Raw genomic sequence first — 115,343 nt, forward strand, 5'->3', positions numbered from 1 at the left:
GCGTCGACGTGTTCGGCGGAGATGGAGCCGTCGGCGGCGTGGGCGGTGACGAGGTCGATGTCGGTGGCGGCGGCGATGCGGACGTGGCGGGCCGTGGTGGCGGGCGCAAAACCCAGGAGGATCAGCAGTTCTCGTAGTTTGGTGGCGCGGTGGTCGGCGACGCCGAGTCGGTCGAGTTCGGCGGTGACGGTGCTGGCGAAGTGCTCGAGGAGGTTGTGGGCGAGCAGTATTTGTTTCATCGCCGCGAATGCTTGTGGGCCGGTGAGGTCTGGGTCGAGGTGGATGTCGCTGAGTTGCTCGACGATGCCGGCGAACAGTGCTTCGGCATCGATGATGCGGGCGGTGGAACTGCTTGAGCTTGTAGAGCTGGTGGTGGTGTCGTCGATCATGTGCCCTCCCCTGGCGATCGCTGCGATGGGTCCAGTCTACATGGAAATCCGCTGAGCGCAAGGCCTCAGAAGACGAATACTGTTTGTGCACAACATCATTCGCGCGGTTCGAGTCGGCCGATTCTTGTCGGTGGCGTGTGGTAGCGGGCGCGTGCTCGATGCCTGCGGCTCAAGCGCGCGGGAGTACACCCAGGAGCGCCGAAACGCAGGCTGTCTGCAAGGCGTCTCCCAGGTCTACATGCAGAACGCCGAGCTCGGGCTCGTCAGCGTAAGCCGCGAGCAGGCTGGGCGGTGGGGGAACGTAGGGCGACAGCGCCCCCGCGGTGACGAGACTCATCAGGCAGAACAGTTGTGCGTCGTCGCCGAGCTCGGGCAGGTGGCGGCGAACCAACTCGCTCATGTCGACGAGCCTCGCGAGCGAGGATCGCTTGTGCCGCTTGACGACCTCGACGGAAACGTTGTGTTCCAGCACCCCTCCCTGCGCGCCGAAGAGATCGCACAGGACCGGCCGTCGGGCAAGTGAGCGACCGACGATCTCGGCCAACCGGCGCGCCCGGACCTCGGTTGCGGCATCTGGCGCGACGTTCGCGGCGAGTTCCTCGGCCAACTCGGTCAGCCAGTCGCCCAGGAAATCGTCGAGCAGCTCGAGGAGCACCGCCTCGCGGGACTCGAAGTACCGCAAGACATTCGACTTGGCCAGACCCACCCGACGGCTGAGCTCGTTGAGGCTCAGCTGGGCCACGGGCATCTCCTCCAGCATGGCCGCAGCGGTGTCAAGCACCGCCCGCCGACGGACCTCTCGCTGCTGCTCGCTTCGCGCCCGCTGAAATGTCACCCCGCAAGGCTAGCGGACCGGCGGTCTCTTGACAGCAGACCGCTGGTCTCTTACAAAGGTATAACAGACCAACGGTTCTTTAGGAGTGGCGATGAATGGCAACTGGAACGAACAAGACATCCCCGACCAACACCGCCGGGTGGCGATCGTGACCGGTGCGAACACCGGACTGGGTTTCGAGACCGCCCGGATGCTCGCCGGGCGTGGGGCGACGGTGGTCCTCGCTGTCCGTGACGTCGAGAAGGGTGCGCGGGCGGCGGCGCGTATCGACGGCGACGTCGTCGTCCAGTCGCTTGATCTGGCCTCACTGGACTCGATCAGGTCCGCGGCCGCGGATCTGCGCGCAGCCCACCCGCGGATCGATCTACTGATCAACAACGCGGGGGTGATGTACACCCCGAAGCAGACCACCGCCAACGGGTTCGAGATGCAGTTCGGCACCAACCATCTCGGCCACTTCGCCCTCACCGGTCTGTTGCTCGACCACCTGCTGCCCGTACCCGGTTCCCGCGTGGTCACGGTCAGCAGCACGGGTCATCGCATCCGGGCGGCCATCCACTTCGACGATCTGCAATGGGAGAGCTCGTACAGCCGGGTGGGAGCCTACGGCCAGGCCAAACTGGCGAACCTCATGTTCACCTACGAGCTCCAGCGCAGACTCGCACCGCACGGCACAACGATTGCCGTCGCCGCTCATCCCGGCGTATCGAACACCGAACTCATTCGCAACACTCCTGCGGCGCTTCGAGTTCCGGTCTCATGGCTTGCGCCGATGTTGACCCAGACACCTGCGATGGGCGCGCTGCCCACCGTGCGTGCGGCCACCGATCCGGGCGTTGTCGGCGGCCAGTACTACGGTCCCGGCGGTCTGGGGGAGGTGCGTGGCCATCCGAAACAGGTCTCCTCGAGTTCGGCGTCCCATGATCGGGCCGTTGCGCAGCGATTGTGGGCCGTGTCGGAGGAGCTCACCGGAGTGACGTTTCCACTGGCAGTGCAGGCGTGAGGACCGAGGACTACGACTGGCAGTTCGGGCACCAGTAGATGACCCGGTCCGCGCCGGGTGGTCCGAGGGAGCCGCGCATGATCAGGGTGCCGCACCGGCGGCATGGACGGCCGCGCCTGCCATACACGTAGAGCCGCGCAGCGTGGCCGGTGACGCCGGTGGTGGTGCGTGCCACCCGCATCCGATTGGCCCACAACATGCGGTGAGCAAGGTCGACCATCGCCGCCACGTCGACGGCGGCGACGGGACGTCCCGGAAGAACTCCACGGACGAAGCATAGTTCGCTGCGGTATTCGTTGCCGACACCGGCCATGAGGCGTTGATCGAGCAGCGCGACCCCGATCGGCGTATCGGGCTGCGCCTCGATGCGTCGTGTGGCTTCGGCGGCATCCCAGTCGTCGCCCAGCAGGTCGGGTCCGAGGTAGGCGAGCTCGGCGTCGGGATCGGTGAGCAGCTCGAGTGTGCCGAGCGAAAAGCCCACCGCCTCCGAATCTTCGGTGCGTAGAACAACACGAGCTTCGTGGGTCGGCCGGCGCCACTGCGCGCCGAGTTGATGCACGTCCCACAGGCCTTCCATCTGGAGGTGGGAGTGAATGCTCACCGGAGATGCGAGGTCGTCGCGCGTGATATCGATCAGCAGGTGCTTGCCGCGCGACCGGACTGCGGTGACGACGCCACCGGCGAGATCCGTGGTCGCCAGCTGCGGTACCCGGAAGTCGGTGAGCGTCAGTACCTTTCCGTCGAGTGCGCGGCGCAGACCGGCGGCGGCGCGATAGACGGTGTCACCTTCGGGCATGCTGGCCGTAGCGGAGCCGGAGCCCGCGCGGTGTCGTGGAGAAGCCTGCGTCGACGAGTGCGGGGGCCAGGTCGGAACGTAGTGACTCGACGCCGTCGACCTGGTCGATCGCCAGACGGGACACCCGGCCGTCGCGCACGGTGGCGGCCAAAGCCCTGGCCGCACAGATTAATACGGTCTCGGAGTCGCTGAAGGTGAGCACGGTCTTGCCGCCACGCTCGACGTAGATCGCCGGTGCTCCGTCGACGAGGACGATCAGCGCGCCCGGTTTGCGGCCCGGCCGGTGCCCGCCGTCGCCGCGCTCGGGCCACGACAGGGCCGCTCCGTATGCGTTGGCCGGATCGGTGGCGGCGAGCACGATCGCCGTCGGGGCCGGGCCCGAGCGATCGTCGAGGGTGTGTCGGCGCAACTCGTCGACGGTCGCGGGCGCCGCGAACTGCGCTCCGCCGAGACCGTCGACGTAATAGCCGCGGCGAACATATCCGCTGTCCTCGAAGACGTTGAGCGCCTTGTAGAACCGCGAGAATCCGCCGGTCACCCCCTCGGCGACCACCGCGCCGCGCGTCACGACGCCGTAGCGGGTGAGGAGTTGGTCGCACAGGACCTGGGTGGTTGCCGTCGGGTCGGCGGCCCGCCGAGGCATCGCGAACCAGCGTCCGCCGGCGGTGGGCGGGGTGGTGACCGTCGGCGTCGCCGACATGAGATGGCGGGTACTCAGCCGGGATGCGCGCAGGCGCGGTGCCCGGCCACGGGATCGATGTGCGGGCGCCGACCGCGAGCCGCCGGATTGTCGCGGGGTGAGCATCGCGCGGACCGGGGTGAAGGAGTCATTGGACAACCGGCCCGCCCACACCAGATCCCACAACGCGCTGTGGACCTCGGCGGTCGCCGGGGGTGTCGCCGATGTCCCCGGGGGTGCATCGCTCGGGCCGAGGTCTCCGATGAACTGCGAGAAGCGCAGGCCCCCTGCGGTGCTGAACAGATCGAGGAGTCTGCGGTGCAGATCGGTCATGTCGATCTCGTCGGGTTCGGGCAGGACGACGTCGGCCAGGTCGGCCGGACATAGGCGTATCCAGCCGTCGGCGCCACCGATGCGCCCGGACCCCGACCACACGACCTCACCGGCCGACAATAGTTCGTCGAGCATGGCGGGTCGGTAGTCGGTGACGCGTGCCGGCAGGATCAGCGACTCCCATGCCGATGCCGGAATGGGCAGCCCGGCAAGCTGATCGATGACGATGGAGACGCCGTCGACACCCGAGAGCCGGTCGTCGTGGCCGCGGCGCCCCTCGGCCGGCGGCGAGACGTGCTGCCACGCGCACAAGAAGCGCGAGAGGGTGACGTCGTCGACCGGTGCGATCTCCGCGCGACTCGCGGCCAGCGAACCGCGCCGGATCTGGCCGAGGACATCGCTGTGACACCATTGCGCCCCGATGAGCTCAGGCAGGAAATCCCCCTCGACGACCTTGCGGTCACCGGCCATCCGCACCAGGGTGTCGCGGACGACCGCGGCGCCCAGACCCAGGGCGGCGGCGGCCTCGTCGACGGTGAACGGACCGTGGGTGCGGGCATAGCGGTGGACGAGATCGCCAACCGGGTCGGGGACCTCCTCGAGGAAGGCGGCAGGCACCCCGAGTGGTGTGGGCACACCGAGTGCGTCGCGGAGCCGGGCGGTGTCCTCGATCGCGGCCCACAGTGGGCGCCCGCGGTGACTCACCGAGATGATCGCGCCATCACGGTGTAACCCGGCCAGCAGGGCCGCCACCTCGACCGAGGATGTCTCGCCGGCGACCGGGTCCGCATCCGCACCGCGATAGCGGGCGGCCACCTCCTCGGTGGTGAGCGGCCCGAGCCAGCGCAGCAGGTCGACGACGTCTTGCCCGTCGCGGGCCTGCCGGCCGGGATCGAGGCGCTGTAACCGGTTGGTCACCTCGGCGATGACGGCCGGATCGAGGAGCTCGCGCAGATCGACACGACCGAGAAGCTGTGCCAACAGCGCGGTGTCGAGGGAGAGGGCCGCCGCGCGGCGCTCGGCGATGGGTGCGTCGTCGTTGTACATGAACGCACCGACGTAGCCGAACAGCAACGACGCGGCGAACGGGGACGGCGACTCGGTCTCGACCTCGACCATCCGGACGCGCCGCGTCGACACGCGCCGGAGCAAATCGATCAGGGCGGGCAGGTCGTACACGTCCTGCAGGCACTCGCGTACGGCCTCCAGGACGATCGGGAAGTCCGGGAATTGCGAAGCGACGGCGAGCAATTGGGCACTGCGCTGACGTTGTTGCCACAGCGGCGCGCGGCGGCCGGGGTCGCGGCGCGGCAGCAACAGCGCGCGTGCGGCGCATTCGCGGAACCGGGAGGCGAACATCGACGACTCGGCCAGCGCGTCGGTGACGAGCTGTTCGACGTCGTCGGGGTCGATGGTGAACACCGCAGCACCCGGCGGGGTGTCGTCGGTGTCGGGGAGGCGGACGATGATCCCGTCGTCGGAGGCGGTGACCGCGCCGTCGAGGCCCAGCGAGTTCTTGAGCCGTGCCGAGATCGCCGACGCCCACGGCGCATGTACGCGTAAACCATAGGCGGAGTGCAGGATCAGGCGCCAGTCGCCCAGTTCGTCACGGAACCGCTCGACCACCAGGGTGCGGTCGGTCGGCAGATGGGTGGTGGCGTCACGTTGTTCGGCGATCAGCGCACCCAGGTTCTCCCGGGCGTAGTCGGTCAGACCGAGTTCGTCTGCACGCCGGTACAATTCGGGCCGGTCGGCGATCTCACCGATAAAGGCGCCGATGGCCGCGCCGAGTTCGGCCGGCCGGCCGGCTGCATCACCGATCCAGAACGGTAGCCGTCCGGGCTGCCCGAACGCCGGGCTGACGAGCACCCGATCGTGGGTGATGTCCTCGATCCGCCAACTCGTGGCGCCGAGAGCGAAGACGTCGCCGACCCGCGACTCGTAGACCATCTCCTCGTCGAGTTCGCCCACCCGGGTCTGTTTTGCCCCCTCCGCCGAGCCGACCATGAACACGCCGAACAGGCCGCGATCGGGGATCGTGCCACCGGAGGTGACGGCAAGGCGTTGTGCACCGCGTCGGCCGACCAACACGTTGCGGTCCCGATCCCAGTTGACACGCGGCCGCAATTCGGCGAACTCGTCGGACGGGAACCGCCCCGAGATGAGATCGAGGGTGGCCTCGTACACCTGCCGGCCCAATTCGCGGTAGGGGGCGCTGCGGCGGACGGCGTCGAACCATTCGTCGACATCGAGTTCGTCGATGGAGGCTGCGGCGATCGTCTGCTGGGCGAGCACGTCGAGCGGGTTCGCCGGAATCGCCAGTTCTTCGATCTCGCCGGCACGCATCCGTGATACCGCGACCGTGCAGTGGATGAGGTCGGTGCGGTGCTTGGGGAAGAGCACACCCTGGCTGATCTCGCCGACCTGATGTCCGGCGCGCCCGATCCGCTGCAGTCCGCTGGCCACCGACGGCGGGGCCTCGACCTGCACGACCAGATCCACCGCCCCCATGTCGATGCCGAGCTCGAGCGAGCTGGTGGCCACCACACAGCGCAGGCGGCCGGTCTTGAGGTCGTCCTCGATCTGCGCGCGCTGCTCCTTGCTCACCGACCCGTGATGGGCGCGGGCCAGGACCGGCGACGCCCCCGATGACGCGCCGCTGGCCATCACGAGTGCCGGCGCCCCACCGGCGACCCGCGCGTTGACCGCCGGCTCCGCTGGCCGGTCGGCGGGCCCGGAACGGGCGTCGGCGATCTCGTTGAGGCGGGCGGTCAGCCGTTCGGCCAGGCGCCGCGAGTTCGCGAAGACGATGGTCGTGCGGTTGGCCTCGACGAGGTCGACGATCGACGACTCGACGTAGGGCCACAGCGAGCCGGCGGTCGGCGAGAACGCGTCGTCGAGTTCCTCGGAGCCCGGCGCGTCCGGCGGCGGCGGGATGTTGGCCATGTCCTCGACCGGCACGTCGACGCGCAGATCGAAGGTCTTGGTCGCGGGTGGGTGGACGACGGTGCACGGTGCCGAGCCGGCGAGGAATTGCGCGACCCGTTCGGGCGGGCGCACCGTCGCGGAGAGCCCGATCCGCTGGGCCGGTTTCTCCAGGAGTCGGTCGAGGCGCTCCAACGACAGTGCGAGATGGGTGCCGCGTTTGGTGCCCGCAACCGCATGTACTTCGTCGACGATGACCGCCTCGACGCCGGTCAGCGTCTCCCGTGCCGACGAGGTCAGCATCAGATACAGCGATTCCGGGGTGGTGATGAGGATGTCCGGCGGGGTCCGCACCAGGCTGCGCCGGGCGGCCGCGGGAGTGTCGCCGGACCGCAGCCCGACGGTTATCCCACGCTCGAGCCCCTCGCGGACCGCGGGATCGGTGTCACCGAGCTCCTGCGCGGCCCGGGTGATGCCGGTCAGCGGCGCACGCAGGTTGCGCTCGACGTCGACGGCGAGCGCCTTGAGCGGCGAGATGTAGACGACGCGGGTGGTGTTGCGCGGACGCTCGGGGCGCGCGGCGAGCCGATCGAGTGCCCACAGGAAGGCCGACAGCGTCTTGCCCGATCCGGTGGGGGCGATGACCAGGGTGTGATTGCCGTCGGCGATCGAGGACCACGCCCCGACCTGCGCGGCCGTCGGCGCGGCAAAGGCGCCGCTGAACCACCGCCGCGTGGGGGCGGTGAAACGCGACAGCACATCCTCGACAGCAGGCACATCCTCCATCATCCACCAGCGGTACGACACTGTTGGCCGGGCGAGTTGTCCGGTATATGGTCAGACGGACGTTGCTCGGGGAATCCGGTGAGATACCGGAACGGTCGCGCCACTGTGAGCCGCACATCGATGCGGCGAGTCAGGACACCGCGCAGCGTCGTCACCGCAAAATCGATGGGACGCGTCATCCCAGATTGGACCGATACCGATGGTCGCAACAACCCGCCAGGGCACCCGACCCCAGGGCAAGGGTCTTTCCCTCGCCGTTCCCGATCTCTCCGTCGCCTCGGCTGCGCTCTGGCTGACCGCCACCGTGGTGCTCGCCGGGCTGGCCTACTACTTCCTCGGATATGACCAGGGCGCCGTCTCGGTGTTCGGCTCGGACACCCATGTTCACGAATTCGTGCACGACGCACGGCACTTCCTCGGTTTCCCCTGCCACTGAGCACGGCTGTCACCGCATCACCACAGCCAACGCACGCAATCAGAGGACATAACCGCACATGGAAAAGAAGTTCATCGGCGCAGGCCTGCTCTCGGGTCTGGTCGCCGGGATCGTCGCGTTCATCTTCGCCCGGCTGTTCATCGAGCCGCAGACCACCAAGGCGATCGACTACGAAGAGGGCCGCTCACACGCCGAAGAACACCTCATGGCCGCCCACGGCGGGGCAGGCGGGCACGAACACGGTGAGGTGTTCACCCGCTCGGTTCAGGAGAACATCGGCGCCGGCGTCGGCACGATCGTGTTCGCGCTCTGCATGGGCGCGTTCTTCGCCGTCGCGTTCACCATCCTGTGGACGTATTTGGCTCGCCACCACCCCGATACCGATGGACGATGGGTCGCCGTCGCACTCGGTGTCCTCGGCTTCGTCGCTGCGTTCGCCGTGCCGTTCTTCGCCTACCCGGCCAACCCGCCGGCCGTTGGCGACGCCGACACCATCGGTGCCCGCTCGGGTGCGTATCTGACGATCACCGTCGTCTCGGTGGTCGCGATGATCGCCGCGGTGGTGTTCGCGCTGTGGCTGCGACCCCGTCTGGGCGGGCTGACGTCGGCGGTACTCGCGGCGATCGGCTATCTCGTCGTGATCACCGTCGCCATCATCCTGTTACCGCAATTCCATGAGGTACCCGAGCCGCTCACCGATGGTGACCGGATCGTGTTCCCCGGCTTCCCCGCCGCGGTGATCGGTGACTTCCGGGTCTACGTCATCGCCAACCAGGTGATCTTGTGGACGGTCCTGACCACCGTGTTCGCCGCGGTGCTCGGATGGCTGGGCCGGTCGGGCTCCCGGTCGGAGAACGCCGTGCTCGTCGAGACCCGCCGCTGACCCAGGTGGATCTGCTCGTCGTCACCGCCGGCCGGACCGGGCCCAACAAGGCCCTCCGATTCGGCGGTGACGCATCCCTGGACGAGGCGGGCCGCCGGCGTGTTGCGGCACTGGCAATCGAGGTCGGTGCCCGCCCGATCGTGGCCGGGCCCGAGGCCGCGACCCGTCAGTCCGCCGAACTGCTGGGCCCTGACGTCCGGGTCGATGATTCGCTGCGCACCCTCGACGTCGGGCGCTGGGCGGGCCACGCGCCGGACGAGGTGGACCCCGACGACCTCGCGGTCTGGTTCGGCGATCCGGCGTCGTGCCCGCACGGGGGTGAGAGCATCGCCGCCTTCGTCGAGCGGATAACGCTGTGGCACAGGACGTTTGCCGAAACCGCCGATGCCCGAGCCGCGAGCTGTGTCGTCGTGGCGATGCCGGTCGCGCAAGCCCTGCTGGCCGGCGACGCGGCGTCCTTCTTCGGCATCGAGGTGGCGCCGGCGACGGTGTATCGCCTGCCGCGCGCGACCGGGTGAGGAGGAACCTCTCCTTTCCTGGACACCGCCGGTGGTGACTGACACAGTAGGACTGAAACGTGTTCTAGTCGGCGCCGAGTCGGCGCGGGAAGGTGGAGGGTCGATGTTCGAATGGTCCGAGGAAGATCTGATGGTGCGCGATGCGCTCCGGGCATTCATCGACAAGGAGATCCGCCCGCACCTCGACGAACTCGAGACCGGTCAGTTACCGCCGTACGACATCACCCGAAAGCTGTTGTCCACCTTCGGTGTCGATGCAATGGCCAGGGATGCGCTGGAGAAGGAGCTCACCGCTGAGGCGGCCGGCAAGAAGTCGTCCGGTGGTGGTGTCGGCGCCGGGATGACCGGATCGATGTTCATGATCGTCAACATCGAACTCGCCGGCGTCTGCCTGGGGCTCGTCGGGTCGCTGGGCGTCAGCATGGGCCTGACGGCGTCGGCCATCCGAAGCAAAGGCACTCTCGCGCAGAAGAAGCGGTGGCTACCCGAACTGGTCACCATGGAAAAGGTCGGGGCCTGGGCGATCACCGAGCCCGACTCGGGGTCCGATGCGCTCGGCGGCATGAAGACCACCGTCCGACGCGACGGCGACGATTACCTCCTCAACGGACAGAAGACCTTCATCACCAACGGCCCATACGCCGACACCCTCGTGGTATTCGCCAAACTCGACGACGGCTCCGGCACGCCGATGCGCGAGCGCAAGGTGCTTTCCTTCGTCCTCGACAAGGGCATGCCCGGTCTGACGCAGGGCAAGGCGTTCGCGAAGATGGGCATGATGAGCTCGCCCACCGGTGAACTGTTCTTCGACAACGTGCGCCTCGGGCGCGACCGGCTGCTGGGCGAGACCGAGGACACCGGATCGGATTCCCGCGGGTCCGAGGGCGCCAAATCCGGATTCACCGCCGAACGCATCGGGATCGCGGCATTGTCGATGGGCATCATCAACGAATGTCTGCGCCGCAGTGTCGAATACGCGAAGAGCCGCACCCTGTGGGGCCAGGAGATCGGACGTTTCCAGCTCATCCAGCTCAAGCTGGCCGAGATGGAGATCGCGCGGATCAACGTGCAGAACATGCTGTTCAACGCGATCGAACGCACCGCCGCGGGCAAGCCACTGAGTCTCGCGGAGGCGTCGGCGATGAAGCTCTACTCGTCGAAGGCCGCCACCGACGTCGCGATGGAGGCCGTGCAGCTCTTCGGCGGCAACGGCTACATGGCCGAATACCGCGTCGAACAGCTTGCGCGCGACGCGAAGTCGCTGATGATCTACGCCGGCAGCAACGAGATCCAGGTGACGCATGTGGCCAAGGGGTTGTTGCAGTGACATCCGACGACGAACGATTTCTCCTTCGCGCGATCGAGGTGGCGGCGGCATCACGCGCACACGGCAACCATCCGTTCGGGGCGATCATCGTGTCCGCCGACGGGACAGAGTTGGCCGCGGCCGAGAACACGGTGGTGACCGACCGCGACCCGACCGGGCATGCCGAGACCAACGTGGTCCGGCGTGCGGCCGCGCTGGTCGACTCCGCTGAACTGGCCTCGGCGACCCTGTACACGAGTACCGAACCGTGTGCCATGTGCAGCGGCGCGATCTACTGGGCCGGAATCGGCGCTGTCGTCTTTGCGCTGTCGGAAGCCGAACTGCTGGCGATGACGGGGACCGACCCGGAGAACCCGACGATGTCGCTCCCGTGCCGATCGGTATTCGATCACGGGCAGCGTGCGGTCACGGTACGGGGACCGATGCCGTTGGCCGGCGCGCAGGCCGTCCACGAGGGCTTCTGGGGCGGGCGACCGGCCGACGTGGTCGTCCACTGATGAACCTGCTCATCCGCCGGTGATCACCAGGACGATCAACGCCAGGTTGAGCAGCACGATCACCGCCGACGCGACGGTCGCCACGATCCGCAACAGAATCCCGTCGGCAAATTCGCCCATGATCGAACGGTCGGCGGTGAGGCGCCCCAGTGGGATGATCGCGAAGGGGATGCCGAAGCTGAGCAAAACCTGCGACAGCACCAGCGCCCATGTCGGGTCGACGCCGACTGCGAGAACGACCAGGGCAGGGATCAGGGTGACGAGCCGGCGGACGAGCAACGGAATCCGCTTGTGCAGCAGGCCGGCCATGATCACGGCGCCGGCCGAGGAACCGACCGAGGTGGAGGCCAGGCCGCTGGCGAGCAGCCCGATCGCGAAAGCGGTCGCCATGCCCGGCCCCATCGTGTCGGCGACCGCCCGGTAGGCGCCCTCGATGGTGTCGGTGCCCTCCTTACCGCGCAGGTTCTGCGCGGCCAGCAGCAGCAGCGCGATGTTGACCGCGCCGGCGATCATCAGGGCGACGACGACGTCCCAGCGGGTGGCGCGCACCAGCTTCTTGCGTCGTTCGGGTGTCTTCGCGATGCCGTGGCGGTCGACGACCAGTGCCGAATGCACGTAGATCGCATGGGGCATCACCGTCGCACCGAGCATGGACGCGGCGAGCAGCACGGTCTCGGGACCGTGGAGCCGGGGGATCAGGCCGCCGAGCACGTCGCCGACCGGGGGCGGGTTCACCACGAGTCCGGCGAGGAAGCCCACCACGATGATCGCCAGCATGGCCAGGATCACCGACTCGAAGGTGCGTTGCCGCCGCGGATTCTGCAGCGTCAGCATGAGTGTCGAGATGACGCCGACGATGATGCCCCCGAGCACGAGTGGTAGCCCGAACAACAATTGCAGGGCGATGGCACCGCCGAGGACCTCGGCCAGGTCGGTGGCGATGGCCACCACCTCCGCCTGGACCCAATACGACCGGCGGGCGCGCCGGCCCAGGCGCTCACCGAGAAGCCCTGGCAGGCTGCGGCCGGTGACGATGCCGAGTTTGGCCGACTGATACTGGATCAGCATGGCGATGAGGTTCGCAACGACGAGAACCCAGACCAACAAGAATCCGTAGCGCGCCCCGGCGGTGATGTTCGCGGCCACATTGCCCGGGTCGACGTAGGCGATGGCGGCAACGAAAGCCGGCCCGAGAAGCGCGAGGTGGCGTAGCGAACGCAGTCGGCGCCCTCGGATCTGCTCACGCGCTGACTCCGAGTCGCCCGGACCCGAGTCGCCCGGACCCGAGTCGCCCGGACCCGAGTCGCCCGGACCCGAGTCGCCCGGACCCGGGAGATCCGGCCCGGAGGTGGGCGTGTCCACCTGGCTCATCCGCTCAGGGTGGCACACCCGCGAGCGCTGATCAAGCGGGGCGAAGAATAAAGTTAGGTCACCCGAAAACTAGGTGTTCGTCATCCGCCAGATCCGGTCTCGCGACATCGGCGTCTCGTACGGACGGATACCGATCGCCCGGCGGATGGCGTTGGCGAGCGCGGGCGCCACGGGGTTGTACGGCGACTCGCTCATCGACTTGGCGCCGTACGGCCCGAGGTCGTCAGAGGTGTCGGCGAACATCACCTCGGTGACGGCAATGTCGGCCATCTGCGGGACCCGATAGGTCCGCAGGACCGGCGTCAGCGGCACACCTTTGCCGTCGAGCATGATCTCCTCGTAGAGCGATGCGCCGATCGCCTGTGCGACACCGCCTTCCACCTGGCCGAGGCACTGCTGCGGATTCATCACCGTGCCGGCGTCGGCGGCATGCACGGACTGCAGGATCGTCACCGCGCCGGTATCCACGTTCACCGCGACCCGAAAGGCCTGGACGTTGAACGCAATCGAGCGCAGGTCACCGCGTTCGACGCCGGTGCCGATGGCGCGCGGGCCGGACGGTCCCGTCACCCGCTCCTCGACGTCGACGGCGTCGATCAGGTCCGCGAAGCCGATCATGGTGTCGCCGACGAGCGCCCCGTCGGCACCGAGACGTATCTCGTCGGGTGTGGCGCCCGACACCTCGGCGGCGGCGCCCACGAGCATCTCGCGCAACGCGAGTGCTGCGCCGTAGACGGCCTTGCCCGCGACGGTGATCCCGGCGGACGCGAACGCGCCGGTGTCGTAGGGCGCGGCGTCGGTGTCGCCGTGACGCAACGACACCCGACTCAGGTCGGTCGACATCGTGCTCGCCACGATCTGAGCGTGGACGGTGGTGGTGCCGTTGCCGAATTCGGTTGTGCCGGAGCCGATGTGATAGGTGCCGTCGGCGTCGACCGAGACGGTGGCCGTGGAGTGATGCCCGCGCGGGGCCATGGTGGCGATCGCGGCGAGCGCCATACCCTCGCCGACGCGCCACTGCGGTCCCGCTGGTACGGCGGCGCCGTTGCCCCGGGCCAGCGCAGCCTGGGCGAGGTCGAGACACTGGTCGAGCCCGTAACTGCCGTACACCAGGTCTTCCTCGGGTTCGGGATGGGCGATGAGCAGTGGGTCGCCCTCGGTGACGGCGTTACGGCGCCGGAGCTCGAACGGGTCGAGTCCCAGTTCGAGAGCCAATTCATCCATCGCGCTCTCGATGGCGAAGATGACCTGGCCCAGTCCGTACCCGCGGAAAGCGCCCGACGGCGGGTTGTTGGTGTAGACGACCTCGGCATCGATCCGCTTGACCGGGCAGTTGTACACCGACACCGATTCGGCGCAGCCGTGGAACATCACGCCGATCGCGTGATTGCCGTACGCACCGGTGTCGGAGAGGACATCGATCTTCATCGCGGTGAGCCGTCCGTCGGCCTCGGCCCCGAGATCGACCGACACCGTGAACGGGTGGCGGTAGGTGGTCCGCGTCATCTCGTCGGTGCGCGTCATCTCATAGGCGACCGGACGGCCGGTGCGCAGGACCGCGACCGCGACGAGATCCTCGGTGAGCATTTCCTGTTTGCCGCCGAAGCCGCCACCGACCCGGGCCGCATGCACGCGGATACGCTCGGGTGGCAGTTCGAGGAGCAGAGCCAGCTCGTCGCGCACGAGAAAAGGGACTTGCGTGCTGGTGCGCAGCACGAGGCGGCCCTCGTCGTCGAGCCAACCGAGCGTGCCGTGGGTCTCGAGCTGGGCGTGCGCGACCCGTCCGGTGCGCCAGGTGCCGGAGACGGTCACCGACGAATTCTCGAGGGCGGCAACGATGTCGCCACCGAATCCATCATGGAACGCGGCCACCACATTGCGGCCGGCATCGGCCACACGGTCGTCCGGGGTGCGATCGGGATGCACGAGGGCGGCGCCGGGGCGGCGGGCCTCCGCCGGGCCGAACACCGCGGGCAACGGGTCATAGGTGACCACGATGAGCCGGCACGCCTCCTCCGCGGCCGAGGCGGTCTCGGCCACGACAGCGGCCACCCGCTGACCGACGAAGCGGACCACCGGATCGAGGATCAGGGTGTCGTCCGGGTCGTCCGACCGTGATTCGTGGCGACCGGTGGAAAACCTTCGGGTGGTGACGTTCTCATGGGTGAGGATCAGCGTCACCCCGGGTACCGCGGCCGCGGCGGTGGAGTCGATCGAGGTGATCCGGGCATGCGGATGCGGCGATCCCAGGACGCGGAGGAACTGCGTGCCGGGTATGTCGATGTCGAAGGTGTAGGGCTCGGTGCCGCTCACCACGCGTTGTGCGGCAATGGGATTGACCGATTCGCCCACCCCGTTGACCGATGGCGGGCGGGCGCAGCTGCCCGCGCAGGCATCGGAACCGGCATCGGCGCACTCTTTTCGGGCGACGCCGTCGCGGATCGCCGCGTCGATCGCGCGATATCCGGTGCAGCGGCACAGGTTCCCTTTCATCCGCCGCGGCAGGTCGTCGAGGTCCTCGGCGCCGAGCGTCGATGCGGTGACGACCATCCCGGCCGTGCAGAACCCGCACTGGAAGCCGAAGTTGTCGACAAAGGACTGTTGCATGGGATGCAGATCACCGGGTGTCCCGAGCCCGGCCGCGGTGGTCACCGACGCACCCTGGGCGCGTTGGGCCGGATAGATGCACGAGTGCACGGGCGTGCCGTCGACGAGCACCGAACAGGCACCGCAGTCGCCGGCATCGCATCCCTTCTTCACCTCGAAGTGTCCGTGGTCGCGCAGCAGGGTGCGCAGACACTGACCGGGGCGGGGTGCGGCGTCGACGGGCTCGCCGTTGATCTCGAATCGCATCATGGCTCCTCTCATCGACCGGATCGGGCGTGGTCGATCAATTCGCCGCGGATCTCTTCGGCGAGTACGGCACTGACTCCGCGACGCCAGTCCGCCGATCCCATCGGATCGGTGTAATAGCCTGCGGCGGAGGTGACATCGGAATGCAGGCGGTCGGCTTCGGGTACTGCGGGATAGCGCAGGACGGTGGGCCAACCGGTGGCGGCGGTGATACCGAACACCGTGGCGCCGTCGTCGTCGCGGCGTCCGGTGACGACCGCGCCGGACCGGCCGAGCTCGGCCAGGGCGATCTTGCGGTAGGCGGTGTGGGCGCGCAATGCGTGCGCGGGGATGTCGACGGCGCGCAGCACTTCTCCTGGTTCGAGGGTGTTGGTGCCGTTGCCGGTGACCAGCTCGGCCACCGGCAACCGTCGGTCGGTGCCATCCGGGCGCCACACCAGGGCGTCACCGTCGAGCGCCACGGCCAAGGAGACCATCGAGCCGGCGGCGAACGAGCGGCAGATGTTGCCGCCGACGGTGGCCACGTTCCAGATCTTGAACGACGCCAACAACGCTGTGGCGCACTGAAAGAACAATGGCAGGGCGTGCCGGCCAGGATGCGCGGGAAGCGCGGCGAGGGTGGCGATCGGGCAGGTGGCGGCAATCCGCAGCCCGCCGTCCGGCAGCTCTTCGACGTCGGGCCAGCCCATTTCGGTGATGTCGACAACGCGGGTGGCGTCGACCTGCGGTTCGCTGAAGAACCAGGTGCCGCCGGCCACGATCCGCTCGCCGGGCGCCAACGCGAGGTCGTCCCGGGTCCGGGCGTGGCGATACCCGGCGATGGTGTTGAGATCCATGGCGACTCCTATCCGGCCTTGTCCAGCAGTCGGCGATGCTCGGTGGCACAGTCGGCGGCGACGGCGTCGAGGTCGGCGGTCCGTAGCTCGTCGTCGGCGACGATGCGACGCCCACCCACCCATGATCCCCGGATCGGCGGGATCGCGCCGAGGACGAGTGCGGCGACCGGGTCGTCGATGCCGGCGTGCGCGAGGCCCGTCAGGTCCCACAGCACCAGGTCGGCGAGTTTGCCGGTCTCGATCGATCCGATCTCGTTGTCGCGACCGAGAACTCGCGCGCCACCGAGGGTGCCCAGTTCGAGCGCGGTGCGGGTGGTCAGCGCGGTCGCGCCACCACGCGCGCGGGCCATCAGCACCGCCTGATGTGCCTCCTCGAGCAGTCGCGCCGACTCGTTCGACGCCGCCCCGTCGACGCCGAGACCGACCGGCACACCCGCCGCGACGAGATCCCGGGTGCGGCAGATGCGGTTGCCCAGCCGGGCATTGGAGGTGGGGCAGTGCGCGACGCCGGTGCCGGTGGCAGCGAGTCGGGCGATGTCGTCGTCGCCGAACTCGACGCCGTGCGCGAACCACACATCGTCGCCGACCCAGCCGACCGACTCCATGTACTGCAGTGGGGTGGCGCCGAAGTGCTCGTCGCAATAGGTGTTCTCATCCGGCGATTCGGCGAGATGCGTGTGCATCCGCACCCCGAGGTCGCGTGCCAGGGACGCCGATTCACGCAGTAGGTCGGTGGTCACCGAGAACGGTGAGCACGGCGCCAGCGCGATCCGCAGCATCGACGACGGCGACGGATCATGCCAGCGGTCTACGGCGTCGGCGCTGGCCGTGAGGATCTCGTCGATGGTCTGCACGACCGAATCGGGCGGTAGGCCACCGTCCTTCTCCGAGAGATCCATCGATCCGCGGGTCGGGTGGAAGCGCAGGCCGAGCGAGGCGACCGCGGCGATCTCGGCGCCGAGCAGATCACCGCCCTCGCGCGGGAAGACATAGTGGTGATCGGTCGTGGTGGTGCAGCCCGACATCGCCAGCTGGCCCACCCCACCGAGCGCCGCAGTGTGCACGGCCTGCTCGTCGATGCCCGCCCAGATCGGGTACAGCGTGGTCAGCCACTCGAACAGGGTGTGGTCGGCGGCGAGGCCGCGGGTGATCCATTGATAGAGGTGATGGTGGGTGTTCACGAGGCCGGGCGTGAGGACGCAGCCGCGGCCGTCGACCCGGACCACCTCGGACCCCACATCGGTGAGCGGATCCGTCGACACCTCCGTGATGACACCGTCGTCGATGCGCACCGACGCCGACGGCAACTCGCGGCGCGCGGCATCGACGGTGATGACGTGCGCGTTCTCGATCAGGGTCTGGGACACGCGAACACGCTACGACGATCGCGTTACGGCGATATTTCGTCGTCGCTGATCGATCCGGCGTCGGCACCGCGGTACGCCGGTGGCGCCTCGTTGCGTAAGGTCCCGTCGGGGGCTTGTGCACTGCCGAGGACAGGAACGGAACATGTTCGACAAGGTGTTGGTGGCCAACCGCGGCGAGATCGCGATCCGGGCCTTTCGCGCGGCGTATGAACTCGGCGCCCGGACGGTCGCGGTCTTCCCGTATGAGGATCGCAATTCGCTTCACCGGCTCAAGGCCGACGAGTCGTATCAGATCGGGGTGCCCGGTCACCCGGTGCGCGCGTATCTGTCGGTGGACGAGGTGGTCGGCGCGGCGGTGCGGTGTGGTGCCGACGCCGTCTATCCGGGCTACGGATTCCTGTCGGAGAATCCGGAGTTGGCGCGGGTGTGTGACGCGGCGGGGATCACCTTCGTCGGTCCGCGGGCCGACGTGCTGGACCTGACCGGCAACAAGGCGCAGGCGATCGCGGCGGCGCGGGCAGCGGGACTGCCGGTGCTGGCGTCCTCGGCGCCGTCGGCGGACGTCGACGAGCTCGTCGCGGCGTCGGCGGACATGGCATTCCCGGTCTTCGTCAAGGCGGTGGCCGGCGGCGGTGGTCGTGGTATGCGTCGGGTCGAGGAGCCGGCCGATCTGCGCGAGGCGATCGGTGCGGCATCACGGGAGGCGGAGTCGGCGTTCGGGGACGCGACGGTCTTCCTGGAGCAGGCGGTGGTCAACCCCCGCCACATCGAGGTACAGATCCTCGCCGATACGCACGGCAACGTCATCCATCTGTTCGAGCGCGATTGCAGTGTGCAGCGCCGGCATCAGAAGGTCGTCGAACTGGCGCCGGCGCCGAACCTGGATCTCGCTCTGCGCGAGAAGATCTGCGCCGACGCGGTGGCCTTCGCCCGGCACATCGACTACTCGTGTGCCGGGACCGTCGAATTCCTCGTCGACGAGGCCGGCCGGCACGTGTTCATCGAGATGAATCCGCGAATTCAGGTGGAGCACACGGTGACCGAGGAGATCACCGACGTGGACCTGGTGGGCGCGCAGTTGCGGGTGGCGTCGGGTGAGTCCCTCGAGGACATCGGTCTGCGTCAGGACGACCTCGTGATCCGCGGGGCGGCGATGCAGTGCCGCATCACCACCGAGGACCCGACGGCGGGGTTCCGCCCCGACGTGGGCCGCATCACCGCCTACCGCAGTCCCGGCGGTGCGGGTATCCGACTGGACGGCGGCGCCAACCTCGGTGGCGAGGTGTCGGGACACTTCGACTCGATGCTGGTCAAACTCACTTGCCGGGGCAGCGATTTCGCGACCGCGGTGCGCCGCGCCCGGCGTGCCTTGGCAGAGTTCCGGATTCGCGGGGTGGCGACGAATATTCCGTTCCTGCAAGCGGTGCTCGACGACCCGGACTTCCGGGCGGGGCGGGTGACGACATCGTTCATCGAGGAGCGGCCATGGTTGCTGACCTCGCGTGGTTCGGCCGATCGCGGTACCCGGATCCTGGAATACCTCGCCGACGTGACGGTGAACAAGCCGCACGGCGAGCGGCCCTCCACGGTCTATCCGCGTGACAAACTGCCCACCGTCGAGCGTGCGGCGCTGGCGTCGCCGCCGTCGGGATCGAAGCAACGACTCGTCGAGCTCGGACCGACGGGATTCGCTCGGGCGCTGCGTGGTTCGCCCGTCCTCGGCATCACCGACACCACTTTCCGTGATGCGCACCAGTCGTTGTTGGCGACCCGGCTGCGGACATCGGCGCTGCTCGCGGTGGCCCCGCATGTGGCCGCCCTGACCCCGCAATTGCTCAGCGTGGAGTGCTGGGGCGGGGCGACTTACGATGTGGCACTGCGGTTCTTGAAGGAAGATCCGTGGGACCGCCTCGCCCAGCTGCGTGCGGCGATGCCCAACATCTGCCTGCAGATGCTGCTGCGCGGCGCGAACACCGTCGGCTACACGCCGTATCCGACGAGGGTGACCACCGCGTTCGTCGCCGAGGCCACCGACGTCGGAATCGACATCTTCCGGATCTTCGACGCGCTCAACAACATCGAGCAGATGCGCCCGGCGATCGACGCGGTCCGCGATACGGGGACCGCGGTCGCCGAGGTGGCGATGAGCTACACCGGTGATCTGGCGAACCCGGCCGAGGATCTCTACACCCTCGACTACTATCTGCGCCTGGCCGAGCAGATCGTCGAGGCGGGCGCGCACATCCTGGCCATCAAGGACATGGCAGGCCTGCTGCGTGCGCCGGCGGCGACGAAGCTGGTCACCGCGCTGCGCCGGGAATTCGATCTGCCGATCCATGTGCACACCCACGACACGCCGGGTGGGCAGCTCGCGACGTATCTGGCCGCGGTGGCGGCCGGTGCCGACGCGGTCGACGGGGCGTCGGCGGCACTGGCCGGGACCACGAGTCAGCCGCCGTTGTCGGCAATCGTGGCCGCATTCGCGCACTCCGAACATGACACCGGGCTGGATCTGGGTGCGGTGTGCGACCTCGAGCCGTACTGGGAAGCGATCCGAAAAGTCTACGCGCCGTTCGAGTCCGGCATTCCGGGGCCGACCGGACGCGTCTACTCCCACGAGATCCCGGGCGGACAACTGTCGAACTTGCGGCAGCAGGCCATCGCGCTCGGATTGGGGAACCGATTCGAGGCCGTCGAGGAAGCCTACGGCGCCGCCGATCGAATGCTGGGCCGGCTGATCAAGGTCACGCCCTCGTCAAAGGTCGTCGGCGACCTGGCGCTGTCGCTGGTGGGGCAGGGCATCGAGCCCAGCGATTTCGCCGACGATCCAGCGGCCTACGACGTCCCGGATTCGGTCATCGGATTCCTGCGCGGCGAGCTGGGCGAGCCGGCCGGCGGCTGGCCGGAACCCTTGCGCAGCAAGGCACTCGAAGGGCGACGACCCGCCGCGCCGGTGGTGGAGCTGTCCGCACCGGATTCCGACGCGCTCGACGTCGCGGGCCGTTCGCGGCAGAAGACGCTCAGCCGGTTGCTGTTTCCCGGCCCGACCAAGGAGTTCGCCGAGCATCAGGAACTCTACGGCGACACGTCGCGGCTGTCGGCGAACCAGTTCTTCTACGGACTGCGCTACGGCGAGGAACACCGCGTCGAACTCGAGCCCGGCGTGGTCCTGCTCATCGGACTAGAAGCGATCAGTGAGGCCGACGAACGCGGCATGCGTACCGTCATGTGCGTCATCAACGGGCAGCTCCGGCCGATCGCGGTGCGCGACCGGTCGATCGACTCCACGGTGGCAGCGGCGGAGAAGGCCGACCGTGCCCACCCCGGGTCGGTCGGCGCCCCCTTTGCCGGGGTGGTGTCTACCTCGGTGCGCGTGGGCGACGAGGTGGCCGCAGGGGCGGCGATCGGCACCATCGAGGCGATGAAGATGGAGGCCACCATCACCGCTCCGGTCGGCGGCAAGGTCACCCGCGTCGCCGTCGGCCCGGTCACGACCGTCGCGCCCGGCGATCTGCTCATCGAGATCGGATGACGGCGCCCGCTCCGGCCGCTTAGGACTCTACCCTTACGGGAGGGTAGAGTCTTGCGGGTTGTGCGCGCCCAGGTCGGCTCTCCCATCGTCGAGAACTGCGGTGCGCCGGAAACGGAGCCCTGAAGATGACAGCACCCCCGACGGTCTCACCCGCCCGGGAACAGTCGGTGTGGGCGGCGCTTCGCTCGCCGCGTCGGCTGCGTATCGAAGTGCTGGGTGGGCTGGTGGTCGCGCTCGCCCTGATCCCCGAGGCGATCTCGTTCTCGGTCATCGCCGGGGTGGACCCGCGAGTGGGACTGTTCGCCTCGTTCACCATGGCCGTGACGATCTCGATCGTCGGCGGGCGTCCGGCGATGATCTCCGCGGCGACCGGTGCGGTGGCCCTGGTGGTGGCGCCGCTGGTGAAGAGTCACGGTCTCGACTACCTGATCGCCACGGTCGTCCTGGCCGGCGTCTTCCAGGTGATACTCGGCGGACTCGGGATCGCGAAACTGATGCGGTTCGTGCCGCGCAGCGTCATGGTGGGATTCGTCAACGCGTTGGCCATCCTCATCTTCACCGCCCAGTTGCCCAACCTCATCGGGGTGCCCTGGCTGGTCTATCCGATGGTGGTGGCCGGCATCGTCATCATCGTCGGGCTGCCGCGGCTGACCACCGTGATCCCGGCCCCGCTGGTGGCGATCGTGTTGCTCACCGCGGTGACCCTGGCCGTCGGCTGGTCGGTTCCCGACGTCGGGGACGAGGGCAAGCTGCCCGACAGTCTGCCGTCGCTGGGTCTGCCCGACATACCGTGGACCTGGCACACCCTGTCGGTGATCGCCCCCTATGCGTTCACGATGGCGCTGGTCGGTCTTCTCGAATCGATGATGACGGCGAAATTCGTCGACGATCTGACCGACACCCATTCCAACAAGTCACGCGAGGCGATGGGGCAGGGCATCGCGAACGTCGTCACCGGCTTCTTCGGTGGCATGGGTGGCTGCGCGATGATCGGGCAGACCATGATCAACGTCAAGGCGTCCGGGGCGCGCACCCGGATCTCCACGTTCCTTGCCGGTGTGTTCCTGCTGATCCTCGTCGTCGGACTCAGGGACATCGTCGCCCTGATCCCGATGGGAGCTCTGGCCGCGGTGATGATCATGGTGTCTGTCGGCACCATGGACTGGCACAGCATCAATCCGAAGACGTTGCGGCGCATGCCGAAAAGCGAAACGGCGGTGATGCTCGCCACCGTCGCGGTGACGGTCGCCACCCACAATCTCGCGTACGGCGTCATCGTCGGGGTGGTCATCGCGATGATGCTCTTCGCCCGCCGGGTCGCGCACCTCACCGAGGTCGTCGAGGTCGCCCACCCCGACCCCGACACGCGGGTGTACGCGGTCAAGGGGGAATTGTTCTTCGCTTCCAGCAATGATCTGGTCTATCAATTCGACTACGTGGACGACCCGCCTCAGGTGATCATCGACATGAGTGACTCCCACATCTGGGACGCCTCCAGCGTGGCCGCGCTCGACGCGATCACCACCAAATACCGAGAGAAGGGCAAGAGCGCCACCATCGTCGGACTGAACGACAGCAGTGCCCGTAGGCTCGAACAGCTCAGTGGGCACCTCACCGGCAAGGAGTGAACAAGGCGATGACATCGTGGGGGACGACGTGACCGATGACGGTGCCGCGGCGCAGGACGGTGACCGTCATCTGCAGATCGGCGAGGTGGCCGCGGCCACCGAACTCTCCATCAAGACGATCCGCCACTACGACGAGGTGGGGCTCGTCATCCCGTCGGCCCGTTCGGCCGGCGGGTTCCGGCTCTACACCGAGGCCGACGTCGAGCGGCTGCTGGTGATCCGCCGGATGAAGCCACTCGGCTTCACTCTCGACGACATGCGGGCATTGCTCGCCGCCCAGGACATACTCGCCGACGCCGGTGGTACCGACGCGGACCGGGCATCTGCCCTCGACACGATCACCGGCTTCCACCTGCGGGCCGAAAAGGCCTGTGGTGAGCTCGCCCGCCAACTGGACTACGCGCGCGAGTTCACCTCGCAGCTCGCCGGGAGGATCCGGGCGCGCCGCCCGGATTCCCCGGCTCCTAGCCGATCTGGCCCCTAACCGATCTGGGCCCGAATGGCGCGGGTCGCGGCGACCATATTGGTCAACGCCTGCTGTACCTCCACGGTGGTGCGCGTCTTCAAGCCGCAGTCCGGATTGACCCAGAGCCGTTGCGGGGCAACAGTACTGACTGCCTCGGCAAGTGCGTGCTCGATCTCGGTGGTCTCGGGCACACGCGGCGAGTGGATGTCGTAGACACCCGGGCCGACGGCGTTCGTGAAGCCGGCCGCGTCGAGGTCGCCGAGGATTTCCATATGTGAGCGGGCCGCCTCGATCGAGGTGACGTCGGCCTCGAGGTCGGCGATCGCTCCGATCACCTCACCGAACTCCGAATAGCACAGATGGGTGTGGACCTGCGTGTGGTCGGCGACCCCGGAGGTCGCCAGCCGGAAGGCGCGCACCGCCCAGTCGAGGTAGGCGGGTTTGTCGGCGTCGCGCAACGGGAGCAATTCACGCAGCGCCGGCTCGTCGACCTGGATGATGCCGATCCCGCTGCGTTCCAGATCGATCGTCTCGTCGCGGATCGCGAGCGCGATCTGATCGGCCGAGTCCGGCAGCGGCTGATCGTCGCGGACGAAGGACCACGCGAGGATGGTGACCGGTCCGGTGAGCATGCCCTTGACCGGCTTCTCGGTGAGCGACTGCGCGTAGGCGATCCAGTCGACGGTCATCGGTGCCGGCCGCGACACGTCGCCGAACAGGATCGGCGGGCGCACACAGCGGGTGCCGTAGGACTGCACCCAGCCGTTCGCCGTCGCCGCGAACCCGTCGAGTTGCTCGGCGAAGTACTGCACCATGTCGTTGCGTTCGGGTTCGCCGTGTACCAGCACGTCCAGTCCGATCTGCTCCTGCAGGGCCACCACGTCCCGGATCTCCTCGTGCATCCGCTGCACGTAGGTGTCCTGGTCGATGTCGCCGGCCCGCAGTGCCGCGCGCGCCAACCGGATGGCCGAGGTCTGCGGGTACGAGCCGATCGTCGTAGTCGGCAGCGCCGGTAGGCCGAGTCGTTGCGCCTGCGCGTCGCGTCGGATGGCGGCGTCACCGCGGGTGGCATCGGCGTCGGTGATCGCGGCCAGCCGGCTGCGGACCGACGGGTTGGACAGTCGCGGGTCGTCGGCCCGGGTGGCCAGTGCCGCCGCACACGCGTCGAAGGCGTCCTTCTGCGCCTCGCGACCGGTGTGCAGCGCCTTTGCGAGCACCACCACTTCTCGAAACTTGTCATCGGCAAATGCCAGCCACCCGCGCAGGGTGGCGTCGAGACCGGTCTCGCCGTCCAGTGAGTACGGGATGTGCAGCGTCGAGCATGACGTCGACACTGCCAGCGAGCCAACAGATCCCAGTAGCGTGCCGAGCGTGGCCAGGGCCTTGTCGAGGTCGGTGCGCCAGATGTTGCGGCCGTCGACCACACCCGCGACGACGTGCATGCGGGCCAGCTCCGGAACTCCTACGACGGACTCGATGCCGCCCGCGACCAGATCGACCGCGACACCCTCGATCCCGGTGGTCGCCAACTCGCGTAGCGCGCCGCCGGCATCGCCGAAGTAGGTGGCGACCAGAATTGCCGGCCGCGAAGACGCCTGGGCGAGAGTCGAATACACCGAACCTGCCAACTCTGCGAGATCTGGTGCGAGGTCGGTGACCAGTGCCGGCTCGTCGATCTGTACCCATCGGACTCCCGCATCGGCGAGCGTCGCGAGCAGTTCCAGGTAGCACGGCAGCAGTTCGTCGAGGTGGTCGAGGGGAACCGACGGAGAATCGGTGTCCGCCACCGACTTCGACAGGGCCAGAAAGGTGATCGGGCCGATCACGACCGGGCGGGGCTCGATACCGGCCTCGCGGGCCTGCGCCACCTCGGCCAGGATCTTCTCCGGATGTAGCGAGAACCTGGTCTCGGGACCGATCTCCGGCACCAGGTAGTGATAGTTGGTGTCGAACCACTTGGTCATCTCCAGCGGAGCGATCTGCTCGGTGCCGCGCGCGGCGGCGAAGTACCGATCGAGGGGATCGGTGACGGCATCGAAGCGATGCGGCAGCGCGCCCAGCAGGATCGCTGTGTCGAGCATCTGGTCGTAGAGGGAGAAGGTGTTCACCGGAACCGAGTCGACGCCGGTCGCGGCGAGCTGATCCCATGTGGCACGCCGTAGTCCGGCGGCGACATGTTCGAGCTCGGTGGCGTCGATGCGCCCGCCCCAATAGGCCTCGACGGTACGTTTGAGCTCCCGGTTCGGGCCGATCCGTGCGGTGCCGAGAACGGTGGCGGTGAACGGGGATGTGCTGGACCGGGTGGTGCTGACGGACATGAGTGATGCACTCCTGCAACGAGTTCCGAGTGGTCCGTCGCCGTTTGCCGGGTGCGTCGAATCAGCGTCCCGGATACGGGCGCGCGTGGTGTGCGCCCCGTCAAGACACCGCTTCGACCTGCACCCATTCCGCGAGGCGACGAGCCACCGACCGCGGCGCGGCCGGTACAGCGGGCAGGTCTTCGGACTCGTCGGCGGGGCGGCACCATGGCCGCAGTTCCTAGTGGCCGTCGCTTCCCGGATGTGAACATCCAGTGCTCGATGACGGCGGTCGTTCCGACATACCGCTGCGGGACAGTTCCGGACTCACACCGGATTCCCTCTTACGACGCCGGGCCGGGTGTAGGGGCTCCATGACATCCCGGGCGGCGAACCAGCTGCACCGCCGAGCATAGAGGATGCCCACCGGCGAGGACACCCCGCACCGTGCCCGGGTATTCCGGCGCGAATGGTGAATGCGCTGAGGCCAGTGCCCGCAATCGGTAGACATTACTCCCGGGAATCGCGATCGATGTCTGACCGATCCGTCGAGGCGGTGGTGCCGCGGTTCGGTTCCCGTACTGCGGCATGCCCGCGGAGTCGTGTGACCTCGACCATGTGGTGGCGTTCGATCATGCCGATCCGCTGGCCGGGGGTTGGACGCTGCCCGCTGATCTGATCCCGTTGTTCCGGCCGGATCACCAACGCAAACATTTGGGTATCTGGCGGCCGACGCTGCACACCGACCGCACTGTCACCTGGCGGCATCGGGATACCGGGCAGACCATCGTCACCCACCCGCGCTGACCGATGTGGCGAGCGCTGTCGGCGGAAGCGACGCATGGCGCGGGCTCCGATACGGCGCCCGCGCCATGCGTCCGGGTCATTCCGGTGCGTCGAGAGGTTTCAGATGAGGGCAGCACACCCGAAGACACCGAGCCCGAGCAACGCGGCGCCGGTGATCGCCTGCACCCGACGATCGACCAGGCACATCGTAGTCAGGAATCCCGGGATGGTGCCGCCGCGACGGACGTGCAGGATCGCCAGCGCGCTGGGCATGCACCGACCCAACGACACCGTCACGAACAGCGCGGCGCCGAGTGCCGGTGACCCGACTGCCGCAACACCAAGGGCGAGAAGGTAATACGCACTCGACCGGATGAAGATCAGGAATCCCGGCCCGATGATCGCGCCGAACACCAACGACACCTTCCAGGGTTCCATCCGACGACGCAGGTGGCGGGGCAGCTGCCGGCGGCGCATCGGTGTGGGCATCGGCAGCACGCCCTGCTCGTGCAGACCGTACGCCAGGGCCAGGACCGCCCAGATCCCCAGCGCCACCGGTGCGCTGAGCCAGCCCAGCGCGAGTCCGCCCAGTGCCCCGATTGCGGCTCCGGTCACCGATCCGGTGGCCACCGACCCCAGTGCGTGCCAACCGAGTCGGCGCAGCGGCGTCGACGACCCCTTGCGGCCGGGCTGCTTCGGCGCGACGACGACACCGGCCACCGACATCCCGCATGTGGACCAGTTGGCCGCCAGCGCCGTCAGTACACCCGACGCGATCACCGCACCCGTCAGCGCCGACGACGCGGAGGGCGCGGCCGCCAATCCCACCGTCGCGCCAACGGTCACCGCACCCAGGCCGAGGGCCATACGCCCGGGCAGGCCCATCGAGGTGGCCAACTCCGGCCGGAGCCGTGGTTCGTCATGCTCCAGCGGAGCATGATCGATCATCGTTACCATGTCTTCTCCTTGTGATGATTGAACTTTCGTGTTGATATGACCGTCGCTCAGCCCACGTGGATGATGCCGGTCATGTCGGGGTGGATCTGGCAGTGATAGTCGATGTCTCCTCTGCTGGTGAAGGTGTGCCGGTAGGACCCCGAGCCGTGGACTCCACTGTCGAAGATGCCGTCGGCGTAGACCTGGTGAAGCAATACGCCGTCGGTGAAGTCCCATTCGACGGTTCCGCCGACGGGGATGTGCACTTCCATCGGCGCGAAGCGAAGGTTGTCGACGGTGACGAAGGCGTCGGGTTTCGGCGGCGGGTGGGAGCACGCGCCGAGGCTCAGGATCGCCCCGAGCGCGACCACACCGAAGGCCGCCGCCCGGAACGCCCCCACCCGATGCGCCCCGGTGGCGGAATCGTCACCCCGCAACGATCACCACCCCGGTCATGTCCGGGTGCGGATCGCAGTGATACGGGTACTTTCCGGGCTTGTCGAAGGTGTGGTCGTAGGTACCGGAGGTCAGCAGGTCGCTCTTGAACAGCCCGGTGTCCGATGCCACGTTGTGTGGCATGCCGCCGTCGTCGAACTTCCACTCGACCGTCTGGCCGGGCTTGATCGTCACCGACTTCTCGGTGAAGGCCATGTTCTTGACATCGACGACCGCCGCGGGCGACGAACCGGATGAGTCGTCGCTGCCACAGGCGGCAAGTCCGAAGGGGATCAGCAGCATTGCGCCGCAGGCGAGGATGGCTTTCTTCATTGATGTCCCTCTCATCTGACATACATGAGGTTGGCGGTCATACCAGCCTCGAAGTGGTAGGCATTGTGGCAGTGGAACATCCACTTGCCGGGGTTGTCGGCGTCAAACTCCACTGAGAGTGACTTTCCGGGCTTGACGATCACGGTGTCTCGGCGCAGTCCGCCGTAGGCCCCGATCGCGAAGGTGTGGCCGTGGGTGTGCATGGGATGCCACATCGTCGACTTGTTGTTCATCGTGATACGCACCCGTTCACCGGGTTTCATGACGAGCTTGCCGATGTCGGGCCCGGCCATCGCCCACACGTAGCGATCGCCGGCCTGGAGGAGATCGACGTGGTAGTCGCGGTCGGGATGACGCTGCGGCAATCGGACCTTGTCGGCGGGCCGGAGGAGATCCTCGGTCACCAGTTGCCGGTCGAGTTCCGCGATCCGCCCGTTTCCCGCAGGCGGCGGGACCGGCAACGCGTCGTTGCTCTTGAGCACCATGGCGCCGTACCCGGACCGGCCCTCGACGGCGGCCATCACCGGCCAGGAACCGGAACGCAGGGTGAGGATCACGTCGTATCGCTGCGCCATCCCGATCAGGATCGCGTCGGTCTCGGCGGGGACCACGTCGTAGCCGTCGACGGCCACGATCGTCATCCGGTGCCCGGCGACGGCGAACCGGTAGGGTGTCTCGGCGGCGGCGTTGATCACCCGCAAGCGGATTCGCGATCCGGCGCGGGCTTCGACCACGGCTGGATCGTTCGGCGGTCGGCCATTGATCAGATGCAGGGGATAGGCGATGTGCTGGGTCATCCCGCCGAGGACGGCCGACGATCCGTGTCCTTGTGAGATCAGCTGCTGCGCAGTACCTTCGGCGCCAGGTTGCATCGGCGCAGAGGTCATCGGCGCAGAGGTCATGGGCGCAGAGGTCATGGGCGCCATGCTCATCGTGCCCGAACCCCCACCCATGTCCATTCCGCCCATGCCGCCGTGCAGGTTCGGGTTGAGGGCCGACATGACGGCGTCCGGTGTGGTACCCAGTCCGTCGAGCCAGTCGTCGAGCACGAGCGCGACGTCGGTGTCGACCCCGCTGGTGTCGCGCGGGTCCTCGATGATCAGCGGTCCGAACAGTCCGCGGTCGGCCTGCAGACCCGAATGGGAGTGGTACCAGTAGGTTCCGGGATCGGGCGCGATGAACCGGTAATCGAAGGTGCCGCCGGGGGCAATCGCCTGCTGCGTCACCGGCGGCACCCCGTCCATGTCGTTGCGGATGCGGATGCCGTGCCAGTGGATGCTCGTGGGTTCGGCGATGGTGCTGTGCACGTGTGCCGCGATCTGATCGCCGGCCCCGGCCCGGATCTCCGGGGCCACCGGCGTGGGTCCGTAACCCCAGGACTGTGCGATCCGGCCACCGAGATCGAATGCCGCCGCTGCCGCGGTGAGCGACACCGCGGTGGTGCGCCCCGTCGTGTGTCGTCGTGCGTCGGTGGCGGCGATCTCCGGGTCGGTCGGCATGATGAAGTTCTGGGGTGCCTGCTCGCCCGACGACGCGTCCGAGGACGAACACGCCGTCGACGCGAAGGTTGCGACCCCGGCCGCGCCGATCCCCGAAGCGGCGAGCTTCAGGAATCGGCGACGGCCCATGGAAAGTGCGGTCGAACTCGTCATCCGATGATCTCCGGGGCGAACAGCCCTTTCAGTTTGTCGGGTTTGCCGTCCAGCGTCACCGAACTGGTCTGCGCCCCATCAGTGGAAGAGAAGCCGACGAGCTTCTGTGGCGTCTCGCCATCGGCCTCCGGTCCGCCCCCGAGCAGATAGAGCTTCTTGCCGTTCTCGTTGAAGGCGAATCCGCCGAACGACTTCAGGCCGGCCTGATCGAGCGTGATCGTCTTGATCGGGTGCAAATTCGCCGCATCGAACAGGACGACCTTGGTGACGTCGCCACCCCGGACCGACTGCGGATGAATCGGGGTATCGGTGTAACTGATGGCGATCCGGCTGCCGTCACGGCTGATCGCGCTGGTGTCGAAACGTCCCGACGGATCGCCGGCGTTGCCGATCGGCCGGACCTCGGTGGTGGGCAGGCCGTGGGAGAAGTCGAAGACGTAGACGTCACCATTGGCGCCGACCAGCAGTGCCTTCTTGGCGTCGGCGGCGAAGGTCGACTCCCGGGCACTGACGAAGTCGGCAGGCAGAACCTTTTGTCGCCCGACCTCTTTCGGCACACCGTCGTCGCCGATGTGCACCTGCAGCAGCTTGCGGTCCTGCTCGCACACGCTGTAGAGATCATGTCCGACCAGCCACGTGAACGGACCGCACGCCGGCAGCTTCAGGGTGCCGCTCTGCTTGCCGCTGTGCAGGTCGACCACCCGGATGCCGAACAGGGCGTCATCCCACGTGACGAAGTACCGGCCGTCAGAGGTGACCGCATGCGAGCCGGTCCGGGAATGGGCACGCGCAACGCTGGGCAGCGCAACCTCTTTGGGCGTGAGCAGATTCCCGGAATAGGTGCTCACCGTGAACTGGGCCGCGCCCCGAGAGCCGCGCGGCCGCCACACCTCGGCGGCGAGGACCGCAGGATCATGCGGGGTCTTCCCGACGAAGGCGTGGATGACCGGATCCCAGATGCCCTGTCCCACCACGATGTGCGCGGTCTTCTTGCCGGTCGCCGGGTCGTACACCTCGACCGGCACCTCCAATTGGCCGAACGAACCCGACTGCATCACCATCTCCTCGGCGCCGATCGGCGCGATCTCGCCGACGTGCAGGCCCTCGGGAATCTGGCTGGGAATCGGTTCGTCCTGCGTTCCGCGCGCCGTGTTCGAGTCGGGAGCCGAATACGACTGCGAGGGCAGACTGGGCTCACCGGAGCCCGAATCGGAGTTGTCCGACGAGCACGCCGACAGGGTGAGCAGGGTGGCGACCGCGGGGATCACGGCGAACGACACTCGACGCAGTGCCATATGTCGATCATTCACGACCCGGCACCCACCTTCGGGCGGACTGCCGGACGCGTCTGGCAGTCGACGCCGACGACCGGCGCCATCGTGCACGTATATGACTGCGATTCCTCGGAGACGCACCAGATGATCTCCTGGTCGTAGCTGCCGGCCACCGGGTTGTACATGATCGCCTGCATGTCGGGCTCACCACAGAACGCGTTCGCGCACCCCGGCGCCCCACAGCAGTCGTAATACGCGATGAGGTAGGTCTTCTTGTCCTTCGGATTGGTGCAGCAACCCACCCAGAATTCGGCGCCGGGCTTGGACCCGGGGGCGCAGGTGGTGACGCCACCGCCCTCACAGGCCGCACAGGGGGTGCCATCCATGTTGCACCACCGCCAGTACTCGCATTCGGCGGGATTGGACCCGTTGTACTCGGGAACCAGCGGCTCCGGGCCGCTCGCGGGCTGCGGGTCGGCGGCCGCGCGCGAGACCGGCAGCGATCCGATCACCGCAACACCCGACGCACCGAGCGTCCAACGACCGATCTTGGAGATCATCGATCGGCGTGAAACCCGCTCGGACAGTTTGCGTCCCGCGCGGCTCGTGAGGCTGCCGCCGTCACCGGACATCCACTGTGCCTGGGCGGCAACGGTTTCCTCGTCCACGGGGAACCGCTGTTCGCTCGTTTCGTGGCCGTCGTCGTGGTCGGTCATGGGCTCTCTTCTCCTTGTCGATGTACTGGGAATGGGGGGGCGCGGTCAGGCCGACAACGCGTTGCCCGGCGTTCCGTCCTGGGGGGCGTGGGCCGCGGCCTGACGGTGTAGATGTTGCAGCGTCGGCGTGTTGGTCTCGAGTGCGTTGAGGAGGCTCTCGACCTGCGCCATGTGATTGCACAGTCCCTTGGCGCGGATCTTGCCGTGCTCGTCGAGGATCACACCGAACGGCGTGGTGCCGACCTGGTAGGCGATACCCACGTCGCGGCCGTCGACATAACTCAGCTCCTCACCGATGCGGGTGCCGGAGAGGAACGCGGCATGCTCTTCGGGTGTGCCGTCGGAGATGATGACGATGTCGAGGCCCTCACCCTCGCCCTTGGCCATCGCCTTCACTCCGGGAAGGAGTGACTTGCACGTGGTGCACGTGGGGGCGGTGAACAGCAAGAGCTGCGGGCGCGACCGATGCCCGCCGACGCTGACCAACCGCCCGAGGTGATCGGTCAGACCACGAAACGATGGTCCCGCCTGATCGATCTTGGGGCCGGTGTCCATCATTCGCGCTCCCAGCGGGCCGAGACGGACCTGGATACGCCCCACTTCTCTTGCCAGGCCGAGGATCACGAGCATTGTGGCGATCGCGGCGAGAAACAGTATGACCACCATGGTGACCAGGAATGTCGTCATCGTGTGGCTCCTTTCGATTGTCGATTCAGTACTCGGTGGCGACTGGCGCGGGACTCAGTAACGGCTTGCGCGGGCTGCGGCCCGCGAGGCGATCGCCGCGTTGGTCAGATAGGTGTCGACGCCACGGCGGCCGAAGGTCATGACCGTCCGCGCATACAGCACGACGGTGACGAGCGCGACCACCAGCACACCGATCGCTGCGCCGGCGAACCGGTCGGCGGCCGGCGCGGCGGGCGCCCACATGCTCACCACCGACAGCGCGGCGAACGTGCCAGCGCGTAACGCATGACCCCATCCGATGTGCGGAACCTCCTCTGCACCATGGGAAAAGGCGAAGCATCCACAGTCGAGATCGCGGCGCCCCCGCGCCAGATTGATCACCAGCCCGACAGTGAAGACCGCGAACAGTGCCGCCGCGGCGGCCCCGGCGATCTCCGGCACGACGCCGACGATCAGGGCTGCACCGAGTACGAGCTCGACCCACGGAAGGGTGCGCCCGACGAGCCGCGCCTCGGCATCGGGAAGGATCTGGTACCCGCGTACCGCCCGGATCACGCGATCGGTGTCGGTGAGCTTCGGGACGCCGGCGACGAGCAGGATCATTCCGACCACCCCCGCGACAACTGCCAAGACCATCACTTGTTCTCCTCTCGAATTTCCGCGACTATCGAATTTCACAATCCCGGATTCGTAATCCCGGATTGCGTAACCGTGGATTCGGTGACCTTTCGCGGCCGCCGAGAAGAAGCCTGACGCGTGATCAAGTCACCGACGGGTCGCGCCGGTTACGCGTGAGCGCGCTGTGATCGGTGGGGTCGGAGAACAAGTACGGCCAGGTCAACGAGCTTTCAGGTGCTGGGGGTGTGACCGCGACCACGATTGCGCCCCACGGCAATTCGCGTTTTGGGGTCGCATTCTCATTTGGTATTCGCCGGGTGTTCACACGCGTAATACCGCCGCAACAGTGCTGTCCTATCGTTCCCGACGTTCAACTCGTCGACATCACCGAGAGTTCCGAGATCGGAGGTTCTGACATGCACGTGAATGCGCTGCAGTCCGCGTTGGTGCGCGCCCGTTTCGCCGGGGCGCCCGCGCAGACAGTGCGTTCTCCACTGTCTGCGCTGGGCCGTCGGCAACTCACGCAGTCCGATCTCATCGGACAATCGATGTCGACGATGGCGCCGGCCACCGGCATGGTGTTCATCGCGCAGGCGATGTCGGGCGCGAACGCGGGACCGACAGGGCTGGTGGCGATTCTCGCCGCAACCGCGGTGATGACGCTCGTCGCGTTGTGCGTCCGGCAGTTCACCATGCGGTTGGCGGCCTCGGGATCGCTCTACAGCTTCATCGCACACGGCATGCCGAAACCGATCGCACTGACCGCGGGTGCCGCGTTGCTCACCGGGTATGTGGTGATGACGATCTCGGTGTCCAACAACGCAGGCCACGACATCGTGAACATGGCCGCGATGTCGGGCCTGGATCTGCCCGCCGGGATGTGGTTCGTCGCGTGCGCGGTGGTGGTGATCGTCTGCGCGGCGGTCGCGATCGGCGGCGTACGGTCGGCCACACGCATCATTCTTGCCATCGAGTTGTGCACGGTCTCCACGATCGCGGTGCTGCTCCTGCTGACGCCCGGTCATCCCACAGCCGGACCGCATCTCGACACCCCGGTGAGTTTCGGGGTCTTCATGGTCTGTCAGGTCGTGTTGAGTTTGGCCGGATTCGAATCGGCTGCATTCTTCGGCCCCGAGGCCGAACGCCAACTGCACACCGTCAGCCGCGCCGTCGTGGTCACACCCATCCTGACCGGGGCGCTGTTCATCCTCGCCGGCTGGGCCGGGATGACCGGGCAGGCGACCACGCTCATCAACGCCTACTTCTACGGGACCACGTCAGGGGTGGGCGTGCCCATCGTCGTCGCGGTGCATCTCGGTGTGTGGTGTTCGTGGGCCGCATCGACGCTCGGCTTCATCCAGGCCGGTTCGCGGTTGCTGTTCTCGATGAGCGTCGAAGGTGTCGTCCCACGCTTCCTCGGGCCCGTCAATCAGCGCTTCCGCACCCCGGCCCCGGCAGTTGTCGCCTTTGCCGCCGCCGCCGCGATCGGGGCGGTGTGGTTTCGCCCCGGGGAGCCGGGCAGCAACTTCGAGGTGCTGCTCGACGTTGCCTGGGTCCTGGGATACGTGTTGGTGGCAGTTGCGGCCCTGGTGTTCCTGCGGCGTATCGGCGAACACACCGCGCGAACTCTGGCGACCTGCGTCCTGAGCATCGGCGCCGGAACCGCGTTCGCGGTCTTCACCGTCATCGACGGACTTCGGCACGGCAACGTCATGTTCCTGGCATGGTCGCTCCTGCTGGGCATCTCGGGATGCATCTGGTACCTGGTACTGCGACGGTTCCGGCCCGACCGCCTGGCGTCCATCGGCGTGTTCGACAGCGTCGAGACCGCCGACCTGTTGCCCGGGTCGGCCATCTTGCGCACCGACGAGCAGGGCCGCCCGGTACTCGTGGCCACCGGCTCCCGGTTGTGGTGAGGCGATGTCGCAGCGACCCGTGACCGTCGATTCCGGCTTCGGCGGACGGCAGCCGAAGTCGGTCCAGAACGCGTTCGCCATCCTGGAGGCCGTGGCATCGCTCGGGCCCGGTGTCGCTGCCCGCACGATCTCGCGTCACGTGCGGATCCCGGCCGCGACCACGTACCGGATACTGAATCTTCTGGTCGCCGACGGATATCTGGTGCGAACACCGGATCTGTCCGGATTTGCGCTGGGTCGGCGGACTGCCGAACTCGCCGGTGCCGCGGTACAGAGTCCGCAGACCTCGGCCGGCGACGTCCTCGAGGAGATGCGCGGACGCACTCGGCACGGCCTGTATCTGGCGAGTTTCCGCGATGCCGCGCTGCGGATCGTCGATCCCGATCCCGACCACGAGATGGTGCCGGTATCCACGATCGCCCGCAATCGGCACGCCCATGCGATCGGCAAACTGCAGCTCGCCTACGCGCCCGCGCTCGCCGACGATGCTCCGTTGCGCTCACTCACCGGACGTACGCTGTGCGATCGGCACGCACTGCGTGAGGAGCTGCACGGGATTGTGGTCAGCGAATTGTCCTTCGAGGACGAGGAATCCCGGATCGGCCGCGCCGCGCTGGCGGTTCCCATCCGCGGCAAGGGAACCCACGTCGTCGGCGGTCTCGTCGTCCAGGGCCTCGCCGGACGCGTCTCGCCCGCCAATCATGAGCTCGTGACGTTTCTTCGGGGCGGGGCGATGGACCTGCGCGGACTCATCTGAGCGCGGGCCGGTATGCGCGTGCAGCGGCCGGTGAGTGGTCGCGCGAGCCCGGTCAGCTGCCCCGATAGGTGGAGTAGGAGTAGGGACTCAGCAGCAGGGGCACATGGAAGTGGCGCTGCGGATCGTCGACCGTGAAGCAGATGTCGACCTCTGGATAGAACGCCCCGATATCGTTGTCGTCGAACCAGTTCCCGGTGTCGAACACCAGGTGGTAGATGCCAGGGACCAGTGCCTCGGTGTTCACCTGTCCGATGCGCCCGTCGGAATCGGTGGTGCCGGTGGCCAATTCGCCACCGGCGGCATCCTGTAGCGAGACATTCACCCCCACCGCGGGCGCGCCCGACACTGCATCGAGCACATGGGTGGACAAGCCGGTCATCGGAATCTGGCTCCTTCTTGCCGAGGCGGCGGGGTCAGTCGTCAACATACTTGACGGCCGGGGTGAGCATCCGCTCCAGCCGGCTTCGGTTGATCTTGCCCAGCTCCATCCGCATGACGCGGCGCTCGGTCTCGGGATCGTTGCGGATGCGTTCTTTGAGGATCGCCAGCAACTCGTCGGCGGGCCGTCCGTTGGCGAATACGAGATAGACGTGCCCGAACCGCTCGTCGTAGGCCCTGTTGAGTTCGCGCAGTTCTGCCAGGACCCCGGGATCGGCGCCGGCCACCCCGGACTGCTCGCGTTGTGAGGAGGCATTGTCGGCCCGGTCGCCGATGCGGGGATGGCCCGACAGGGCCTCGTCGAGGTCGTCCTCGGTGAGTTCGGCCAGGATGAGGTCGGCGTAGGAGAGCAGGGCCTCATCATCGGAGAAGGGCCGTGCGCCCGACACGCGCAGCGCCCAGATGGATGAGCTGCAGCACTCGTAGAGGGTGCTGATGGCCTGCCGTTCGGTCAGTTCGTTGAAGCTGGGCAATCCGCGCCAGTCGACTCGTCGCACCCCTGACAGCCTAGGAGAGTTCCGGCTGACGGCCGAATCGAACCGACGTCAGTGGGTTGGCATCGGCGACGAGATCGTCGAAACGGTAGTTGACGATCTTGGCGATCTCGATGAGCGCGAACGACTTCTCGGACGACTCCGAATTGTCCATGCGCGCCCACCCGCTGCGCAGCACGCGATCGTAGCGTTCGGTCTCGCGCGCACAGATCACCAACGGGAAGCCGAAGTGCTCGCGGTAGGCGGCAGCCAGATTCACCACGTTCTCGTGCTCGGTCTCCTCCAGATGCGACAGCCCCTTGTGGTCGATGGCCCGCAGCTCGCCGGTCTCCTCGTCCTCGGCGCCGAGATCGGGGAATGCCTGAATGAGGTCGAGCTGCTCGGTGTCGCTGCCGGTCAGCATGGCTTCCTGGAAAGCGCTACGGAGGTCGTGGACATCGGCGAACGGCCGTTGTTCCCACGCCCGGTCGAGTATCCAGTCCACGCCCTGCACGACCTCGCCGAAGGTGGCTCGGAATTCCTCCTTGCCCATCGTGTTGACCTCGTCGAGTGTGATCGAACCGCCGCCGGCGACCGCCGGTCCCTTGCTGCCGATGTGGAAGAACAGGATGTTCATCAGGATCGCGGTGATCGCCCCCATGGTGATACCCGTGGAGAACGGGATCTGCAGAATGCCGGGGACCGCCATGTCGACGCCGGGCAACTGGGGAACCTTCACCTCGGCGCCCTTGTCCAGGATGGTGGTCGGTGCCGACGATTGCGAGAACTGGACATAGAGCGCCACGGCGATCGAGGTTGCCGCGATGGACAGATTGCGGTGGTCGGTGAAGTCGACGGTGGTCAGGGTCTGGATGCCGACGATCGCCACCGTGGCGAACATGATGAGCGCGGCGCCGCCGAGGACGGGCGAGGGGATCGACCCGACGATGTTGGCGGTCTTGGGCAGCACACCCAGGATGATCATGATCACGCCGGCACAGGCCACGACGAAGCGGCTCTTGACGCCGGTCATGCGGACCAGACCGACGTTCTCGGAGAAGGCGGTGTACGGGAACGAGTTGAACCCACCGCCGATGACGGTCGCGATGCCGTCGGCGCGGATGGTTGCGGCGATGTCCTCCTTGCGGATTCGCTTGCCGACGATCTCGCCGGTGGCGAACACCGAACCCGTCGACTCCACCGCGGTCACCAGGAGCACCACGATGAGCGAGACGATGGCGATCAGATCGAAACGCGGCCAACCGAAGGCGAACGGCGGGGTGAAGCCCACCCAGCTCGCCTCGGCGACCCGGTCGAAGTGTGCGTCACCGAAACACCATGCGATGAAGGTCATGACGCCGAGTCCGAGCAGGATCGAGATGGTCGCCCAGAAGCCCCGGAAGAACCGCTGCATCAACACGATCAGGGCGATGGTGCAGATGCAGTAGACGACCCACCGGCCGTTTCCGGCGTCGTGTGCGCTGGTCGCGCTGTTCGGATCGGTCACGGCGTCGCCGGCGCCGACCGGGATGAGGCTGATGCCGATGATCGTGATGACGGTGCCGGTGACCACCGGCGGGAAGAACCGGATCAGCTTCGCGAAGAACGGGGCGATCAGGAAGGTGAACACGCCCGCGGAGATGACCGCGCCGTAGACCGTGAGCAGACCCACGCGCCCGCCACCGTGGTCGTTGGCGACCTTGATGACTGGGGCGAGGGTGGCGAAGGTGATGCCCTGCAGCAGGGGCAGCCGGACACCGATCTTCCAGATACCCACCGACTGCAACAACGAGGCGATGCCGCAGGTGAACAGGTCGGCGGTGATGAGCATCGTGAGCGCCTTGTCATCGAGCCCGATGGCATTGGCGATCAGCAGGGGAACGAGCACCGCGCCGGCGTAGAAGGCGACGACGTGCTGGAAGCCGAGGGTGACGAGCCGGCCGAACGGCGGAACCTGATCGACCGGGTGTGTGCGCTTGCGTCTGCGTGGCCCGGCGGTGGCCGGAACCGAATCCGTGGACATCGTCATCCTCCTGCGATGGTGTTCGTGAGGCTGCGATTCGGCGGTGGTTTTCCGCCGCCCGCTCGCAGCAGGTAAATAGTGGACCCACATGAGCAAAGAGGCGAGGCGAGTGATCGTATATTTCGGAGATGTAAAGCCGATTTCGGGCGCGGATCGGTCGTCCTCGGTGCATGGTGCGGCGACCACCCGGCGGCACGTGCCGGTGCGGGGTGAAAGGCGGGCGTGATGGCGGTGGGTGCGGTGTTGGCCGCTGGTGCGGGCACCCGATTCGGGATGCCGAAAATCCTTGCCGAACAAGGGCTCTGGCTACACCGGGCGGTCGACGCGCTGCGCGTGGGTGGCTGTGACGAGGTGCTGGTCGCGATGGGCGCGGCGATCGTCGAGCCGCCGGCCGGGGCGACGGCGATCGTCGTCGCCGACTGGGCCGTGGGCCTTTCGGCAAGCGTGCGTGCGGTGCTCGACAGTCCGCCGGTCGGCCACGACCCGGCCGGTGTGGTTTTACATGTTGTTGACATGCCGGATGTCGGCGAAGCGGTGATTGCGCGAATCGTGGCTACTGCCGCGCGCGATCCGGGCCGAATCGTGCGTGCGGTCTACGGTGGCCGGCCGGGTCATCCGGTCTACCTCGGCCGCGATCACTTCGCGGGCGTGCGGGCCCGGCTCGACGGCGATGTCGGTGCGGCGCCGTACCTGCGGGCACATGCGGGCATCGTCGAGTCCGTCGAATGCGGCGACCTCGCCTCGGGCCTCGACCGGGACGAGCCGTAGCACGGCGAGGCGGACGGCTCAGTCGACCTCAATGGTCGGCAGCGCATCCACCAGCTCTGCGGCCACATCGAGATCCAGAGCGCCACAAGCGAACCGGGTCACCGGGCCAACGGCCGCCGCGATCGCGTCGTGATGGCCGGGCCGGTGGCGGCCGACGGGTGTGGCGGCACCGTCCTCGGGTACGAGCCCGATGACGGCCAGCAGTTCGCCGGTCGTCGGTTCACACACCGCCCAGGTGAACGCCGACTCCGCCAGCCAGGCCCGGTCGGTGGCGGCGACATAACCGGCGGGGTCGGCGACCCCGAGTTCGGACAACGCCGGGACGTCGGTGATCCGGTCGTCGGCGCGCAGGCCGCGCAGGTACCACGTCCCGGCGTTGATCTCGACAGGTTGCATCCTGCTGCGGTCGGCCGGGCTACTTGAGTTCGAGCAGCACGGTGCCCTGGGTGACGGCCGCGCCGGCTTCGATGCTCAGGCCGGTGACCACGCCGTCCTTGTGGGCGGTGACGGGATTCTCCATCTTCATCGCCTCGAGTACGACCACGAGCTCACCGGCGGTGACAGCCTGGCCCTCCTCCACGGCGACCTTGACCACGGTGCCCTGCATCGGGGCGGCGACCGCATCGCCGGAGGCGGCAGCGCCACCGCCCTTCTTGCGGGAGCGGGCCTTGGGCTTGCGGCGGATCACGCCGTTGGACGAGCCGCCACCGCCGAGTGCGAGGTCGCCGGGCAGCGCCACCTCGACGCGGCGTCCACCGACCTCCACGACCACCTTCTGGCGCGGTACGGCGTCATCGTCCTCGATCGGCCGGCCACCGGTATACGGCTCGATCGGGTTGTCCCAATCGGTCTCGATCCACTTGGTGTAGATGTCGAAGGTCTCGACGCCGTCCTCGCCCTGGTGGCCGATGAACGCCGGGTTGGACACGACGTGGCGGTGGAACGGCAGGACCGTCGCGAGACCCTCGACCTCGTATTCGGCCAGGGCCCGGCGGGCGCGCTCCAACGCCTGCTCACGGTTCTCGCCGACGACGATGAGCTTGGCCAGCATGGAATCGAACTGTCCACCGATCACATCGCCCTCGACCACGCCGGAATCCACGCGCACACCCGGTCCGGAGGGCTCGTGGTACTTGGTGATCGGGCCGGGCGCGGGCAGGAAGTTGCGGCCCGGATCCTCGCCGTTGATGCGGAACTCGAAGGCGTGCCCACGCGGCACGGGATCTTCGGAGAACTCCAGCTTCTCGCCGTTGGCGATGCGGAACTGTGCACGTACGAGGTCGATGCCCGCGGTCTCCTCGGTGACCGGGTGCTCCACCTGCAGTCGGGTGTTGACCTCGAGGAACGAGACCAGGCCGTCGTGGCCGACGAGGAACTCCACGGTGCCCGCGCCGTAGTAGCCGGCCTCACGGCAGATGGCCTTGGCCGAGCTGTGGATGCGTTCACGCTGCTCGTCGGTCAAAAACGGTGCGGGAGCCTCCTCGACGAGTTTCTGGAAGCGGCGCTGCAGCGAGCAGTCGCGGGTGCCTGCGACCACGACGTTGCCGTGCTGGTCGGCGATCACCTGGGCCTCGACGTGGCGGGCCTTGTCGAGATAGCGCTCGACGAAGCACTCGCCGCGGCCGAAGGCAGCGACGGCCTCACGGGTGGCCGACTCGAACAGGTGGGGGATCTCCTCGATGGTGTAGGCGACCTTCATGCCGCGTCCGCCACCGCCGAAGGCGGCCTTGATCGCGACCGGCACGCCGTACTCCTGGGCGAAGGCGACGACCTCGTCGGCGTTCTTGGCCGGGTCCTTGGTGCCGGGGGCCATCGGGGCGTCGGCCTTGAGCGCGATGTGGCGGGCGGTGACCTTGTCGCCGAGGTCGCGGATCGACTGCGGGGACGGACCGATCCAGATCAGCCCGGCATCGAGGACGGCCTGGGCGAAGTCGGCGTTCTCCGAGAGGAAGCCATAGCCGGGGTGGATGGCGTCGGCGCCGGAGCGGGCGGCGGCGTCGAGGATCTTGTCGAATACCAGGTACGACTCGGCAGAGGTCTGACCACCGAGCGCGAAGGCCTCATCGGCGAGTTTCACGAACAGTGCGTCGGCGTCGGGCTCGGCGTACACGGCGACGCTGGGAAGTCCGGCGTCGCGGGCGGCACGGATGACGCGTACCGCGATCTCGCCGCGGTTGGCGATGAGGACCTTGCTGATACTGGGCACTGTTGTTCTCCTGGGCCATACATCGAGGTGCGCCGCGACGCGGGACGCAGCACACACGGTGTTCGTCGGCGACCGTGTGGGCCACCGAGGGTCTAACCTGCCGACCGCCTCAATGGTCTCGCGGGCGACGACGCGTACGTTTGTGGAGTCTAGGTCCGTCCTCATCCACAGCTGCTGTGAGGGGACCGGAGACCGCCCGGCAGGCGTGGTTCCGGGCTTCACCCTAACCCACCGATCAATCGCTCGGTGGAGGCGCCCGTCACATCTGCGAGTTGAATGTGCTGTCGTTCGCCAGCTCGTGTACCAGCTCGGCGAGCGCGTGCAGCAATCGGGGGACCGGGCCGGCCGCATCGAGCGGATCGGACCCGATACTGCTCGGCTGTGGTTCGGTCACCGCGGTGACCTGCGGCGTCGGTGGGAACCGCGCGGAGTACCGCAGGCCCGACGGAGTGCGGTTGATCCAGATGAGGACCTCGTCGGGCGAGTAGGAGTGACTGCGCAACACGGTGGCGTGGCCGGCATCGGCCTCGGCGGCCCCGGGCGCGTAGCGGGTATCGATGAAGGAGATCACGAATCGCGGCTCCCCGCGGTAACCGATCAACTCGGCGACCCGCAGGAATGCCAGCGATGCGCCCTGCCGGGAGCGTTTGAGTTCGGCGGTCGCGCGGGCAACGGTCTGATCGAAGGTCGGCGACGCGGTCATGTCGAGCCGGAACGGCGCGAGCGCGACGAACCAGCCCAGCGCTGTCAGCCACCGTGCCTCGTTGCGGGTGTGTCTCGGCAGGACACACCGGAACTCGGGATCGCCGGTGATGCGGTGGTGCACGATCGCGAACGCCGCGAGCACGCCCGCCGTCAGCGAACCGCCCGCCTCCGAGCACACCGCGGTGAAGCGGTTGGCGGTGGCGTCGTCGGCGATCAGCCCCGACACCGACTGCTGGGGGGCCGGTACCTCGCCGACATCACCAGCGGTGGCCGCCGGCGTGGTGTCGGCCGCGGCCGGAGTGGCCAATGCCGTCGGCATGTCGCCGGGTCCGGCCTGCAGGAAATCTCGCCAGGTGCCGACCGCTGGATGATCGGCACCGGTCTGGTCGGCCTGCCGGCGCTCGGCGGCACTGAAATCGACGTAACTGCCGACCTCGGGCAGCGCGAGCTCGGTGTGGTCACGTGCGGCGCGGTAGATCGCCGTGAGTTCGTGCTGCGCCATGATCAGCGAGTAGCCGTCGACGAGCGAATGATCGGCCGCGAAGAGCAGCGTGAACGATGACTCCCGGCCGACGGTGGCGAACACGTACGCCGGCCAGTGCAGTGGGGCGGTCGCCCGATCGAAGTAGCCGGCGATCTGCTCGACGAGCGGCCCGGACTCGTTGTACCAACCGATCCGGCCCATCCGCAGCTTCACGGTGCCCGGTGCGGTGGTGAGGCGGGCGAGCCCGTCGTGCTTGATGACGACATGGCTGCGCAGCACCTCATGACGGTCGATCCAGAGCCGCAACGTGGCGCGTAGCGCCGGGATCGAGAGCGGCTCGTCGAACTGGATCTCCAGGCCCAGCCACGATTCGCGGCCGCCTTCGCGGCGGGTACGGATGCGATAGTCGAACGCCGAACGTAGGTGTTGTTCGTGATTGTGGGAGGTCAACCGCGAGTCGCGGTCCCAACTCCCCAGTCCGCCCGGCACATACGGCGTCCACTCGACGAGGCCGCCCGGTTCGACCGGCTCTTCGAGGATCTGGATGAACTTCATCCGGGCGAGCCGGCCGTACCCGTCTGACGACGAACCTGCGCCTTGATGCGTCCGAGCATGCCGGCCATACCGCGTAGCCGTAGTGGGCTCACGGCCTTGTCGAGGCCGAGATCGTGGTAGAAGTCGCCGGGCACATCGAGGATCGTCTGCGCCGGCGCCCCGTCGAGACCCTGGTGCAGGATCGACGCGAATCCGCGGGTGGTCGGCGCCTCCCGCGGCGCGCTGAAATAGAGCTGCACCGCGGCGGGATCGACGGCATCGACCGACAGGAACACCGGGGACTGACACTCCGGCACCGGTTCCATGGCCTCGGTGACCAGCTCGGCGGGCAACTCCGGCAGCTCCCCGGCGAACTCGAGAAGCAGCGTGATCTTGTCCGAATCACCAAGCGCCGCAAAGTCGTCGACGATCTCGGCGAGTGCGCGGGGCAGACTCATGAGCCGGGAGGGGGATCGCCCGGCTCGTCGCCGACCGAGATCGGGGCCCGTACCGCGTTACCCCACTCGGTCCAGGAGCCGTCGTAGTTGCGGACCCGATCGAACCCCAGCAGATACGTCAGGACGAACCAGGTGTGGCTCGAACGCTCGCCGATGCGGCAGTACGCGATCGTCGCGGTGTGCGGGTCGAGGTCGCCGTAGATCTCGTCGAGTTCGGCGCGGCTGCGGAAGCGGCCGTCCGATGCCGCGGCCTTGGCCCACGGAATGGAGCGGGCGGTGGGGATGTGTCCGCCGCGCAGTGCCCCCTCCTGTGGGTAGTCGGGCATGTGGGTGCGTTCGCCGGTGTACTCCTGCGGCGACCGGACGTCGATGAGCGGCTCGGTGCCCAGCGCGCCGCGGATCTCGGCGGCGAATGCGCGAATGCGGGAGTCGTCGCGCTCGACGACCGGATAGTCCGACCGTGGGTACTCGGGCACGTCGAAGGAGGTGTCGCGATCCTCCGACATCCATGCATCGCGGCCGCCGTCGAGCAGCCGGACGTCCGCATGCCCGAACAGGGTGAACACCCACATGGCGTACGCAGCCCACCAGTTGCTCTTGTCCCCATAGATGACGACGGTGTCGTCGCGCTCGATTCCCTTGCTGCGCATCAGTTCTGCGAACTGCTCACCGTTGATGTAGTCGCGGGTCACCGGATCGTTGAGATGCAGATGCCAGTCGATTTTCTGCGCGGTCGGGATGTGCCCGATGTCGTAGAGGAGGACGTCCTCGTCACTCTCGACGATCTTGAGTCCGTTGGCACCGAGATGCGCCGACAGCCATTGCGTGCTGACGAGCCGTTCGGGATGGGCATAGCCGGCGAACTTTGGGTTCGGGTCGGTCTCGACGCTCAACTGAAGAACCCCTCTCAGGGTGACGATCCGGTGGGTGCGTCCGTGCAGACACATCGGCGAGAACCCGCGAGGCTCCCGGTGAAAGCCTACCCAGTCAGCGTGCGCCGCGCGTGCACAAGGCGGGTCATTCAGGTGATGACCTGTTGGGGCGTATCGGGCTCCGATGTTGCTAAGTTCCTCGCATGATCGGACCCGGGGTGCGGCCCACCCGCCATGGAATGCGTGCGGTGACAGTGCTCGTCGTCGCGTCCGCGATGTTGTTCCTCGCCGCGTGTTCGTCGGGCACCGACACCTCGTCCTCGCCGACACCGGGTATTGCGACCTCCGGTACGCAGCCCTCCGGGCGCACCCCCTCGTCGACCGTGCCGAGTTCGTCGCCGACGGCGACCGGGGCGGTGCCCGGCCGGTGTACCGAGAACTCCTGCCCGAGCCTGCCGGTGCCGACGTCGCAACTGATGGCAGGCCACATCACCAAGGCGAACGCACCCCAGAAGGTGTCCGGCTATCTCAGCTCGGTGCTCGACGATCTGGACGGCACCTGGGGGCCGTGGTTCGAGAAGCTGGGATGGGGCAATCCCGAACCGGGACGCGTGCTCGTCGAAGACGGTCGATCATTCCACTCCGCGTGCAAGGACTCCGACGGTCCGATCGTGGTCGCCTCCGACACCCCCAACGCGTTCTTCTGTGGCCTGGACAAGGGCCGCGACGGAGCCGGTCAGCGGGTCGAGGGCTCGGTGATCCTGCCGGTCGATGCCTTCGTCGGGATCTGGACCGGTACGTTCCTGGTCGCCGGGCCGCTGGATTCGATCAGCGGGTTCCAGGGTGAGTTCACCGCGGCTACCGTCGTTGCACACGAGTACGGACATGCCGTCGTCGACCGCATCCTGCAGGCGGGTCACCTGCCTGCCACGAGTGAGCCGACCGGGGAGAACGCCGAACTCATCGCCGACTGCCTCGCGGGGAACTGGGCGGCGACGGTGTTGCGGCGCGATGAGCTGTCCGTCAAGGACATCGTGCAGGCGGTGGCGCTGATCCAGAAGATCGGCGACCCCGAACCCGGACAGGGGCACGGCACCTCGACCCAGCGGATCTCGGCGATCACACTCGGCTTCTTCGGTCACTCGCTGACCCAGGGCCAGGGCCAGGGACAGCCGATCGGGTGCCTGAGCAAGTACTGGCCGGAGGTCTTCGGCTCCTAGGCCCGTGGACCGTGGGGTGATCGCGCCGGCCCTCGGTGATCGCGTCGGCGCTCGCTAGTGCGCGGCGCCGGTGCCGGCCCACAGGTCGGCGACCCCGATCCCGACCTGGCGCAGCAACCGGCGGACGGTGGGCAATCCGATGCCGATCACCGAGGAGGGATCGCCGTCGACGGCGTCGACGAACCAGCCGCCGAGCCCGTCGAGGGTGAAGCCGCCCGCCACTTCCAACGGTTCGCCGGTGGCGACGTACGACTCGATCTCGGCGTCGTCGAGGTCGGCGAAATCGATTGTCGCCGAGGATGTCTCACTGGCGGAGCCGACGACCTCGAGGCCTTTGACGAGCACCAGGCGATGGCCGGTGAGCAATTGCGCCGAGTGGCCGCGGACCTCGCGCCACTGCGCGACCGCGACCTCGGGGGTGTGCGGCTTGCCGCTGAGCGAACCACGGAAGAGCAGCATCGAATCGCACGCCAAGATCACCGTGTCCGGTGGCGACTCCGCCTGTGCCTCGACGCGCTCGGACAGCAGGGTGGCGACCACCGCATCGGCCTTGGCCATCGCGAGGCGCGCGACGACGTCGGCCGGGGGAGCCCCGGTCAGATCGTCGAGGAGAGCGTCCTCGTCGACGTCGGAGACAAGCACACGCGGGTTCAGCCCACCGTGCCGCAGCACCGATAGCCGGGCCGCCGAAGCCGACCCGAGGACGACCTCGCAGTGGCGTGCGGTGGAGGGGCTCACCTGCGTCAGTATCGCAAATTGGTGAAGGAGCCCGGCCCGCCCCATTGCGGACGCAGCCGATCGACCGGGCTGCCCCAGTGGTCGCGCAGTGCCGGATCGCCGTCGCCGGCGCTCGCCGATGATGCCGTCGCAAGGACGGCGACCAGCGCGGCGACCTCCTCGTCGGTCGGGTTGCCGCTGACCACGGTGAGGAAGGGCTTCACCGGGTTCTCCGCGCCGCTCACAGCGGGATGTTCCCGTGCTTCTTGGGCGGCATCGTGACCATCTTGCGCTCGAGCAGCCGCAGTGCGGTGGCGATGTGGCCGCGGGTGTGACTAGGCGGGATGACGGCGTCGACGTAGCCGCGCTCGGCCGCCACATACGGGTTCACCAACGTGTCCTCGTATTCCTGCTGCAGCTCCAGGCGCAGCGCGGCGACGTCCTCGCCGCTTGCCTCGGCGTCCTTCAAGCGGCTGCGGTAGACGAATCCGACCGCACCTGACGCGCCCATCACCGCGATCTGCGCGGTCGGCCATGCGAGGTTGACGTCGGCGCCCATGTGCTTGGACCCCATGACGTCGTAGGCGCCGCCGTAGGCCTTGCGGGTGATGATCGTGATCTTGCCGACGGTGGCCTCGCCGTAGGCGTAGAGCAGCTTCGCGCCGCGGCGGATGATGCCGTTGAACTCCTGATCGGTGCCCGGCAGAAAGCCTGGTACGTCGACGAGGGTGACGATCGGGATGTTGAAGGCGTCGCAGGTGCGCACGAAGCGCGCGGCCTTCTCCGAGGCGTTGATGTCGAGGCAGCCGGCGAACTGTGTCGGCTGATTGGCGACGATTCCGACGCTGCGTCCGTCGACCCGGCCGAACCCGACGATGATGTTGGTCGCCCGTTCCGCCTGGACCTCGAGGAACTCGTCGTCGTCGAGAATCCGGCGGATGACCTCGTGCATGTCGTAGGGCTGATTCGGCGAATCCGGGATCAGCGTGTCGAGTTCGAGGTCCTCGTCGGTGAGGCTGTCGGCGATGGAACCGGTGACCGGCGCTGCCACGGGCAGGCGCGGCGCCTCGGCGCGGTTGTTGCTGGGCAGGTAGCCCAGCAAGTCCTTGACGTAGTCGAGGGCGTCCTCCTCGTCGGAGGCAACGTAGTGGGCCACACCGGATTTGGTCATGTGCGTGGTGGCACCGCCGAGATCCTCCATGGTGACGTCCTCGCCGGTGACGGTCTTGATGACATCGGGTCCGGTGACGAACATCTGGCTGGTTCCGTCGACCATCACGACAAAGTCGGTGAGGGCGGGGGAGTAGACGTGGCCGCCGGCCGCGGCGCCCATGATCAGAGAGATCTGCGGGATGACACCCGAGGCGCGGACGTTGCGGTGAAAGATCTCGCCGTAGAGACCGAGGGAGACCACACCCTCCTGGATGCGTGCGCCGGCCCCCTCGTTGATGCCGACCAGCGGTCGCCCGGTCTTGATCGCCAGGTCCATCACCTTGACGATCTTCTCGCCGTACACCTCGCCGAGGCTGCCACCGAACACGGTGACGTCCTGGGAGAAGACGCAGATCTCGCGACCGTCGATGGTGCCGTAACCGGTGACGACGCCGTCGCCGAGCGGGCGGCGCTCGGCCAACCCGAAATTGGTGCTGCGGTGGCGGGCCAGTGCGTCGAGTTCGACGAACGAGCCCTCGTCGAGCAGATGGGTGATGCGTTCGCGGGCGGTCAGTTTGCCCTTCGAGTGGATCTTCTCCACTGCGGCCTCGCCCACCGGGTGCTGGGTTTCATCGAGACGTTGACGCAGATCGGCGAGTTTTCCGGCCGTGGTGTGGATGTCTGGCGCGGCGCCGGACTCGGACGAAGCAGTGGTCATGAACCTCGATGCTAGCGAGACCGATGTGAGCCACGTCAACCGGCCCAAAGTGAGAAGACCTCATGTTTCCGAGTGATCGGTCGGCGACCCGCGGTGATCTGTCCGCGGTGATCGCGGCCGCAGTCGTAGGCTCACTGGTCATGACCCCCGATGCGACACACCCGGTCCCGACGAATCCGATTTCTGGTCTGCGGGAGGCGATCGAGGCCCGCGGGGCCGAACTGGCCGGCACCATCTGGCGGCATGTGGAGGTGGTGGACTCCACCGGATCGACCAATGCCGACCTCGCCGCACGTGCCGAGGACCCCGACATCGTGGGCACGGTGCGCATCACCACCGATCAGACCGCGGGTCGCGGGCGCCGTTCGCGGATCTGGTCGGCGCCCCCGGGTGCCCAGCTGGCCCTCTCGGCGGTGCTGCCGGTGGGCGAGAGCGCCGCGAAGCTCGGCTGGTTGTCGCTGGCGACCGGGCTGGCGACCGCGACCGCGGTGTACCGGCACACCGGGGTGCGCCCGGCGCTCAAATGGCCCAACGACGTCCTGATCGCCGAACGCAAGATCGCCGGCATCCTCGCCGAGTACGTGTCCGCGCCCGGCGGGGGCATCGTCATCGTGGGGACCGGCATCAACACCAACCTGAGGACCGACGAGTTACCGGTGCCCACGGCGACGAGCCTGCGCATCGAGGGCGGTGAACCACTGGCCGCGCCGGATCTGGCCGCCCTGGCGATCGAATACCTGCGCGCGTTGTCCGAGCAGGGCTGGCCCGATCACCTCGACACGATCGCCGCCGCCTACCGGGAGCACTGCGACACCCTGGGCCGGCGCGTTCGCCTGATCCTGCCGGGCGACACCGAGATCATCGGGCAGGCCGTCGACATCGACGACGATGGCCGCATCGTCATCGAACAGGATGGGGGACAACGCTTTCCGGCCGCAGCCGGAGACGTCGTGCATCTTCGGCCGCTCGCGGATCGAGGTTGAGCGGCCTGAGGTTGAGCGGATGGAGGTTCAGCGGGTGCCGGTGCGGCACTTGTGGCCCATCGCCGGTACCAGTGAAAAGATCGGCAGCCCGATCACCAGGTGCATCACCGCAGTGCCGAGGCCGACCGAGAACTGTGCCGAGAGCACCAGCGGGATGATGACCGCCGCGGCGATCAGCAGGCCGACGATCCAGCGGAAGAACTGATCGGGCGACGGCGTGATGATCTGCAGCACGTACCAGAGGGCGCCGGCGGCCAGGGCGGCGAGGAATCCGACCACGGCGAACCAGTATTCGTCCTGGGCGACCGGATTCCACACACCGAACTTGCCCGCCGCGTTCACGCGGTCGACGATCGCCCGGATGATCCACGCGACCAGCCAGGCGGCGAGCCCGGTGACCACACCGGTCATCACGATGCCGCCGACGTACATCCCGACATGGATGTCGGGCCCGATGCGCTTGCGAGGCTGCGGGTGTCCGCCGGCTTGCGAGTACTGCGGTTGGGGGTACGCGGTCGGGTCCGGCGCACCGCGGTAGGCCGGCTCCTGTTGGCTGTAGGCGCGTGACTCGGGCGCGTCGTATCCGGGCTCGTACTTGGCCGTGCGGGGATCGCGGGGATCCCGGGGATCGCGATAGCTCATGGGAGGCTCCTGAACCTGCGGCGCCGTGGGGCACCGTGTGGTCGGGTCTTGTGCGGTCGGTCGGTCTTGTGTGGTCGGGGTCATCCTACCGAGATCGACCGGTGGCCGAGCCGGGCCACGAAGATTCACGCAGTCGGCGTCTGCCGGGGTCCGGGCGGCCGCGCGGCCTATGCTGGCACGCATGGCCTACCCGCGGGAGAACCTCGCACCGGGTGAGCGGGTCGTACTGCACCGGCATCCGCATTGGAAGTGTCTGCTCGCCCCGTTCATCCTGTTCGTCCTCGCCACCGCGGTCGCCGGACTGCTCGCGGGCCTGGTCGACGGGTCGTCGCTGACCGGAGCAGGCGCGTTGGCCGGCTACGTCGTCGTCGCCGTGCTGTGGGCGGCCGCGGCGGTCTGGTTCTTCGCGCGGCCCCTCATCTCGTGGCAGACCACGCACTTCGTGCTGACCGACCGCCGGGTGATCTTCCGCAACGGCATCCTCACCCGATCGGGCATCGATATCCCGATTCGCCGCATCAACACCGTCGAGTTCCGGCATGGACCCATCGATCGGTTGCTGCGGACGGGCACGCTGCTCATCGAGTCGGCGTCCGACGAGCCGCTGGCCTTCGATGACGTCCCGCAGGTCGAACGGGTTCATGCGCTGCTCTACCACGAGGTGCTCGACGTGACCGAGAGCGTCGAGCGTGGCGACTTCGAGGATCGCCACGAGAACGACCCGGACCGCGACGTTTCCCGAGCGGAGGCCGGCCCCGGAAGGTGGGGGAGACACCGATGACCGTCGTGTTGCTGGCCGAGGACGACACCGCCATCGCCGAACCACTCGCCCGGGCCCTGACCCGCGAGGGTTACGGGTGTGAGGTCGTGGGCACCGGGACACAGGCCCTCGCGCGCGTCGCCGACGGCGGGTTCGAGCTGCTCATCCTCGACCTCGGTCTGCCCGAGATCGACGGTCTCGAGGTCTGCCGGCGGGTGCGGGTCCATCAGCCCGAACTGGCCGTGCTGATGCTCACCGCGCGTACCGACGAGGTGGATTTCGTGGTCGGCCTCGACGCCGGTGCCGACGACTACGTCGGCAAACCGTTCCGGCTGGCCGAGCTGCTGGCCCGGGTGCGGGCGCTGCTGCGTCGCCGGCAGAGCCCCGACGACGTCGTGCTCGAGGGTGGGGACCTGCGCCTGGATGCCCGGGCGCGGCGGGTCACGCTCGGCGGTACCGAGCTGGTGCTGGCCAACCGCGAGTTCGATCTGCTGCGGTTCCTGATGGAGCGTGCCGGTGAGGTCATCGGGCGCGACGAGATCCTGACCGAGGTGTGGGGATCGGCGGACCTGCGGTCGTCGAAGACCCTCGACATGCACGTCTCGTGGCTGCGGCGCAAGATCGGTGACGATCGGCACGACCGCTCCCGCCACATCGTCACCGTCCGCGGCGTCGGCTTCCGTTTCGACCCGTAAGGCGAGCTGGCCCCGATGCGCCGACGCATTCTGTACACCATGATCGCCATGTTGCTGGCGGTCGGAGCAGCGCTGGGTATCCCGCTTTCGGTGATCGCCTGGTGGTGGGTTGCCGACAACGCACACCAAACGCTCGACAGCCGACTCAAGTCGATCTCCGATCAACTCATCCGGACCGAGGACGGGCGAGACGCGACGCTCGACCCGGCGCTGCTCGATTCGCCGCCGCTGGCGGCGCTGATACCGGACGAGGGCCGACTGGTCCTCACATACGCGGCATCCGACGGTCGGTCGGCGACGCGTGCGGTCGGCGCGCAGATCGACGGCGCGACGATGTCGGACTCGATCGGCCTCGGCGACGCCGGGTCGCTGGTGCTCGAGATCCCGCGCAGCGACGTACGCAACGACCAGTTGGCCGCGGTGGGCATCGTGACGATCGTCGTCGCTTCGTCCCTGGTGGCCGGGACGGTGGTCGCGGCGGTCACCGCCGGACGCATCGCCGACCCGGTGATCGACCTCGCCGACCGCGCGTCGGCGATGGCGCGCGGCGACTTCCGTTCGGCATGGAAGACCTACGGGATCTTCGAACTCGACCGGGTGTCCCGGGCGCTCGGCAACGCGAACACCGAGATCGCGTTGCGCCTCGAACGTGAGGGCGAGATCGTCGGTGACGTCTCCCATCAGCTCCGCAGCCGGCTCACCGCGATCCAGTTGCGCCTGGACGAACTGGCGTTGCACGACGACCCGGCCGTGGTGACCGAGGCCGAGGCCGCCCTCGATCAGGTCGAGCGGCTGTCCGACGAACTCGATGAGATGGTGGCGGCCTCGCGGGACGATCCGGCCCCGCTGCAGGCAGTCGACGTCACCGAACTGCTGACGCGGCTCGTCGGTGACTTCGAGAATGCCTTCGACGCGCAGGGCCGCGAGGTGACGGTGTCCTTCGCCGGCGAGGTGAGCGCGCTGAGTGCGCAGCCGGGTCGGCTGCGCGAGGCGGTCAGCGTGCTGGTCGACAACGCACTGCAGCACGGCGCCGGACGCTGCCGGATCGACGTCGGCGAGCTCACCGGCGACATGGTGCGTATCACGATCGCCGACGAGGGGCCCGGTGTCGCCGACGACATCGCGCAATCGATCTTCCGCCGCGGATTCTCCGCGGGCAGCGGCGCCGGCCCGGCGGGTAACGGGGTCGGCCTCTCGCTCGCGCGCGCCTTGGTCGAGGCCGACGGTGGACGTCTCGAACTGGCGAACCGGCGCCCGGCCGTGTTCTCGATCGTGGTGCCCTCGGTGGCGCCGGAGCCCGACGGCTCGGCGGCGTCAGAAGAAAGCGGGTCCGCTGGGCGCTCGGAAGCTCCGTCGCGCCGGTCCGAACCCGGCCGGCCCGGACCGGATCCGGGCCTCAGGCGTGACCGAGTTCCTCATCGTTGAGTTCCTCGGCACTGGGATGCAGATCTGTCGATCCGGCGTCGCCGCCACGCAGCTTCTCCTCCGGGAATGCGAATTTCCGCAGTGCCCAGAAGCGAAACGCCATCTGCAGAAAGTTGCCGATCAGATAGTTGAGGACGAAGTCGACGATCACCTGGTCGGTGACGTCGAGGTTGCTGCGCAGAGAAAACAGATTGTTGGCGACGAACAGCGGGGCGGCCTGTACGAGAACGCCGATACCACTGATGGCGAAGAAGAGCAGGGCCTCATGGGTGCGTTCCCGGCCGCCGCGATTCTTGAACGCCCACTCGCGATTCAGGATGTAACTCAGGATCGTGGCCAGGACACCCGAGATGATCTTGGCCACCACGGGCTTGGATTCGAGCACGGTGAGTGCCAGCGGATAGAAGATCGCCATGTCGAAAAGGAACGTCGTGCCGCCGACGATGGCGAATTTGATGAGTTCGTGGTGCCGCATCAGGAGCCGGCGAACCGACTCCGGCAGACGGGCGACCATCTCATCGATGAATGGCACAAGACACGAGTCTAGGACCCGCCGGGCACGCTGACATCACCCCGGTCGGTCATGCGTCCGACATGCCCGGCATGCCACGATGTACCGCGTGAGCTCTTCTGACGGTGACGCGCCCGCATTTCCGGGCGCGCAGACGACCCCGCCCGCGCCCTCGGAGCCACGATCGGCTGCCGGTGCGGGGCGTATGCCGACGGTCACGATGATCGGCGGTGGCCAGCTGGCCCGGATGACCCATCAGGCGTCGATCGCCCTCGGCCAATGCCTTCGGGTGCTCGCCGCCGGACCGGATGAACCGGCCGCGCAGGTGAGTCCGGACGTGATCATCGGTTCGCACGACGACATCGCCGATCTGCGTCGCGCCGCGCAGGGTGCGGTGGCACTGACTTTCGACCACGAGGGCGTGCCCCTGCACCATCTGCAGACGCTGGAGGCCGAAGGGATTTCGGTGTTGCCGCCGTCGGCGGCCCTGCGCTTCGCTCAGGACAAGCAGGCGATGCGGGTGCGACTGAAGCAGTCGGGACTGCCGGTACCCGACTTCGTCGAGTTGGCGGGCGATCTGGGACTCGCGCGTGGCCGGCTCATCGAATTCGGTGACCGGCATGGCTGGGCGATCGTCCTCAAGGCCGTCCGCGGCGGCTATGACGGCCGCGGGGTGTGGATCCTCGACGACCGCGCCGCCGCGCTGGCCGTCTTCGACGCGCAGTTCGACGCAGGCATCGAACTGCTCGCCGAACAGAAGGTGCCCATGCGACGGGAGCTGTCGGCGATGATCGCCCGGTCACCGTTCGGGCAGGGCGGCGCGTGGCCGGTGGTGGAGACCATCCAGCGCAACGGGCAGTGTGCCGTGGTGCTCGCACCGGCACCCGACCTCGGTGCCGAGCTCGCCGTGCGGGCGCAGGAGATGGCGTTGCGGCTGGCCGACGAGCTCGGCGTCGTCGGGGTGATGGCGATGGAATTGTTCGAGACCACCGACGGTGAGCTCCTCGTCAACGAACTGGCCATGCGTCCGCACAACAGCGGCCATTGGACGATGGATGGCGCGGTCACCTCACAGTTCGAGCAGCACCTGCGCGCGGTGCTCGACTATCCGCTCGGTGACACCGCGCCGAGCGCACCGCTGACGGTGATGGCCAACATCCTCGGCGCGCCGTCGGCGCCGCAGATGTCGATGGACGAGCGCCTGCACCACCTGATGGGACGGATACCGGCCGCGAAGGTGCACCTCTACGGCAAGGGGGAGCGCGTCGACCGCAAGATCGGGCATGTGAATATCGTCGGGGCACACGGCGAACAGCTCGCCGCGGTGCGTGAGCGCGCCGAACGTGCGGCGCACTGGATGTCACACGCGGTGTGGACCGACGGATGGGAAGGGCACTGATGAGCGAGTCGACCGACAACGGAACCGAGGTGGCCGGGGCCCAGACGGCTCGCCACGCTCGGGTCGGATTGATCATGGGCAGCGATTCCGATTGGCCCACAATGCAACTCGCGGCCGAGGCGCTGGCCGAATTCGACGTGCCGTTCGAGGTCGGGGTGGTCTCGGCGCACCGCACCCCGCAGCGCATGCTCGACTACGCCACCGGTGCCGCCGAGGCCGGGATCGAGGTCATCATCGCCGGTGCCGGCGGAGCCGCGCACCTGCCCGGAATGGTCGCCGCGTCGACACCGCTGCCGGTGATCGGTGTGCCGGTTGCGCTCCGTCACCTCGACGGACTCGACTCGCTGCTCTCCATCGTGCAGATGCCTGCGGGTGTCCCGGTGGCGACCGTCTCGATCGGCGGCGCTCGCAACGCGGGCCTGCTCGCGGTGCGCATCCTCGGCGCAGCCGACCCGTCGCTGCGTTCGCGGATGGCGGATTTCCAGGCCGGCCTCGAGCAGATGGTGCTCGACAAGGATGCCGCGCTGCGTCAGAAGCTGTTGGGCGACTGAGTTCTTCGAGGTCGGGTCAGTTCTCGTGACGGTGTGGGCCGGGCGGGTCGAGTTGTAATCGGCGCGTCAGGAAACCCAGCACCTGATCGAGTGCGTCCCGGGTGGGTTGCCCTGGCTCGTCGATGAGATCGACCGTCAGAGCCGCGTGCGGTGGGGTCGGCATCGGCGAATCGGGGTTGGCCGCCGAGTCCGGTAGTTCGATCGCGGTGAAGGCATCGCCCAGAAGGCGCCGCAGGTTCTCGAAGCGTGCCGGTGGGGACATCCGATCGCCCTCGAAGCGCACGCCCATGACCTCGAGCCCGGCCGCGCAGCGCGCGGCCACCGTCGACAGGTCGGCGGGCGAGACATCGATGGCCCGGGCCCGGCCGGGGGAGATGGCGGCCGGCAGCGACGGCTGGGCCAGTATCGGGGCGAGCAACCGCTCGTCGGTGGCCATGCCGAGGGCGAATCCGCCGGTGAAGCACATGCCGATCGCGCCGACCCCCACGCCGCCGCACCGTCGGTGTTCGTCGGCGGCCAGGGCGCGCAGCCAGTTGACCACGGGCGAGGTCTTGCCGGTCGCCAGGATCGTGAACTCGCGGCTGACGCATGCGCGGGCGATGGTGCCGAGCATTTCGGCTGTGGAGCGCAGGGTTCCGCGTGCGGCAGGCGAGGGGTCACGGCCGTCGACGCCGTAGGGCGACGGCATCACCGCGGTGGCGCCGATGTCGACGATGCGCCGGGCGAAATCGGCCACCGCCGGGGAGATCCCGGGCATCTCGGCGATGATGATCACCGCGGGACCGCTGCCCTTGCGATACACGCGGCGGGTGGCCCCGAGGTACGTCTCGTCGCGGACGGTGAAGTCCGACAGGGTGTCGTCGGTGGCGCCGTCTCGGCTGCTCATGACGGCTCCAGGGTGCCGATGAGCACCCAGTCGAACGGCTTCGCGAACGGCCGGGCCCCCCGGGCCACATCAGGTGAGTCGGCCGGGACGATGCGGGGACGGACGAGTCGGAAGTGCTTGTTACGGCGCGTGATCCGGCACTGGCCTGCGGCCGCGACGTTGCGTACCCAATCGGTGTCGCGGCCGTAGGTGAGGACGATGGCCAGGGTGTCGTCCTCGACCCACGCCAGGACCGGCGTCGAGTAGCGGCGCCCAGAGGATCGGCCGGTGTGCTCCACCATCGCCCAGGGGGCCAGATGCGGGGCCCACCGACGCTGGATGGGATTGCTGACGACCTTGTTCATGCGAGCGAGGACGGCGGGGAGTTGCATGGCACCACTGTGCCTCATCGCGGCGGCACGCGGGTCAGGACAGGACGATCCCGGCGCGTTCGGTGACCGCGCGCTCTGCTTGAACACCCGACGGATGAGCCACCCACACCAGACCGGCGCCGACCGCCAGCGGGGCCAGGAGATTGCCGACAATGCCTGCGGCGCTGCGCCATTCACGCGTCGAGAGAACCCGGCTGCCGCCGCTGATCGCGGACTCGGCCGCCGCCGAACGTGCCGCGGCGAGTACATCGGGTCCGGCGTCGCCGTCGAGGGCGGGGCCCGAATAGGCCGGGCCGACGATATGATCGCCGTGGATGCGCACCCGGCTGCCGTAGTCGGAGACCCCGGGCGGCAGACCGCCGACCGGCAGGGCGAACGGATCGAGCGGGGCGACGATGAGCTCATCCGCGTCGGGGTACGAGTCGAGTCCGGTGCGGTCGGTGAACACCGCCACCGGTACGTCGGTGGTCGCAGCGGTGGCGCGGGTGTGGACATGCGCGCCGGCCCACCAGCAGCCGAGCAGGATTCCGGCGCTCTGCCAGTGCTCGGGCAAGTCGACCACGATGGCATCTCCTGGGACACAACCGAGTTCGTCTGTGAGAAAGTTCGCGGTCTTGGCCGCCCAGTTGCCCAGGGTCGCCCAGCTGAGTTCGGTACGCTCACCGCTGCGGTCATCGTAGAACGTGAGCGCCGGACGGGACTGATCTTCGATGGCGCCGAAGATGGCGGCACTGATGGTGGGGGAGTTCGTCACGACTTCGGCTTCCGGGTGGGGTATGTGGGAGTTCGCGTGTTCAGTTGACGCACATCGGGCCGTCGGAGCCGGCGGTGATGGCGGAATTGCCGTCCGGCGCGGCACCTGGGCCGGACGCGCCGCCCCCGCCGTCACCGGAGCCGCCGCCCACATCCGATACCGACCCGGGACCGTCGTAGGTGTTGGTCAGCACCGCACGCAGTTCGTGCTCGCCGAGGGTGGAATCGGCCATGACCGGCAGGCCGCCGAGATCCTTGGCGAGCAGTTTCGCGCCGAGGTCGTCGGCACTGTGGGCGAAGACGGCCGAATCCCGCTCGTTCGCGGGATCGCTCATCAGCTTGCCCTGGTGAAATCCCTTGGCGGTCAGGAGGCCTGCCACGTTCTTGGCGAGGCCCTCGATCGTGCCCGCATTGTTGACGTCGACGGTGTATTCGGCGCGTCCGGTGTTGCGGGCGGGATCGAGCAACGAGCTGGTGAAGGCTCGGACCTTGGTCGGATCGACGGTGACGACGCTCTGTTGTCCGTCGTCGCTCCAACCGTGATCGTCGGTGACGGGGATCGTCGCGAACTTCACGTGGCCGCCGCTGAGGTCCTTGAGCTGCTCGGCGAAGGACAGGACGTCCCAGCCGTTGTCGATGACCACCGACCGTGACACCGCGGCCTGTAGCTGCTTCAGTTTGGTCGGGTCGGCCAGGGTGCCGGCCGAGAGCATCTTCTGGGTGAGTGAGGCCATGAACGCCTGCTGGCGGGTGATCCGGTCGAGGTCGCCGCGTGGCAGGTCGTGGCGCTGCCGGACGAAACTCAATGCCTGTGGGCCACCGAGGGTTTGCCTGCCCGCGTGGAACCGCGCACCCGAGAACGGTTCGTTGACAGCCTGTTTGAGGCAGACGTCGACCCCGCCGACCGCCTTGGTGAGGAGTACGAAACCGAGCAGGCCGACCTCGGCGTAATGGTCGACGCGCACGCCGGTGAGAGTGGCCACGGTGTCGATCAGTGCCTTGCGCCCCGCCTGGGTGCCCTGACGCTCGGCCTCGCCCTCGCTCTTGCCTGCCTCGACGGCCTTGCGCCGCGCGCCTTCTCGCGTCGTCCCGTAGGCGGCATTGATCTTGCTCATCCCGATACCGGGCACGTTGACGTAGGAGTCGCGGGGGATCGAGATCGCCGTCGCCGACGAGCCGTCGTTTGGCACGCGGATCAGCAGGATGGTGTCGGTGTTGGTTGCGACGTCATCGCCGGATCGCAGCCAGCGGAGTTCCTCCGGCGACAACGGATTTCCCTTGGCGTCGGTGCGTGAGTCGGTGCCGACGAGCAGGATGTCCACCGCGCCGTCGTCGCCACCGCCGAGCGCCAGCCCGCCGAGGCGGGTGATGTCGGACTCGAGATTGTTGATGCTGCTCCACGCATATCCGGTGCACACCAGGACGACCGTCGAGAGGATGACGATCACACTGCGCACCGCAGCCCGCCCACCACGCCAGCCGGAAAGGATGCCGCCCGGACGCGGGGCGTGAGGCGGCGGCCCGGATGGCTTCGCGCTGCCGGCCGCGGCAGTGCGGTGTTCGCGCTGCTTCGTCGACTTCGGGGTGGCACCCGCGGCGGCACCGCCCGATTGTCCGCGCGTATGGATCTCACCCGAGGATCGCTGCCGGGGGCCGCGCCGGGCCCCGGGATCGGCCGGACGGCGCCGCCCGTCGGCGTCCTCTCCGGTGCGAGGTCTGCGATCGGAGCGCTCGTGCCCGGGGCGCCGGGGGCTCTCGGCAGCGGATTCGGAGGTCTGCGGACGGCGCGCGCGGACCTCGTTGTCACGCGGGCGACCGGCGGGTCGTCTGCGCGCGCCATCGGGGCGGGAGTCCACGGGTGGGCAGTCCTTTGCGGTCGAGGCTTTCTGTTCTGCGGGGCAGCAGTTGCCTGAGTTCCTGACGTTTCTGATGTGGTTTGCGAAAGCCAACGTTACTGAAGTCGGACGTGAAGTCAGTGACGCAACGCCGAGAGACTTCCGCCACCGCTCGCGGTCGGATCGCCACCCGGCGCCCGAGCGCGTTGGTGTGCAGCCGGGCCGCCGGGCAGACTGACCCCGTGCAGAGCGACCAGCAGCCCCTCGAGCCCGCCCCGACCATCTGGCTGATCGGCGCGGCCGGCCAATTGGGAACCGCGTTGCGTGCCGGTGCACCCCGTGAGCGGGATATCCGGGCGTTGACCTCCGCCGACGTCGACCTCGCCGACGCCGAGTCCATCCGCACCGCGCTGCGTGACGTGCGTGCCGGCGACGTCGTCCTCAACACCGCCGCCCATACCGCGGTCGACCGGGCCGAATCCGAGCCGGAGCGCGCCGCCGCGGTCAATGCGCTCGCCCCCGGAGTGCTCGCCGAGATCACCGCCGCCTCGTCGGCCTGGCTCATCCACATCTCCACCGACTACGTCTTCGCCGATGCCGCCGGGGAGCGTGACACCCCGTACGAGCCCGGCGACACCGACCCGGATGCCGCTCCGCCGAGCGTGTACGGCGCGACCAAACGTGCGGGCGAGATCGCGGCCCTGGCCGCCGACCCGGACGCGACGATCGTGCGCACCGCCTGGGTGTACACCGGTGGGCCCGACAGCCCGGACTTCGTCGGCACGATGCGCCGACTCGAACGCACCCGCGACACCGTCGACGTGGTCGACGACCAGACCGGTTCGCCCACCTACGCCCCCGATCTCGCGGCCGGACTCTGGGAACTCGTCGCCGGTGGCCACCGGCCCGGGGTGGCCGGAGCGATCCTGCACGCCACCAACGCCGGTGAGGTGACCTGGTTCGAGGTGGCCCGCGCGGTCTTCGCCGGACTCGGTGCCGACCCGGGGCGCGTGCACTCGTGCCGCACCGACGAATTCCCGCGTCCGGCGCCACGCCCGGCGTACTCGGTGTTGTCGCCGCGATCGTGGACCGAGGCCGGACTCACCCCACTGCGGGACTGGTCGATCGCCTTGTCCGACGCACTGGCCGCCCGGTGACGCCGAACACCGCCCGGCCCCCACATGCGACGGTTGATGAGACCGGAACTCCGGTTGGCTACGCTGACCCGGTGACCTCGAAGCTGGCCGTGGTGACGGTGACCTATTGGTCGGGTCCCCACCTGCAGACATTCCTGACGAGCCTGGGCCACGCCACGTCCGCGCCACCGCGTGTGGTGATCGCCGACAACGGGTCCGGTGACGGTGCGCCGGAGGCGGCCGAGCGTGCATACGACAACGTCACCCTCGTCCACTCCGGCGGGAACGTCGGATATGGCGGCGGGATCAACCGCGCGGTTGCCGCGATCGATGAGGACGTCGACTTCGTCGTGATCGCCAACCCCGATGTGGAGTGGCTACCCGGATCCATCGACGAACTCGTCGCCGCGGCCGCCCGGTGGCCGCGGGCCGGCTCACTCGGACCACTGATCCGCGAACCCGACGGTTCGGTCTACCCGTCGGCGCGCCGCGTCCCCGACCTCGTCTCCGGCACCGGGCATGCGTTGCTTGGTGGCATCTGGAAGGGCAATCCGTGGACCGCGGCCTACCGCGCCGACGACGTCGCGCCGAGCGAGCGGCCCGTCGGCTGGTTGTCGGGGTCGTGTCTGCTGGTGCGCCGCAACGCCTTCGACGAGATCTCCGGATTCGACGAGCGCTACTTCATGTACATGGAGGACGTCGACCTCGGCGACCGGCTCGGCCGCGCCGGATGGCTCAACGTCTACGTCCCCGGCGCCGAGGTGGTCCACACGAAGGGACACAGCGCCGACAAGCGGCCCGAGACGATGCTGCCTGCGCATCACCGCAGCGCCTACCGATTCCAGGCCGATCGCCACCCCGGAGTGCTCCGCGCACCGATCCGGTGGGCGCTGCGGGCCGGACTGGCGGTACGGTCCCGGCTGGCCGTACGTGCAGCCGCCCGGTCCGGCAGTTCACCAACCGGGTCGGCAGCGGCCGCCGATCGGCAAACCCCCGATCGTGGAACCCCCGATCGTGGAACTTCGGATCGTGGAACCCCCGATCGTGGAACTTCGGAGAGGAACACCCCGTGACGCACTTTTCGGTGAGCAACCCCAGAGTCCCCACCGAGGAGGTACCCGACGTCGACATGTCCGACGTACAGGCCGTGGTGCTCGTCGGCGGCAAGGGCACCCGGCTGCGTCCGCTGACGTTGTCCGCGCCCAAGCCGATGCTGCCGACCGCGGGCCTGCCGTTCCTGACACATCTGCTCTCACGCATCCGGCAGTCCGGGATCCGCGACGTCATCCTGGGTACGTCGTTCAAGGCGCACGTGTTCTCCGAACACTACGGGGACGGATCCAAACTCGACCTGAACCTGCGCTACGTCACCGAGGAAGACCCGCTCGGCACCGGCGGTGGCATCCGCAACGTGCTCTCCGAGCTGACCGCCTCGACGGTCGTCGTGTTCAACGGTGACGTGCTCGGCGGCACCGACGTCCGCCACGTCGTGCACACACACCGCGAGTCCGGCGCCGACGTGACCCTGCACCTGGTGCGCGTCTCCGATCCCCGGGCATTCGGATCGGTCCCCACCGACGACGCCGGCCGCGTCACCGCCTTCCTCGAGAAGACCCAGGATCCGCCGACCGACCAGATCAACGCGGGCACCTACGTGTTCCGGCGGTCGGTGATCGAGGACATCCCGGCCGGTCGTGAGGTGTCGGTGGAGCGCGAGGTGTTTCCCGGTCTACTCGCCGACGGCCGCCACATTCACGCCTACGTCGACCACGCCTACTGGCGCGACATGGGCACCCCCGAGGACTTCGTCCGCGGGTCCGCCGACCTGGTCCGCGGCATCGCGCCCTCGCCGGCACTCGGCGACCGCCACGGTGAGTCACTCGTCCACGAAGGTGCCGGCGTCGGACCCGGCGCCGTTCTCATCGGTGGCACGGTCGTCGGCCGCGGCGCCGAGATCGGGCCACGGGCCCGACTGGACGGCGCCGTCATCTTCGACGGCGCGGTCATCGAGGCCGGTGCCGTCGTGGAACGCAGCATCGTGGGATTCGGTGCGCGTATTGGACCGCGCGCCCTCGTCCGCGACACCGTCATCGGCGACGGCGCCGAGGTGGGTGCCCGCTGCGAGTTGCTGCGCGGCGCACGCGTATGGCCCGGCGTGCAGATCCCCGATGGCGGGGTGCGCTTCTCCACCGACGTCTAGGGTGGCGGCCGGGCCGCTCTATTCGTCGCGCGACTTCGCCGCTCTATTCGTCGCGCGACTTCGCCGCTCTATTCGTCGCGCGACTTCGCCGCGGTGAGCACCCCGGGACCCAGCGGGATGACGACCGGCAACAACCGATCATCGTCGGCGACGAGCATCGCCGCCTCCCGGGCCGCATTGGTCATCGGGTCGGTGCGGGCCGGATCGGCGACCGCCCCTTGGGCGGCGGCATCGTGGATGACCAGCACCCCGCCGGGGCGCAGCATCCGGACCGATTCGGAGACGAAGCGCGGCAGGTCCAGACGCGGACCGTCGATGAACACCAGGTCGTAGGTGCTGTCCGACAAACGGGGCAGCACGTCGCGCGGGGTGCCGTTGATCAGCCGGGTGCGCCCGGGGCTGATGTCGGCGCCGGCGAACGAGGCCCGAGCCGCCCGATGATGCTCGAGTTCGGGATCGATCGTGGTCAACACACCGTCGGTGGCCATCCCCGCAAGCAACCACAGGCCGCTGACACCGGTGCCGGTGCCGATCTCGGCCACCGCACGGGCGTCGACGGTACGAGCGAGAACGGCGAGCAGCGCACCGACCGCCGGACTGACCGGCGTGGCGCCGAGTTCGATGCCGCGGGCCCGCGCGGCGACGAGCGCGTCATCCTCCACGATCGCCGACTCGGCGTAGTCGATGAGTGCCGCCCGTGGGTCGCTCGGCTGGGTTTCGGTCATGCTCCGAGGTTAGACATGCCGCCCCGACGACGGCACACGGCGCGCCCGGAGTGTGCCCGGAGCGCCCGAGCAGAGCGCCGATCGGCTTCCTCAGACAACACACAGGGCGCTCATACGACGACCACACTCCGATGGGAGAGGGTTAGGGCGTCGGCCGGAGATGGTGCGGGGATACCTATGCGGGAATACCCACGCTGTGTGTCCGGTTCAGTATGGTTAATTCATCCGGCGTCGCTGCGATGAAGGTAGAGAAGGGAATCGGTCACCGAACGATGAACGATCTCGAGGCGGCTGCAGACACGGTCCCCGGTGGTACCGCGGGATTCGACGCCACCGGCAACGACATGTTGATGCCCACCTGGGACGAACTCGTCCGGGAACACGCCGACCGCGTGTACCGGCTCGCGTACCGCCTGTCGGGCAATCAGCACGACGCCGAGGACCTCACGCAAGAGACATTCATCCGGGTGTTCCGATCATTGTCGAACTATCGGCCCGGCACCTTCGAGGGATGGCTGCACCGCATCACCACGAATCTCTTCCTCGACATGGTCCGGCGCCGCAACAAGATCCGGATGGAGGCGCTCCCCGAGGAATACGACCGGATGCCTGCCGACACCCCCGACCCGCAACAGATCTACGCCGACGCCAATCTTGACGGCGACCTGCAGGCCGCACTCGATTCATTGAGCCCCGAGTTCCGCGCCGCCGTGGTGCTCTGCGACATCGAGGGTCTGTCGTACGAGGAGATCGCCGCCACACTGGGCGTCAAACTGGGAACGGTACGCAGCCGCATCCACCGCGGCCGGCAGAGTATCCGGGACTTCCTCTTGACTCGCGGCCACCGCGACCGCCGTTCGGTGGTGGTCGGGAACTGACCCCGTCGTGGCGGGAACCCCGCATCCCGCCGGGCCGTTGAGTCATTCGGTAGGCTGGGGCGTCGTCCCCGGCGAGGTGGGATCACGATCGGCCGAAGGGGTGATGAACACAATGATGGATGGCCAGCGACGGCAGCCGGAGGCCGGAGTTCCGAGCGAACATCCGGACAGTCTTCGCCGACGCCGCGCATGGAACCCGGCGGCATGGACACCCGCACGATCCTCGTTCACCCCCAACCGCCGGCCGAGTGCACCGCGCGATCGCCGGTTCGCACCCACCGAGCATCTCGCACCCGAGGCCGTCGCCGCCTACGTCGACGGAGAACTCGGGATGACCGCCCACATGCGTGCCACCCACCATCTGGCACTGTGCCCCGAATGCGGGGCGGCGGTCGACGCGCAGATGGCCGCACGGACTCGTCTGCGGTCGTCGGGCACCATGTCCCTGCCCTCCGGACTCCTCGGTCAGCTCAGCCAGATCCCGACGCGCGAGTTCGACATGACCGACCACGCCGATTCGGCGCGCAGCCCGCGCCGCACACACCCCGAGGTGATGCCGGGTGGCCAACCCTCGGCGATACCCGGCCACGACTCGACCCGTGGACGCATGCTGCGCTGGCGGAGCCGCTGACACGTGGATTCTCGAGAACCCCAGGACCCCGCAGCCCACAACCCGGGATCCCAGAACCCTGCTGCGAACTCGGAGCCCGGCGTCGAATGGTCCGCCGGCCACGCCGGGAGTGCCGGTTCTCCCGGCGGTGACGTCCGCAGCAGTGATCCTGGCGGTGATGTCCCGACACGTGCGGTGAGGCACGCTCCGGTGTCCCCGGCCACCGCGCAGGTTTTCGGTCGCCCCACCGGGGTCGCCGGCTCCTTCGCGCCGGGCGGTGGGACCTCTGAACGCCCCGCACCGATGCTAGCGGCGCCGGATCCGGTACTCGCGGAGGCCTTCGGCCGCCCCGAAGGCAGCGACGAAACCCTCCAGCGCGATCCGCTGGCCGCCTACGGCGCAGACGAGCAACCCGAGCCGCCGGCCGACCCATGGCGCGACCCGGACAGCCCGGCGGCGCTGGCCGGGCCCGCGGTGTCCGAGCCCGCGGCCCCGCCGCCCTCGGCCCCCGGACCCAAACTGGGTATCCGCGAAGTTCTCCTCGGCCGCCGGATCGCGTGGCATGCGCTGGCGACGCTGGCCGTGATCGCCCTGCTGATCGGCGTGGTCGGTGGGCTCATGGGCCGGTTCACCGCCGAGGTGGCCGCCCCCCTCAACAGCGATACCGTCAAGCTGTCCACTGACGGTGGGGGCAGCGGTGCGACGCAGGGCTCCCCGGTGGAGCGGGTCGCCAACGCCGTGGAGAAGTCGGTGGTCTCCGTCGATGTGCGGCTGGCGAATGGTTCGGCCACCGGATCGGGCTTCGTCATCAATCGCGATGGCTACATTCTCACCAACAATCACGTGGTCTCCCTGGCCGCGTCGGATCGCACCGCCAAGCTCGAGGTCGTCTTCTCCGACCGCAACCGGGTCCCTGCGCGAATCGCCGGCCGTGACCCCCGAACCGACATCGCCGTGCTCAAGGTCGACAACGTCGACAACCTCACCGTCGCCCAGCTCGGCAATTCGACCGACCTGCGGATCGGTCAGGATGTCGTGGCATTCGGGTCGCCCCTGGGCCTCGACCGCACTGTGACCAGCGGTATCGTCTCCGCTCTGCACCGCGCGGTTCCGCTGCGGCCCGACGCCGAGTCCGACACCGACGCGGTGATCGACGCTATCCAGACCGATGCCGCAATCAACCCGGGCAACTCCGGCGGTCCGCTCGTCGATTCCGACGCGAAGGTCGTCGGCATCAACACCGCCGGCCTCGTTCCGGGCGGCGGCTCGATCGGTCTCGGTTTCGCCATCCCGATCGACGAGGCCGTTCCGATCGCGCAGGCATTGATCCGCGATGGCAAGGTGAATCACCCGCAGATCGGGATCAACGCCAGTGACGTCCGGAATGACCGTGTCCTCGGCGCACAGGTTCGCAACGTCGTCGCAGGCGGCCCGGCCGCGGGTGCGGGCCTGCGCGAGAACGACGTGATCGTCGACTTCAACGGCCGCACGATCGAGAGTGCCGACGAATTGACGGTGGCCGTGCGGACCGCGAAGATCGGGGAGCCGGTCAAGTTCACGTACTGGCGTGACGGACGTACTTTCGAGGGCACGATGACGCCCGCGAGTGACTGAGATGCCCACGAGTGAAGAGGCGTCCGCAGGTGATCGGGCGCGCGAAAGCGGGGAAGTGCCATGTTCGACAGTGTCGGCTGGGGCGAGATCTTCATTCTGATCGTCGCCGGTCTCGTCATCCTGGGACCGGAACGGCTACCCGGGGCGATCTCGTGGACGATGCAGTCGCTACGCAAGGTGCGCGAGTACGCCACCGGCGCCACCGATCAACTCAAGAACGACCTCGGCACCGACTTCGACGACCTGCGCAAACCGCTCTCAGATCTCAACGAACTGCGGGGTATGACGCCGAAGTCGATGATCACCAAGCATCTGCTCAACGGTGATGACTCGGTGTTCAAGACGTTCACCGACGCCGGTACGGCCCTCACCTCGGCCACCGAGGTCCCGTCGATCAAGCCCGTGTCCGCGCCGATGCCGACCGGTCCGGCCGCCGAGCCGGGGCCATCACTGACGAAACCGGCCGCCGAAGCGTCGCCGCCCGTGCCCGCCACCCCCGATGTGCCGACGAGGCATGTTCCCGCGCGCGGGCATCACGATGTGTCCCAGTGGGACGCAACCTGATTCGGCGATCGACCGGTTCGGCAATGCGGGGTCAGTGCCGGGTGGTGTCGATGCCGAGGCTCATCCCGGCCAGTCCACGACGGCGCACGGCGAGGGTGCCGGCGATGGCACGCAGCGCCGAGCCCGACGCCGACTCCGGAGCCGACAGGACGACCGGCGTGCCCGCGTCGCCGCCCTCACGCAGCGCGGTTTCGAGCGGCACCTGACCGAGAAGCTCCACTGTGGAGCCGACCATCTGCGTCAGTCGATCGGCAACGCGCCGGCCGCCGCCCGATCCGAACGGCTCCATCCGCGTGCCGTCGGGCAGCTCCATCCATGACATGTTCTCGACGACGCCGAGGATTTTCTGGCGCGTCTGCAAGGCGATCGCACCGGCTCGCTCGGCCACTTCGGCGGCGGCCTGCTGCGGGGTGGTGACCACGAGGATCTCCGCACCCGGGATGAGCTGGGCGACCGAGATGGCGATGTCACCGGTCCCCGGCGGCAGATCGAGCAGCAAGACGTCCAGGTCGCCCCAGTACACGTCGGCGAGGAATTGTTGCAATGCGCGATGCAGCATCGGCCCGCGCCAGGTCACCGGGGTGTTGCCGCTGGTGAATTGCCCGATCGAGATGAACCGCACGCCATGGGAGGTCGGCGGCATGATCATCTTGTCGACCTGAGTGGGTTTGGCGTCGCTGCCGAGCATGCGCGGGACCGAATGGCCATAGATGTCGGCGTCGAGCACGCCGACCGAGAGTCCGCGTTCGGCCAGCGCACACGCAAGGTTCACCGTCACCGACGATTTGCCGACGCCGCCCTTTCCCGACGCCACCGCGTAGACGCGGGTCAGCGATCCCGGCTGCGCGAAGGGGATGACCGGCTCGGCGGAGTCGCCGCGCAACTTCTTGCGCAGTTCGGTTCGCTGCTCGTCGTCCATCACGTCGAGGTCCACTCGTACCGCGCCCACTCCCGGCACGTCGGAGACGGCGGTCTCGACGCGTCCGGTGATCTCGGTGCGCATCGGGCAACCCGAGACGGTCAGATACACCGCGACATCGACGCTGCCGTCATCGTTGACGGTCACCGACTTCAGCATTCCGAGATCGGTGATGGGTTTGCCGATCTCGGGATCCCGGACCTTCGTCAGGGCCGCGCGGACCGCCGATTCGCTGGGTGTCACTCCTGTAGTCATCACCGACCAGCTTAGCCGTCGGTGAGGACCCGCCGATCAGCGCGCCGGAGTGGTCTGCGGGGTGTTCCGCGGCGCCGGTGCCGGAGCGGGCTGACCAGGCAGGGTGATCCCCGGTGGCAGGCAGATCATGCCGAGACATTGCTGACTTGGTGTGGTGCCCGACGGGGCCTGGGAGCCCGAAGACGGTGCACCGCTCGACGGCGGTGTCGACGGCCGTGATGACGAACTCGACGACGAACTCGGTGGACGCCGCATCTCGGGTATCGGGTTGGTCGGCATGACGCCCGTGGCGTACGCCGCCGCCCAGGCCAGCACGTTCTGCGCGTACTCGAGCGAGTGGTTGTAGCGCATCACCGCGGCGACCTTGTTCTTGTCGGACATGATGTCGGAGACGCCCGCGCACAGGTAACGCCCCGCGGAGTAGGTGGCGTCGAAGATGTTGTTGGGATCAGCTTTGCCGTCGCCGTTGGCGTCGGTGCCCCATGCCGCCCAGGTGCTGGGGATGAATTGCATCGGGCCCAGTGCGCGGGCGTGCGATCCGTCGGTGTTCCTGATCACCTCGTTGCCTGCCAGCGACCCGTCGAGCGCCGGTCCTTCGATGGGGTTGATCGTGGTCCCGTACTGGTCGACCGAACCGTTGTCGGCGTGGTTGGACTCGATCCGCCCGATCCCGGCGAGGAGAAACCACGGCAACTTGCAGGCGGGGTTCTCCGAGGCCACCCGGTCCGCGGCGAGTTTGTAGGCCTGCAACACCACGCCGGGGATGCCGAGCGGCCCCGACGGCAATCCGGCGGACAGCCGGAACTGCGGTGAGGCCGGCGGGGCAGTGGTCCGGGCGGGTGGCGGCGCGAAGCCGAGCAACGACACGGGCTGGGCTGCGGCGATACCCGCGATGTTCACCGGGGCGTCGGCGGCGACCGGCAGCCCGCCGCCGTCATGGGCGCTCGAGGTCGCGGCGCCGAGAACCATCACGCCGACGAGCGCGCTACCTGCGCCCAGCGAGATCGCCCGACGCGAAAGGACCGAGCCGCGGTGCGGGCCCCGAGACCGGTGAAAGGGATGCGGAATCCTCATCGCCGACCCCGATCGCCGGATCTGGTCGTGTCACCTGTCGTCGCCGAATCGACCAGGTCCCCATACGCCGTTGCCAGCCTCGTCACGTCGTCCACTCCGTTGTCGACTTCACACCACTGCCCCCGAGGAGCGTCGCGATCGATGACGGCTGTGGTGACGAGTCGTTCCATCGACCTGCAATGTGGTCCACCATACATATGGGTCGGATGTCCAAGATTGCGAACCCCAGGATTGCTCGGGTACCGAGTCATCTTTCTCCGACCGTCCGACCGTCCGACCGTCTCCGGGTGAAGTCGGTCCGTGGGTTTGATCGGCCGAGCCGGTTCTCGTCGTTACGCCGGTTGTCACCGGCAGCGGGGCGACGGGCCGATCACGACCCGGGGCGACCGGGGCTGCCACGGCGCGCGCGGGGCTCGGCGGGCTGGTCGAGCTCGCGGTCGGCGAGCCGGTCGACGAGGTCGTCGAGCAGATCGTCGAGTTCTTTGCGCAGGTAGTCGCGGGTCACCGTGTCGCCGACGGCCAGTCGGACCGCGGCCAGTTCGCGTGTGAGGAACTCGGTGTCGGACTTGGTCTGCGCGGCCCGCATCCGGTCCTCTTCGAGCGAGACCTTGTCGCGGTTCTCCTGTCGGTTCTGGGCAAGCAGGATCAGCGGCGCGGCATAGGCGGCCTGCGTCGAGAAGGCCAAATTGAGCAGGATGAAGGGATACGGGTCCCAGCGGATTGCCACCGCGAACAAATTGAGCCCGATCCAGACGATGACGATGACGGTCTGGATCGCCAGATAGCGCCCGGTGCCCAAGAAGCGGGCGACGCGTTCGCTGTAGACGCCGACGACGTCGGAGTCGAGGTTGAAGGCCGGGCGACGATGCTCGCGCGGCGTGTCGAGCCGGCGGCCCCGCGGTTCGCTCACGAGGTCACCTCGTCGGCCGGCTCGGTCTCGCGCCAGTCACGCGGCAGCAGCTGGTCGAGGAGGTCGTCGACGCTGACCGCACCGAGTAGGTGCTGCTGATCGTCGACCACGGGTCCGCACACCAGGTTGTACGTCGCGAAGTATCGGGTGACGGTATTCAGCGAGTCCTCCGGTTGCAGATGCGCCAGGTCGGCATCGAGGATGCCGCCGACGATGTTGGCTGGTGGTTCCCGCAGCAACGCCTGTATATGCACGCAGCCCAAATACTTCCCGGTCGGGGTCGAGGTGGGCGGCCGGACGACGAACACGATGCTCGCGGCGGCCGCGTTCACATCGGGGTTGCGTATGCGCGCAAGTGCCTCGGCGACCGTGGTCGCCGCGGTGACGATGATCGGTTTGGTGGTCATCAGACCGCCTGCGGTGTCCGGGGAGTGGGTGAGCAGCCGCCGCACGGGCTCGGATTCCTCGGGATCCATCCGGACCAGAAACGATTCGGCCTCGAGGTCGGACAGTTCGCCGAGCAGGTCGGCGACGTCGTCGGGATCCATCGCCTCGAGGACGTCGACGGCCCGGTCGAGCTCCAGATGTCCCAGCAAGTCCTTCTGATCGTCGGGCGGCAGCTCCTGCAAGACGTCGGCCAGCCGTTCGTCGTCGAGTGCCGCGGCGATCTCGTCCCGGCGCTTGGTCGGCAACTCCCGCAACGCGTTGGCGACGTCGGCGGCGCGCATGCCCTCGAACTGCAACAGGGCCTGGGCGACACCCTGGCCGGGCAGATTCAAACTGCTCTGGGTCATGCCGTGCACGTTGGCCCATTCCACGACGTGGGTCTCGCCGCGCCGCAGTCCGCGCCGGCCGGCGCGCACGGCGACACGCGACACCACCCAGTCCCGGGTGCGGGTGCGCTCGATGCCGAGATCGACGACGGTCACGTCGTGGTCGGCGAGATCGGGCAGATCCGGGTCGATGACGCGGACCCGCGTTTCGAGGATCTGTCCGATCGCCAGCGCCTCGCCCGGCCGCAGGTGCAGCCGACGCAGGCTCACCGTTCCGGTGTTGAGCGTCACCGCATTCGGCTCGATCGAGGTCACGCGCAGCATCGGCACGAAAATGCGGCGTCGGGTCGTCAGCTCGACCGCCAGACCGAGGGCACGCGGTTGCTGGCCGGGCAATCGGACAGAGATCACCGCGTCACGTACACGCCCGATCGATTCGCCGTCCGGACCGAGCACCACCAATCCGACTAACCTGGCCACGAACACCTTGCTCACCGCCGACATGGGAGTAAGGGTAATTGCATCGCACCCCGGGACGTGCGCATGCCCGGTGGCGGGTCGAGACGCCGCCGCCGGCTGCGGACGCGCCGAACCGCAAGGAGTGAGAATGACCAATCCGATCCAGCCGTCGCGGCGGACCCCGGGACTGCCCACACCGCCTCAGGGCTGGCCGATCGGCTCGTATTCGACATATGCCGAGGCGCAACGCGCGGTCGACCATCTCTCCGACGAACATTTCACCGTCGAGGACGTGACGATCGTCGGTGTCGACCTGATGCAGGTCGAGCGCGTCATCGGACGACTCACCTGGGGCAAGGTCGTCGGCGGCGGCGTCGTGTCCGGTGCGTGGCTCGGCCTGTTCTTCGGGTTGCTGGTGTCTCTGGTCGTCACGGGCAGTCCGCTGGTGCCGATCCTGTTCGGTCTGGTCGGCGGCATCATCTTCGGGTTGATCTCGGCGACGATCCCGTATGCCGCGACCCGCGGACAGCGTGACTTCGCCTCGACCATGCAACTCGTCGCCGGACGCTACGACGTGCTCTGCGATCCGAAGAGTGCCGAGAAGGCCCGCGACATGCTGGCGCGCCTCAATCCCTGATGGACGGGCCGTGTTCGGGTTCCCGCCGCTGAGAGGCCTTCACCGATCGCGAGCGGTCCCCGTTCTGGCACGGCCGAACACTTTGTGTTGATCGTCACATATCCGGCGCGATAGCGTAACCTCCAGAGTCGACGGTGACGCGAGACACATATCGCGCCGCCGCGCCGGGGACATCGAGGAGGCTGCGTGCGGCGGAGGATGGGCGGGGTGAGACGTGACCCCGGAGAGGGGACGCGAAATCGGAAGGCATCGTTGGGTATACGCGGCAAGGCGGTCATCGTCGCGGCCGCATTCGCCGCGATGCTGCCGATCGTGACCGCGTGCGGTTCCGGTTACCAAGAAGGCGTGCTGAACCTGTATCCGCCTGCCGATGGCGCGGATTCGGTCAAGATCCAGGCCGATCGGTGCTCGCAGGAGTCCGGTGGCCAGTATCGGATCGTCACCACACCCTTGCCGAAGGCCGCCGACGACCAGCGACTCCAGTTGGCACGGCGGCTCGCGGGCAACGACCACGGTCTGGACCTCATGGGCATGGACGTGGTGTGGACCGCCGAATTCGCCGATGCCGGTTGGCTCGTGCCGGTTCCGCAGGACCAGGTCGGTCAGGTCACCGCCGCCACCTTGGGCGGTCCGCTCGAAACCGCATTGTGGCGCACGCCCACCGACGATCACCAGCGTCTTTACGCCATGCCGATCTGGACCAACACCCAGTTGCTCTGGTACCGCAAGGATGCCGTGCACGACCTCGGTCAGCGCGGTGCGGCCACGACCTGGCAGGGCATGATCGCCGAGGCGGTCAAGAGTGGCGCCCGCGGCGGACCCACCCAGATCATGGTGCAGGGACGCCAATACGAGGGTCTGATGGTGTGGTTCAACTCGTTGCTCGCCAGCGCCGGGGGTCAGGTCGTCGATCCACAGGACCCGGGCAAGGTCACCCTCAACGACACTCCCGCACACCGCGCCGCGACCGTGAAGGCATTGCAGGTCATGAAAGCGGTGGCCACCGCGCCCGGCCACGACCCGTCGCTGAGCAACTCCGACGAGTCCGCCTCGCGGCTCGGCATGGAGAGTGGCAGTGCGCTCTATGAGGTCAACTGGCCCTTCGTGTTCAGCGGTATCCGGGAGAACGCGGCGGCTGGTTCGGTGCCGTTCCTGCCGGATATGACCCGACACAACGACTTCCTCACCAACCTGGCCGATCCGCCGACGCCCGACCAGCTCAAGGAGCTGGTGCCGATCAATGACGAGATCCGGCAGAAGTTCGATTTTGCGCCGTATCCCGGTGTGGGAGACGGGCTCCGGCCGCGGAGCACGCTCGGTGGCCTGAACATCGCCGTCGCGAGCACCTCGCAGCAGCGTGACCTCGCCTTCAAGGCGGCGCTCTGCCTGACCAGTGAGCAGGCGCAGAAGTTCTATTCCATCAATGCCGGTACGCCGCCGGTCAATCGGGCGCTCTACGACGACCCGGAATTCCGGGCAACCTATCCGATGGGTGATCTGATCAAGCGGCAGCTCGAGGCCGACAACGCCGCGCTGCGGCCGAAGTCGCCTGACTACCAGGCGATCTCGACACTGCTCCAGGCGAAGCTGTCGCCGGTCGGGGCGTGGGATCCGGCGGTGCTCGTCGACCAGCTCGCCGACGCGGTCAACAAGGCGATCAACGGGGAGGGGCTCATCCCATGACCACCGGTGACGAGGAGAACGAGAACACGCGTCACGGCCGCCACGCGTTGCCCGAGGGTGAGCAGCAGCCGGGCCCCGCGGAGCCCGGCCTGGATGTGACGTCCCCGCAGACCTTCGGTCCCGCGGTGCATTCGCCGGTGTGGCAGCCCCCGGCGCAGTCGGTGTCAGGACAGTCTCCGTCGGGGCAACCGCCGGCGGAGGTGCCGGCACCGGCGGCCTCGCCCCAATCGGCGGGCGCGGGAGCGGTGACCGCGGTGGCCGATCGTCCGGCGCAACCGGCACCCAAGCCGGCCGCGAAACTCAGCGAGGGCCGAAAAGCCGAGCGGCGACTGGCCTTCTGGCTGGTGTTGCCCGCGGTGGTGATGATGGCCGTCGTCACCGGCTATCCGATCATCTATGCCGTCTGGCTGTCGCTGAACAAGTCGAGCCTCTCGGCACCGGGTCAGCGTGAGTTCGTCTGGTTCTCCAACTATGGGACGGTGCTGTCCGACAGCTACTGGTGGACGGCACTCGGTGTCACCGTGGGAATCACCGTCGTGTCGGTGATCATCGAGTTGGTGCTCGGCATGGCCATCGCCCTGGTGATGCACCGAACTCTCTTCGGGCGCGGCACCATTCGAACCCTGGTACTGATCCCATATGGCATCGTGACCGTGGCGGCGGCGTTCTCCTGGTATTACGCGTGGACGCCGGGCACCGGATATCTGGCCAATCTGTTACCCGACGGCAGTGCGCCGCTCACCGAGCAGTGGCCGTCGCTGGGAATCATCGTCCTCGCCGAGGTGTGGAAGACCACGCCGTTCATGGCGCTGTTGCTGCTCGCCGGTCTCGCCCTCGTGCCCGACGATCTGCTCAAGGCCGCGCAGGTCGACGGCGCCGGCCCGTGGACTCGCCTGTGGCGCATCATCTTGCCGCTCATGAAGCCGGCCATTCTGGTGGCGCTGCTGTTCCGCACACTCGATGCGTTCCGCGTCTTCGACAACATCTACGTCCTCACGCGCGGCTCGAACACCACCTACTCGGTCTCGATGCTTGGCTACGACAATCTGTTCAAGGCGTTCAATCTGGGTGTGGGATCGGCGATTTCGATCTTGATATTCATCTGCGTGGCGATCATCGCGTTCGTGTTCATCAAGGGATTCGGCACCGCGGCGCCGGGTTCCGACAGCGAGGGGAGGTAGGTCGCGGTGAGAACCGGAGCCAAACCGAAATTCTGGTGGGCCATCGCCAACATCTTGGTGGTCCTGTACGCGGTCATTCCGCTGTTGTGGATCCTCAGCCTGTCGTTCAAGCCGGCCTCGAGCGTCACCGACGGCAACTTCATCCCGCGTGAGTGGACCTGGGACAACTACTCCTCCATCTTCTCCACGAGCGCATTCACCAGTGCATTGATCAACTCGATCGGGATCGGCCTCATCACGACCGTGATCGCGGTGGTGCTCGGCACGATGGCGGCCTATGCCGTTGCCCGCCTGGAATTCCCGGGTAAGCGACTGCTCGTCGGGGCGGCCCTGCTGATCGCGATGTTCCCGCAGATCTCGCTGGTGACGCCGCTGTTCAACATCGAGCGAAAAGTGGGGCTGTTCGACACGTGGCCGGGTCTGATCCTGCCGTACATCACCTTTGCGCTGCCGTTGGCGATCTACACCCTCTCGGCGTTCTTCCGGGAGATCCCGTGGGAGCTCGAGAAGGCCGCCAAGATGGACGGCGCGACCCCGTGGCAGGCGTTCCGCCGGGTGATCGCGCCGCTGGCCGCGCCGGGTGTGGTGACCGCGGCGATCCTGGTGTTCATCTTCGCGTGGAACGACCTGCTGCTGGCGTTGTCGCTGACCTCAACCGAACGGGCCATCACCGCGCCGGTGGCAATCGCGAACTTCACGGGCAGTTCGCAATTCGAGGAGCCCACGGGTTCCATCGCCGCCGCCGCCGTCGTGATCACCATTCCGATCATCATCTTCGTACTCTTCTTCCAACGTCGAATCGTGGCCGGCTTGACCTCCGGCGCGGTGAAGGGGTAAGCCATGGCAGAGATCGTCCTCGACAACATCACCAAGCGGTATCCCGACGGTTCGGTCGCGGTACACGGGGTGAGTGTCGACATCGCCGATGGCGAGTTCATCATCCTCGTCGGCCCGTCCGGCTGCGGAAAGTCCACCACGCTCAACATGATCGCCGGACTCGAGGACATCACCGACGGTGAACTGCGCATCGGCGGGGAGCGCGTCAACGAGCGCGCACCCAAGGATCGCGATATCGCGATGGTGTTCCAGAGTTACGCCCTCTATCCGCATATGTCGGTACGGGAGAACATCGCCTTCCCGCTCACCCTGGCGAAGCTGTCGAAGAGCGAGATCGCCACGAAAGTCGACGAGGCAGCCAAGATCCTCGACCTCGGCGCCTACCTCGACCGTAAACCCGCCAATCTCTCCGGCGGTCAGCGTCAGCGGGTGGCGATGGGGCGTGCAATCGTGCGCTCGCCCAAGGCATTTCTGATGGACGAGCCGCTCAGTAACCTCGATGCCAAGTTGCGTGTGCAGATGCGGGCCGAGATCTCCAGGCTGCAACAACGACTGGGTACCACCACCGTCTACGTCACCCACGATCAGACCGAGGCGATGACGCTCGGCGACCGGGTCGTCGTCATGCGTTCGGGTTATGTGCAACAGGTCGGCTCCCCGCAGGAGCTCTACAACAATCCGGAGAACGTCTTCGTCGCCGGATTCATCGGCTCCCCGGCGATGAATTTTCTGCCCGGCCGGCTCGGCAGCGACGGCATCTCGACACCGGTCGGGACGATCGGCCTGCACGACCAGCGTGCGGTGACCGCCGCGGCGGGACAGGTCCACAGCAACGGTGAGGTGCTCGTCGGCATCCGTCCCGAACACCTCGAGGATGCCACCCTCATCGATTCCGAAACCCTCTCGCGCGGTATGAAGTTCACCGTCGGAATCGATGTCCTGGAATCGATGGGTTCCGACAACTACGCCTACTTCCGGATCGATTCGCAGGCCTCGGCCAACGACGCGCTGGCCGAGCTGTCGGCGGATTCGGGTGCGACTCTCGGCGGTGGTGAGATGATCGCCCGGCTGTCACCGGAATCGCAGGTACGCCGTGGATCGAGCGCCGAGTTGTTCTTCGACCCGGCGAAGATCTCCGTCTTCGACCAGCAGTCCGGGGCCAGTCTGCGCGGAACCGATCGGCCTGCGGCTGCCGCCGGGGTGCCCGTGACGAGCTGAGGCGCCTGCGCACTCTCAGCGGCGTCGCCGATGAGGTTGATCGCGGAGTTCGTCGATGATGGTGTCATCCCAGATGTGCTTGCGCACCAGCCGATATCGTTCGCCGGCAAGCCATAGGTAGAGTTCGGCATCGCTGTCGAGGTCGGGCCGGACGTCGGCGCGGCGTGCCATGCGGATCACCGGGAGGAACTCCTCGCCGAACCAGCGGCGAGCCACATCGATACGTCCGAGGAACTCGCCGATCTCCTGACTGAGCCGAAAACCCCAGGCCTCCACCGCCTCGGCGAGTTCGGCATAGTCGAAGGGGTCTGCGAAGCGGATCGTGTCGGCCTGTGCGCCCGACAGTGGTACCCGGGCGAGGAACAGCCTGCGGTGATCCTTGAGGATCAGATCGGCGGGGATGTTGATGCCCTCCGGTGAGATCCGCGTGTGGATCTCGGTGACATAGGCGTCGATCGTGTCGAGGTGACGCGCGATCGCGATCGATATCCGATGGTGGCCGTCGATGACGAAATGCATCGACCCGATGCGGTAGAGCCGAACCGGCGGCATCGACTCACCGCGCCGCTGTGCGGCCGCCAAGCGCTGCCACCGGCTGCGGATCCGCGGAGACGTCGGGCGGAAGTAGCGGTCGAAATCCTTGGTGCGGTCCACACTTCCGACGATCGAGGCCACCTCGACGGTCTGCAGGCCCAGAAAGGTCTCGCCGGTGCGCCCGAGCGCGGCCACCACCTCGTCGAACGGCAGGATGGTGTTGACGTCGGCCGGCTGGCGCGTGAACCACTGCGTCAGCCGGGCCAGCTCGGCGCGGCGACGCATCCGCGCGAAGTCGGCGTCGGCATCGGCGTCGGGGAATCCGGTGTCACGAGCCATGTCTGCGCCTCACGATCGCGAAATCGCCGGTGGTGGTGTCGAAGTCGAATTGACAATAGCCGACCACGTTCATCGAGACGGTGCCCTCGCCGATGATGAGGTCGCGTGGATGTGCGCCGTACGGATGGATGTGTCCGTGCACCATGATGTTCGGCTGCAGCCGCGCGACCAACCGGTGATAGCAGGCGAACCCCCGGTGTGGGCGATCGTCGGCGTCGCCGACCCCGCGGGCCGGGGAATGGGTGAGCAGTATGTGGGGCCGCGGCTGCCCCAGGCCGCGGCGCGCGCGCAAGGCCCACGATCGCATCCGCTGCTGGGTTTCGGTGTACTGATTGGCGCCACCGTTGTAGCGGATGCTGCCGCCGAGTCCGCTGATGCGCACCCCGGCCACCGTCACGGTCCGGCCGTCGGCGTTGACCGCTCCCTGGGGGCCGGGATCGGGACTGGGCAGCCCGGCGCGCGTCCAGCCGGCCCGGCTGCGACGGTAACCGCGCAGCTCACGGTCGTGGTTGCCGGGTACGAACACGCACGGGGCGTCACACAGCCCGGCGAGTACCTCCAGATAGTCGAACGGCAGGTCACCGGCACCGAGGATGAGGTCCGGCTTGGCTTCGAGGCCCACCCCGAAGGTGAGCGAGTCCACCACCTCGTCGGCCACCGCCAGGATGCTCACCACACCCTCACGGTAGGCCACCGGCCGGCGGCGGGTGTTCGGGTGACTCAGAAGGCGGCGTGCGCAGCGCCGATGCCCGGATCGATCCGGACCGGGCCGTCCTTGCTCGGGGCCACCGGGAAATCGAAGATGGCCGTCGGAATATACACCGTCGCACACGAATTGGGGATGTCGACGACCCCCGACAGCCGGCCCTCGATGGGAGCCGAGCCGAGCAACAGATAGGCCTGCTCAGGGCTGTAGCCGAAATTCGTCAGGTAGTCGATGGCATGGAGGCAGGCGCGCTGATACGACAGGTCGGAGTCGAGATAGCGCTGCTCTCCGTCGAGGGTGACCGAGGTGCCGGAGAAGGCGATCCATTCCGAATAGCGGGGCTCGACGTTGCCGGGCATGAAGATCGCGTTCTCGTGTACGCCATAGGTCGCCATGCCGCCCTTGATGAGGTCGACGTGCAGATCGAGGAATCCACCCATCTCGATGGCGCCGCAGAAGGTGATCTCGCCGTCACCTTGCGAGAAATGCAGATCGCCGAAGGAAAGGTTCGCGCCGGGTACGAACACCGGATAGAAGATGCGCGTGCCCTTGCTGAGGTTCTTGATGTCCTGGTTGCCACCGTTCTCCCGAGGGGGAGCGGTGCGCGCCGCCTCGGCGGCGACGCGGGTGAACTCGTCGCCGGCCAGCGCACCGAGGATCGCGCCGTCGGGCTCGGGCGGCAACGCGAGCGGTGGCACGCGCTCCGGGTCGGTGGCGATCAGTGCGGCCTCCCGGGCGTTCCACCTGCCGAGCAATCCCGTCGACGGCGCGGTGCCCATCAGGCCCGGATGCACGATGCCGGTGTACTTCACGTGGGGCACATGCCGACTCGTCGCCGACTGGCCGGAAAAATCCCAGATGGCCTTGTATGCGTCGGGGAACTGTTCGGTCAGGAAGCCGCCGCCGTTGAGCTTGGCGAAGATCCCGGTGTAGCCCCAGCCCTGGCCGGCCAGTGGCCCGGAGTCCTCCTGGGGGATGGGTCCGACATCGAGAATGTCGACGATCAGCAGATCACCCGGCTCGGCGCCCTCGATCGCAAACGGACCCGACAGCGTGTGCACATTGTTGAGCGGGGCGTTGAGGATGTCGTCGGCGGAGTCGTCGTTGTGGATCGCACCGTCGAACCATTCGCGGCAATGCGCGCGAAAGGTGTCACCCGGTTTGACCGTCACCGCCGGTGGGATGTCGGGGTGCCAGCGATTGTGTCCGACGATCGGCTGATCGGTGAACGACTTCGACGAATCCAGCGGAAAGATCAACTCGGGCATTGTGCCTCCACACCGTATGGGCGATTCGATACTCATCGAGATGCTGATGCGACCATGTGTCCGGTGACGTTACCGCGCGCAACCCGCCCGCGCCCTGCGAAAGGCGGCGGGGGCCCGGTGCGGGGTGCGCCGATGTCTTACCCTCGAGACGTGCCCACCTATGTCTTCCGGTGTGCCGGTGAGTGCGCCGACATCGAGCAGAGTCATCCGATGACCGACATCCCCGAGGCGGTGATCTGCCCCGACTGCGGTGCCACCGCGCGTCGTACGATTGCGGCACCGCGACTGGGCGCCGGGCGGTCGGTGGCGATGCGTCTGGCCGATGCCACCCGGGCCACCGCCGAGCGTCCCGCGGTGGTCACCTCCGTTCCCGGGTCGCCGGGCACACCGACCCCGGTGTCCAGAAATCCGCTGCACCAACGTCTTCCGCGTCCGTGATCGATCCCGGCCGGTGCTGACGTGCGCCCGAGCGAGACGCCGGGGTCGTGCGGACGATACCGTCGACAACCGTGAGCCAGTCCATCACCGACAACATCAACGGGTATCTCGTCGAGACGCTCGGGTCTCAACCGCAGCGTGCCTCGGTGACCTTCCTCGGCGTCGAGCCCATCGAGGTGGCCCGATTCGCCGTCGGCGCCGAGGTCCTCTACGTGACCCTCGGCTGCGCGCGGCATCCGATGGCCGATCCCGCCGACCTCAACCCGGACCCGGTACGTGGGCCACGCGCCGAACTGGTGATCCGCATGCACGCCGCGTCGCCGCTGCCCGGCCTGCACCGGCGGCTGGCAGCCCTGGCCGCCGCACCGGCCGTCGAAGGTCTGGTACTGACTGCCGATGCACTGCTCGACCTCGGTGAACCCCTATGGGATGGAGCGCCTTTCACCGCGGTGATGATCGTCGACGACGAACTCGGCAGCGTGGCGCTGCCCGATCCGATGGAACCGGCGAGATTCCTGCGAGCGATCCCGATCACCGCCAACGAGGCCGCGTGGTTACGCCTCAAGGGCGTCGACGCATTGCGTGAGGCGTGGAATGAAGCCGGCATCGACCTCGCCGACCCGGACCGGTCGCCGGCGACGATGTGATCGCCGCGCCACGGGCAGTGGCGTGTCAGAGCCAGTGGTGGCGGCGCAGCACGAGCCACAGACCGCCGCACACGATCACCAGAAACAGGCACACCACACCGAAGCCCTGCGCGTCGTGCATGGCGGGCAGGACGTCGAAGTTCATTCCGTAGAGCCCGGCGACCATGGTCGGGATGGCTCCGATCGCGACCCATGCGGAGATCTTGCGCATGTCGCTGTTCTGCTGGATGCCGACCTTCGCCGCTGCGGCGTCGAGCAGCGACGACAGCACCTCGTCGTACTCCACGACCCGGTCGATGACGGTGGTCAGGTGATCGGCCACATCGCGCAGGTAACGCCGGACCTCCTTGGGGACCAGCGGATTGTTTGCGGTCAGCCGCGACAGCGGGGTGGCCAGCGGAGTGACGGCGCGGCGCAACTCGAGGACTTCGCGCTTGAGGAGGTAGACCGGCTCGATCCCGAGCCACCGTTGCTTGTTGCCGAATACGGTTCCCTCGACGGCGAGGACATCGGTCTCCATCCGTTCGCTCACGACGAGATAGCTGTCGACGACGAGGTCGGCGATGGCGTGCATGACCGCCGTCGGCCCGAGCGCGAGACGTTCCGGACGCGACTCGAGCCGCCGGCGCAGGCCCGACAGATGGGTGTGATCGCCGTGCCGGACGGTGATGACGAAGTCGGGCCCGGTGAAGATCATGATCTCGCCGCTCTCGACGACCTCGCTGGCCTTCTCGATCGACTCGTGCTCGACGTATTTCACGGTGCGCAGCACCAGGAACTGGGTGTCGTCGTAGATCTCGAGTTTCGGCCGTTGATGGGCGTGCACGGCGTCCTCGACGACAAGTTCGTGGAGCCCGAACACCTCGGCGACACCGGTCATCTGCTCGTCGTCGGGAGCGTGCAGGCCCAGCCACACGAACCCTTCCCCGCTGCCGCGTACCTGCTCGAGGGCCTCGGCATACCCGATACGTCCGGGCTGTCGATGCCCTTCGATGTACACCGCGCAATCGACGACGGCACGTGCGATCGGCACCGGTATCCGGGGCAGCGGTGGGCGCTCACGCCGACCGGTGGTGAATCCGAGGCTGGGCCGCAGGTGGGGCATCGATGGCACGGTTGGGATGCTACGCGTCGGACTGTGCAGGCGGGTCGCCACGACCGATGGGCGCGCAGAGCGTGGCAGTCGGTCCGAAACATGTCGCACGATACGGTGAGTGCCGTGCGACATCGAGTGACGGGCGGTACGGCCGCGACCTTCGTGGCGGCGTTGATGCTGCTGCTCGCGGTACTCACCGGATGCGCGAGCGATGACAACGGCGATGTCGGCCGGCCGCTGGTCATGGGCGCGTCGGGCACACCGGAATCGCTGGTGATGGCACAGATCTACGCCGGTGCGTTGCGCGGTGCCGGCGCCGACGTGTCGCCGGACCCGCGCATCGGCGACGACGGGGCACTGCTTGATGCGATGAGCCGCTCCGAGGTCGACCTCTTCCCGGCGTTCACCGGCCGGCTGCTCGCCGAACTGGCACCGGCATCGGCTGCCACCCCCGACTCCGGTAACGCGGCCGGAGACGGACCCGCCGCGGCCGATCCGAATGCCGACGCCCGATATGTGGCTCTCAATCGCTCGTTGCCAGAAGGTGTTTCGGTCGGTGATGCGACGCCGGTGAGCGTCACGCCGCAGTTGTTCGTGAGTAATGCCACCGCGGCGGCGGCCGGGGTGAGTGACCTGTCGGGGTGCGCGCGGCTGCCCGCCGGGCTGCTCGTCGTCACCACCGACGAGCCTGACGCCCGGACGCTGCATGCATTCGCCGATGCCGGCTGCCGGTTGGGGCCGGTGGCACGCGTGGGTGACGCGCGCACGGTGCTCGAGCGCGTGGCGGCGGGCAACGCGCTCGGCTTGTTGACGCCGTTACAGATCGCCGGTGACACCGCATCGGGCCCGGCCGGGCAGGTCGAGGCGCTGTCGGCGCCGTCGGGTTCCCAGGGTGCGGCGGCCGGTCCACCGGCAGAGGTGCTCGTGCCGGTGTATCGCACCGCCGCGCTGACCCGTGACCAGGTGAAGGCGATCAACCGGGTGGCCGGCGAGATCACGACCGCCGACCTCGCCACCCTCGCCGGAAGGGTCCGGGCCGGGTCGAATCCGGCCGGCCTGGCGGCCGACTGGCTCAACGAACACGGGATCTAGCGACCGGGGGATCTGGCGACGGGGAATCTGGCGATCAGGTGCTTTATTGACCACGGGCGCGGCGGTCCGCCGACCGCAGGCGGATCGAGCCGAGCATCGTCCGCCCCGGTGGGCTGGTGTAGTTGTCTTCGCCGGTCGTGCGCAGCTCGACGAACGCAGGCAAGCGGCGTAGGTGCGTCGCCAGGTTCTCGCGCAAGGTGATCGACGCGGCGGCACATCCATGACACTGACCGCGCAGGGCCACGGTCACCACACCGCCGGTCACGTCGACCAATTCGACGCGCCCGCCGTGCGCCGCGGTGTACAGACCGAATTCGCCGGCCAGCACCTCGCGAACACCCGCCTCGAGTTCCCGGTCCCCGCCGCGGCGCACCGCGGCGATGGCGGCCGGCACGTCCGGGCCGCCGTCGGGCTCGGTCACACCCGGCTCGGGCCACCCGCCGGGCTGCGACAGCGCCTCGAACAATGCCGCGCGTACCCGTGCACCGCTGGTCCGTGCCGTGTGGCCGGCGGCGAACGTGGTCTCGATGGCGCCCGGCGCAACGTGCACCGACCGCAGGGTCGCGGAACCGACGAGGTCGGCCACCGCAGGCGGGAACCCGACGTCGGCGGGGTCACCGGCCACGAGGGTGGCCTCGGTGCGGATGAGGCCCGGACCGACGCGCCAGCGGATCACGTCGGGATGGTCGCGATCGAGCGGTGCGGGCAGCAGCATGATGGTCATGGCGTTCACCCGGTGATCGCGGCGGTGATCTGGTATCCCAGGAAGCCGGCCACCCATGCCAGGACGAACATGTAGGTCCACGCGATCAGCGGCCAGCGCCACGAGTTGGTCTCGCGCCGGATCGTGCCCACAGTCGACATGCATTGCAGCGCATAGACGAAGAACAGCAGCAGCGCCACAACTGTCGGCGGGCCGAACAGTGGGCGTCCCTCGTGTGGCCCGTCGGTGTAGGTCATCCCCGCCAGCGCCGCCGAGGGATCGTCGGCATCCTGGGCCGCGCCGATCTGCCCGAGCGTCGACACCACCACTTCCCGTGCCGAGAACGATCCGAGAATGCCGATGTCGATGCGCCAGTCGAAGCCGAGGGGCGCGAAGACCGGCTCGACGGCCTTGCCGATCGACGCCGCGAAGCTGTTGTCCATCACGTAGGAGCGAGCCTGCGCGTCCGCGGTGGCGGCGGCGTCGTCGGGGCTCGCGCCGTGCGCGACGGCCACCGCGGTCGCGTCCTGCCGGACCTTCTCGGCCTGTGCGGTGTGCGCGGGCAGCGACAGCAGAATCCACAGCACGATCGAGGTGAGCAGGATGATCTTGCCGACCTTGCGCAGGAACGTCCTGGTGGAGTCCCACATCATCAGGGCCACCGATTTCACCGCGGGCAGCCGGTAGGGCGGCATCTCCATGTAGAAGGGCATGAGCCCGCTGCGCAGTGGGCGGCTGCGCTTGAAGACCGCAGCGGCGGCCATCGCCGAGACCCCGCCGAGCACGTACAGCGCGAACATCGCCGCACCCTGGGCGTGGATCGGGCCGAAACGCGCATCCGACGGGATGAGCAGCCCGGTCAGCAGCACGAACACCGGCAGTCGCGCCGAGCACGTCACCAGCGGTGCCGACATCGCGACCGCGATGCGATCCTTCGACGACGGGAGGGTGCGCGCGGCCATGATGCCCGGCACCGCGCAGGCGAACGACGACAGCATCGCCACGAAGGCACGTCCCTCCAGACCGGCGCGGCTCATCACCCGGTCGGTGAGGAACGCCGCGCGCGACATGTAGCCGACGTTCTCCATGAGGGCGATCAACAGGAACATCAACACGATCTGCGGCACGAACACGAGCACGCCGCCGACCCCACCGATCAGCGCCGTCGACAAGAAGTCGCCGAGAATCGGCTGGGTCACATGGTCGCCGACCACGGTTCCGAGCCACCCGAAGAATGCCTCGATCCAGTCCTGGAACGGGGCGGCGACGGTGAACACCACCTGGAAGAACACGAACATGACGGCCAGGAACGCGAGCGTGCCGAAGACCGGATGCAGCAGTACCCGGTCGACCCGCGACGTCGCCGAGTGTGCGCGCGGCGGCTGATAGTCCGCCATCGCGAGCACCGAGGCGGCCCAATCGGCGAGCATCGGACCCGAATCGGTGGGCGGGTTCACGGCCGGACGACTCCACGAATCCGGATCGCCGAGCAGGGTGCGCACGGGTTCGAGGGTCGACTTCTTGGTTCCGACGACCGCCCGCACCGGCACGCCGAGCGCGTCGCCGAGGCCGCTCGGGTCGATCCGCCCGCCCCGGTGTTCCATCTCGTCGGTCATCGTCAGCACGATCGCCACCGGGATGTCGAGATTCAGCGTTTCGGCGACCAGGGTCAGTGAGCGTTGTAGCACGGTCGAATCGACGACGACGATCACCGCGTCCGGTGGGAGGGCACCGTCGAGGTCGCCGGCGAGCAGATCGGCCACGACCCGTTCGTCGGGGGAGATCGGGTCCAGGCTGTACGCGCCCGGCAGATCCTCCAGATTGATCATCGCGGTCGTCGTGGCCGTGCCGGCGCCCCGGCCCTCGGCATGAGTGGAGTGTTCGGGTACGTGGACCCGGCAGCGGCCGACCGACCGGGACAGGGTGACGCCGGGATAGTTGGCGGTCTTGAGGCGCAGCCCGGTCAGCCCGTTGAACACCGAGGTCTTGCCGGCGTTCGGGCTGCCGATGAGCGCCACGGATTCGATGGGGGAGCCGACCTCGTCGACGTCGGAGGCGTCCGACCCGGGCGCGTGGCAGTCGCTCACGACTGCACCGCGCACTCGATGTGGGCCGCCTCGCGGGCACGTAGGCACATCTCGTAATCGGCCACCCGGTACACGCATGGGTCGCCGAGGAGCGCGCGCCGCACCTTGGTGACCGTGGCACCCGGGGAGAATCCGAGGCTGACCATGCGGCGGCGGACCTGTGGCGGACAGGAATCGACGTAGCCGACGACGCGCGCCGATTCGCGCACCGTCAGCCGGTTCATCCCGATCGTGGTGCCGACCTCAGGGTTCGTCATCGCCGCTGCCTCCTTTCGGGTACCCATCCCGTGATACCACTACATCATAGGATCGGCTTACCTGAGCTGACAGGGCCGATGGTCACCAACGGCGTGAGAAGATCATGGGCGCGAAACAGGGGCCGTCCCGGCGGGACGGCCCCTGTTCGAGGTATGCGGGGTCAGGACGCTTTCGACAGTGCCAGCGCGGTGACCTTGGCGGTGATCCACTGGTACTTGGAGGCGACCAGCCGGACCCACAGATCGAGGATCTTCGCGTCGGTGCCGACGAGGATCCGTGCCTTGTTCTTGCGGACACCGTTCAAGATGATGTCGGCGGCGTCCTCGGAGGTCGTCCGCGCCAGGTAGCGGTCGAAGAAGTTGGCGGTGGCGGTTGCGTCGTGATCGCCCGAGACGGTCGCGTTGCGGGCGATCGCGGTCTTGATCCCGCCGGGATGCACACAGGACACCTTGACCGGATGCTTGGCGACGATCATCTCCTGGTTCAGCGACTCGGTGAAACCGCGCACTGCGAACTTGGCGGCATTGTAGGCGGCCTGACCCGGCTCGGACAGCAGACCGAACAGCGACGAGGTGTTGACGATGTGGCCGTCTCCGGAGGCGATGATGTGCGGCAGAAAAGCCTTGGTGCCGTTCACGACTCCCCAGAAGTCGACGTCGAGGACACGCTCGATGTCCTTGAATTCGGTGCGTTCGATCTCGCCGTGGTGGGCGATTCCGGCGTTGTTGAAGATGACGTTGACCTTGCCGTAGTGGGCGACGACGGTCTCGGCGTAGTCGAGGACCGCCTCGCGTTCGGCGACGTTGAGGATCTGGGTGTGTACCGGTGTCCCGATCGCGGTGATCAGCCGTTCGGTCTCGGCCAGGCCTTCGGGATTGACATCGGAGATGGCCAGTTTCGCGCCGAGCCGGGCCAGTTTGACCGCGAGGTCACGGCCCATCCCCGATCCTGCTCCGGTGACGACGACGACCTTGTCGTGAAAGTCCTTCATGTGAGCCTCTTTTCGTGTGTTCGGGTAGGTCAGGCGCCGACGGTGGCCGGGGCGGCCGGGGTGGCCGTGACGGCATCCGCTCCGACGATGTCATATGCAGCGGTGTCGAACTTCTTTGTCTCGCGGCGGAAGTCGAAGGTGAAACCGGGCCACAGGGTGGTGATGTTGCCCTTGGCGTCCTTGTACCAGGACGCGCAGCCGCCGTTGACCCACACGCTGTTGCGCAGTTTGTGCTGGATACCGGAGTTGTATCGGTCCTGGGCCTGGGCGGTCACCTCCACGCGTTGCGCGTTGCGCGCGCGGGCGGTGGCGATGTAGTCGGCCAGGTATTTCAGCTGCGACTCGATCATGTAGACCATCGAGGTGTGGCCCAGTCCGGTCGACGGGCCGATCATCAGCATCATGTTCGGGAATCCGTGCACGAACGAACCCTTGTAGCCCTGCATGCCGGTCTCGCCCCACACCTGCGCGAGACTGCGTCCGCCGACTCCGGCGATGCGGGAGAACACCGGCGAGTCGGTGACGTGGAAGCCGGTGGCCACGACCAGGATGTCGACGTCGTGCGCAGTGCCGTCGGCGGTGACGATCCCGGTCTCGGTGATCCGCTCGATCGGGTCGGTGATCACGTCGACGTTGTCGCGGTCGAGGGCGGGATACCAGGCATTGGAACGCAGGATGCGTTTGCAGCCGATCTGGAAGTGCGGGGTCACCCGGGCGCGCAGCTGCGGGTCGCGGACGCCGCGGAAGATGTTGGCGCGGGCCAGGATCTCGACCGGTTTGAGGGCGGCCGGGGAATAGGTCATCCCGAAGGCGACGAACTCGTTGAAAACGTAGATGCCGGCCCGAGAAGCAGTTTGGACGGCGGGCAGGTGCTTGTACATCCAGTGTTCGGCCCGCGTGTAGGGACGCTCGGTGCGGGGCACGATCCATGGCGCGGTGCGCTGGTAGACGTCGAGGTGACCGGCGATGGCGGCCAGCTCCGGAACGATCTGGATCGCCGACGCGCCGGTGCCGATCACCGCGACCCGTTTGCCGGTGACGTCGACCTCGTCGTTCCAGCGAGCCGAATGCATGATGGTGCCGCCGAAGGAGTCGATACCGTCGATGTCGGGCAGGGTGGGCTCGCAGAGGGGGCCGACGGCGCCGACGAGATGTCTTGCGCGGTAGGTGTTCTCGTCGCCGTCGGTCAGGGTGTCGACGACCCAGCGGGCGGCATCCTCGTCCCACCGCGCCTCGATGACCTCGGTGTCGAAACGCGCCTTGGGCCGCACGTCGTACTCGTCGGCGACCGCGTTGATGTACCGGTGAATCTCGGGCTGGTGCGAATACGATCGTGACCATCGTGGGTTGGGGGCAAAGGAATAGGAGTAGAGGTTCGACGCCACGTCGCAGGCGGCGCCGGGATAGGTGTTGTCGCGCCAGGTGCCACCGAAATCGCGCCCGCGGTCGAGGATGACGTAGTCGTCGACACCGGTGCGCGCGAGCGCGATGGCCGCACCGAGGCCGGAGAAGCCGGCTCCCACGATGGCGATCTCTACATCATGTGTTGTCATGGTGTTCACGATAGAGATCTATTGAACGTTCGTCAATAACTATTGAACGCCGATCAATAGGCTAGGGTGGGCCTGTGACCACGAGTAACTCTGCGGCATCGGCCGCCACCGCATCGGGTCGGCGTACCCGCATGAGTCCGCAGGCGCGACGCGACCAACTGATCGCCCTCGGACTGGCGATGGTCGGGGAGCGGCCGCTGGAGCAGGTGTCGATAGATGCGATCGCGGAGGAGGCCGGGGTTTCGCGGGCCTTGCTGTTCCACTACTTCGACTCCAAGCAGGATTTCCACGTGGCGATCGCACGCGCCCAGGCCGAGGCGATGCTCGAATGCACCGCACCCGAAGAGTCGCTCGGCGATCCGCTGCGCATCCTGACCGCGTCGATGTCGGCATTCGTCGACTTCGTCACCGATAACCGTAGCGCCTACATGGCCCTGATCCGGGGCGCGGCCAGCGCCGATCCGGCCATGCGGGAGGTCTTCGACCACACCCGCTCGGTGATGGCCGGCCGGGTTCTCGATCATGCGCCCGCGCTGGAGATCGAGCCGACACCGGTTGTCGAGATGACGGTGCACGGCTGGATCGCGTTCGTCGAACAGACCACCATCTCGTGGCTCACCGACCCGCTCATCACCCGCGACGAACTGCTGGCCGTCATCAGCTCGGCGCTTCCTGCGCTCGCATCGGCAGTCGGTGCCGTGCTGCCGACCGCACCCTGACCCCACGCGCTGGCGCCGACGCGCCGAACCGCAGTCGCGCAGAGCCGCGGCCCTCGGATGACCGTGGGCCGCGGCTCTGGGCCTGAAAGCGCTTGTCGCTCAGGCGCTCACGTCAGGAGAATGCTCCGTCGACGATCTCCTGCTGCTCGACGGCGTGCACCTTGCTCGAGCCCGACGACGGGGCCGACATCGGACGCCGCGACACGCGACGCAGACCCTTGAGAACATCCGGCAGCAACTCGGGCAGCCACAGACCCAGGAACGGCCACGGACCCTGGTTGGCCGGCTCCTCCTGAACCCACACGAAGTCGTCGGCGTTGCGGTACCGATCGAGCGTGTCACGCAGACGACGATGGGGCACCGGGTAGAGCTGCTCCACACGCACGACCGCGACGTCATCGCGCTCGTCCTTGTCGCGGCGGGCGGCCAGCTCGTAGTAGAGCTTGCCGCTGACCAGCAGCACCCGCTTGACGGCGTCGCGTCCGGCGCCCGCGGTGAACCGGGGGTCGTCGATCACCGAGCGGAACTTGTCCTCGGTGAAATCCTCGACCGGGGAGACGGCGGCCTTGTTGCGCAGCATCGACTTCGGGGTGAAGACGATCAGCGGCCGGCTGATGCCGTCGAGGACGTGGCGGCGCAGCAGATGGAAGTAGCTGGCCGGCGTCGACGGCAGTGCGACCGTCATCGATCCCTCGGCGCACAGCTGCAGGAACCGCTCGATGCGGCCCGAGGTGTGGTCGGGTCCCTGGCCCTCATGGCCGTGGGGAAGCAGCAGCACGACGTCGGACCGCTGGCCCCACTTGGCCTCTCCGGAGCTGATGAACTCGTCGATGATCGACTGTGCGCCGTTGACGAAGTCACCGAACTGCGCCTCCCACAACACCAATGCGTCGGGATTGCCGACCGAGTAGCCGTACTCGAACCCGACGACCGCGAACTCCGAGAGCGGCGAATCGTAGGCCATGAAGCGACCCAGTGAATCCGCACCGTCGCGCGGCGTCAGGTGATTGAGTGGCGTGTACTCCGACCCGTTGTCGCGGTCGATGAGCACCGAGTGACGCTGGGTGAATGTGCCACGGCGCGAATCCTGGCCGGACAGCCGAACGGTACGGCCCTCCCGGACGAGCGAACCGAAAGCCAGCAGTTCGGCGAACGCCCAGTCGATGCCGCCGTTGGTCGACATCTCGTGGCGGCGCTTGAGCACCGGCTTGACGCGTGGATGCGGGGTGAACCCCTCGGGCACGTTGAAGAAGACATCGCCGATCTCGGCGAGCACCGACTTGTCGACCGCGGTCACCAGTTTCTGCGGCAACGGCTGATCGGCCTCGACGGACTCACTGGGCTCCGGCCGGAACTTCTCGAGCTCCTTGACCTCGTTGAACACCCGCTCCAATTGGCCCTGGTAGTCGCGCAGCGCGTCCTCGGCCTCCTTGGTGGAGATGTCACCGCGGCCGATCAGGGCCTCGGTGTAGGACTTGCGAACGCCGCGCTTGGTGTCGATGACGTCGTACATCGCCGGCTGGGTCATCGAGGGGTCGTCGCCCTCGTTGTGACCGCGACGGCGGAAGCAGACGAGGTCGATCACCACGTCCTTGTGATAGGCCTCGCGGTAATCCACGGACAGTTTCGCGGCCCAGACGCAGGCCTCCGGATCGTCACCGTTGACGTGGAAGATCGGCGCACCGATCATCTTGGCCACGTCGGTGCAGTATTCGGAGGAGCGGGAGTGCTCGGGCGCGGTGGTGAAACCGACCTGGTTGTTGACCACGATGTGCACGGTGCCGCCGGTGCGGTAGCCGGGCAGCATCGCCAGGTTCAACGTCTCCGGGACCACGCCCTGACCCGCGAACGCGGCGTCGCCGTGCAGCATCAGCGGCAGGATCGAGAACTCGTCGTCCTCGTCGAGTTGATCCTGCTTGGCGCGGACCAGACCCTCGAGCACCGGGTCGACGGCCTCGAGATGGCTCGGGTTGGCGGTCAGCGAGACATTGATCTCGTTGTCCCCGAACATCTGGTAGTACTTGCCCTCGGCGCCGAGATGGTATTTGACGTCGCCCGAGCCGTGCGCCTGCGACGGGTTCAGGTTGCCCTCGAACTCGGTGAAGATCTTCGAATAGGGCTTGCCGACGATGTTGGCGAGCACGTTGAGGCGCCCGCGGTGCGGCATTCCGATGACGACCTCGTTCAGGCCGAATTCAGCGCCCTGATCGATCACCGCATCCATCATCGGGATGACCGCCTCGGCACCCTCGAGCGAGAAGCGCTTCTGCCCAACGTATTTGGTCTGTAGGAACGTCTCGAAGGCCTCGGCGGCATTGAGTTTGGACAGGATGTACTTCTGCTCGGCCACCGGCGGCTTGACGTGCTTGATCTCCACCCGTTCCTGGAGCCAACGCTGCTGCTCGGGCTCGAGGATGTGGGTGTACTCGACGCCGACATGCCGGCAGTACGCGTCGCGCAGAATCGAGAGCACGTCGCGCAGCTTCATCTTCTGCTGGCCGTGGAAGCCGCCGACGTTGAAGGTCCGATCGAGATCCCAGAGCGTCAGCCCATAGGTCAGGATGTCGAGATCGGGATGGCTGGTGCGCGCATCACTGTCCATCATGAGCGGATCGATGTCGGCCATCAGATGTCCGCGGTTGCGGTACGCGGCGATCAGCTCGAGCACGCGGGCGTTCTTGTCCACCAGGCCTGCGGGGATGTCGCGACGCCAGCGAATCGGCTCATACGGCACGTGGAAGGCGGTGAAGATCTCGTCGTAGAACGCGTCGTCGAGCAGTAGCTGGTGGATACGGCGCAGGAAGTCACCGGACTCGGCGCCCTGGATGACGCGGTGGTCGTAGGTGGAGGTGAGTGTCATCAGTTTGCCGACGCCGAGTTCGGCGATCTGCTCATCGCTGGCGCCCTGGAACTCCGCGGGGTATTCCATCGCCCCGGCGCCGATGATGGCGCCCTGGCCCTTCATCAGGCGCGGCACCGAGTGCACGGTACCGATGGTTCCGGGGTTGGTGAGCGAAACCGTCACGCCCGCAAAGTCTTCGGCTCCGAGCTTGCCGTCGCGGGCCCGACGGACGATGTCCTGGTATGCGGTGTAGAACTCCGCGAATCCCATCGTGTCGGTCTTCTTGATCGCGGCGACGACAAGAGTGCGGCTGCCGTCCTTGCCGACGAGATCGATGGCCAGGCCGAGATTGGTGTGCGCGGGGGTGACGACGTTCGGCTTGCCGTCGACCTCGGCGAAATGCCGGTTCATATTCGGGAACGACTTGATCGCCTGCACGATCGCGTACCCGAGGATATGGGTGAAACTGATCTTGCCACCGCGGGTGCGGGCCAGGTGATTGTTGATGACGATGCGGTTGTCGATCATCAGTTTCGCCGGCACGGCGCGAACGCTCGTGGCGGTCGGGATCTGCAGCGACGCCGCCATGTTCTTGGCGATCGCGGCGGCCGGTCCACGCAGGACCTTGGTCTCGTCCTCGGCGGCACCGGCCGAGGTCTTCTCGGCCGGTGCGCGGTCCTTCTGCGATTGTGCGGAACCGTCGCGGCTGGCGACACTGCGTCCGGAGGCGGCCTTGGTCGCCGGGGCCTCGCGAGCGGGTGTCTTGCGCACACTCGCGGTACGGGGCTGCGGGCCCTGGTCGAGGGTCACGCCGCGCTTGGGTCGCGGCGCGGCATCGGCGGGGGCGGACCCGTCGGCGGAGGTGGGGCGGGCCGGTGCGGATCGGTCGGCAGCCGGGGTAGGGGCGGGTGGGGCAGAGGCGGATGGGGATCCGGCGGATGTGGAGTGGGCGCTCACCCCGTTCGACGACCGGCCCGCGCCGTCGGGCTTGTAGTTCTTCAGAAGATCGTGCCAACTCGGATCCACCGAGTTCGGGTCCTTCTGATATTGCTGGTACATCTCCTCGACCAGCCATTCGTTCTGTCCGAAATCGGTCTCGGATGTCGAACTGCTCACAGCGGTTTCTCGCCTCAATTCCCTATGGTGTCGGGTCGCCAACTCACAACGGTGTTCTCTTGTGAAGATCGTCGTGAACCACCTGCCGATGGTACGCGCTCACCACGCTGTGAGCCCGACCAGTCCCGGCCGTCTCCGACGGCGGATCGGATGCCGCGAGCCGGGTCGCCAGGCGTGCAGGACGGGCGTGCACGACAGGCGAACGAAGCTCAGCGGATCAGTTCGTCGGCAGGTTCGATACCGTCGGCATCCGGGTCGACACCGGCATCCCAGAACACGCGGTACCTCCCGCCCAACGAGAGAAGGGACTCGTGTGTTCCCAGCTCGACGATCGTGCCGTCGTCCACCACCGCGATCGCATCGGCGCGCGCGGCGGTTGCCAGCCGGTGCGCCACGATGACCGAGGTACGGCGGCGGGTGACGGCGTCGCCGGCCGCGAGGACCATCGCCTCGGTCTGCTGATCGAGGGTGGCGGTCGCCTCGTCGAGCAGCAGCAGGTCCGGCTCGACGAGTTCGGCACGGGCCAGGGCGATCAGTTGCCGCTGGCCCGACGAGAGTCCGGCACCGCGCTCGCCGATCGGGTGCAACATGCCGCCGGGTAGTCCGGCGATCATCGGCACCGCACCGACCGCGGCCGCCGCGGCGGCGATCTGCGAGCGATCGGCTCCTGGTCGACCGTAGCCGATGTTGTCGGCCACGGTGCCGGTGAACAGGTGGGGTTCCTGGGGCACGATCCCGAGGTGGCGCCGGTAACCGCGCAGCGTGAACTCGCGAATGTCGGTGCCGTCCATACGCACCACGCCGGCGGTCGGATCATAGAAGCGCGCAAGAAGTTTCACGATCGTCGACTTGCCCGCGCCGGTCCGGCCGACCAGCGCCAGCGACGTCCCCGGAGGAATTCGGAGGTCGATTCCGGCGAGTGCGTCGACGGCCGCGTCCGCGTAGCGGAACGAGACATCGTCGAGGCATGCGTCCCCGGTGAAGCGCGTGTCGCCGGGGTCGACGGCGTCACGGCGTTCGGCAACGGTGGTCGGGGTGCGCAGCAGATCGGCGATGCGCCGCAGGCCGACCACCGCCTGCTGGTAACCGTCGAAGACCTGCGAGAGTTGCTGCACCGGTCCGAACAGCAGCGACAGATACAGGATGAACGCCACCAGGGTGCCGGCCGACAACGTGCCCGTCGTGATCTGGTGCGCGCCGACGGCGATGGCCGTTGCCGTGGCCAGGTCGCTCATCAGCGTGATGAACGGGAAGTAGACCGAGATCGCGCGCTGTGAGGTCATCCGCGCCGACACCCACGTCTTCGTCAGACCGGTGAATCGGCGGGTGGCCGGAGCGGTGTTGCGGTAGGTCCGGGTCGTCTTGATGCCGGCGATGTTCTCCTGGAAGTCGGCGTTGACCGCGCTGACGAGCTCCCGGGATCGCGTATAGGCGCGCGCGGCGATCCGGCGGAACACCAGGGTCGCCACGATCAGCACCGGGAGTGCCGGCAGGATCAGGGCACCCAGTTCGACGTCGGTCAACAGCATGGCGACGGTGACGCCGACGAGGGTCAGCGCTGCGACGATGGCCGTGGACAGGCCCGTTTGCAGGAATGTCGAGAGCGCATCGACGTCGGTCGTCATGCGCGTCATGATCCGCCCGGACAGTTCCCGTTCGTAGTAGTCCAGACCGAGCCGTTGCAGGTGGGCATAACTGCGCACCCGCAGGCCGAACAGGACCCGCTCGCCGCCGCGGGTGGAATAGAGCGTCATCGCCGCGGCCGCGACCCAGCCGAGGGCGACGGTGCCCACACCGACGCCGGTCGCGATGAGCAGGGTCCGTTGATCGGTGTGGGTGGCCGCGTCGATGACCGTGCGCGCCAGTGACGGGAAGACCAGACCGGTGAGCGTGTCCACGCCGATTGCCACGATCGCGATGGCCAGGAGCCAGCGCACCGGGGCCAGGATCGACCAGAGCGAGAAATGGGGATTCTGTGTCCGCATGGCTTCGACATCGACCCGTGGCGACTCATCGGCTGCGGGCAGCTCGTCGACCGCCGCGAGCAGCGCGGGAGTGGCGGGCATGGAGCCGAGGGCGCCGGCCATGCCGCCGCCGCGGCCACCGCCTCGTCCGCCAGCTGGTGACGGTTGTGGTGTCGACGACGAAATATGTTCTGGCGCAGGTGTTTCGGTTGGCCATAGTGCATCGAGCGAGAACGATCCGGCCGGTGCGGTGTCGGCGGCTGCCGCATCGGCGGTGGCCGGGATCGGTGACATGAGTGCACGGAAACGTGGGCTGCGGGCATCGAGTTCGGCGACGGTGCCGATGTCGAGGATGTGGCCGTCGTCGAGGACGGCGACCCGGTCGGCGAGCATCAGCGTGGACCGTCGGTGTGCGAGCACGAGCATCGTCGGCCGGTGCGCGCCGCCCGCGCGCAGACGACGCAGGATGCGTGATTCGGTGGACGCGTCGAGGGCCGAGGTGGCGTCGTCGAGCACCAGCAGCCGTGGGTCGGCATAAAGTGCCCGCGCCAGTGCGATCCGCTGCCGCTGACCGCCGGACAGCGTCAGGCCGCGTTCGCCGACGATGGTGTCGAAGCCGTCGGGAAGTGCGGTGATGAAGTCGATGGCATCGGCGGCTTGGGCTGCGGCGAGCAGGCGCGGTTCGACCGGCCCGTGGCCCCGGGGACCGGACCGGTCGGGGCGGTCGCCGAGGGTGATGTTGACGGCGATGGTGTCGGAGTACAGGAACGGCTCGTCGAAGACGACCCCGACGGCACCGTGTAACGAGTCGCCGGACAGCTCCGAGATCGGATGGTGGGTCTGCGCGTCGGGGCCGGAGAGCAGATCGATCGTGCCGCGGTCCGGGCGCCGGTGGCGGCTGACCAGGTCGGCCAGTGTGGACTTGCCCGAACCCGGGGGCCCCACCACCGCGACGCATTCACCGGGGGCGATCCGCAGGTCGATGTCGTCGAGGACCATTCGGTCATCGTGGCCGAAGACGACGCCGGAGAGCTCGAGTCCGAGCGGGCCGTCGGGCAGCGTGGCGGTGTTGGCGTCGTCTGGATCGGTGGGCGCGTCGACGACGTCGTACACCCGCTCCACCGCGGCCCGTGCCAGCTGGCCACTCACGACGAGATTGGTCAGGAGCCGCGCGAGAGCGGTCATGGAGGTGACATAGGTGGCGAAGGCAAGGAAGGTGCCCGCGGTGATCGACCCGGACAGTGTCAGGTAGCCGCCGGCGGCGATCACCGCGACCATCCCGAGCTGCGGGATCGCGGACATGGTCGGGGTGAAGCGCGCGTTGATCTTCCCGGCGCGCAAGCGCTTGGCGTACAGGTCACGACCGAGGCCGACCAGTTCGTCGATGGCTCGCGTCTCCTGACCGAAGCCCTTGACGACACGGACTCCGGTGACCGTCTCCTCGACGTGCTGGGCGATGTCGGCGGCGGCCTGCTGGGCTGACCACGTCGCCGCGAAGAGTCGGCGCCGCGTGGTGAGGACGACCACGGCGACCAGCGGCAGGATGGCCACCGCGATGAGGGTGAGTAGCGGTGACAGGTAGCACATGATGCCCAGGGCGATGACGACCTGAACAGCGGCCCCCACCGAGAGTGGTGCCATCGCGAGCAGGCCCTGCACGATCTGCAGATCGGAGATGGAGCGGGACACCACCTGTCCGGTCCGGATGTCGGCCTGGGTGGCCCCATCGAGATGGAGCAGAGTGCCCAAGAGCTTGAGCCGCAACGTGTTCTGCACGTCGATCGACAATTTGCCCGCGGTCAGGCGGCGACCGAACTGGCAGAGGTAACGCAGTAATGCCAGACCGATCATCAGGGTCACGATGGTCGGGATGGTCCACGTACCGGCGACGCCGGTGGCGGTGTCGAGTGCGGCGCGGGCCAACAGTGGCGCGACCAGGTCGACGGCGACGGCCACCAGGGTGACCGTGACGGTGATGATCACCAGGCGGCGGTGACGCAGGCATTCACCGCCCAGCCGGCGCAGCCATCCGGGGCGTTCGCCGGGCCCCCGGCGGCGGTCGGCGGCGTCGTGGGCGTGGTCGTCGGTGATCGATGGTTCGGTCCGGGCCCGCTGGGTCGACGCCGTCACGACTGACCCGGGGGCAACCCGGGGTCGGTGACGACGACGCCGTCGATCGTCGCGTGCGCAGGCGGCGGACCGAAGGCGACGCGGGCGTTGGCGATCACGCGCTTGCCCAGGACTCGGTTACCTGCGCCCCCGATGACCGCGCCGATGCCCGCGGGCAGGAGGCGGCCCACGACCACGGGCGCCCGTTTGAGCGCATATTTCTTGACGGTCCGATTGACCAGTGTCTTGTTGAGATTCGCGAATGTCCCACTCGGCGCGGACGCGATTCCGAGCCGGCGGAGCGCACCACCCCGGGCGCCGACCACACCACTCAGCCGGGCCAGGCCTTCTTCGCCGAGTGCAACGGTGAGGACCAGGGTCTTGCGGCGTTCGGTGTCGTGAATCGAGATTCCGTGAACTTCGGCGATGGCCAGGGCCAGCAACGCCGACGCCTCCAGGAACAGGGCGGTCTCGCCGGTCACCGCTCCGAGGGCGGTGACCGTCCCCACGCCGGGAACCGCCGCGGTGGCACCCACCGCGCTGCCCGAGCCGGTGACCGTATGCAGGTAGCGTTTCTCGAGGCGACCGATGAGCTGCGCTGGTGAGTCGTCGGGGTGCTTGCGCTGCAGGCCGCGAACGTATCTCGCGACCGCGGGCGCCTGTAGGCGCTGGGCTTTGTCGAGCATGTTCCCCGCGAACTCGACCGACCGGCCCGAGGGATTCTTGACAGCTTTCGCGTTCATGACGCCGGCACCCAATGATCGGCGGGGACCGCCTCGGCGGGCCGCGGCGGGCCGGGCGGGGTGCCGTCCCCGAAGGGCCGGCCACCGAGTTCCGCGCGGTGATGCGGGGTCAGCCAGTTCGCCAGATCGGGTCCCTTGGGGACGATCCCGGTGGGATTGATGTCGCGGTGGACGATGTAGTAGTGCTGCTTGATCTGGGTGAAATCGGTGGTGTCACCGAAGCCCGGGGTCTGGAAGAGGTCACGGGCGTAGGCCCACAGAACCGGCATCTCGGCGAGCTTGGAGCGGTTGCACTTGAAGTGGCCGTGATAGACCGGGTCGAAGCGGGCGAGCGTGGTGAACAGGCGCACGTCGGCCTCGGTGATCGTGTCGCCGACGAGGTAGCGGCGCGTGGCCAGCCGCTCGGAGAGTTCGTCGAGTTTGGTGAAGAGACGATCGTAGGCTTTGTCGTACGCGCCCTGATCACCCGCGAATCCGCAGCGGTACACCCCGTTGTTGACCTCGGTGTAGACGCCTCTGTTGACGGCGTCGATCTCCTCTCGCAGGTGCTCGGGATACAGCTGCGGTGCGCCGTCGCGGTGGTACTGCGTCCATTCGAGTTCGAAGTCGACGGTGATCTGCGGGAAGTCGTTGGTGACGACCTCGCCGGTGGGGATGTCGACGACCGCAGGAACCGTGATGCCCTTGGGGTAACCCGGAAACCGCTTCTCGTAGGCGTCCTTGAGTCGCGGGATGCCCAAAACCGGATCGACGCCACCCGGGTCGAGGTCGAAGGTCCACGAGTCGGCGTCGTGGGTGGGGCCGCACAGACCCAGCGAGATGGCGTCCTCGAGGCCGAGGAGCCGTCGCACGATCAGCGTGCGGTTGGCCCAGGGGCAAGCGCGGGCGGCGACGAGACGGTAGCGGCCGGGTTCGACGGGGTAGCCGTCGCGGCCGTCGCGGGTGATGCGTGTCTCGATATAGGCGGTGTCGCGGACGAACTCCTGACCGCCGGTCACGTAGGAAGCCTGCGTGCCCGCTGAGTTGGTGCCGGAGTCGGCCGGAGTGGTGTCGGTGCCCATGGGCTTCACATTAATGAGCATCACCGACATTGGCATCGATCACTCCATCGCGTATATTCCACGTGGAGTATTTGGGTCGATGTGGGGCATCGGAGGTTTGCCATGGAGAACTGCCGCGCGGGGTGTGACGGTCCGCTGGCGCCGTTGGCGGTACTGATCCTGGGGCTGGTCGCCGAACGACCGATGCACCCCTACGAGATGGCGCAGACGGCGATGGAGCGGCGCGAGGACCGCTTGGTCAAGTTCCGTCCCGGCACGCTCTATCACACGGTGGACCGCCTCGCCGGCAACGGCTTGATCGAGGTCTACGACGTGCGCCGGGAGGGCAACCGGCCCGAGCGGACCGTCTATGCGATCACCGCGACCGGCCGCGGCGCGCTGGTCGCCAACATCGAACAGATCCTCCAACGCCATCCGACCGAATACCCCGATCTGTATCTGGCCTTGTCGGAGGCACACGCGTTGCCGCGGCAGCGCGTGATCGAGCTGCTGTCGGTGCGCATCGAGGCGATGCGCGCGGAGTTGTCGGACATCGTCGAGGCCGACGCGGATGCGCGCGCGCGCGGCATCCCGGAGATGTTCTACCTCGACGCCGGCTGCCGCATCGTGACTCTGCGATCCCAGATCGATTGGCTCGCAGAGTTTTTGGACCGGCTGTCCGAAGGCGGCGTCGAATGGCTCGACGACCCGGGATCCCGCTGGGCCGCCATGCAACACTCGTTCTCGACCCCCGCGCCGGAATCGCCGGCGGCGCCTGCAATCGAACCGTCCACCGCAAGATCTTCACAGAGAGTGATCCGGAAATGAGTTCGTCCACCACACCCGCGGCGGTGACCAACCGTCCATGGCTGGCCCTGATGGCGCTGTGCGTCGGCTTCTTCATGATTCTCGTCGACATGACGATCGTCGCCGTCGCCCAGCCCCAGATCCAGGTCGCGCTGCACACCGATGTCAACGGCATCGTCTGGGTCACCAGCGCCTATCTGCTCACCTACGCGGTTCCGTTGTTGGTCACCGGCAGACTCGGTGACAAATACGGTCCGAAACTCGTCTATCAGATCGGTCTGGTGGTCTTCACCGCGGCGAGCGTGTGGTGTGGATTCTCCGGTTCCATCGGTGAGCTCATCGCCGCCCGCGCCCTGCAGGGCATCGGCGCCGCACTCATCACCCCGCAGACCATGGCCCTGATCACCCGCATCTTCCCGCCCGAGAAGCGTGGCGCCGCAATGGGTGTGTGGGGCACCGTCGCCGGCGTCGCCACGCTCGTCGGTCCGTTGCTCGGTGGCATCCTCACCGACAGTTTCGGCTGGGAGTGGATCTTCTTCGTGAACCTGCCCGTCGGCATCGTCGGCCTGATCCTGGCGGCGACCCTGGTGCCCTCGGTCGAGACCCATGACCACTCCTTCGACTGGATCGGCGTCGTGCTCTCCGCGGTGGGGCTCTCGGCCCTCGTCTTCGGCATCCAGGACGGCGAGAAGTACAACTGGACGGGCTGGATCTGGGTGCTGATCATCGGCGGGATCGCGGTGATGGCGTTGTTTGTCTACTGGCAGTCGCGGATTCGCACCGAGCCGCTGGTGCCGCTGTCGTTGTTCCGGGAACGCAACTTCACCTTGTCCAACATCGGCATCGCCACCATGGGCTTCGCGATCTCCGGCCTGATGATCCCGGTGATGTTCTTCCTGCAGCTGGTCGGCGGCATGACCCCGACCCGCTCGGCGGTGATGATGGTCCCGATGGCGGTGCTCACCGGCATCCTCGCGCCGATCGTCGGACGTGTCCTCGACAAGGTCCACCCCAGCGCGATCATCGCCTCGGCGCTGCTGCTCAACGCCGTCGCGGTGGGGTGGATCGGCATGATCGCGCGACCGGCGACCCCGGTGTGGCAGTTGATCATCCCGATGTGCCTGATGGGCGTGGCCTCGGCCGGAATCTGGGCGCCGCTGGCCGCGACCGCGACCCGCAACCTGCCGTGGCATCAGGCCGGCGCGGGCGCGGGCGTCTACAACACCACCCGGATGATCGGATCGGTGATCGGCGCGGCCGCGGTCGGTGCTTTGATGCAGACCCGGCTGGCCGCCGAGCTGCCCGGGGCGAACACCACCGAACACAGCAGCGCGGTGAGCCAGTTGCCTGCCGCGGTGCGGGAGCCGTTCGCCACGGCCATGGGGCAGTCGCTGTACCTGCCCGCCGCGGTCCTGCTCATCGGCGTCGTCGCCACCCTGTTCCTCGTCCGGCCCAAACATCAGGCCCCAGCGCCGAAACCGGTGGCTCCGGCCGCCGACGGTGTGGTCGCCGAGGGTGTGAGCGCCGGGGGCGCCGACGCAGTGTGACGAGGGGATCGGGGGAGGCGCGCTCGTGCCTCCCCCGTTCTGTCGGTGGCCGATCGTACGGTGTTGTCCATGCGGATTCTGCACACCTCGGACTGGCACCTCGGCCGCACCTTCCACGGTGTCGAACTCCTCGACGACCAGCGTCAGATGCTCGCCGACATCGCCTCGGTCGTCGCGGGCGAGTCGGTGGACGTGGTCGTGGTGGCCGGTGATGTCTATGACCGGTCGGTACCCTCCGCCGACGCGGTCGCGGTGTACGACGACGGCCTCGCGGGAATCGCGAACGCCGGGGCGCAGATCGTGATCACCTCGGGCAACCACGATTCGGCGACCCGTCTCGGTGCCGCATCATCTTTCGCCGCCGCCGGTGGACTGCACCTGCGCACGTCGGTCGCCGACATCGACGACCCGGTTCTGCTGTCCGACGAGTGGGGTGAGGTGGCGTTCTACGGCATTCCCTACCTCGAACCGGACGCCGTCCGGCGCGAATTCGGAATCGACGATCCGTGTGGACATCAGGGGGTGCTGACGGCGGCGATGGACCGTGTCCGTGCCGATGCCGACTCCCGGAGCGTACGTTCGGTGGTCGCCGCGCATGCGTTCGTGGTGGGGGCGGCGAGTACCGGCTCGGAACGGTCGATCAGCGTCGGTGGCGTGGAAACCGTTGCCGCCGGGACGTTCTCCGGAATCGACTACGTTGCGCTCGGTCATCTGCACTCACCACAGGAGATCACCCCGGCAGTCCGCTACAGCGGGTCGCCGTTGCCCTACTCCTTTGGCGAGAACACCCACCGCAAGGGCGTGTGGCTCGTCGATCTCGATGCCGGCGGGGTAGCAGGCGTAGGGCTGCATGAGCTGCCGTCCGTGCGCGGATTGAGCGCTCTGACAGGTACTCTCGACGACCTGCTGACCGCGGCAGAGTATGCGGACGTGTGCGATCACTACATCGAGGCAACGCTCACCGACGCCATCCGGCCGCTCGATGCGATGCGGCGTCTGCGTGAGCGGTTCCCGCACACGGTGCACGTGCACTGGGAACGTCCCGAACCCGTTGCGCGCCTGGACTATGCGTCACGCGTTCGCGGCCGCACCGACGCGCAGATCATCGCCGCGTTCGTCGCCGACGTTCGCGACGAGGCCGATGCGGTCGAACGAGACCTGATCGAACGCGCGTTGCGCGACGTGGTCGGTGAACCCGAGGCGGACGTATCCGGTACCGACGAGTGGGCGCTGTTCCACCTCGACGCCGATACACCCAAGACCGCGTGATCGGGTACCGATGAGACTGCATCGCTTACGGATGTGTGCCTTCGGGCCCTTCGCCGAGGACACCGAGATCGACTTCGACGCGCTCGCCGCCGACGGTTTGTTCCTTCTGCACGGACAGACCGGGGCAGGCAAGACGTCGGTGCTCGACGCGGTCGCCTTCGCGCTGTTCGGGCGGGTACCCGGCGCACGCCAGGAGGGTCGGCGCCTGCACTCCGATCATGCTCCCGCCCAACAGGTTCCGGAGGTCGAAGTGGAGGCCACCATCGGTGGCCGGCGGATGCGAATCGTACGCTCACCGGAGTTCCACCGTCCCAAGAAGCGCGGGACCGGGTTCACCAGGGAGCAGGCACAGGGAACGCTGACGTGGGTCGACGATTCGGGTCCCGCGCTGACGCGCCTACCCGAGATCGGCGAGGCGGTGACCCGGTTGCTCGGGATGAGCGCCGACCAGTTTTTTCAGGTCGTCCTCCTGCCGCAGGGGGATTTCGCCAGGTTCCTGCGTGCGAGCTCCGAGGAACGGGAAGAGTTGTTGGAGCGTCTCTTCGACACCGAGCGCTTCGGCGGTGTCGAGGAGTGGCTCAAGGACCGCGCTCGCCAGGCGGAGCGGTTGGTGAGCGACAAGAGCGCCGCAGTCGAGCGGATCGCGAATCAGATCGCGGCCGTGGCGGACTGCGAGATGCCCGCCGAACCCGACTACGACTGGGCGCACGGATGTCTCGCCGACGCACGTACATCGGCCGGGTCGGCACATGAACGACTGACCGCGGCCCGGGCGGTACTCGACGGCGCACAAGCCGCGCTCACGCACGGAAATCGGTTGGCCGAACTGCAGCGTCGGGCAGCCGGTGCGGCCGCGCGGTTGACGCAGCTCGACGCCGGCGCTGCCGAGCTCGATGCCGTCCGTACTGCCGCGCGCGCCGCCCGTGCCGCGGCCCCCATCGTGGGCCCGGCCGACGACCACGCCGCCGCCGCCTCGGCGGTGGCTGCCGCTCAGCACCAAACCGAGCGCGCCGCAACAGAGTTCGCCGAGCTGCCCGAAGGCGCCGCACTCCTCGCACCCGACGCCGACCTCGACGCGGCGATCGACCGTTGGACGGGGGAGTCGGCACGGTGGGAGCCGCTCGCGCGGCGAGTCGGGCAGCGACCCGCCCTGCAGGCCGACATCGGCCGGCTCGATATCGAGATCTCCTCGGCGCATGAGCGATCCGAGAAGTTGACGCCGCTGCTCGAGGCGGCACCGGCCCGGCGGGCCGCCGCGGTGGCCGCCCTGGGTGCGGCGACCGAGGCAAAGGCGGTGGCGCAACGGTTGCACACCGAGCGTGATCGATGCGACGCGATGATCGCCGCCTTTGAGTCGCGCGCTGTTCTGGATACCGAGATCGCCACGGCCACAGCAGAATTGCAGACCGCTCACGATAGTTACAATGCGGCCCGTGAGCATCACCTCGACCTGCGCGAACAACGGATCGTCGGGATGGCCGGCGAGCTGGCCGCAGCGCTCGTCGACGGCGAACCCTGCATGGTGTGCGGCTCGGCCGCGCATCCGGCCCCGGCTGATGCAGGCGAGCAGATCGACGTCGCCAAGACCGCGGAATCTGCCGCCGCGCGCGCCGAGGACCGTGCCGCCGAGCGCCGCAACCGCGCGCAGACCGCGCTGGTAGCGCTGGGCGAACGCCGCACACATCTTGTCGAGGTCATCGGTGATGCATCGGCGGAGGCCGTCGATCGACGATCCGCCGCACTCGCCCGCGAACTCGCCGACGCGACGGCCCAGGTGGCGTCGATCCCGACGCTCGAACGCGCGGTCAACGCCATCGACGCCGAGGTCGAGGGATGGCGGACCGAACTGGGCCGGATCGGCGCCTCGAGATCGGGTCGGGTGGAGCGTCGCGCCGCGCTGCAGGAACAACTCGAGGCTCTCGATGCCGAGGTCGCGCACGCCACCGGCGGCCGCGTCGGGGTGGCCCAGCGACGCGCCGAGCTCGCCGAACTGTGTCGGCGTGCGCAAGGGCTGCGTGAGGCGCGGGCCGAGACGGGGCGTGCGCAGCGGCGCTGTGACGACCTTACGGAGCGGCTGCAAAAGCTGTGCGGTGAAGCAGGATTCGCCGACGTCGTCGCGGTGCGCGCGGCTGCGGCACCCCTGCAGCAGATCGATGGCTGGGACGAAGTGCTCTCTCGGGCCGCTGCAGCACGGGCCGGTGCACAAGAAACGCTCGCCGACGCCGATGTCGCCGCCGCCATGGCCGCCGATCCGGTCGACACCGCCGCCTTGACGGCAGTCCTGGCCGAAGCCCAGCAGCACCATGACACGGCGGCACGAGAACACGCCCTGGCCGTGCGCATCGCCACCCGGCTCGAAGAATTCGTGCCCCAGTTCTGGGCCGCGCTGGATGTTCTCGCCCCGGCGCGGGCACGGCACGCACGGGTACAGGGCCTCGCCGATCTCGTCGGCGGGCGCGGCCAGAACGCACGTCGGATGTCGCTGCACTCCTACGTGCTGGCGTCCCGGCTCGAGGAGGTGTTGGTCGCGGCATCGGCACGGTTGCGTCAGATGTCGTCGGGCCGTTATGAATTCGTCCATTCCGACGCGGCGGGACCGCGAGGCAGGCGCGGCGGCCTCGGCATCGAGGTGCACGACGAATACACCGGCGCGGTCCGCGCGGCGACCACGTTGTCGGGCGGCGAAACCTTCTTCGCCTCACTGGCGCTCGCCCTCGGATTGGCCGATGTGGTGTCGGCCGAATCCGGTGGACGCGTCCTCGACACCATCTTCATCGACGAGGGTTTCGGCTCGCTCGACCCGGAGGCGCTCGATCTGGTGATGGGCGTGCTCGACGATCTCCGCTCCGGCGGGCGGGTGATCGGGGTGGTCAGTCACGTCGACGAAATGCGTGCGCGCATCCCGACCCAACTCCATGTGCTGCGCGGAACCAGCGGGTCCACCGTCCGGATGCACGGTGTGCTCGGCGTGTCATGACCAGCCGGATTGGGTCGCCACCCGTTGGTGCGCTACGCTGAGTGCCGCCCCGATGAGCCCCCGTAGCTCAGGGGATAGAGCGTCTGCCTCCGGAGCAGAAGGCCGTAGGTTCGAATCCTACCGGGGGCACCGTGACATCCCTTCCGGCCTCCGGCCGGTGTGCGCCTACTGTGTTTGAAAGAGATTCATGCAGGCGCATCGTCGATTCCATCCGTTTTCCCGGGACGCTAGAGCGTTCTACCGGTACAGGCGCTGCATGCGGTCCCACAGCAGAGCCTTCGGTGTGGAATCCATCTGCAATTCACGCATACACCGATCGAGGCGGTGAGGGTTTTCGCGGTGATAGTCGATGGCCTTGTCGAGGTCGCTGACCACAGACACCCCGTACGCTCCCTCTGCCTTGCTGACCGCCTCATCCATGAGGTTGTCATCGGGCTCGATCATGGCGAGGTCTATCAGGTCTCGGCTGAAAACGGAAGTGTCGGCCCACCTGTCGGAGTTCGCTAGAAGTTTGCTCGCCACCATGTCGAGAAGACACAGCGTTCTCATGCCACAGATCTCGTCGTCGGGGCCAGGGGTCTCGAAGCTGATGCGCCCCTCCGAAATGATCTCGAACTTGATGGGCACGCCTGCTGCTTCGAGTATTGCGCGTATCCCGTACTGATCGACCATGGGCTCGCGCAGCAGAGGTAGCTCGCGAACTGTGAGGGATTCGAATCCTGGGCCCTTGACCATCTCTCGCAGCTCTCGGTACCCGTCTGTACTGGACACCATGAAGTCGAGATCCAACGACTGTCTGAACTCTCCGAATCGGAGCGCTATCGCCGTCCCGCCGCCGAGATAGCACCTCGCGTCGAGGAACAATTCGCTGTTCAGTGACTCGAGAACTGTCTTGATGTGATTGTGATGGTCCCGGTTAAACAAGAAGCACTCCCTTGCTGTACTTGTCGGCGAGGGCATGGATCAGCGATCTTTCCTCGTCACCCATGGCGGCGTGATCAAGGTGGCGCCAGTTGCGCTCGTAGGTCCTCAGGGCCTCGAATCCACTCAGTCGGCAATCGGCATCGAGCTGCCAGGCCGCGGCACTCAACAGTGGGTAGTCGCCCACCCTCACTTCTTCCGGAACGACGTGATTCGCAGTTTCCACCTCACCGCTTTTCTCCGGCTGCGGACGAGTATTCGTCAGCTGAATGTGCAGACCGACAGCCTCGGCTGCATTCACGAGCGCTCCTACCGTGACCGACGCCGCTCCGCTTTCGATTCGATGGAATGTCACTCGGGACATTCCTGCGGACTCCGCCGTGACGGCTGCGCTCACCCCGAGCTGACGTCGGCGGCGACGGATGGCCGCGCCGACGGAGACCAACACAGCATGACCGGCATCGGATATGGCCGGATTCCTCGAAGGCATGTATCTCATTCTATGCAAAGGTGCTTGCAAGAAAGTCCGCGATCAGGTGTTGAAGGTGAACATCGCGTCTCAGGTGTCGGCGCTGAATCCGCTCTCCACGCCCTCGGCCAGTCCGACGTAGAGACGGCGCCATGGATCGTCGCCGACCAAGGTCCACTCGTGTCCGCTGCCGACGGTGTCCTCGGCGACGAGGACCACACCGGGTTCGAGCCGGAACCTCTCGCCGTCGCGCGTCACGAAATCGAGGATTCCGGCGAGGGTGACGACGTACTGCCGCCGCGGTGCGGTGTGCCAGCCCAGGGAACCGCCGCTTCTCGTTTCCTGGTACACCGACGTCGTGGTGTCGACAGCGGCCGACCGCGTGCCGTTCTCCGCAAGGTCGATGTGGCCGTGTTCGACGTGGGAACGGCCGTCGGCGTCATTGGTGAGACGGATCGCACGAATCATGGGACAAGGGTAACGATCAGAAGAGTCCGACGCCGACCGTTGCCGCCGATTCCGCTGTTGCCGATTCCCTTGTCGCCGACTCGGTTGCCGCCGATTCCGTTGCCGCCGATTCCATTGCCGCCGACTCCATGGACAGCAGTTGCCGGCACCGGTGGATTGCTACCGTCGGTCCATGTGTCGCTGGTTGGCCTACGCAGGTTCACCGATCCACCTCGAAGACCTGCTGACGCGGCCGTCGCACTCGCTGGTGGATCAGAGCTTCGAGGCCCGCCAGCTCTACCTTCCCGGTTCGCCGATGACAAAGATGATGCGCAACCACGACTGGCCGACCAACGCGGACGGATTCGGTTTCGGTTGGTACGGCGACCGCGACTTTCCGGGCAGGTATCGCCGACATCCGACCCGCATGGGGTGATCGCAACCTGCATCGTCTCGCTGAGCAGTCCGGTCACCGATGTTCCTGGCACACGTCCGCGCGGCGCTCGGCGGCACCGTCGAACGTGTCAACTGTCATCCCTTCCACCACGGCCGATGGCTGTTCCAGCACAACGGGGCAATCCCGCATTTTCCAGAACTCAAGCGAGAGTTGACCTTTGACATCTCGCCGGATCTGTACCCGTTTGTCGAGGGCAACGCCGACTCCGAGGTGTGCTTCCATCTCGCGCTGACCTATGGCCTCGAGACGGACCCGAAGAATGCGTTTGCGCGGATGGTCGGTCGCATCGAGGCGGCGCGTGCCGAGCACGGGATCGACGAGCCGTTCGTCGGCACGTTCTGTGCCGCCGCCGGCGAGTCGATCCACGCGCTCCGGTATTCCAGCGACCGGTCGTCGCGCACGTTGTATCACTCCGTGGGTCACATGCGGCTCACGTCAGCCGATCACGGCGGCCGGATCGTGCTGCCCGACGATGGGCGCATCATCGTGTCCGAGCCGCTGGAACCGGAATACCGTGACACGCACTGGGCGGAGATCCCGGAGTGGTCGTTCGTCACCGTCCGGGCGGGAGCCGAGCCCGTCGTCGAGGACTTCGAACCTGCGACGTAGGCACGGCGATCCGCGGGACGGCGCGCAGCGCGAGCGAGCGGGGCCGGGCACCGGGTGAGCCGATTGTTCCCGACCAGCGTCGGGACCATAGGATGGTGTGTTGTGACTCCCGCCGATCTCGCCGTGTTGCTGAGTACTGTCACCCGCACCGTCGTGGCCGACCGTGGTCTCGACGCGTCGCTGGTGCCCGACTCCGTCGTCGTGGAGCGACCCCGTAACGCCGACCACGGTGACTACGCCACGAATGTCGCACTTCAGCTGGGCAAACGGCTCGGCGTCGTACCGCGCGATCTGGCCGGCTGGCTCGCCGACGCCTTCGCGGCCGCGGAGGGTATCGCCAAGGCCGAGGTGGCCGGGCCGGGCTTCGTCAACATCTGGCTGGCCGCGGCCGCCCAGAACACGGTGGTGGCCACGGTCCTCGAGCAGGGCCGCGAGTACGGCCGCGGCACCGAGTTCGGCGACAAGGTGATCAACCTCGAATTCGTCTCGGCCAACCCGACCGGCCCCATCCACCTCGGCGGCACCCGCTGGGCGGCGGTCGGCGATGCACTCGGCCGCGTGCTCGCCGCGCGCGGTGGCCGGGTCACCCGCGAGTACTACTTCAACGACCACGGCTCCCAGATCGACCGCTTCGCGCGGTCATTGGAGGCCGCGGCGCTCGGGCAGCCCACCCCCGAGAACGGGTACGCAGGCGAATACATCGTCGACATCGCCCGACAGGTCGTCGAGACGGTTCCCGCTGTGCTCGACCAGCCGCCCGCCGAGCGGGTGGAGACGTTCCGGGCCGAGGGCGTCACGTTGATGTTCGACCACATCAAGACCAGCCTGCACGAGTTCGGGACCGACTTCGATGTCTTCACCCACGAGAACAAGATGTTCGAGACGGGGCTGGTCGAGGAGTGCATCGCCGAACTCAAGGGCAACGGCAACCTCTACGAGTCCGACGGCGCATGGTGGCTGCGCACCACGGCGTTCGGCGACGACAAGGACCGCGTCGTCATCAAGAGCGACGGCGACGCCGCCTACATCGCCGGCGACATCGCCTACTACCGCGACAAGCGCAACCGCGGCTTCAACCTGTGCATCTACATGCTCGGCGCCGATCATCACGGCTACATCAAGCGGCTCAAATCCGCGGCGGCCGCACTCGGCGACGATCCGGACACCGTCGAGGTGCTGATCGGGCAGATGGTGAACCTCGTCCGCGACGGCAAACCGGTGCGGATGAGCAAACGGGCGGGCACGGTGATCACCCTCGACGATCTCGTCGACGCGGTCGGGGTGGACGCGGCGCGGTACGCGCTGATCCGCTCGTCCATCGACGTCAACATCGACATCGATCTCGACCTGCTCGCGCGGCAATCCAACGACAACCCGGTCTACTACGTGCAGTACGCGCACGCTCGGCTCGCCGCGCTCGGGCGCAACGCCGACGAGCTGGGACTCACCCCGCAGATCGAGCACCTCGACCTGCTCGACACCGCCGAAGAGGGCGACCTGATCAAGACGATCGGCGATTTCGACGAGGTCGTCACGACCGCGGCGGCCCTGCGTGAACCGCATCGCGTGTGCCGGTACCTGGAAACCCTCGCGGGCACCTATCACCGCTTCTATGCACGGTGCCGGGTGCTGCCGCAGGGCGACGAGGAGCCCGGAGACATCCATCGGGCCCGGCTGGCACTGTGTGCGGCGAGCCGCCAGGTGCTGGCCAATGGGCTCGAGCTGGTCGGCGTGAGCGCACCGGAGCGGATGTGAACGCGCATCCGGCCGGGCCACGGCACGCGGAGCTGGTGGCCGCACCGCATCTGGCCCAGAAGCCCAACGATCCGGCGGCGCTCGCCGAAATCCCGGCGCAGGTATGGCCGCGCAACGCCGCCCGTGACGAGGACGGCGAGTTGCAGATCGCGGGAGTCGGCGTCACCGAACTGGCGGAAACCTTCGACACGCCGCTGTTCGTCATCGACGAGTCCGATTTCCGGTCGCGCTGCGCGGACATGCTCGACGCCTTCGGCCCGTACGGCCGTGTGCACTACGCGTCGAAAGCCTTCCTGTGCACCGAGATCGCGCGCTGGGTCGACGAGGAAGGACTGTCGATCGACGTGTGTTCCGGCGGTGAACTCGCCATCGCGCTGCGGGCCGGGTTCCCGCCCGAACGGATCGCGTTCCACGGCAACAACAAGAGCGTTGCCGAACTCGCTGCCGCCCTCGATGCGGGGGTGGGCCACATCATCTGTGACTCGATGAACGAGATCGATCGGCTCGACGCGCTGGCCGGTGAACGCGGACTCGTGGCCGACGTGCTGATCCGCGTCACCGTCGGCGTGGAGGCGCACACCCACGAATTCATCGCCACCGCTCATGAGGACCAGAAGTTCGGGTTCGCGCTCGCCGGCGGCGTGGCGATGGACGCGGTGCGCCGCGTCTTCGCCACCGACAACCTCCGGCTGGTGGGACTGCACAGTCATATCGGCTCGCAGATCTTCGATCTCGACGGCTTCGAACTCGCTGCCCACCGCGTTCTCGGACTGCTCCACGATGTGGTCGCCGAATTCGGCGTCGAGAAGACGTCGCAGATATCTGTCGTGGATCTCGGTGGGGGACTGGGTATCTCGTACGTTCCCGAGGATCGCCCGTTGCCGATCGTCGCAGTGGCCGAGAAGCTCGCCGAGATCGTGGCCCGCGAGTCGGCGGCGGTCGGGCTGCCGATGCCGACGATCGCCGTCGAGCCCGGGCGCGCCATCGCCGGTCCCGGCACCATCACGCTCTACCGCGTCGGCACCATCAAAGACGTCGCACTCGGTGGCGGTGCGATCCGCCGCTACGTCTCCGTCGACGGCGGGATGAGCGACAACATCCGGACGGTCCTCTACCAGGCCGAGTACGACGTCCGGCTGGTCTCACGGGTGTCGCAGGCCCCGGCCGCGGTGAGCCGCGTCGTCGGAAAGCACTGTGAGAGCGGCGATATCGTGGTCAAGGACTGCTGGCTGCCAGAAGACCTGGTACCCGGTGATCTGATCGGCGTGGCCGCGACCGGCGCCTACTGTTACTCGATGTCCTCGCGCTACAACCTGGTGACGCGCCCGGCCGTGGTCGGCGTCGCCGACGCGCAGGCCCGGGTGATTCTGCGGCGTGAGACCATCGACGATTTCCTGAGGCTGGAGGTGACCTAGGTGAACCCGACACACGACCCCACCGGGGCGAGCACGGGCGGGCGCCCCATCGGCCTTGCTGTGCTCGGCATGGGCAATGTGGGCACCGAGGTCGTGCGCATTCTCGACGAGAGCGCCGATGACCTGCGCGCCCGCGTCGGTGCGCCGCTCGAGTTGCGTGGGGTGGCCGTCCGCGACCTCACCAGGGCGCGTGGCATAGCTGCCGAGTTGCTGACCGACGACGCCGAATCCCTGGTCACCCGAGATGATGTCGACATCGTCGTGGAGCTGATGGGCGGGATCGATCCGGCCCGCGGACTGATCCGCGCGGCGCTCGAGAGCGGCAAGTCGGTCGTCACCGCCAACAAGGCGTTGCTCGCCGAGTACACCGGTGAGCTGGCGACGGCCGCCGCCGATGCCAAGGTCGATCTCTACTTCGAGGCCGCGGTCGCCGGCGCGATCCCGGTGATCCGGCCGCTGATGCAGTCGCTGGCCGGCGACACCGTCGAACGCGTGGCAGGAATCGTCAACGGCACCACCAACTTCATCCTCTCCGCGATGGACGAGACCGGTGCCGACTATGCCGAGACCCTTGCCGAGGCGGGGCGGCTCGGATATGCCGAGGCCGATCCCACCGCCGACGTCGAGGGCTACGACGCCGCCGCCAAGGCCGCGATCCTCGCCTCGATTGCCTTCCACACCCGCATCACCGCCGCCGACGTGTTCCGGGAGGGCATCTCCTCGGTCACCGCCGCCGACCTCGTCGCCGCCCGGAAATTCGACTGCACCGTGAAACTGCTGTCGATCTGCGAGCGGATTCGGGACGCCGATGGCAAGCAACGGGTTTCGGCTCGCGTCTATCCGGCGCTCATTCCGCTGTCGCATCCGTTGGCCACGGTCAACGGTGCGTTCAACGCGGTGGTCGTCGAGGCGCGCAGCGCCGGCCGGCTGATGTTCTACGGACAAGGCGCAGGCGGGGCACCGACCGCCTCGGCGGTGCTGGGCGATCTGGTGATGGCCGCCCGCAACAAGGTTCACGGCGGTCGTGGACCGCTGGAGTCGACCTACGCGAAGCTGCCCGTAGCCCCGATCGACGATGTGACCACCCGCTACTACGTGTCGATGCGGGTCGCCGACCGTCCGGGCGTGCTGGCCCAGATCGCCAACGAGTTCTCCAAGCGTTCGGTGAGTCTGGCCGCCGTGCGGCAGGAAGGCGCAGGCGACGACGCCCGGCTGATCGTCGTGACCCACCGGGCGCCCGACCGTGCGCAGTCGGAATGTGTTGCGGCCCTGAAAGACATGGACGCCGTGCTGATGGTGTCGAGCGTATTGCGAATGGAAGGTACCGATGACTGACGCCCCCTCAACCCCGCTCGCGCCCGTGCATTCGGGCTGGCCCGGACTCATCGAGGCCTACCGTTCACGGCTCCCGGTGGGCGACGACTGGAAGGTGGTCACCCTCCTCGAGGGCGCCACCCCGCTCGTCGCGGCACCGTATCTGTCCGAGCTGACCGGGTGCGAGGTGTACCTGAAGGTCGAGGGCCTCAATCCCACCGGCTCGTTCAAGGACCGGGGCATGACCATGGCCGTGTCCAATGCGGTCAACAACGGCAAGACCGCCGTGCTGTGCGCCTCGACCGGCAACACGTCGGCGTCGGCGGCCGCGTATGCCACCCGGGCCGGGATCACCTGCGCCGTCCTCATTCCGCAGGGCAAGATCGCCATGGGCAAACTTGCCCAGGCAGTCATGCACGGCGCCAAGATCATCCAGGTGCAGGGCAACTTCGACGACTGCCTGGAACTCGCCCGCAAGGCCACCGCGGAATTCACCGAGATCGAGCTCGTCAACTCGGTGAACCCCGCGCGTATCGAGGGCCAGAAGACCGCGGCCTTCGAAATCGTCGACGTTCTCGGCCGCGCGCCCGACGTGCACGCGTTGCCGGTTGGCAACGCGGGCAACATCACCGCCTATTGGAAGGGCTACTCGGAGTATCACGCCGACGGGATCGCCTCGTCGCTGCCGCGGATGCTCGGCGTGCAGGCGGCCGGTGCGGCGCCCCTCGTCAGCGGAGCGCCCGTCGCCGATCCCGAGACCATCGCCACCGCGATCCGCATCGGCAACCCGGCCAGCTGGCATCAGGCCGTCGCCGCCAAGGACTCCTCCGGCGGCCAGTTCCGGGCGGCCACCGACGAAAAGCTCTTGGAGGCATACCGTTTGATCGCCGGACACGAAGGCGTATTCGTCGAGCCGGCGTCGGCGGCAAGCGTCGCGGGACTGCTCGCGGCGCGCGCGGACGGCTGGATTCGCGCCGGTGAGACCGTGGTGTGCACAGTGACCGGCAACGGACTCAAGGATCCCGATACGGCGTTGTCGGGGATGCCCGATGTCGAGGCGATCGAGGTCGATCCGGTGGCGGTGGCTCATGCGCTCGGCGTCGCCTGAGCCCCGCATGGTCACCCCCGATACCGTCTATAGGCAGCTGCCCGAAGGCATTTCGACTCGAGTGCGGGTACCCGCATCCAGTGCCAACCTCGGACCGGGCTTCGATTGCCTGGGTATCGCACTGGGCATTCACGATGAGGTGAGCGTGGTGACCACCGACTCTGGGCTGTCGGTGGAGGTCGTCGGCGAGGCCGCCGACCGAGTGGCGCTCGACGCCAATCACCTCGTGGTCCGCGCCATTCTGAGTGGCCTGGCGCGCGCCGGCTTCTCGGCGCCGGGCCTGCATGTGCGCTGCGCCAACGTCATTCCGCATTCCCGGGGGCTGGGATCGTCGGCGGCTGCGGCGGTGTCGGGGCTCGCCGCCGCCTCGGGTCTGCTGTCGGCGTCGGGCCTGGGCCGGCCGCTCACCGATGACGAGCTGGTCCAATTCTCGAGCGAGTTCGAGGGTCATCCCGACAACGCCGCGGCTTCGGTACTCGGTTCGGCGGTGGTGACCTGGTCTGAACGCGTCGACGGCCTCGCCCGGTATCAGGCCCGCAAGCTGCGGGTTCACCCCGACATCTGCGCGACTGTCTTCGTACCGTCGACGGAGTCCTCGACGGCCTATACCCGTGGGTTGCTGCCTGACGAGGTGCCGCGCGCCGACGCGGTTCATAACGTCAGTCGCGCTGCGCTGGCGGTGGTGGCACTCACCGAGGACCCGGACGCGTTACTCGCCGCAACCGAGGACCGCCTGCACCAGCCATACCGCGCCGAGGCCATGGTTCCCACCGCCGAGCTGGTCGCGGCCCTGCGCTCACGCGGGCACGCGGCGACGGTGTCGGGTGCCGGTCCGAGCGTATTGGTACTCGGTGCCGGTGCGTTGCCCGCGCAAGCCCGCGACC

The 115,343-nt window shown here is 67.8% G+C and carries 101 protein-coding genes, 1 tRNA gene, 1 pseudogene and 2 riboswitches (1 of these 105 running past the window's edge); of the genes and pseudogenes, 48 read left to right on the plus strand and 55 right to left on the minus strand.

All coding sequences use genetic code 11. The features are described 5' to 3' along the window. Window positions 1-389 (minus strand): annotated as a pseudogene (locus ACLQ3C_RS12755) (HNH endonuclease); the annotation flags it as partial. Window positions 390-558: 169 nt separating this feature from the next. Next, the gene (locus tag ACLQ3C_RS12760; protein WP_425705438.1) at window positions 559-1,224 is read right to left on the minus strand and encodes a TetR family transcriptional regulator; all 666 of its coding nucleotides are present in this window, start codon (window positions 1,222-1,224) and stop codon (window positions 559-561) included. Between the two features lie 91 nt (window positions 1,225-1,315). Here ACLQ3C_RS12760 and ACLQ3C_RS12765 point away from each other — a divergent pair, with 91 nt between their 5' ends. After that, window positions 1,316-2,227 carry an SDR family NAD(P)-dependent oxidoreductase gene (locus tag ACLQ3C_RS12765; protein WP_425705439.1) on the plus strand — a complete coding sequence of 304 codons (912 nt, stop codon included), beginning with the start codon at window positions 1,316-1,318 and terminating at the stop codon, window positions 2,225-2,227. Between the two features lie 10 nt (window positions 2,228-2,237). Here ACLQ3C_RS12765 and ACLQ3C_RS12770 read toward each other — a convergent pair whose 3' ends face one another. After that, window positions 2,238-3,023: a DNA-formamidopyrimidine glycosylase family protein gene (locus tag ACLQ3C_RS12770; protein ID WP_425705440.1), complete on the minus strand. Its 786-nt coding sequence runs from the start codon at window positions 3,021-3,023 to the stop codon at window positions 2,238-2,240. Next, window positions 3,010-7,749, minus strand: a complete 4,740-nt coding sequence (locus tag ACLQ3C_RS12775) for an ATP-dependent helicase (protein ID WP_425705441.1) — start codon at window positions 7,747-7,749, stop codon at window positions 3,010-3,012. Before ACLQ3C_RS12775 ends, ACLQ3C_RS12770 begins: the two co-directional genes overlap by 14 nt. Window positions 7,750-7,815: 66 nt before the next feature. Further along, window positions 7,816-7,886, plus strand: a riboswitch (cobalamin riboswitch). A 59-nt stretch (window positions 7,887-7,945) separates the two neighbouring features. Between ACLQ3C_RS12775 and ACLQ3C_RS12780 the strand changes: the two genes are divergently transcribed. The 5 genes from ACLQ3C_RS12780 to ACLQ3C_RS12800 all read left to right on the plus strand — a co-directional run bounded on the left by ACLQ3C_RS12780 (window position 7,946) and on the right by ACLQ3C_RS12800 (window position 11,407). Beyond that, a complete protein-coding gene (locus ACLQ3C_RS12780; RefSeq protein ID WP_425705442.1) occupies window positions 7,946-8,182 on the plus strand; it encodes a CbtB domain-containing protein in 237 nt (78 codons plus the stop codon). A gap of 58 nt (window positions 8,183-8,240) precedes the next feature. Then, the gene (locus ACLQ3C_RS12785) at window positions 8,241-9,065 is read left to right on the plus strand and encodes a CbtA family protein (RefSeq protein ID WP_425705443.1); all 825 of its coding nucleotides are present in this window, start codon (window positions 8,241-8,243) and stop codon (window positions 9,063-9,065) included. Window positions 9,066-9,070: 5 nt separating this feature from the next. Further along, a complete protein-coding gene (locus ACLQ3C_RS12790; protein ID WP_425705444.1) occupies window positions 9,071-9,583 on the plus strand; it encodes a histidine phosphatase family protein in 513 nt (170 codons plus the stop codon). Between the two features lie 103 nt (window positions 9,584-9,686). Next, window positions 9,687-10,910: an acyl-CoA dehydrogenase family protein gene (locus ACLQ3C_RS12795; RefSeq protein ID WP_425705445.1), complete on the plus strand. Its 1,224-nt coding sequence runs from the start codon at window positions 9,687-9,689 to the stop codon at window positions 10,908-10,910. After that, complete coding sequence (locus ACLQ3C_RS12800) at window positions 10,907-11,407, plus strand: nucleoside deaminase (RefSeq protein ID WP_425705446.1); 501 nt, start codon at window positions 10,907-10,909, stop codon at window positions 11,405-11,407. Before ACLQ3C_RS12795 ends, ACLQ3C_RS12800 begins: the two co-directional genes overlap by 4 nt. A gap of 9 nt (window positions 11,408-11,416) precedes the next feature. On the opposite strand, the gene ACLQ3C_RS12805 is transcribed toward ACLQ3C_RS12800, so the two are convergent. From ACLQ3C_RS12805 to ACLQ3C_RS12820, 4 genes are all read right to left on the minus strand, one after another. After that, a complete protein-coding gene (locus ACLQ3C_RS12805) occupies window positions 11,417-12,778 on the minus strand; it encodes an Nramp family divalent metal transporter (RefSeq protein ID WP_425705447.1) in 1,362 nt (453 codons plus the stop codon). 69 nt (window positions 12,779-12,847) lie between these two features. Beyond that, window positions 12,848-15,631, minus strand: a complete 2,784-nt coding sequence (locus tag ACLQ3C_RS12810; RefSeq protein WP_425705448.1) for a molybdopterin-dependent oxidoreductase — start codon at window positions 15,629-15,631, stop codon at window positions 12,848-12,850. Between the two features lie 11 nt (window positions 15,632-15,642). Beyond that, complete coding sequence (locus ACLQ3C_RS12815) at window positions 15,643-16,467, minus strand: FAD binding domain-containing protein (RefSeq protein ID WP_425705449.1); 825 nt, start codon at window positions 16,465-16,467, stop codon at window positions 15,643-15,645. Between the two features lie 8 nt (window positions 16,468-16,475). Continuing rightward, window positions 16,476-17,834: an 8-oxoguanine deaminase gene (locus ACLQ3C_RS12820; protein ID WP_425705450.1), complete on the minus strand. Its 1,359-nt coding sequence runs from the start codon at window positions 17,832-17,834 to the stop codon at window positions 16,476-16,478. Between the two features lie 142 nt (window positions 17,835-17,976). Between ACLQ3C_RS12820 and ACLQ3C_RS12825 the strand changes: the two genes are divergently transcribed. The 3 genes from ACLQ3C_RS12825 (at window position 17,977) to ACLQ3C_RS12835 (ending at window position 23,478) form a co-directional block, all read left to right on the plus strand. Beyond that, window positions 17,977-21,366, plus strand: coding sequence for a pyruvate carboxylase (locus ACLQ3C_RS12825; protein ID WP_425705451.1), 3,390 nt, complete (start codon window positions 17,977-17,979; stop codon window positions 21,364-21,366). A gap of 125 nt (window positions 21,367-21,491) precedes the next feature. Then, complete coding sequence (locus tag ACLQ3C_RS12830; protein WP_425705452.1) at window positions 21,492-22,994, plus strand: SulP family inorganic anion transporter; 1,503 nt, start codon at window positions 21,492-21,494, stop codon at window positions 22,992-22,994. A gap of 28 nt (window positions 22,995-23,022) precedes the next feature. Then, a complete protein-coding gene (locus tag ACLQ3C_RS12835; RefSeq protein ID WP_425705453.1) occupies window positions 23,023-23,478 on the plus strand; it encodes a MerR family transcriptional regulator in 456 nt (151 codons plus the stop codon). On the opposite strand, the gene metE is transcribed toward ACLQ3C_RS12835, so the two are convergent. Next, window positions 23,475-25,778: a 5-methyltetrahydropteroyltriglutamate--homocysteine S-methyltransferase gene (metE, locus tag ACLQ3C_RS12840; RefSeq protein ID WP_425705454.1), complete on the minus strand. Its 2,304-nt coding sequence runs from the start codon at window positions 25,776-25,778 to the stop codon at window positions 23,475-23,477. The two genes, ACLQ3C_RS12835 and metE, sit on opposite strands and share 4 nt — an antisense overlap. Before the next feature lie 156 nt (window positions 25,779-25,934). After that, window positions 25,935-26,171, minus strand: a riboswitch (cobalamin riboswitch). 174 nt (window positions 26,172-26,345) lie between these two features. On the opposite strand from metE, the gene ACLQ3C_RS12845 reads away from it, so the two are divergent. After that, window positions 26,346-26,564 carry a hypothetical protein gene (locus ACLQ3C_RS12845; RefSeq protein WP_425705455.1) on the plus strand — a complete coding sequence of 73 codons (219 nt, stop codon included), beginning with the start codon at window positions 26,346-26,348 and terminating at the stop codon, window positions 26,562-26,564. Between the two features lie 99 nt (window positions 26,565-26,663). Here the strand turns inward: ACLQ3C_RS12845 and ACLQ3C_RS12850 are convergent, their stop codons facing one another. Genes ACLQ3C_RS12850 through ACLQ3C_RS12885 form a run of 8 tightly spaced genes read right to left on the minus strand, consistent with a single transcriptional unit; the run spans window position 26,664 to window position 33,212 of the window. Then, window positions 26,664-27,500 carry a methylamine utilization protein gene (locus ACLQ3C_RS12850; RefSeq protein WP_425705456.1) on the minus strand — a complete coding sequence of 279 codons (837 nt, stop codon included), beginning with the start codon at window positions 27,498-27,500 and terminating at the stop codon, window positions 26,664-26,666. A gap of 47 nt (window positions 27,501-27,547) precedes the next feature. After that, window positions 27,548-27,916, minus strand: coding sequence for a cupredoxin domain-containing protein (locus ACLQ3C_RS12855; protein ID WP_425705457.1), 369 nt, complete (start codon window positions 27,914-27,916; stop codon window positions 27,548-27,550). Continuing rightward, window positions 27,906-28,247 (minus strand): cupredoxin domain-containing protein, encoded by a 342-nt coding sequence (locus ACLQ3C_RS12860; protein WP_425705458.1) that lies wholly within the window; start codon window positions 28,245-28,247, stop codon window positions 27,906-27,908. The genes ACLQ3C_RS12855 and ACLQ3C_RS12860 overlap by 11 nt, the downstream gene beginning before the upstream one ends. A gap of 11 nt (window positions 28,248-28,258) precedes the next feature. Beyond that, the gene (locus tag ACLQ3C_RS12865) at window positions 28,259-29,899 is read right to left on the minus strand and encodes a multicopper oxidase family protein (protein ID WP_425705459.1); all 1,641 of its coding nucleotides are present in this window, start codon (window positions 29,897-29,899) and stop codon (window positions 28,259-28,261) included. Continuing rightward, window positions 29,896-31,194, minus strand: a complete 1,299-nt coding sequence (locus tag ACLQ3C_RS12870) for a hypothetical protein (protein ID WP_425705460.1) — start codon at window positions 31,192-31,194, stop codon at window positions 29,896-29,898. Before ACLQ3C_RS12870 ends, ACLQ3C_RS12865 begins: the two co-directional genes overlap by 4 nt. A gap of 11 nt (window positions 31,195-31,205) precedes the next feature. Next, the gene (locus ACLQ3C_RS12875) at window positions 31,206-31,889 is read right to left on the minus strand and encodes a methylamine dehydrogenase light chain (RefSeq protein ID WP_425705461.1); all 684 of its coding nucleotides are present in this window, start codon (window positions 31,887-31,889) and stop codon (window positions 31,206-31,208) included. A 45-nt stretch (window positions 31,890-31,934) separates the two neighbouring features. Beyond that, window positions 31,935-32,576 (minus strand): redoxin domain-containing protein, encoded by a 642-nt coding sequence (locus ACLQ3C_RS12880; RefSeq protein ID WP_425705462.1) that lies wholly within the window; start codon window positions 32,574-32,576, stop codon window positions 31,935-31,937. 54 nt (window positions 32,577-32,630) lie between these two features. After that, window positions 32,631-33,212 (minus strand): MauE/DoxX family redox-associated membrane protein, encoded by a 582-nt coding sequence (locus ACLQ3C_RS12885; RefSeq protein WP_425705463.1) that lies wholly within the window; start codon window positions 33,210-33,212, stop codon window positions 32,631-32,633. Between the two features lie 398 nt (window positions 33,213-33,610). Here ACLQ3C_RS12885 and ACLQ3C_RS12890 point away from each other — a divergent pair, with 398 nt between their 5' ends. Both ACLQ3C_RS12890 and ACLQ3C_RS12895 read left to right on the plus strand, forming a co-directional pair. After that, window positions 33,611-35,110 (plus strand): APC family permease, encoded by a 1,500-nt coding sequence (locus ACLQ3C_RS12890; protein WP_425705464.1) that lies wholly within the window; start codon window positions 33,611-33,613, stop codon window positions 35,108-35,110. 4 nt (window positions 35,111-35,114) lie between these two features. Next, on the plus strand, window positions 35,115-35,867 hold the full coding sequence (locus ACLQ3C_RS12895; protein WP_425705465.1) for an IclR family transcriptional regulator: 753 nt from the start codon (window positions 35,115-35,117) through the stop codon (window positions 35,865-35,867). 52 nt (window positions 35,868-35,919) lie between these two features. Here the strand turns inward: ACLQ3C_RS12895 and uraH are convergent, their stop codons facing one another. The 3 genes from uraH to ACLQ3C_RS12910 are packed head-to-tail and all read right to left on the minus strand — an operon-like array spanning window position 35,920 to window position 38,801. After that, the gene (uraH, locus tag ACLQ3C_RS12900) at window positions 35,920-36,246 is read right to left on the minus strand and encodes a hydroxyisourate hydrolase (RefSeq protein ID WP_425705466.1); all 327 of its coding nucleotides are present in this window, start codon (window positions 36,244-36,246) and stop codon (window positions 35,920-35,922) included. A gap of 34 nt (window positions 36,247-36,280) precedes the next feature. Continuing rightward, window positions 36,281-36,802, minus strand: a complete 522-nt coding sequence (gene uraD / locus ACLQ3C_RS12905) for a 2-oxo-4-hydroxy-4-carboxy-5-ureidoimidazoline decarboxylase (protein WP_425705467.1) — start codon at window positions 36,800-36,802, stop codon at window positions 36,281-36,283. Between the two features lie 10 nt (window positions 36,803-36,812). After that, complete coding sequence (locus ACLQ3C_RS12910; protein ID WP_425705468.1) at window positions 36,813-38,801, minus strand: solute carrier family 23 protein; 1,989 nt, start codon at window positions 38,799-38,801, stop codon at window positions 36,813-36,815. Window positions 38,802-39,026: 225 nt separating this feature from the next. On the opposite strand from ACLQ3C_RS12910, the gene ACLQ3C_RS12915 reads away from it, so the two are divergent. Next, entirely contained in the window at window positions 39,027-39,569 is a 543-nt protein-coding gene (locus tag ACLQ3C_RS12915) for a nucleotidyltransferase family protein (protein WP_425705469.1), read from the plus strand. Window positions 39,570-39,587: 18 nt separating this feature from the next. On the opposite strand, the gene ACLQ3C_RS12920 is transcribed toward ACLQ3C_RS12915, so the two are convergent. From ACLQ3C_RS12920 to ACLQ3C_RS12940, 5 genes are all read right to left on the minus strand, one after another. Further along, entirely contained in the window at window positions 39,588-39,965 is a 378-nt protein-coding gene (locus ACLQ3C_RS12920) for a hypothetical protein (RefSeq protein WP_425705470.1), read from the minus strand. Window positions 39,966-39,984: 19 nt separating this feature from the next. Then, window positions 39,985-41,775, minus strand: coding sequence for an acetyl/propionyl/methylcrotonyl-CoA carboxylase subunit alpha (locus ACLQ3C_RS12925; RefSeq protein ID WP_425705471.1), 1,791 nt, complete (start codon window positions 41,773-41,775; stop codon window positions 39,985-39,987). A gap of 259 nt (window positions 41,776-42,034) precedes the next feature. Beyond that, on the minus strand, window positions 42,035-43,519 hold the full coding sequence (locus tag ACLQ3C_RS12930; protein ID WP_425705472.1) for a condensation domain-containing protein: 1,485 nt from the start codon (window positions 43,517-43,519) through the stop codon (window positions 42,035-42,037). Then, window positions 43,516-43,956 carry a SufE family protein gene (locus ACLQ3C_RS12935; RefSeq protein WP_425705473.1) on the minus strand — a complete coding sequence of 147 codons (441 nt, stop codon included), beginning with the start codon at window positions 43,954-43,956 and terminating at the stop codon, window positions 43,516-43,518. The genes ACLQ3C_RS12930 and ACLQ3C_RS12935 overlap by 4 nt, the downstream gene beginning before the upstream one ends. Beyond that, window positions 43,953-44,849, minus strand: a complete 897-nt coding sequence (locus tag ACLQ3C_RS12940; RefSeq protein WP_425705474.1) for a sulfurtransferase — start codon at window positions 44,847-44,849, stop codon at window positions 43,953-43,955. The genes ACLQ3C_RS12935 and ACLQ3C_RS12940 overlap by 4 nt, the downstream gene beginning before the upstream one ends. 182 nt (window positions 44,850-45,031) lie before the next feature. Here ACLQ3C_RS12940 and ACLQ3C_RS12945 point away from each other — a divergent pair, with 182 nt between their 5' ends. Beyond that, window positions 45,032-46,048 carry a neutral zinc metallopeptidase gene (locus tag ACLQ3C_RS12945; RefSeq protein WP_425705475.1) on the plus strand — a complete coding sequence of 339 codons (1,017 nt, stop codon included), beginning with the start codon at window positions 45,032-45,034 and terminating at the stop codon, window positions 46,046-46,048. Window positions 46,049-46,102: 54 nt separating this feature from the next. Here the strand turns inward: ACLQ3C_RS12945 and ACLQ3C_RS12950 are convergent, their stop codons facing one another. From ACLQ3C_RS12950 to ACLQ3C_RS12960, 3 genes are read right to left on the minus strand one after another with little or no spacing between them, the layout of a single operon-like run. Beyond that, window positions 46,103-46,786, minus strand: coding sequence for a Maf family protein (locus ACLQ3C_RS12950; RefSeq protein ID WP_425705476.1), 684 nt, complete (start codon window positions 46,784-46,786; stop codon window positions 46,103-46,105). Window positions 46,787-46,791: 5 nt separating this feature from the next. Beyond that, window positions 46,792-47,010, minus strand: a complete 219-nt coding sequence (locus tag ACLQ3C_RS12955) for an acyl-CoA carboxylase subunit epsilon (protein WP_425705477.1) — start codon at window positions 47,008-47,010, stop codon at window positions 46,792-46,794. Further along, entirely contained in the window at window positions 47,007-48,635 is a 1,629-nt protein-coding gene (locus ACLQ3C_RS12960) for an acyl-CoA carboxylase subunit beta (protein WP_425705478.1), read from the minus strand. Before ACLQ3C_RS12960 ends, ACLQ3C_RS12955 begins: the two co-directional genes overlap by 4 nt. A 140-nt stretch (window positions 48,636-48,775) precedes the next feature. On the opposite strand from ACLQ3C_RS12960, the gene ACLQ3C_RS12965 reads away from it, so the two are divergent. Beyond that, window positions 48,776-49,618 carry a biotin--[acetyl-CoA-carboxylase] ligase gene (locus ACLQ3C_RS12965; RefSeq protein WP_425705479.1) on the plus strand — a complete coding sequence of 281 codons (843 nt, stop codon included), beginning with the start codon at window positions 48,776-48,778 and terminating at the stop codon, window positions 49,616-49,618. Window positions 49,619-49,645: 27 nt separating this feature from the next. Here ACLQ3C_RS12965 and ACLQ3C_RS12970 read toward each other — a convergent pair whose 3' ends face one another. Continuing rightward, window positions 49,646-50,260, minus strand: a complete 615-nt coding sequence (locus tag ACLQ3C_RS12970; protein WP_425705480.1) for a hypothetical protein — start codon at window positions 50,258-50,260, stop codon at window positions 49,646-49,648. A 181-nt stretch (window positions 50,261-50,441) separates the two neighbouring features. Here ACLQ3C_RS12970 and ACLQ3C_RS12975 point away from each other — a divergent pair, with 181 nt between their 5' ends. The 3 genes from ACLQ3C_RS12975 to ACLQ3C_RS12985 are packed head-to-tail and all read left to right on the plus strand — an operon-like array spanning window position 50,442 to window position 53,140. Beyond that, entirely contained in the window at window positions 50,442-51,041 is a 600-nt protein-coding gene (locus tag ACLQ3C_RS12975; RefSeq protein ID WP_425705481.1) for a PH domain-containing protein, read from the plus strand. After that, window positions 51,038-51,715, plus strand: a complete 678-nt coding sequence (locus ACLQ3C_RS12980; RefSeq protein ID WP_425705482.1) for a response regulator transcription factor — start codon at window positions 51,038-51,040, stop codon at window positions 51,713-51,715. The genes ACLQ3C_RS12975 and ACLQ3C_RS12980 overlap by 4 nt, the downstream gene beginning before the upstream one ends. A 15-nt stretch (window positions 51,716-51,730) precedes the next feature. Further along, window positions 51,731-53,140, plus strand: coding sequence for a sensor histidine kinase (locus tag ACLQ3C_RS12985; RefSeq protein ID WP_425705483.1), 1,410 nt, complete (start codon window positions 51,731-51,733; stop codon window positions 53,138-53,140). Here ACLQ3C_RS12985 and ACLQ3C_RS12990 read toward each other — a convergent pair. Then, a complete protein-coding gene (locus ACLQ3C_RS12990) occupies window positions 53,112-53,672 on the minus strand; it encodes a GtrA family protein (protein ID WP_425705484.1) in 561 nt (186 codons plus the stop codon). The genes ACLQ3C_RS12985 and ACLQ3C_RS12990 overlap by 29 nt on opposite strands. A 79-nt stretch (window positions 53,673-53,751) precedes the next feature. Between ACLQ3C_RS12990 and ACLQ3C_RS12995 the strand changes: the two genes are divergently transcribed. Together ACLQ3C_RS12995 and purE are read left to right on the plus strand one after the other, a co-directional pair. Beyond that, the gene (locus ACLQ3C_RS12995; protein ID WP_425705485.1) at window positions 53,752-55,050 is read left to right on the plus strand and encodes a 5-(carboxyamino)imidazole ribonucleotide synthase; all 1,299 of its coding nucleotides are present in this window, start codon (window positions 53,752-53,754) and stop codon (window positions 55,048-55,050) included. Continuing rightward, the gene (purE, locus tag ACLQ3C_RS13000) at window positions 55,050-55,601 is read left to right on the plus strand and encodes a 5-(carboxyamino)imidazole ribonucleotide mutase (protein WP_425705486.1); all 552 of its coding nucleotides are present in this window, start codon (window positions 55,050-55,052) and stop codon (window positions 55,599-55,601) included. The genes ACLQ3C_RS12995 and purE overlap by 1 nt, the downstream gene beginning before the upstream one ends. 16 nt (window positions 55,602-55,617) lie before the next feature. On the opposite strand, the gene ACLQ3C_RS13005 is transcribed toward purE, so the two are convergent. Genes ACLQ3C_RS13005 through ACLQ3C_RS13020 form a run of 4 tightly spaced genes read right to left on the minus strand, consistent with a single transcriptional unit; the run spans window position 55,618 to window position 59,467 of the window. Next, window positions 55,618-56,487 (minus strand): dienelactone hydrolase family protein, encoded by an 870-nt coding sequence (locus tag ACLQ3C_RS13005; RefSeq protein ID WP_425705487.1) that lies wholly within the window; start codon window positions 56,485-56,487, stop codon window positions 55,618-55,620. After that, window positions 56,484-56,858, minus strand: a complete 375-nt coding sequence (locus ACLQ3C_RS13010) for a nitroreductase family deazaflavin-dependent oxidoreductase (protein WP_425705488.1) — start codon at window positions 56,856-56,858, stop codon at window positions 56,484-56,486. The genes ACLQ3C_RS13005 and ACLQ3C_RS13010 overlap by 4 nt, the downstream gene beginning before the upstream one ends. Window positions 56,859-56,892: 34 nt before the next feature. Continuing rightward, complete coding sequence (locus ACLQ3C_RS13015; RefSeq protein ID WP_425705489.1) at window positions 56,893-57,612, minus strand: TIGR03089 family protein; 720 nt, start codon at window positions 57,610-57,612, stop codon at window positions 56,893-56,895. 40 nt (window positions 57,613-57,652) lie between these two features. Beyond that, window positions 57,653-59,467 carry an LCP family protein gene (locus tag ACLQ3C_RS13020; protein WP_425705490.1) on the minus strand — a complete coding sequence of 605 codons (1,815 nt, stop codon included), beginning with the start codon at window positions 59,465-59,467 and terminating at the stop codon, window positions 57,653-57,655. A gap of 221 nt (window positions 59,468-59,688) precedes the next feature. On the opposite strand from ACLQ3C_RS13020, the gene rfbD reads away from it, so the two are divergent. The 3 genes from rfbD (at window position 59,689) to ACLQ3C_RS13035 (ending at window position 62,782) form a co-directional block, all read left to right on the plus strand. Then, a complete protein-coding gene (gene rfbD / locus ACLQ3C_RS13025; protein WP_425705491.1) occupies window positions 59,689-60,603 on the plus strand; it encodes a dTDP-4-dehydrorhamnose reductase in 915 nt (304 codons plus the stop codon). 71 nt (window positions 60,604-60,674) lie between these two features. Continuing rightward, window positions 60,675-61,655 (plus strand): glycosyltransferase family 2 protein, encoded by a 981-nt coding sequence (locus ACLQ3C_RS13030; RefSeq protein ID WP_425705492.1) that lies wholly within the window; start codon window positions 60,675-60,677, stop codon window positions 61,653-61,655. A gap of 56 nt (window positions 61,656-61,711) precedes the next feature. Further along, entirely contained in the window at window positions 61,712-62,782 is a 1,071-nt protein-coding gene (locus ACLQ3C_RS13035; protein ID WP_425705561.1) for a sugar phosphate nucleotidyltransferase, read from the plus strand. 68 nt (window positions 62,783-62,850) lie between these two features. Here the strand turns inward: ACLQ3C_RS13035 and ACLQ3C_RS13040 are convergent, their stop codons facing one another. Next, on the minus strand, window positions 62,851-63,507 hold the full coding sequence (locus ACLQ3C_RS13040; RefSeq protein ID WP_425705493.1) for an O-methyltransferase: 657 nt from the start codon (window positions 63,505-63,507) through the stop codon (window positions 62,851-62,853). A 272-nt stretch (window positions 63,508-63,779) separates the two neighbouring features. On the opposite strand from ACLQ3C_RS13040, the gene sigE reads away from it, so the two are divergent. From sigE to tatB, 4 genes are all read left to right on the plus strand, one after another. Next, entirely contained in the window at window positions 63,780-64,385 is a 606-nt protein-coding gene (gene sigE, locus ACLQ3C_RS13045; RefSeq protein WP_425705494.1) for an RNA polymerase sigma factor SigE, read from the plus strand. Between the two features lie 103 nt (window positions 64,386-64,488). Next, the gene (locus ACLQ3C_RS13050) at window positions 64,489-65,016 is read left to right on the plus strand and encodes a hypothetical protein (protein WP_425705495.1); all 528 of its coding nucleotides are present in this window, start codon (window positions 64,489-64,491) and stop codon (window positions 65,014-65,016) included. 3 nt (window positions 65,017-65,019) lie between these two features. Beyond that, window positions 65,020-66,609: a trypsin-like peptidase domain-containing protein gene (locus ACLQ3C_RS13055; RefSeq protein WP_425705496.1), complete on the plus strand. Its 1,590-nt coding sequence runs from the start codon at window positions 65,020-65,022 to the stop codon at window positions 66,607-66,609. A gap of 60 nt (window positions 66,610-66,669) precedes the next feature. After that, the gene (tatB, locus tag ACLQ3C_RS13060; protein WP_425705497.1) at window positions 66,670-67,173 is read left to right on the plus strand and encodes a Sec-independent protein translocase protein TatB; all 504 of its coding nucleotides are present in this window, start codon (window positions 66,670-66,672) and stop codon (window positions 67,171-67,173) included. 31 nt (window positions 67,174-67,204) lie between these two features. On the opposite strand, the gene ACLQ3C_RS13065 is transcribed toward tatB, so the two are convergent. The 4 genes from ACLQ3C_RS13065 to ACLQ3C_RS13080 all read right to left on the minus strand — a co-directional run bounded on the left by ACLQ3C_RS13065 (window position 67,205) and on the right by ACLQ3C_RS13080 (window position 71,608). Beyond that, a complete protein-coding gene (locus ACLQ3C_RS13065; RefSeq protein ID WP_425705498.1) occupies window positions 67,205-68,347 on the minus strand; it encodes an Mrp/NBP35 family ATP-binding protein in 1,143 nt (380 codons plus the stop codon). Between the two features lie 36 nt (window positions 68,348-68,383). Further along, the gene (locus ACLQ3C_RS13070; RefSeq protein ID WP_425705499.1) at window positions 68,384-69,421 is read right to left on the minus strand and encodes a lytic transglycosylase domain-containing protein; all 1,038 of its coding nucleotides are present in this window, start codon (window positions 69,419-69,421) and stop codon (window positions 68,384-68,386) included. A 370-nt stretch (window positions 69,422-69,791) separates the two neighbouring features. After that, entirely contained in the window at window positions 69,792-70,331 is a 540-nt protein-coding gene (locus ACLQ3C_RS13075; RefSeq protein WP_425705500.1) for a DUF1003 domain-containing protein, read from the minus strand. Further along, a complete protein-coding gene (locus ACLQ3C_RS13080) occupies window positions 70,328-71,608 on the minus strand; it encodes a magnesium transporter MgtE N-terminal domain-containing protein (protein ID WP_425705501.1) in 1,281 nt (426 codons plus the stop codon). Before ACLQ3C_RS13080 ends, ACLQ3C_RS13075 begins: the two co-directional genes overlap by 4 nt. Before the next feature lie 103 nt (window positions 71,609-71,711). Between ACLQ3C_RS13080 and ACLQ3C_RS13085 the strand changes: the two genes are divergently transcribed. From ACLQ3C_RS13085 to ACLQ3C_RS13105, 5 genes are all read left to right on the plus strand, one after another. Then, entirely contained in the window at window positions 71,712-72,200 is a 489-nt protein-coding gene (locus tag ACLQ3C_RS13085; RefSeq protein ID WP_425705502.1) for a general stress protein, read from the plus strand. Window positions 72,201-72,398: 198 nt separating this feature from the next. Further along, window positions 72,399-73,883: an extracellular solute-binding protein gene (locus ACLQ3C_RS13090; RefSeq protein WP_425705562.1), complete on the plus strand. Its 1,485-nt coding sequence runs from the start codon at window positions 72,399-72,401 to the stop codon at window positions 73,881-73,883. After that, a complete protein-coding gene (locus tag ACLQ3C_RS13095) occupies window positions 73,880-75,064 on the plus strand; it encodes an ABC transporter permease subunit (protein ID WP_425705503.1) in 1,185 nt (394 codons plus the stop codon). The genes ACLQ3C_RS13090 and ACLQ3C_RS13095 overlap by 4 nt, the downstream gene beginning before the upstream one ends. A gap of 6 nt (window positions 75,065-75,070) precedes the next feature. After that, on the plus strand, window positions 75,071-75,901 hold the full coding sequence (locus tag ACLQ3C_RS13100; RefSeq protein ID WP_425705504.1) for a carbohydrate ABC transporter permease: 831 nt from the start codon (window positions 75,071-75,073) through the stop codon (window positions 75,899-75,901). A gap of 3 nt (window positions 75,902-75,904) precedes the next feature. Next, on the plus strand, window positions 75,905-77,119 hold the full coding sequence (locus ACLQ3C_RS13105; RefSeq protein WP_425705505.1) for an ABC transporter ATP-binding protein: 1,215 nt from the start codon (window positions 75,905-75,907) through the stop codon (window positions 77,117-77,119). Between the two features lie 15 nt (window positions 77,120-77,134). Here the strand turns inward: ACLQ3C_RS13105 and ACLQ3C_RS13110 are convergent, their stop codons facing one another. The 3 genes from ACLQ3C_RS13110 to fmdA are packed head-to-tail and all read right to left on the minus strand — an operon-like array spanning window position 77,135 to window position 79,966. Further along, entirely contained in the window at window positions 77,135-77,992 is an 858-nt protein-coding gene (locus ACLQ3C_RS13110; RefSeq protein WP_425705506.1) for a chromosome partitioning protein ParB, read from the minus strand. Beyond that, the gene (locus ACLQ3C_RS13115; RefSeq protein ID WP_425705507.1) at window positions 77,982-78,668 is read right to left on the minus strand and encodes a metallophosphoesterase family protein; all 687 of its coding nucleotides are present in this window, start codon (window positions 78,666-78,668) and stop codon (window positions 77,982-77,984) included. The genes ACLQ3C_RS13110 and ACLQ3C_RS13115 overlap by 11 nt, the downstream gene beginning before the upstream one ends. 44 nt (window positions 78,669-78,712) lie before the next feature. Continuing rightward, entirely contained in the window at window positions 78,713-79,966 is a 1,254-nt protein-coding gene (gene fmdA, locus ACLQ3C_RS13120; RefSeq protein WP_425705508.1) for a formamidase, read from the minus strand. A 150-nt stretch (window positions 79,967-80,116) separates the two neighbouring features. Here fmdA and ACLQ3C_RS13125 point away from each other — a divergent pair, with 150 nt between their 5' ends. Next, the gene (locus ACLQ3C_RS13125) at window positions 80,117-80,404 is read left to right on the plus strand and encodes an FmdB family zinc ribbon protein (RefSeq protein WP_425705509.1); all 288 of its coding nucleotides are present in this window, start codon (window positions 80,117-80,119) and stop codon (window positions 80,402-80,404) included. 71 nt (window positions 80,405-80,475) lie between these two features. Further along, window positions 80,476-81,051, plus strand: a complete 576-nt coding sequence (locus tag ACLQ3C_RS13130) for a suppressor of fused domain protein (protein ID WP_425705510.1) — start codon at window positions 80,476-80,478, stop codon at window positions 81,049-81,051. Window positions 81,052-81,076: 25 nt separating this feature from the next. Here the strand turns inward: ACLQ3C_RS13130 and ACLQ3C_RS13135 are convergent, their stop codons facing one another. Continuing rightward, complete coding sequence (locus ACLQ3C_RS13135; protein ID WP_425705563.1) at window positions 81,077-82,156, minus strand: magnesium and cobalt transport protein CorA; 1,080 nt, start codon at window positions 82,154-82,156, stop codon at window positions 81,077-81,079. Between the two features lie 165 nt (window positions 82,157-82,321). On the opposite strand from ACLQ3C_RS13135, the gene ACLQ3C_RS13140 reads away from it, so the two are divergent. Then, window positions 82,322-83,239: a glycine betaine ABC transporter substrate-binding protein gene (locus tag ACLQ3C_RS13140; RefSeq protein ID WP_425705564.1), complete on the plus strand. Its 918-nt coding sequence runs from the start codon at window positions 82,322-82,324 to the stop codon at window positions 83,237-83,239. A 43-nt stretch (window positions 83,240-83,282) separates the two neighbouring features. On the opposite strand, the gene ACLQ3C_RS13145 is transcribed toward ACLQ3C_RS13140, so the two are convergent. From ACLQ3C_RS13145 to ACLQ3C_RS13165, 5 genes are all read right to left on the minus strand, one after another. After that, window positions 83,283-83,963, minus strand: a complete 681-nt coding sequence (locus ACLQ3C_RS13145) for a NifU family protein (protein ID WP_425705511.1) — start codon at window positions 83,961-83,963, stop codon at window positions 83,283-83,285. Between the two features lie 5 nt (window positions 83,964-83,968). Next, the gene (gene feoB, locus ACLQ3C_RS13150) at window positions 83,969-86,029 is read right to left on the minus strand and encodes a ferrous iron transporter B (protein ID WP_425705512.1); all 2,061 of its coding nucleotides are present in this window, start codon (window positions 86,027-86,029) and stop codon (window positions 83,969-83,971) included. Then, the gene (locus ACLQ3C_RS13155) at window positions 86,026-86,286 is read right to left on the minus strand and encodes a FeoA family protein (RefSeq protein ID WP_425705513.1); all 261 of its coding nucleotides are present in this window, start codon (window positions 86,284-86,286) and stop codon (window positions 86,026-86,028) included. The genes feoB and ACLQ3C_RS13155 overlap by 4 nt, the downstream gene beginning before the upstream one ends. A 161-nt stretch (window positions 86,287-86,447) precedes the next feature. Next, on the minus strand, window positions 86,448-87,278 hold the full coding sequence (locus ACLQ3C_RS13160) for an SDR family NAD(P)-dependent oxidoreductase (RefSeq protein ID WP_425705514.1): 831 nt from the start codon (window positions 87,276-87,278) through the stop codon (window positions 86,448-86,450). Window positions 87,279-87,307: 29 nt separating this feature from the next. Then, complete coding sequence (locus tag ACLQ3C_RS13165; protein ID WP_425705515.1) at window positions 87,308-88,831, minus strand: flavin-containing monooxygenase; 1,524 nt, start codon at window positions 88,829-88,831, stop codon at window positions 87,308-87,310. A gap of 131 nt (window positions 88,832-88,962) precedes the next feature. On the opposite strand from ACLQ3C_RS13165, the gene ACLQ3C_RS13170 reads away from it, so the two are divergent. Then, complete coding sequence (locus ACLQ3C_RS13170; RefSeq protein ID WP_425705565.1) at window positions 88,963-89,550, plus strand: TetR/AcrR family transcriptional regulator; 588 nt, start codon at window positions 88,963-88,965, stop codon at window positions 89,548-89,550. Window positions 89,551-89,662: 112 nt separating this feature from the next. On the opposite strand, the gene ACLQ3C_RS13175 is transcribed toward ACLQ3C_RS13170, so the two are convergent. From ACLQ3C_RS13175 to ACLQ3C_RS13190, 4 genes are all read right to left on the minus strand, one after another. Beyond that, window positions 89,663-93,451 (minus strand): multifunctional oxoglutarate decarboxylase/oxoglutarate dehydrogenase thiamine pyrophosphate-binding subunit/dihydrolipoyllysine-residue succinyltransferase subunit, encoded by a 3,789-nt coding sequence (locus ACLQ3C_RS13175; protein WP_425705566.1) that lies wholly within the window; start codon window positions 93,449-93,451, stop codon window positions 89,663-89,665. A 266-nt stretch (window positions 93,452-93,717) separates the two neighbouring features. Beyond that, the gene (locus tag ACLQ3C_RS13180; RefSeq protein WP_425705516.1) at window positions 93,718-97,602 is read right to left on the minus strand and encodes an ABC transporter ATP-binding protein; all 3,885 of its coding nucleotides are present in this window, start codon (window positions 97,600-97,602) and stop codon (window positions 93,718-93,720) included. After that, window positions 97,599-98,324: a hypothetical protein gene (locus ACLQ3C_RS13185; RefSeq protein WP_425705517.1), complete on the minus strand. Its 726-nt coding sequence runs from the start codon at window positions 98,322-98,324 to the stop codon at window positions 97,599-97,601. Before ACLQ3C_RS13185 ends, ACLQ3C_RS13180 begins: the two co-directional genes overlap by 4 nt. Beyond that, a complete protein-coding gene (locus tag ACLQ3C_RS13190; RefSeq protein ID WP_425705518.1) occupies window positions 98,321-99,385 on the minus strand; it encodes a glutathione S-transferase family protein in 1,065 nt (354 codons plus the stop codon). Before ACLQ3C_RS13190 ends, ACLQ3C_RS13185 begins: the two co-directional genes overlap by 4 nt. A gap of 102 nt (window positions 99,386-99,487) precedes the next feature. Between ACLQ3C_RS13190 and ACLQ3C_RS13195 the strand changes: the two genes are divergently transcribed. The 5 genes from ACLQ3C_RS13195 to ACLQ3C_RS13215 all read left to right on the plus strand — a co-directional run bounded on the left by ACLQ3C_RS13195 (window position 99,488) and on the right by ACLQ3C_RS13215 (window position 106,093). Continuing rightward, entirely contained in the window at window positions 99,488-100,192 is a 705-nt protein-coding gene (locus tag ACLQ3C_RS13195; protein WP_425705519.1) for a helix-turn-helix transcriptional regulator, read from the plus strand. Then, complete coding sequence (locus ACLQ3C_RS13200; protein ID WP_425705520.1) at window positions 100,189-101,718, plus strand: MFS transporter; 1,530 nt, start codon at window positions 100,189-100,191, stop codon at window positions 101,716-101,718. The genes ACLQ3C_RS13195 and ACLQ3C_RS13200 overlap by 4 nt, the downstream gene beginning before the upstream one ends. Before the next feature lie 69 nt (window positions 101,719-101,787). Then, window positions 101,788-102,987, plus strand: coding sequence for an exonuclease SbcCD subunit D (locus tag ACLQ3C_RS13205; RefSeq protein ID WP_425705521.1), 1,200 nt, complete (start codon window positions 101,788-101,790; stop codon window positions 102,985-102,987). A gap of 10 nt (window positions 102,988-102,997) precedes the next feature. Next, window positions 102,998-105,964: an AAA family ATPase gene (locus ACLQ3C_RS13210; RefSeq protein ID WP_425705522.1), complete on the plus strand. Its 2,967-nt coding sequence runs from the start codon at window positions 102,998-103,000 to the stop codon at window positions 105,962-105,964. A 56-nt stretch (window positions 105,965-106,020) separates the two neighbouring features. Then, window positions 106,021-106,093: transfer RNA gene (locus tag ACLQ3C_RS13215), tRNA-Arg, on the plus strand. A 108-nt stretch (window positions 106,094-106,201) separates the two neighbouring features. Here ACLQ3C_RS13215 and ACLQ3C_RS13220 read toward each other — a convergent pair. Genes ACLQ3C_RS13220 through ACLQ3C_RS13230 form a run of 3 tightly spaced genes read right to left on the minus strand, consistent with a single transcriptional unit; the run spans window position 106,202 to window position 107,822 of the window. Further along, entirely contained in the window at window positions 106,202-106,924 is a 723-nt protein-coding gene (locus ACLQ3C_RS13220; RefSeq protein WP_425705523.1) for a nucleotidyl transferase AbiEii/AbiGii toxin family protein, read from the minus strand. Continuing rightward, window positions 106,881-107,384: a helix-turn-helix domain-containing protein gene (locus ACLQ3C_RS13225; protein ID WP_425705567.1), complete on the minus strand. Its 504-nt coding sequence runs from the start codon at window positions 107,382-107,384 to the stop codon at window positions 106,881-106,883. Before ACLQ3C_RS13225 ends, ACLQ3C_RS13220 begins: the two co-directional genes overlap by 44 nt. A 60-nt stretch (window positions 107,385-107,444) precedes the next feature. Beyond that, window positions 107,445-107,822: a cupin domain-containing protein gene (locus ACLQ3C_RS13230; protein ID WP_425705524.1), complete on the minus strand. Its 378-nt coding sequence runs from the start codon at window positions 107,820-107,822 to the stop codon at window positions 107,445-107,447. A gap of 172 nt (window positions 107,823-107,994) precedes the next feature. Between ACLQ3C_RS13230 and ACLQ3C_RS13235 the strand changes: the two genes are divergently transcribed. The 7 genes from ACLQ3C_RS13235 to thrB form a co-directional block, all read left to right on the plus strand. Next, entirely contained in the window at window positions 107,995-108,237 is a 243-nt protein-coding gene (locus tag ACLQ3C_RS13235; protein ID WP_425705525.1) for a hypothetical protein, read from the plus strand. Between the two features lie 39 nt (window positions 108,238-108,276). Further along, window positions 108,277-108,867 (plus strand): class II glutamine amidotransferase, encoded by a 591-nt coding sequence (locus ACLQ3C_RS13240; protein WP_425705526.1) that lies wholly within the window; start codon window positions 108,277-108,279, stop codon window positions 108,865-108,867. A 102-nt stretch (window positions 108,868-108,969) separates the two neighbouring features. Then, entirely contained in the window at window positions 108,970-110,622 is a 1,653-nt protein-coding gene (gene argS, locus ACLQ3C_RS13245; protein ID WP_425705527.1) for an arginine--tRNA ligase, read from the plus strand. Further along, on the plus strand, window positions 110,619-112,037 hold the full coding sequence (lysA, locus tag ACLQ3C_RS13250; RefSeq protein ID WP_425705528.1) for a diaminopimelate decarboxylase: 1,419 nt from the start codon (window positions 110,619-110,621) through the stop codon (window positions 112,035-112,037). Before argS ends, lysA begins: the two co-directional genes overlap by 4 nt. Next, window positions 112,038-113,372 carry a homoserine dehydrogenase gene (locus ACLQ3C_RS13255; protein WP_425705529.1) on the plus strand — a complete coding sequence of 445 codons (1,335 nt, stop codon included), beginning with the start codon at window positions 112,038-112,040 and terminating at the stop codon, window positions 113,370-113,372. Beyond that, window positions 113,365-114,459: a threonine synthase gene (thrC, locus tag ACLQ3C_RS13260; protein WP_425705530.1), complete on the plus strand. Its 1,095-nt coding sequence runs from the start codon at window positions 113,365-113,367 to the stop codon at window positions 114,457-114,459. The genes ACLQ3C_RS13255 and thrC overlap by 8 nt, the downstream gene beginning before the upstream one ends. Further along, window positions 114,440-115,343: the 5' portion of a homoserine kinase gene (gene thrB / locus ACLQ3C_RS13265; protein ID WP_425705531.1), read on the plus strand. 65 nt of this gene lie beyond the right edge of the window; only the first 904 of its 969 coding nucleotides appear in the window; the start codon lies at window positions 114,440-114,442; its stop codon lies beyond the right edge, outside the window. The genes thrC and thrB overlap by 20 nt, the downstream gene beginning before the upstream one ends.

Source organism: Gordonia sp. DT30, from assembly GCF_049844915.1.
Taxonomy (GTDB): Bacteria; Actinomycetota; Actinomycetes; order Mycobacteriales; family Mycobacteriaceae; genus Gordonia.

Coding starts and splice junctions, on each gene's coding strand:
- ACLQ3C_RS12895 (WP_425705465.1), top strand. CDS start 35,115: ATGTCGCAGCGACCCGTGACCGTCGATTCCGGCTTCGGCGGACGGCAG.
- ACLQ3C_RS13090 (WP_425705562.1), top strand. CDS start 72,399: ATGGGCGGGGTGAGACGTGACCCCGGAGAGGGGACGCGAAATCGGAAG.
- ACLQ3C_RS12960 (WP_425705478.1), bottom strand. CDS start 48,635: ATGACCACTGCTTCGTCCGAGTCCGGCGCCGCGCCAGACATCCACACC.
- ACLQ3C_RS12780 (WP_425705442.1), top strand. CDS start 7,946: ATGGTCGCAACAACCCGCCAGGGCACCCGACCCCAGGGCAAGGGTCTT.
- sigE (WP_425705494.1), top strand. CDS start 63,780: ATGAACGATCTCGAGGCGGCTGCAGACACGGTCCCCGGTGGTACCGCG.
- ACLQ3C_RS13160 (WP_425705514.1), bottom strand. CDS start 87,278: ATGAAGGACTTTCACGACAAGGTCGTCGTCGTCACCGGAGCAGGATCG.
- ACLQ3C_RS12870 (WP_425705460.1), bottom strand. CDS start 31,194: ATGGCACTGCGTCGAGTGTCGTTCGCCGTGATCCCCGCGGTCGCCACC.
- ACLQ3C_RS13105 (WP_425705505.1), top strand. CDS start 75,905: ATGGCAGAGATCGTCCTCGACAACATCACCAAGCGGTATCCCGACGGT.
- ACLQ3C_RS13140 (WP_425705564.1), top strand. CDS start 82,322: ATGCTGCTGCTCGCGGTACTCACCGGATGCGCGAGCGATGACAACGGC.
- ACLQ3C_RS13050 (WP_425705495.1), top strand. CDS start 64,489: ATGAACACAATGATGGATGGCCAGCGACGGCAGCCGGAGGCCGGAGTT.
- ACLQ3C_RS12975 (WP_425705481.1), top strand. CDS start 50,442: ATGGCCTACCCGCGGGAGAACCTCGCACCGGGTGAGCGGGTCGTACTG.
- ACLQ3C_RS13175 (WP_425705566.1), bottom strand. CDS start 93,451: ATGTACCAGCAATATCAGAAGGACCCGAACTCGGTGGATCCGAGTTGG.
- ACLQ3C_RS13155 (WP_425705513.1), bottom strand. CDS start 86,286: ATGACGAACCCTGAGGTCGGCACCACGATCGGGATGAACCGGCTGACG.
- ACLQ3C_RS13085 (WP_425705502.1), top strand. CDS start 71,712: ATGACCAATCCGATCCAGCCGTCGCGGCGGACCCCGGGACTGCCCACA.
- ACLQ3C_RS12865 (WP_425705459.1), bottom strand. CDS start 29,899: ATGACGAGTTCGACCGCACTTTCCATGGGCCGTCGCCGATTCCTGAAG.
- ACLQ3C_RS13070 (WP_425705499.1), bottom strand. CDS start 69,421: ATGAGGATTCCGCATCCCTTTCACCGGTCTCGGGGCCCGCACCGCGGC.
- ACLQ3C_RS12785 (WP_425705443.1), top strand. CDS start 8,241: ATGGAAAAGAAGTTCATCGGCGCAGGCCTGCTCTCGGGTCTGGTCGCC.
- ACLQ3C_RS13190 (WP_425705518.1), bottom strand. CDS start 99,385: ATGGGCACCGACACCACTCCGGCCGACTCCGGCACCAACTCAGCGGGC.
- ACLQ3C_RS13035 (WP_425705561.1), top strand. CDS start 61,712: ATGTCCGACGTACAGGCCGTGGTGCTCGTCGGCGGCAAGGGCACCCGG.
- ACLQ3C_RS13080 (WP_425705501.1), bottom strand. CDS start 71,608: ATGTCGGCGGTGAGCAAGGTGTTCGTGGCCAGGTTAGTCGGATTGGTG.
- ACLQ3C_RS12825 (WP_425705451.1), top strand. CDS start 17,977: ATGTTCGACAAGGTGTTGGTGGCCAACCGCGGCGAGATCGCGATCCGG.
- ACLQ3C_RS13170 (WP_425705565.1), top strand. CDS start 88,963: ATGAGTCCGCAGGCGCGACGCGACCAACTGATCGCCCTCGGACTGGCG.
- ACLQ3C_RS13225 (WP_425705567.1), bottom strand. CDS start 107,384: ATGAGATACATGCCTTCGAGGAATCCGGCCATATCCGATGCCGGTCAT.
- ACLQ3C_RS13145 (WP_425705511.1), bottom strand. CDS start 83,963: ATGACCATCATGCTGCTGCCCGCACCGCTCGATCGCGACCATCCCGAC.
- ACLQ3C_RS12880 (WP_425705462.1), bottom strand. CDS start 32,576: ATGACGACATTCCTGGTCACCATGGTGGTCATACTGTTTCTCGCCGCG.
- ACLQ3C_RS12770 (WP_425705440.1), bottom strand. CDS start 3,023: ATGCCCGAAGGTGACACCGTCTATCGCGCCGCCGCCGGTCTGCGCCGC.
- thrC (WP_425705530.1), top strand. CDS start 113,365: ATGACTGACGCCCCCTCAACCCCGCTCGCGCCCGTGCATTCGGGCTGG.
- ACLQ3C_RS12910 (WP_425705468.1), bottom strand. CDS start 38,801: ATGTCCACGGATTCGGTTCCGGCCACCGCCGGGCCACGCAGACGCAAG.
- ACLQ3C_RS13005 (WP_425705487.1), bottom strand. CDS start 56,487: ATGAGCAGCCGAGACGGCGCCACCGACGACACCCTGTCGGACTTCACC.
- ACLQ3C_RS12930 (WP_425705472.1), bottom strand. CDS start 43,519: ATGAAGTTCATCCAGATCCTCGAAGAGCCGGTCGAACCGGGCGGCCTC.
- ACLQ3C_RS13135 (WP_425705563.1), bottom strand. CDS start 82,156: ATGCCCCACCTGCGGCCCAGCCTCGGATTCACCACCGGTCGGCGTGAG.
- ACLQ3C_RS12885 (WP_425705463.1), bottom strand. CDS start 33,212: ATGGTCTTGGCAGTTGTCGCGGGGGTGGTCGGAATGATCCTGCTCGTC.
- ACLQ3C_RS12860 (WP_425705458.1), bottom strand. CDS start 28,247: ATGAAGAAAGCCATCCTCGCCTGCGGCGCAATGCTGCTGATCCCCTTC.
- ACLQ3C_RS13010 (WP_425705488.1), bottom strand. CDS start 56,858: ATGCAACTCCCCGCCGTCCTCGCTCGCATGAACAAGGTCGTCAGCAAT.
- ACLQ3C_RS13240 (WP_425705526.1), top strand. CDS start 108,277: ATGTTCCTGGCACACGTCCGCGCGGCGCTCGGCGGCACCGTCGAACGT.
- ACLQ3C_RS12965 (WP_425705479.1), top strand. CDS start 48,776: ATGACCCCCGATGCGACACACCCGGTCCCGACGAATCCGATTTCTGGT.
- ACLQ3C_RS13185 (WP_425705517.1), bottom strand. CDS start 98,324: ATGAACGCGAAAGCTGTCAAGAATCCCTCGGGCCGGTCGGTCGAGTTC.
- ACLQ3C_RS13220 (WP_425705523.1), bottom strand. CDS start 106,924: ATGCCCTCGCCGACAAGTACAGCAAGGGAGTGCTTCTTGTTTAACCGG.
- ACLQ3C_RS12920 (WP_425705470.1), bottom strand. CDS start 39,965: ATGCAACCTGTCGAGATCAACGCCGGGACGTGGTACCTGCGCGGCCTG.
- ACLQ3C_RS13095 (WP_425705503.1), top strand. CDS start 73,880: ATGACCACCGGTGACGAGGAGAACGAGAACACGCGTCACGGCCGCCAC.
- ACLQ3C_RS13165 (WP_425705515.1), bottom strand. CDS start 88,831: ATGACAACACATGATGTAGAGATCGCCATCGTGGGAGCCGGCTTCTCC.
- ACLQ3C_RS12795 (WP_425705445.1), top strand. CDS start 9,687: ATGTTCGAATGGTCCGAGGAAGATCTGATGGTGCGCGATGCGCTCCGG.
- uraH (WP_425705466.1), bottom strand. CDS start 36,246: ATGACCGGCTTGTCCACCCATGTGCTCGATGCAGTGTCGGGCGCGCCC.
- ACLQ3C_RS12850 (WP_425705456.1), bottom strand. CDS start 27,500: ATGGTAACGATGATCGATCATGCTCCGCTGGAGCATGACGAACCACGG.
- ACLQ3C_RS13230 (WP_425705524.1), bottom strand. CDS start 107,822: ATGATTCGTGCGATCCGTCTCACCAATGACGCCGACGGCCGTTCCCAC.
- ACLQ3C_RS13200 (WP_425705520.1), top strand. CDS start 100,189: ATGAGTTCGTCCACCACACCCGCGGCGGTGACCAACCGTCCATGGCTG.
- ACLQ3C_RS12980 (WP_425705482.1), top strand. CDS start 51,038: ATGACCGTCGTGTTGCTGGCCGAGGACGACACCGCCATCGCCGAACCA.
- ACLQ3C_RS13210 (WP_425705522.1), top strand. CDS start 102,998: ATGAGACTGCATCGCTTACGGATGTGTGCCTTCGGGCCCTTCGCCGAG.
- ACLQ3C_RS13195 (WP_425705519.1), top strand. CDS start 99,488: ATGGAGAACTGCCGCGCGGGGTGTGACGGTCCGCTGGCGCCGTTGGCG.
- ACLQ3C_RS13040 (WP_425705493.1), bottom strand. CDS start 63,507: ATGACCGAAACCCAGCCGAGCGACCCACGGGCGGCACTCATCGACTAC.
- ACLQ3C_RS12970 (WP_425705480.1), bottom strand. CDS start 50,260: ATGAGCTATCGCGATCCCCGGGATCCCCGCGATCCCCGCACGGCCAAG.
- ACLQ3C_RS13235 (WP_425705525.1), top strand. CDS start 107,995: ATGTGTCGCTGGTTGGCCTACGCAGGTTCACCGATCCACCTCGAAGAC.
- fmdA (WP_425705508.1), bottom strand. CDS start 79,966: ATGCCCGAGTTGATCTTTCCGCTGGATTCGTCGAAGTCGTTCACCGAT.
- purE (WP_425705486.1), top strand. CDS start 55,050: ATGAGCGAGTCGACCGACAACGGAACCGAGGTGGCCGGGGCCCAGACG.
- ACLQ3C_RS12775 (WP_425705441.1), bottom strand. CDS start 7,749: ATGATGGAGGATGTGCCTGCTGTCGAGGATGTGCTGTCGCGTTTCACC.
- ACLQ3C_RS12830 (WP_425705452.1), top strand. CDS start 21,492: ATGACAGCACCCCCGACGGTCTCACCCGCCCGGGAACAGTCGGTGTGG.
- ACLQ3C_RS13065 (WP_425705498.1), bottom strand. CDS start 68,347: ATGACTACAGGAGTGACACCCAGCGAATCGGCGGTCCGCGCGGCCCTG.
- ACLQ3C_RS12890 (WP_425705464.1), top strand. CDS start 33,611: ATGCACGTGAATGCGCTGCAGTCCGCGTTGGTGCGCGCCCGTTTCGCC.
- ACLQ3C_RS13205 (WP_425705521.1), top strand. CDS start 101,788: ATGCGGATTCTGCACACCTCGGACTGGCACCTCGGCCGCACCTTCCAC.
- ACLQ3C_RS12935 (WP_425705473.1), bottom strand. CDS start 43,956: ATGAGTCTGCCCCGCGCACTCGCCGAGATCGTCGACGACTTTGCGGCG.
- ACLQ3C_RS12875 (WP_425705461.1), bottom strand. CDS start 31,889: ATGACCGACCACGACGACGGCCACGAAACGAGCGAACAGCGGTTCCCC.
- ACLQ3C_RS12995 (WP_425705485.1), top strand. CDS start 53,752: ATGTACCGCGTGAGCTCTTCTGACGGTGACGCGCCCGCATTTCCGGGC.
- ACLQ3C_RS12985 (WP_425705483.1), top strand. CDS start 51,731: ATGCGCCGACGCATTCTGTACACCATGATCGCCATGTTGCTGGCGGTC.
- ACLQ3C_RS12845 (WP_425705455.1), top strand. CDS start 26,346: ATGCCCGCGGAGTCGTGTGACCTCGACCATGTGGTGGCGTTCGATCAT.
- ACLQ3C_RS12815 (WP_425705449.1), bottom strand. CDS start 16,467: ATGGATCTCAACACCATCGCCGGGTATCGCCACGCCCGGACCCGGGAC.
- ACLQ3C_RS13110 (WP_425705506.1), bottom strand. CDS start 77,992: ATGGCTCGTGACACCGGATTCCCCGACGCCGATGCCGACGCCGACTTC.
- ACLQ3C_RS12915 (WP_425705469.1), top strand. CDS start 39,027: ATGGCGGTGGGTGCGGTGTTGGCCGCTGGTGCGGGCACCCGATTCGGG.
- ACLQ3C_RS12765 (WP_425705439.1), top strand. CDS start 1,316: ATGAATGGCAACTGGAACGAACAAGACATCCCCGACCAACACCGCCGG.
- metE (WP_425705454.1), bottom strand. CDS start 25,778: ATGTCCGTCAGCACCACCCGGTCCAGCACATCCCCGTTCACCGCCACC.
- tatB (WP_425705497.1), top strand. CDS start 66,670: ATGTTCGACAGTGTCGGCTGGGGCGAGATCTTCATTCTGATCGTCGCC.
- ACLQ3C_RS12945 (WP_425705475.1), top strand. CDS start 45,032: ATGATCGGACCCGGGGTGCGGCCCACCCGCCATGGAATGCGTGCGGTG.
- ACLQ3C_RS12805 (WP_425705447.1), bottom strand. CDS start 12,778: ATGAGCCAGGTGGACACGCCCACCTCCGGGCCGGATCTCCCGGGTCCG.
- ACLQ3C_RS12810 (WP_425705448.1), bottom strand. CDS start 15,631: ATGCGATTCGAGATCAACGGCGAGCCCGTCGACGCCGCACCCCGCCCC.